Source organism: Beijerinckia sp. 28-YEA-48 (genome assembly GCF_900104955.1).
In the GTDB taxonomy this organism is placed as follows: Bacteria; Pseudomonadota; Alphaproteobacteria; order Rhizobiales; family Beijerinckiaceae; genus Terripilifer.
In genome coordinates, this window is record NZ_FNSI01000001.1 from 3,245,676 (window position 1) to 3,361,018 (window position 115,343).

108 protein-coding genes (2 of these 108 cut by a window edge) are annotated in these 115,343 nt (G+C 61.2%); 42 read left to right on the forward strand and 66 right to left on the reverse strand.

Features of this window, described 5'->3' with window-relative positions:
* Window positions 1-4, forward strand: the end of a protein-coding gene (locus BLW50_RS15410) for a type II secretion system F family protein (protein ID WP_090704126.1). Its footprint begins 974 nt before the window's first position; only the last 4 of its 978 coding nucleotides appear in the window; its start codon lies beyond the left edge, outside the window; it ends in the stop codon at window positions 2-4.
* A gap of 50 nt (window positions 5-54) precedes the next feature.
* On the opposite strand, the gene BLW50_RS15415 is transcribed toward BLW50_RS15410, so the two are convergent.
* Window positions 55-978, reverse strand: a complete 924-nt coding sequence (locus BLW50_RS15415; RefSeq protein WP_244544262.1) for a tetratricopeptide repeat protein — start codon at window positions 976-978, stop codon at window positions 55-57.
* Between the two features lie 109 nt (window positions 979-1,087).
* On the opposite strand from BLW50_RS15415, the gene BLW50_RS15420 reads away from it, so the two are divergent.
* The 3 genes from BLW50_RS15420 (at window position 1,088) to BLW50_RS15430 (ending at window position 3,810) form a co-directional block, all read left to right on the forward strand.
* A complete protein-coding gene (locus tag BLW50_RS15420) occupies window positions 1,088-2,497 on the forward strand; it encodes a leucyl aminopeptidase family protein (protein WP_090704128.1) in 1,410 nt (469 codons plus the stop codon).
* A gap of 75 nt (window positions 2,498-2,572) precedes the next feature.
* Window positions 2,573-2,932, forward strand: coding sequence for a MarR family transcriptional regulator (locus BLW50_RS15425; RefSeq protein ID WP_090704130.1), 360 nt, complete (start codon window positions 2,573-2,575; stop codon window positions 2,930-2,932).
* Entirely contained in the window at window positions 2,929-3,810 is an 882-nt protein-coding gene (locus tag BLW50_RS15430; protein WP_090704132.1) for a C40 family peptidase, read from the forward strand. The genes BLW50_RS15425 and BLW50_RS15430 overlap by 4 nt, the downstream gene beginning before the upstream one ends.
* Window positions 3,811-3,826: 16 nt before the next feature.
* Here BLW50_RS15430 and BLW50_RS15435 read toward each other — a convergent pair whose 3' ends face one another.
* Window positions 3,827-4,663, reverse strand: a complete 837-nt coding sequence (locus BLW50_RS15435; RefSeq protein ID WP_170850173.1) for a purine-nucleoside phosphorylase — start codon at window positions 4,661-4,663, stop codon at window positions 3,827-3,829.
* A gap of 172 nt (window positions 4,664-4,835) precedes the next feature.
* Between BLW50_RS15435 and BLW50_RS15440 the strand changes: the two genes are divergently transcribed.
* Window positions 4,836-5,690: a DUF1194 domain-containing protein gene (locus BLW50_RS15440; protein ID WP_090704136.1), complete on the forward strand. Its 855-nt coding sequence runs from the start codon at window positions 4,836-4,838 to the stop codon at window positions 5,688-5,690.
* Between the two features lie 4 nt (window positions 5,691-5,694).
* On the forward strand, window positions 5,695-7,479 hold the full coding sequence (gene ggt, locus BLW50_RS15445) for a gamma-glutamyltransferase (RefSeq protein WP_090704138.1): 1,785 nt from the start codon (window positions 5,695-5,697) through the stop codon (window positions 7,477-7,479).
* Here ggt and BLW50_RS15450 read toward each other — a convergent pair.
* A complete protein-coding gene (locus BLW50_RS15450) occupies window positions 7,476-8,516 on the reverse strand; it encodes an aldo/keto reductase (RefSeq protein WP_090709185.1) in 1,041 nt (346 codons plus the stop codon). The genes ggt and BLW50_RS15450 overlap by 4 nt on opposite strands.
* Before the next feature lie 285 nt (window positions 8,517-8,801).
* Between BLW50_RS15450 and BLW50_RS15455 the strand changes: the two genes are divergently transcribed.
* The 3 genes from BLW50_RS15455 to BLW50_RS15465 are packed head-to-tail and all read left to right on the forward strand — an operon-like array spanning window position 8,802 to window position 11,619.
* The gene (locus BLW50_RS15455; RefSeq protein WP_090704140.1) at window positions 8,802-9,839 is read left to right on the forward strand and encodes an aromatic ring-hydroxylating dioxygenase subunit alpha; all 1,038 of its coding nucleotides are present in this window, start codon (window positions 8,802-8,804) and stop codon (window positions 9,837-9,839) included.
* Between the two features lies 1 nt (window position 9,840).
* On the forward strand, window positions 9,841-10,404 hold the full coding sequence (locus BLW50_RS15460; protein ID WP_090704142.1) for a MarR family winged helix-turn-helix transcriptional regulator: 564 nt from the start codon (window positions 9,841-9,843) through the stop codon (window positions 10,402-10,404).
* Window positions 10,405-10,446: 42 nt separating this feature from the next.
* Window positions 10,447-11,619, forward strand: a complete 1,173-nt coding sequence (locus BLW50_RS15465) for an ABC transporter substrate-binding protein (RefSeq protein ID WP_090704144.1) — start codon at window positions 10,447-10,449, stop codon at window positions 11,617-11,619.
* A gap of 67 nt (window positions 11,620-11,686) precedes the next feature.
* On the opposite strand, the gene BLW50_RS15470 is transcribed toward BLW50_RS15465, so the two are convergent.
* The 6 genes from BLW50_RS15470 to BLW50_RS15495 all read right to left on the reverse strand — a co-directional run bounded on the left by BLW50_RS15470 (window position 11,687) and on the right by BLW50_RS15495 (window position 19,487).
* Window positions 11,687-12,904 (reverse strand): phosphopentomutase, encoded by a 1,218-nt coding sequence (locus BLW50_RS15470; RefSeq protein ID WP_090709187.1) that lies wholly within the window; start codon window positions 12,902-12,904, stop codon window positions 11,687-11,689.
* A 7-nt stretch (window positions 12,905-12,911) separates the two neighbouring features.
* The gene (locus BLW50_RS15475) at window positions 12,912-14,552 is read right to left on the reverse strand and encodes an ABC transporter ATP-binding protein (protein ID WP_090704147.1); all 1,641 of its coding nucleotides are present in this window, start codon (window positions 14,550-14,552) and stop codon (window positions 12,912-12,914) included.
* 10 nt (window positions 14,553-14,562) lie between these two features.
* Entirely contained in the window at window positions 14,563-15,744 is a 1,182-nt protein-coding gene (locus BLW50_RS15480; protein ID WP_090704149.1) for an ABC transporter permease, read from the reverse strand.
* Window position 15,745: 1 nt separating this feature from the next.
* Window positions 15,746-16,834, reverse strand: coding sequence for a microcin C ABC transporter permease YejB (locus tag BLW50_RS15485; protein WP_090704151.1), 1,089 nt, complete (start codon window positions 16,832-16,834; stop codon window positions 15,746-15,748).
* Window positions 16,835-16,874: 40 nt separating this feature from the next.
* A complete protein-coding gene (locus BLW50_RS15490; RefSeq protein ID WP_090704153.1) occupies window positions 16,875-18,752 on the reverse strand; it encodes an extracellular solute-binding protein in 1,878 nt (625 codons plus the stop codon).
* Between the two features lie 171 nt (window positions 18,753-18,923).
* Window positions 18,924-19,487 (reverse strand): c-type cytochrome, encoded by a 564-nt coding sequence (locus BLW50_RS15495; protein ID WP_090704155.1) that lies wholly within the window; start codon window positions 19,485-19,487, stop codon window positions 18,924-18,926.
* 176 nt (window positions 19,488-19,663) lie between these two features.
* Here BLW50_RS15495 and BLW50_RS15500 point away from each other — a divergent pair, with 176 nt between their 5' ends.
* Complete coding sequence (locus tag BLW50_RS15500; RefSeq protein WP_090704157.1) at window positions 19,664-20,392, forward strand: 3-deoxy-manno-octulosonate cytidylyltransferase; 729 nt, start codon at window positions 19,664-19,666, stop codon at window positions 20,390-20,392.
* A 31-nt stretch (window positions 20,393-20,423) separates the two neighbouring features.
* Here BLW50_RS15500 and BLW50_RS15505 read toward each other — a convergent pair whose 3' ends face one another.
* The 3 genes from BLW50_RS15505 to maiA all read right to left on the reverse strand — a co-directional run bounded on the left by BLW50_RS15505 (window position 20,424) and on the right by maiA (window position 25,520).
* On the reverse strand, window positions 20,424-21,935 hold the full coding sequence (locus BLW50_RS15505; protein WP_244544263.1) for a hypothetical protein: 1,512 nt from the start codon (window positions 21,933-21,935) through the stop codon (window positions 20,424-20,426).
* Window positions 21,936-22,000: 65 nt separating this feature from the next.
* Complete coding sequence (locus BLW50_RS15510) at window positions 22,001-24,256, reverse strand: TonB-dependent receptor (RefSeq protein ID WP_244544264.1); 2,256 nt, start codon at window positions 24,254-24,256, stop codon at window positions 22,001-22,003.
* A gap of 631 nt (window positions 24,257-24,887) precedes the next feature.
* On the reverse strand, window positions 24,888-25,520 hold the full coding sequence (gene maiA, locus BLW50_RS15520) for a maleylacetoacetate isomerase (RefSeq protein ID WP_090704163.1): 633 nt from the start codon (window positions 25,518-25,520) through the stop codon (window positions 24,888-24,890).
* 134 nt (window positions 25,521-25,654) lie between these two features.
* On the opposite strand from maiA, the gene BLW50_RS15525 reads away from it, so the two are divergent.
* A complete protein-coding gene (locus BLW50_RS15525; RefSeq protein ID WP_090704165.1) occupies window positions 25,655-26,215 on the forward strand; it encodes a methylated-DNA--[protein]-cysteine S-methyltransferase in 561 nt (186 codons plus the stop codon).
* Between the two features lie 108 nt (window positions 26,216-26,323).
* On the opposite strand, the gene BLW50_RS31090 is transcribed toward BLW50_RS15525, so the two are convergent.
* From BLW50_RS31090 to BLW50_RS15560, 7 genes are all read right to left on the reverse strand, one after another.
* Window positions 26,324-26,512, reverse strand: a complete 189-nt coding sequence (locus BLW50_RS31090) for a type II toxin-antitoxin system RelE/ParE family toxin (RefSeq protein WP_244544265.1) — start codon at window positions 26,510-26,512, stop codon at window positions 26,324-26,326.
* Window positions 26,505-26,765 (reverse strand): type II toxin-antitoxin system ParD family antitoxin, encoded by a 261-nt coding sequence (locus BLW50_RS15535; RefSeq protein ID WP_090709192.1) that lies wholly within the window; start codon window positions 26,763-26,765, stop codon window positions 26,505-26,507. The genes BLW50_RS31090 and BLW50_RS15535 overlap by 8 nt, the downstream gene beginning before the upstream one ends.
* Before the next feature lie 67 nt (window positions 26,766-26,832).
* Window positions 26,833-27,168 (reverse strand): YnfA family protein, encoded by a 336-nt coding sequence (locus BLW50_RS15540; RefSeq protein ID WP_090704167.1) that lies wholly within the window; start codon window positions 27,166-27,168, stop codon window positions 26,833-26,835.
* A gap of 8 nt (window positions 27,169-27,176) precedes the next feature.
* The gene (locus tag BLW50_RS15545) at window positions 27,177-28,859 is read right to left on the reverse strand and encodes an electron transfer flavoprotein-ubiquinone oxidoreductase (protein ID WP_170850174.1); all 1,683 of its coding nucleotides are present in this window, start codon (window positions 28,857-28,859) and stop codon (window positions 27,177-27,179) included.
* A 236-nt stretch (window positions 28,860-29,095) separates the two neighbouring features.
* Window positions 29,096-31,774 carry a pyruvate, phosphate dikinase gene (ppdK, locus tag BLW50_RS15550; protein ID WP_090704169.1) on the reverse strand — a complete coding sequence of 893 codons (2,679 nt, stop codon included), beginning with the start codon at window positions 31,772-31,774 and terminating at the stop codon, window positions 29,096-29,098.
* 163 nt (window positions 31,775-31,937) lie between these two features.
* Window positions 31,938-32,561: an HdeD family acid-resistance protein gene (locus BLW50_RS15555; RefSeq protein WP_090704171.1), complete on the reverse strand. Its 624-nt coding sequence runs from the start codon at window positions 32,559-32,561 to the stop codon at window positions 31,938-31,940.
* 177 nt (window positions 32,562-32,738) lie between these two features.
* Entirely contained in the window at window positions 32,739-33,659 is a 921-nt protein-coding gene (locus BLW50_RS15560) for a DUF535 family protein (protein WP_170850175.1), read from the reverse strand.
* A gap of 487 nt (window positions 33,660-34,146) precedes the next feature.
* Here BLW50_RS15560 and dxs point away from each other — a divergent pair, with 487 nt between their 5' ends.
* The 5 genes from dxs (at window position 34,147) to BLW50_RS15585 (ending at window position 39,913) form a co-directional block, all read left to right on the forward strand.
* Window positions 34,147-36,069, forward strand: a complete 1,923-nt coding sequence (gene dxs, locus BLW50_RS15565) for a 1-deoxy-D-xylulose-5-phosphate synthase (protein ID WP_090704175.1) — start codon at window positions 34,147-34,149, stop codon at window positions 36,067-36,069.
* Window positions 36,066-37,031, forward strand: a complete 966-nt coding sequence (locus tag BLW50_RS15570) for a DMT family transporter (RefSeq protein ID WP_210186085.1) — start codon at window positions 36,066-36,068, stop codon at window positions 37,029-37,031. Before dxs ends, BLW50_RS15570 begins: the two co-directional genes overlap by 4 nt.
* 65 nt (window positions 37,032-37,096) lie before the next feature.
* Window positions 37,097-38,062, forward strand: coding sequence for a Bug family tripartite tricarboxylate transporter substrate binding protein (locus tag BLW50_RS15575; RefSeq protein ID WP_090704177.1), 966 nt, complete (start codon window positions 37,097-37,099; stop codon window positions 38,060-38,062).
* 2 nt (window positions 38,063-38,064) lie between these two features.
* Window positions 38,065-39,015 (forward strand): amidohydrolase family protein, encoded by a 951-nt coding sequence (locus BLW50_RS15580; protein ID WP_090704180.1) that lies wholly within the window; start codon window positions 38,065-38,067, stop codon window positions 39,013-39,015.
* Between the two features lie 136 nt (window positions 39,016-39,151).
* Window positions 39,152-39,913 carry an SDR family NAD(P)-dependent oxidoreductase gene (locus BLW50_RS15585; RefSeq protein WP_090704181.1) on the forward strand — a complete coding sequence of 254 codons (762 nt, stop codon included), beginning with the start codon at window positions 39,152-39,154 and terminating at the stop codon, window positions 39,911-39,913.
* A gap of 41 nt (window positions 39,914-39,954) precedes the next feature.
* Here the strand turns inward: BLW50_RS15585 and BLW50_RS15590 are convergent, their stop codons facing one another.
* The 3 genes from BLW50_RS15590 to BLW50_RS15600 form a co-directional block, all read right to left on the reverse strand.
* The gene (locus tag BLW50_RS15590; protein ID WP_090704183.1) at window positions 39,955-40,386 is read right to left on the reverse strand and encodes a GNAT family N-acetyltransferase; all 432 of its coding nucleotides are present in this window, start codon (window positions 40,384-40,386) and stop codon (window positions 39,955-39,957) included.
* Between the two features lie 165 nt (window positions 40,387-40,551).
* Window positions 40,552-40,842 (reverse strand): DUF1330 domain-containing protein, encoded by a 291-nt coding sequence (locus BLW50_RS15595; protein WP_090709196.1) that lies wholly within the window; start codon window positions 40,840-40,842, stop codon window positions 40,552-40,554.
* A gap of 197 nt (window positions 40,843-41,039) precedes the next feature.
* Window positions 41,040-41,330, reverse strand: coding sequence for a DUF1330 domain-containing protein (locus BLW50_RS15600; protein ID WP_090704185.1), 291 nt, complete (start codon window positions 41,328-41,330; stop codon window positions 41,040-41,042).
* Between the two features lie 245 nt (window positions 41,331-41,575).
* Between BLW50_RS15600 and BLW50_RS15605 the strand changes: the two genes are divergently transcribed.
* From BLW50_RS15605 to BLW50_RS15625, 5 genes are all read left to right on the forward strand, one after another.
* Window positions 41,576-42,340 carry an ABC transporter ATP-binding protein gene (locus BLW50_RS15605; RefSeq protein ID WP_090704186.1) on the forward strand — a complete coding sequence of 255 codons (765 nt, stop codon included), beginning with the start codon at window positions 41,576-41,578 and terminating at the stop codon, window positions 42,338-42,340.
* Window positions 42,341-42,345: 5 nt separating this feature from the next.
* Complete coding sequence (locus tag BLW50_RS15610) at window positions 42,346-43,080, forward strand: ABC transporter permease subunit (protein ID WP_090704188.1); 735 nt, start codon at window positions 42,346-42,348, stop codon at window positions 43,078-43,080.
* 7 nt (window positions 43,081-43,087) lie between these two features.
* Window positions 43,088-44,950 carry a GldG family protein gene (locus BLW50_RS15615; protein WP_090704190.1) on the forward strand — a complete coding sequence of 621 codons (1,863 nt, stop codon included), beginning with the start codon at window positions 43,088-43,090 and terminating at the stop codon, window positions 44,948-44,950.
* Window positions 44,951-44,960: 10 nt separating this feature from the next.
* Window positions 44,961-46,013: a DUF4340 domain-containing protein gene (locus tag BLW50_RS15620; RefSeq protein ID WP_090704193.1), complete on the forward strand. Its 1,053-nt coding sequence runs from the start codon at window positions 44,961-44,963 to the stop codon at window positions 46,011-46,013.
* 157 nt (window positions 46,014-46,170) lie between these two features.
* A complete protein-coding gene (locus BLW50_RS15625) occupies window positions 46,171-47,235 on the forward strand; it encodes an NAD(P)-dependent oxidoreductase (protein WP_170850176.1) in 1,065 nt (354 codons plus the stop codon).
* 57 nt (window positions 47,236-47,292) lie between these two features.
* On the opposite strand, the gene BLW50_RS15630 is transcribed toward BLW50_RS15625, so the two are convergent.
* Window positions 47,293-48,267, reverse strand: a complete 975-nt coding sequence (locus tag BLW50_RS15630; RefSeq protein ID WP_090704197.1) for a Bug family tripartite tricarboxylate transporter substrate binding protein — start codon at window positions 48,265-48,267, stop codon at window positions 47,293-47,295.
* A gap of 170 nt (window positions 48,268-48,437) precedes the next feature.
* Between BLW50_RS15630 and BLW50_RS15635 the strand changes: the two genes are divergently transcribed.
* The 3 genes from BLW50_RS15635 (at window position 48,438) to BLW50_RS31315 (ending at window position 52,961) form a co-directional block, all read left to right on the forward strand.
* Complete coding sequence (locus BLW50_RS15635) at window positions 48,438-50,069, forward strand: GMC family oxidoreductase (RefSeq protein ID WP_090704200.1); 1,632 nt, start codon at window positions 48,438-48,440, stop codon at window positions 50,067-50,069.
* Between the two features lie 194 nt (window positions 50,070-50,263).
* Window positions 50,264-50,926 (forward strand): SEL1-like repeat protein, encoded by a 663-nt coding sequence (locus tag BLW50_RS31310; RefSeq protein WP_090704202.1) that lies wholly within the window; start codon window positions 50,264-50,266, stop codon window positions 50,924-50,926.
* Between the two features lie 832 nt (window positions 50,927-51,758).
* The gene (locus BLW50_RS31315; protein WP_348272879.1) at window positions 51,759-52,961 is read left to right on the forward strand and encodes an SEL1-like repeat protein; all 1,203 of its coding nucleotides are present in this window, start codon (window positions 51,759-51,761) and stop codon (window positions 52,959-52,961) included.
* Window positions 52,962-52,972: 11 nt separating this feature from the next.
* On the opposite strand, the gene BLW50_RS15650 is transcribed toward BLW50_RS31315, so the two are convergent.
* Window positions 52,973-54,154, reverse strand: a complete 1,182-nt coding sequence (locus BLW50_RS15650) for a PQQ-dependent sugar dehydrogenase (protein WP_170850177.1) — start codon at window positions 54,152-54,154, stop codon at window positions 52,973-52,975.
* A gap of 100 nt (window positions 54,155-54,254) precedes the next feature.
* Entirely contained in the window at window positions 54,255-55,085 is an 831-nt protein-coding gene (locus BLW50_RS15655) for an IclR family transcriptional regulator (RefSeq protein ID WP_244544266.1), read from the reverse strand.
* 163 nt (window positions 55,086-55,248) lie between these two features.
* Here BLW50_RS15655 and BLW50_RS15660 point away from each other — a divergent pair, with 163 nt between their 5' ends.
* From BLW50_RS15660 to BLW50_RS15670, 3 genes are read left to right on the forward strand one after another with little or no spacing between them, the layout of a single operon-like run.
* Window positions 55,249-56,220 (forward strand): Bug family tripartite tricarboxylate transporter substrate binding protein, encoded by a 972-nt coding sequence (locus BLW50_RS15660; protein ID WP_170850178.1) that lies wholly within the window; start codon window positions 55,249-55,251, stop codon window positions 56,218-56,220.
* A 20-nt stretch (window positions 56,221-56,240) separates the two neighbouring features.
* The gene (locus BLW50_RS15665; RefSeq protein ID WP_210186086.1) at window positions 56,241-57,545 is read left to right on the forward strand and encodes an aromatic ring-hydroxylating oxygenase subunit alpha; all 1,305 of its coding nucleotides are present in this window, start codon (window positions 56,241-56,243) and stop codon (window positions 57,543-57,545) included.
* Window positions 57,542-58,021, forward strand: a complete 480-nt coding sequence (locus BLW50_RS15670; protein ID WP_090704209.1) for an aromatic-ring-hydroxylating dioxygenase subunit beta — start codon at window positions 57,542-57,544, stop codon at window positions 58,019-58,021. Before BLW50_RS15665 ends, BLW50_RS15670 begins: the two co-directional genes overlap by 4 nt.
* Here BLW50_RS15670 and BLW50_RS15675 read toward each other — a convergent pair.
* Window positions 58,005-58,781, reverse strand: a complete 777-nt coding sequence (locus tag BLW50_RS15675; protein WP_090704211.1) for a class I SAM-dependent methyltransferase — start codon at window positions 58,779-58,781, stop codon at window positions 58,005-58,007. The two genes, BLW50_RS15670 and BLW50_RS15675, sit on opposite strands and share 17 nt — an antisense overlap.
* A 10-nt stretch (window positions 58,782-58,791) precedes the next feature.
* Window positions 58,792-59,112, reverse strand: coding sequence for a hypothetical protein (locus BLW50_RS15680; protein WP_090704213.1), 321 nt, complete (start codon window positions 59,110-59,112; stop codon window positions 58,792-58,794).
* Between the two features lie 132 nt (window positions 59,113-59,244).
* Here BLW50_RS15680 and BLW50_RS15685 point away from each other — a divergent pair, with 132 nt between their 5' ends.
* Entirely contained in the window at window positions 59,245-60,222 is a 978-nt protein-coding gene (locus BLW50_RS15685) for a Bug family tripartite tricarboxylate transporter substrate binding protein (RefSeq protein ID WP_090704215.1), read from the forward strand.
* A 65-nt stretch (window positions 60,223-60,287) separates the two neighbouring features.
* Here the strand turns inward: BLW50_RS15685 and BLW50_RS15690 are convergent, their stop codons facing one another.
* The 3 genes from BLW50_RS15690 to BLW50_RS15700 form a co-directional block, all read right to left on the reverse strand.
* On the reverse strand, window positions 60,288-62,480 hold the full coding sequence (locus tag BLW50_RS15690; RefSeq protein ID WP_090704217.1) for a xanthine dehydrogenase family protein molybdopterin-binding subunit: 2,193 nt from the start codon (window positions 62,478-62,480) through the stop codon (window positions 60,288-60,290).
* A 3-nt stretch (window positions 62,481-62,483) separates the two neighbouring features.
* Window positions 62,484-62,942, reverse strand: coding sequence for a (2Fe-2S)-binding protein (locus tag BLW50_RS15695; RefSeq protein ID WP_090704219.1), 459 nt, complete (start codon window positions 62,940-62,942; stop codon window positions 62,484-62,486).
* A 274-nt stretch (window positions 62,943-63,216) separates the two neighbouring features.
* The gene (locus BLW50_RS15700) at window positions 63,217-63,651 is read right to left on the reverse strand and encodes a DoxX family protein (RefSeq protein ID WP_090704221.1); all 435 of its coding nucleotides are present in this window, start codon (window positions 63,649-63,651) and stop codon (window positions 63,217-63,219) included.
* Window positions 63,652-63,764: 113 nt separating this feature from the next.
* Here BLW50_RS15700 and BLW50_RS15705 point away from each other — a divergent pair, with 113 nt between their 5' ends.
* Window positions 63,765-64,658 carry a LysR family transcriptional regulator gene (locus tag BLW50_RS15705; RefSeq protein WP_090704224.1) on the forward strand — a complete coding sequence of 298 codons (894 nt, stop codon included), beginning with the start codon at window positions 63,765-63,767 and terminating at the stop codon, window positions 64,656-64,658.
* Between the two features lie 9 nt (window positions 64,659-64,667).
* On the opposite strand, the gene BLW50_RS15710 is transcribed toward BLW50_RS15705, so the two are convergent.
* Together BLW50_RS15710 and BLW50_RS15715 are read right to left on the reverse strand one after the other, a co-directional pair.
* Window positions 64,668-65,834, reverse strand: coding sequence for an LLM class flavin-dependent oxidoreductase (locus BLW50_RS15710; protein ID WP_090709200.1), 1,167 nt, complete (start codon window positions 65,832-65,834; stop codon window positions 64,668-64,670).
* Window positions 65,834-66,613 (reverse strand): alpha/beta fold hydrolase, encoded by a 780-nt coding sequence (locus BLW50_RS15715; RefSeq protein ID WP_090704226.1) that lies wholly within the window; start codon window positions 66,611-66,613, stop codon window positions 65,834-65,836. Before BLW50_RS15715 ends, BLW50_RS15710 begins: the two co-directional genes overlap by 1 nt.
* A gap of 463 nt (window positions 66,614-67,076) precedes the next feature.
* On the opposite strand from BLW50_RS15715, the gene BLW50_RS15725 reads away from it, so the two are divergent.
* On the forward strand, window positions 67,077-67,550 hold the full coding sequence (locus BLW50_RS15725) for a MarR family winged helix-turn-helix transcriptional regulator (RefSeq protein ID WP_139267634.1): 474 nt from the start codon (window positions 67,077-67,079) through the stop codon (window positions 67,548-67,550).
* A 7-nt stretch (window positions 67,551-67,557) separates the two neighbouring features.
* On the opposite strand, the gene BLW50_RS15730 is transcribed toward BLW50_RS15725, so the two are convergent.
* Window positions 67,558-68,535: a Bug family tripartite tricarboxylate transporter substrate binding protein gene (locus BLW50_RS15730; protein WP_090704231.1), complete on the reverse strand. Its 978-nt coding sequence runs from the start codon at window positions 68,533-68,535 to the stop codon at window positions 67,558-67,560.
* Window positions 68,536-68,597: 62 nt separating this feature from the next.
* Window positions 68,598-69,638 (reverse strand): aromatic ring-hydroxylating dioxygenase subunit alpha, encoded by a 1,041-nt coding sequence (locus tag BLW50_RS15735; protein ID WP_170850179.1) that lies wholly within the window; start codon window positions 69,636-69,638, stop codon window positions 68,598-68,600.
* A gap of 411 nt (window positions 69,639-70,049) precedes the next feature.
* Here BLW50_RS15735 and BLW50_RS15740 point away from each other — a divergent pair, with 411 nt between their 5' ends.
* The gene (locus BLW50_RS15740; protein WP_090704235.1) at window positions 70,050-71,090 is read left to right on the forward strand and encodes an ABC transporter substrate-binding protein; all 1,041 of its coding nucleotides are present in this window, start codon (window positions 70,050-70,052) and stop codon (window positions 71,088-71,090) included.
* Here BLW50_RS15740 and BLW50_RS15745 read toward each other — a convergent pair whose 3' ends face one another.
* The 5 genes from BLW50_RS15745 to BLW50_RS15765 are packed head-to-tail and all read right to left on the reverse strand — an operon-like array spanning window position 71,091 to window position 76,426.
* Window positions 71,091-72,374, reverse strand: coding sequence for a multidrug effflux MFS transporter (locus tag BLW50_RS15745; RefSeq protein ID WP_348272880.1), 1,284 nt, complete (start codon window positions 72,372-72,374; stop codon window positions 71,091-71,093).
* A 53-nt stretch (window positions 72,375-72,427) separates the two neighbouring features.
* A complete protein-coding gene (locus BLW50_RS15750; protein WP_090704239.1) occupies window positions 72,428-73,213 on the reverse strand; it encodes a fumarylacetoacetate hydrolase family protein in 786 nt (261 codons plus the stop codon).
* Between the two features lie 31 nt (window positions 73,214-73,244).
* Entirely contained in the window at window positions 73,245-74,228 is a 984-nt protein-coding gene (locus BLW50_RS15755; RefSeq protein ID WP_090704241.1) for a Bug family tripartite tricarboxylate transporter substrate binding protein, read from the reverse strand.
* A complete protein-coding gene (locus tag BLW50_RS15760; protein WP_090704243.1) occupies window positions 74,229-75,212 on the reverse strand; it encodes a Bug family tripartite tricarboxylate transporter substrate binding protein in 984 nt (327 codons plus the stop codon).
* A gap of 11 nt (window positions 75,213-75,223) precedes the next feature.
* A complete protein-coding gene (locus BLW50_RS15765; RefSeq protein ID WP_170850180.1) occupies window positions 75,224-76,426 on the reverse strand; it encodes a cupin domain-containing protein in 1,203 nt (400 codons plus the stop codon).
* A 173-nt stretch (window positions 76,427-76,599) separates the two neighbouring features.
* Here BLW50_RS15765 and BLW50_RS15770 point away from each other — a divergent pair, with 173 nt between their 5' ends.
* From BLW50_RS15770 to BLW50_RS15780, 3 genes are read left to right on the forward strand one after another with little or no spacing between them, the layout of a single operon-like run.
* A complete protein-coding gene (locus BLW50_RS15770) occupies window positions 76,600-77,865 on the forward strand; it encodes an aromatic ring-hydroxylating dioxygenase subunit alpha (protein WP_090704247.1) in 1,266 nt (421 codons plus the stop codon).
* Window positions 77,866-77,880: 15 nt separating this feature from the next.
* A complete protein-coding gene (locus tag BLW50_RS15775) occupies window positions 77,881-78,360 on the forward strand; it encodes an aromatic-ring-hydroxylating dioxygenase subunit beta (protein WP_090704249.1) in 480 nt (159 codons plus the stop codon).
* Window positions 78,357-79,307, forward strand: a complete 951-nt coding sequence (locus BLW50_RS15780; protein ID WP_090704251.1) for a PdxA family dehydrogenase — start codon at window positions 78,357-78,359, stop codon at window positions 79,305-79,307. The genes BLW50_RS15775 and BLW50_RS15780 overlap by 4 nt, the downstream gene beginning before the upstream one ends.
* Window positions 79,308-79,313: 6 nt before the next feature.
* Here the strand turns inward: BLW50_RS15780 and BLW50_RS15785 are convergent, their stop codons facing one another.
* The 13 genes from BLW50_RS15785 to BLW50_RS15845 all read right to left on the reverse strand — a co-directional run bounded on the left by BLW50_RS15785 (window position 79,314) and on the right by BLW50_RS15845 (window position 93,670).
* A complete protein-coding gene (locus tag BLW50_RS15785) occupies window positions 79,314-80,096 on the reverse strand; it encodes an enoyl-CoA hydratase (protein ID WP_090704253.1) in 783 nt (260 codons plus the stop codon).
* A gap of 2 nt (window positions 80,097-80,098) precedes the next feature.
* Window positions 80,099-80,995 (reverse strand): 3-hydroxyisobutyrate dehydrogenase, encoded by an 897-nt coding sequence (gene mmsB / locus BLW50_RS15790; RefSeq protein WP_090704255.1) that lies wholly within the window; start codon window positions 80,993-80,995, stop codon window positions 80,099-80,101.
* Between the two features lie 15 nt (window positions 80,996-81,010).
* Complete coding sequence (locus tag BLW50_RS15795) at window positions 81,011-82,057, reverse strand: enoyl-CoA hydratase/isomerase family protein (protein WP_090704257.1); 1,047 nt, start codon at window positions 82,055-82,057, stop codon at window positions 81,011-81,013.
* Window positions 82,054-83,199 carry an acyl-CoA dehydrogenase family protein gene (locus BLW50_RS15800; RefSeq protein WP_170850407.1) on the reverse strand — a complete coding sequence of 382 codons (1,146 nt, stop codon included), beginning with the start codon at window positions 83,197-83,199 and terminating at the stop codon, window positions 82,054-82,056. The genes BLW50_RS15795 and BLW50_RS15800 overlap by 4 nt, the downstream gene beginning before the upstream one ends.
* A gap of 51 nt (window positions 83,200-83,250) precedes the next feature.
* Window positions 83,251-84,435, reverse strand: coding sequence for a phenylacetate--CoA ligase family protein (locus BLW50_RS15805; protein ID WP_244544268.1), 1,185 nt, complete (start codon window positions 84,433-84,435; stop codon window positions 83,251-83,253).
* Window positions 84,436-84,568: 133 nt separating this feature from the next.
* Window positions 84,569-85,390 carry an ABC transporter ATP-binding protein gene (locus BLW50_RS15810; protein ID WP_090704263.1) on the reverse strand — a complete coding sequence of 274 codons (822 nt, stop codon included), beginning with the start codon at window positions 85,388-85,390 and terminating at the stop codon, window positions 84,569-84,571.
* A 67-nt stretch (window positions 85,391-85,457) separates the two neighbouring features.
* The gene (locus BLW50_RS15815; RefSeq protein ID WP_090704265.1) at window positions 85,458-86,789 is read right to left on the reverse strand and encodes an ABC transporter substrate-binding protein; all 1,332 of its coding nucleotides are present in this window, start codon (window positions 86,787-86,789) and stop codon (window positions 85,458-85,460) included.
* Window positions 86,790-86,829: 40 nt separating this feature from the next.
* Window positions 86,830-87,909 (reverse strand): branched-chain amino acid ABC transporter permease, encoded by a 1,080-nt coding sequence (locus BLW50_RS15820; RefSeq protein WP_090704267.1) that lies wholly within the window; start codon window positions 87,907-87,909, stop codon window positions 86,830-86,832.
* A 9-nt stretch (window positions 87,910-87,918) separates the two neighbouring features.
* Entirely contained in the window at window positions 87,919-88,875 is a 957-nt protein-coding gene (locus BLW50_RS15825; RefSeq protein WP_170850181.1) for a branched-chain amino acid ABC transporter permease, read from the reverse strand.
* Entirely contained in the window at window positions 88,875-89,693 is an 819-nt protein-coding gene (locus tag BLW50_RS15830) for an ABC transporter ATP-binding protein (protein WP_090704269.1), read from the reverse strand. Before BLW50_RS15830 ends, BLW50_RS15825 begins: the two co-directional genes overlap by 1 nt.
* A complete protein-coding gene (locus tag BLW50_RS15835; RefSeq protein WP_090704271.1) occupies window positions 89,690-91,681 on the reverse strand; it encodes an AMP-binding protein in 1,992 nt (663 codons plus the stop codon). The genes BLW50_RS15830 and BLW50_RS15835 overlap by 4 nt, the downstream gene beginning before the upstream one ends.
* 185 nt (window positions 91,682-91,866) lie before the next feature.
* Complete coding sequence (locus BLW50_RS15840) at window positions 91,867-92,820, reverse strand: NAD(P)-dependent oxidoreductase (RefSeq protein WP_090704273.1); 954 nt, start codon at window positions 92,818-92,820, stop codon at window positions 91,867-91,869.
* Between the two features lie 82 nt (window positions 92,821-92,902).
* A complete protein-coding gene (locus BLW50_RS15845) occupies window positions 92,903-93,670 on the reverse strand; it encodes an IclR family transcriptional regulator (RefSeq protein WP_170850182.1) in 768 nt (255 codons plus the stop codon).
* A 198-nt stretch (window positions 93,671-93,868) separates the two neighbouring features.
* On the opposite strand from BLW50_RS15845, the gene BLW50_RS15850 reads away from it, so the two are divergent.
* Both BLW50_RS15850 and BLW50_RS15855 read left to right on the forward strand, forming a co-directional pair.
* A complete protein-coding gene (locus tag BLW50_RS15850) occupies window positions 93,869-94,639 on the forward strand; it encodes an alpha/beta fold hydrolase (RefSeq protein WP_170850183.1) in 771 nt (256 codons plus the stop codon).
* 55 nt (window positions 94,640-94,694) lie between these two features.
* Window positions 94,695-95,969 (forward strand): LLM class flavin-dependent oxidoreductase, encoded by a 1,275-nt coding sequence (locus BLW50_RS15855; protein WP_090704277.1) that lies wholly within the window; start codon window positions 94,695-94,697, stop codon window positions 95,967-95,969.
* A 217-nt stretch (window positions 95,970-96,186) separates the two neighbouring features.
* Here the strand turns inward: BLW50_RS15855 and BLW50_RS15860 are convergent, their stop codons facing one another.
* Complete coding sequence (locus BLW50_RS15860) at window positions 96,187-97,212, reverse strand: amidohydrolase family protein (protein ID WP_090704279.1); 1,026 nt, start codon at window positions 97,210-97,212, stop codon at window positions 96,187-96,189.
* A 338-nt stretch (window positions 97,213-97,550) separates the two neighbouring features.
* Between BLW50_RS15860 and BLW50_RS15865 the strand changes: the two genes are divergently transcribed.
* Window positions 97,551-98,087, forward strand: coding sequence for an SRPBCC family protein (locus tag BLW50_RS15865; protein WP_090704280.1), 537 nt, complete (start codon window positions 97,551-97,553; stop codon window positions 98,085-98,087).
* A 697-nt stretch (window positions 98,088-98,784) separates the two neighbouring features.
* Window positions 98,785-99,204 (forward strand): TadE/TadG family type IV pilus assembly protein, encoded by a 420-nt coding sequence (locus BLW50_RS15875; protein WP_090704284.1) that lies wholly within the window; start codon window positions 98,785-98,787, stop codon window positions 99,202-99,204.
* Window positions 99,205-99,239: 35 nt separating this feature from the next.
* Here the strand turns inward: BLW50_RS15875 and BLW50_RS15880 are convergent, their stop codons facing one another.
* Window positions 99,240-99,953 (reverse strand): GntR family transcriptional regulator, encoded by a 714-nt coding sequence (locus tag BLW50_RS15880; protein ID WP_210186087.1) that lies wholly within the window; start codon window positions 99,951-99,953, stop codon window positions 99,240-99,242.
* A gap of 149 nt (window positions 99,954-100,102) precedes the next feature.
* On the opposite strand from BLW50_RS15880, the gene BLW50_RS15885 reads away from it, so the two are divergent.
* From BLW50_RS15885 to BLW50_RS15895, 3 genes are read left to right on the forward strand one after another with little or no spacing between them, the layout of a single operon-like run.
* Window positions 100,103-100,963, forward strand: coding sequence for a fumarylacetoacetate hydrolase family protein (locus BLW50_RS15885; RefSeq protein WP_090704288.1), 861 nt, complete (start codon window positions 100,103-100,105; stop codon window positions 100,961-100,963).
* Between the two features lie 57 nt (window positions 100,964-101,020).
* On the forward strand, window positions 101,021-101,974 hold the full coding sequence (locus BLW50_RS15890) for a VOC family protein (RefSeq protein ID WP_090704290.1): 954 nt from the start codon (window positions 101,021-101,023) through the stop codon (window positions 101,972-101,974).
* 41 nt (window positions 101,975-102,015) lie between these two features.
* Window positions 102,016-103,017, forward strand: a complete 1,002-nt coding sequence (locus BLW50_RS15895; protein ID WP_170850184.1) for a TRAP transporter substrate-binding protein — start codon at window positions 102,016-102,018, stop codon at window positions 103,015-103,017.
* 56 nt (window positions 103,018-103,073) lie between these two features.
* On the opposite strand, the gene BLW50_RS15900 is transcribed toward BLW50_RS15895, so the two are convergent.
* From BLW50_RS15900 to BLW50_RS15955, 12 genes are all read right to left on the reverse strand, one after another.
* On the reverse strand, window positions 103,074-103,991 hold the full coding sequence (locus BLW50_RS15900) for an alpha/beta fold hydrolase (RefSeq protein WP_090704293.1): 918 nt from the start codon (window positions 103,989-103,991) through the stop codon (window positions 103,074-103,076).
* Window positions 103,992-104,001: 10 nt separating this feature from the next.
* Window positions 104,002-104,910, reverse strand: coding sequence for an alpha/beta fold hydrolase (locus BLW50_RS15905; RefSeq protein ID WP_090704295.1), 909 nt, complete (start codon window positions 104,908-104,910; stop codon window positions 104,002-104,004).
* Window positions 104,911-104,968: 58 nt separating this feature from the next.
* Window positions 104,969-105,799, reverse strand: a complete 831-nt coding sequence (locus BLW50_RS15910; RefSeq protein WP_090704297.1) for an ABC transporter permease — start codon at window positions 105,797-105,799, stop codon at window positions 104,969-104,971.
* Window positions 105,786-106,553, reverse strand: a complete 768-nt coding sequence (locus BLW50_RS15915) for an ABC transporter permease (RefSeq protein WP_170850185.1) — start codon at window positions 106,551-106,553, stop codon at window positions 105,786-105,788. Before BLW50_RS15915 ends, BLW50_RS15910 begins: the two co-directional genes overlap by 14 nt.
* A 97-nt stretch (window positions 106,554-106,650) precedes the next feature.
* Window positions 106,651-107,643 (reverse strand): ABC transporter substrate-binding protein, encoded by a 993-nt coding sequence (locus tag BLW50_RS15920; protein ID WP_170850186.1) that lies wholly within the window; start codon window positions 107,641-107,643, stop codon window positions 106,651-106,653.
* Window positions 107,644-107,669: 26 nt separating this feature from the next.
* Window positions 107,670-108,431: an ABC transporter ATP-binding protein gene (locus BLW50_RS15925; RefSeq protein WP_090704304.1), complete on the reverse strand. Its 762-nt coding sequence runs from the start codon at window positions 108,429-108,431 to the stop codon at window positions 107,670-107,672.
* Window positions 108,432-108,570: 139 nt separating this feature from the next.
* Window positions 108,571-109,419, reverse strand: a complete 849-nt coding sequence (locus BLW50_RS15930; protein ID WP_090704305.1) for a polysaccharide deacetylase family protein — start codon at window positions 109,417-109,419, stop codon at window positions 108,571-108,573.
* Window positions 109,420-109,431: 12 nt separating this feature from the next.
* Complete coding sequence (locus BLW50_RS15935; RefSeq protein WP_090704307.1) at window positions 109,432-109,983, reverse strand: cupin domain-containing protein; 552 nt, start codon at window positions 109,981-109,983, stop codon at window positions 109,432-109,434.
* A gap of 33 nt (window positions 109,984-110,016) precedes the next feature.
* Window positions 110,017-110,871, reverse strand: a complete 855-nt coding sequence (locus tag BLW50_RS15940) for a polysaccharide deacetylase family protein (RefSeq protein ID WP_090704309.1) — start codon at window positions 110,869-110,871, stop codon at window positions 110,017-110,019.
* Window positions 110,872-110,882: 11 nt separating this feature from the next.
* Window positions 110,883-112,349, reverse strand: a complete 1,467-nt coding sequence (locus BLW50_RS15945; protein ID WP_090704311.1) for an amidohydrolase — start codon at window positions 112,347-112,349, stop codon at window positions 110,883-110,885.
* A 125-nt stretch (window positions 112,350-112,474) separates the two neighbouring features.
* On the reverse strand, window positions 112,475-113,587 hold the full coding sequence (locus BLW50_RS15950) for a LysR family transcriptional regulator (protein WP_090704313.1): 1,113 nt from the start codon (window positions 113,585-113,587) through the stop codon (window positions 112,475-112,477).
* Window positions 113,588-113,724: 137 nt separating this feature from the next.
* Window positions 113,725-114,477, reverse strand: a complete 753-nt coding sequence (locus BLW50_RS15955; RefSeq protein ID WP_090704315.1) for an SDR family NAD(P)-dependent oxidoreductase — start codon at window positions 114,475-114,477, stop codon at window positions 113,725-113,727.
* A gap of 169 nt (window positions 114,478-114,646) precedes the next feature.
* On the opposite strand from BLW50_RS15955, the gene BLW50_RS15960 reads away from it, so the two are divergent.
* Window positions 114,647-115,343 carry the 5' portion of an omega-aminotransferase AptA gene (locus BLW50_RS15960; protein WP_090704317.1) on the forward strand. It continues 626 nt past the right edge of the window, so only the first 697 of its 1,323 coding nucleotides appear in the window; the start codon lies at window positions 114,647-114,649; the stop codon falls past the right edge of the window.

Consider the following 115,343-nt stretch of genomic DNA (forward strand, 5'->3'; position numbering starts at 1 on the left):
GTAGGTCCGATCGAGCCGGCGCGAACTCTCCCGCCGGGAATGATCTGAGGACGTTTAACGAGCCGGCAGATCAAGCGCCGAAAGCTTCGGATCCATATTGACCGGTGGCGGCTGGCGATGGCGCGCCGTGGTCTTGGCTTGAGGCTTGGTTTGCGGCTTGCGATCGTAATTCTGGATATCGCGCCAGGTGTTGGACTGGGCGATCATCTGGCGAATCTGCGCGATATTGGTCGCGGCTTCCTGGGGCGGCAGAACCTGACGCTCGATTTCCTCGGCTTCAGTGAACTTGCCTTGCAGGGCCAAAATCAAAGCAAGGTTCTGGCGGACGCGGCTATCGGCGCGCGGATTGCCAGCGGCGCGGCGCAACGTGTCCTCAGCCAGGGGCAGTTGGCGCGTCAATGCGTAGGAAAGACCTAGATTGGACATGACGGATGGTTCGTCAGGCGCGATCTGCAGCGCCGCTTTATAATAGCTCTGGGCATTCTGGTGATCGCCCATTTTGTCGGCTACCGAGCCCTGCGCCGAATAAATCGACCAGTTCGGACGTTCCGGCGTATGAGCCTTTTCGAGCACGCTGGCCGCCTCTTCCAGGCGACCGACATCGGACAGGGATTTGCCATAGGCGCCGAGAATGTCCATGTCGCTGGGTGCCGTGGCCGCTGCCCGTTGCAAGACGGCAGTGGCTTGTTCGTTCTGGCCGGTGGCGCGCAGCGCCCGGGAATAGCGCAGCACGGCCGCCTTGTCGTTGGGTGCGGCGTCGTAGCGACGGCCCAGATCCTCGGTATAGCGGCGCATCGCCGCCGGATCGTTGGGGGCAGCAGGTTCGCTGCGGGTGATCGATCCGGTGACGTCGGAGATTTTCTGACACCCCGCCAGCATCGTCCCGGCAGCCAGCACAGTCGCGATTGTCAGGACATGGGCGCTGGCGGCTTGTTTCAAGGCGCGGATCATGGCCGCGGTCTGGACGGGAACATTCATACCAAACTCATCATCTGGGGTTGCTTCGAGCCGTCAAAGAGGCATCAATAAAGCGTTAACCCTAATGAGGTGTTAACGTCCCAAATCTCTCCGCTACACGGGAATCAGAATGTCCAACCTGTTCGCAGCTCCCTCGAAGAAATCGATTCCCGTCTGGTTCGCGACCACCGAGACATGGAACAGCCTGCAAGGCGACCTGCCGAAGGAGGCCGTCGCCTTCGCCAAGGCCAATGGCTTCACCCCCTCGCCCGGCCGCCATCTGATCTGCCCCAGCCCATCAGGTGCGATTGCCGGCGTGCTGTTCGGTGTCGATGAGTTCGACAAGGCACGCCGCGACGACATGGCCCCCGGCCGGCTGGCGACCTTATTGCCGCCAGGCGACTATCATTTCGCCAATGCCCCGGGATCATCAGCCCAGAGCAGCGAATTGGCCGCCCTGTCCTGGGGGCTTTCGTCCTATCGCTTCGGCCGCTACGGCAAGAACGGCCAGCCCTTCGCGCGACTGGTACCGCCGGCGCGTGTCGATGCCTTGGGCCTCGCCCGCACCGTTGGCGCTATCAACACCGCGCGCGATCTGATCAACACGCCGACCAATGACATGGGACCGAGCGCGCTCGAAGCCGCCGCCCGCCAGATCGCGACGCGCCATAAAGCGAAAGTGCAAGTCATCAAGGGCGATGCCCTGCTGCAAAACAACTTCCCGCTCATTCATGCGGTCGGCCGCGCCTCCGACGATGCGCCGCGCCTCGTCGATATCAGCTGGGGGCCGGTGAAAGCGCCCAAGGTGACGCTCGTCGGCAAAGGCGTCTGTTTCGATACTGGCGGTCTCGACCTCAAGCCATCGAGCGCCATGCTGTTGATGAAGAAGGACATGGCCGGAGCCGCCACGGCGCTGGCGCTGGCCGAAATGATCATGGGCGCCGGGCTTAACGTGCGCCTGCGCGTGCTTTTGCCGATCGTCGAGAACTCCGTGTCCAGCAATGCTTTTCGCCCCGGCGATGTCTACAAGAGCCGCAAGGGGCTGACGGTCGAGATCGGCAATACCGATGCGGAAGGCCGCCTCGTGCTCTGCGATGCTTTGGCGCTCGCCTGCGAAGAGAAGCCGCAACTGCTGTTTGACTTCGCCACCTTGACCGGCGCGGCCCGCGTCGCGCTCGGCCCCGATCTGCCGCCGTTCTACAGCAATGACGACGCACTCGCCGAAGCCATCACGACGACGGCTTTCGCCGAACAGGATCCGGTGTGGCGCCTGCCGCTGTGGGACGCCTATGATTCCATGCTCGACAGCAAGATTGCCTCGCTCAACAATGTGTCGAGCGGCCCTTTCGCCGGTTCCATCACCGCGGCGCTCTATCTGCGCCGCTTCGTCGAAACCGGCGTCTCCTGGGCCCATTTCGACATTTACGGCTGGACGCCCGCCACCAAGCCCGGCCGGCCCGAGGGCGGCGAACCGCAGACGGCGCGCATGCTGTTTACTCTGTTGAATGACCGTTTCGGCGGCAAACCGCGCAAAAGCTAACCGACACATCGCCGCCCTTGACTTGCTCTCGCTCCGGTCGGATATGATCCGGAACCGAAACAATTATTGGCGGCGATGTCATCTGTTCTGAAAGCTTCCCAGTCGTTGCAGCTTCTGCACGATGTTTCACTCGGCTTCGCGCTCGAATGCCGGCCCGAGGGAGCGGCTGATTTCACCTTGCGGCAGTTGACCGTGCTGCTGACCATCTATCTGGAGCCGCCGCCGCATACAGTGCGCGGCCTGGCCGCCAAACTCGATGTCACCAAGCCGGTAATCACCCGCGCCCTCGACAGTCTCGGCAAGATAGGGCTCGTCAGCCGCCGCCGCGATCCCGCCGACCGGCGCAATGTCGTCGTGCAGCGCACGGTGAAAGGGGCACTTTACGTGGAAGCGATCGGCGATCTCGTCATTCGAAAAATGCAGGCTTTGCGATGAGCGACGGATGGGCCTTGCCCGCTGGATTCGACCGACGCACGACGCCGGCGCGCCCTGATCTCACGGCGGATGCCTTGCGTGGACGCGTCAGCAGCGCCCGTTATACCCTGGGACGACACATGCGCGTGGCGGTCGAAGCCCAAGCGCTGCGCGCCAGCCCATCACTCGATGCGGCTTTGGATACGCAGGCGCTGTTTGGCGAAGACGTCACCGTCTTTGATGAGAGCCATGGCTGGGCCTGGGTGCAATTGCAGGCCGACCATTACGTGGGCTATCTGCCCACCGTATCTCTGATAGCGCCTGTCGAGGCGACCCATCGCGTCAGCGCGCCGCGCACGCTGGTCTACCCTTCAGCCGATATCAAGCGCCCCATCGTGATGGCGCTACCGATGCAGGCCCGCCTCGCCGTCACCCGCACAACGGAGAAATTCGTCGAGGTCGCCGGACTTGGCTGCATCTGGCGCGATCATGTCACGCCGCTGGCGGAGACAGAGCAAGACTTCATCGCTGTTGCCCGACGCTTCCTGTTCGCGCCCTATCTGTGGGGCGGCAAGACCAGCAGCGGCATCGATTGCTCAGGCCTTGTTCAGATCGCCCTGCACGCCTGCGGCCTGCCCTGCCCGCGCGACAGCGACATGATTGCTCAGCAAACGGGCACAGCGGTGACCGTGCAGGCAGATGGCGCCGATTGCCAACGCGGTGATCTCGTCTGCTGGAAGGGCCATGTCGGCATCGTTAGCGACGCGGGGGCGCTGCTGCACGCCAACGGTCATCACATGCAGGTGATCGAGGAGCCGCTGGCGGGCGCCGTCACACGCATTCGAAACAGCGGCGGTGGCGAGATCACGGCGGTGAGGCGTCTGGCGCCGCAAGCCTAATCATCGAGCCTGATTATCAAGTTTCCTTGACGCGGTGGAAAGCGCGCCACAGCCGGCGCAGCGAGATCACGCCCTGCTGGCAACCGGCGCGAAAACTCGCATGAGTGGGATTGCCGTTTTGAAAGCCGGCGCTGAAACCAGCGACGGCGCCGAGCGACAGTACGCGCAGGCCGATGCGGCGCGCCACGATCAGCTCGGGAATGAACGAATGCCCGATCACGTCGGCGCCAAGTAAGCGAGCGACACGCGCTTCAGCCGGCGTGGCGAACACCGGCCCGGGCAACCACATCAGCACCGCGTCCTGAAAGGTTACGCCAGCGCCAATCGTGGCACGGCGCAGCCGCCGCTGCATGCGCCCATCATAAGCTTCAGCAAGCGACATATAGCCCCCGGCACTGGCCGCGCCGACCAGCGGGTTGAGGCCGCTGAGATTGATGTGATCAGCGATATTGACCAGATGGCCGGTCAGAAAATCGGCCTTCACCGAAGTGACGCCACAGGCCATGACCAGGTTGGTACAGCCAAGCAAGGTAAGGGTCTCGAACGGGAAAGCCATCGAATTCAGCTCGCCCGTCTCGGCATAAGAGCCATGGCCAGACAAGCAGGCAACGCGCACGCCTTCCAGTGTCCCGAGCGTGAGGCAGCCGTCGTTCGCGGCATCGTCTTTGAGGGCGGGAAAACCGGGGAGATCGCGGAAATGCAGGCTTACGACATCCTGCAGACCCTCAAGCATGCCTTCCATGCCGCGATCGAGCAGCAGCGCCGACGTCAGCGGTTCGTCACCGCCGATTTCCCGAATCCGATCGGCTGCCGCCTCAAGCTTGCCGTCCACTTCCGCCCCCTTTGCGAACATGCGTGAAAGAGATCCGCCCCAAAAGCCCCCTGCTGCCGGCAACATGGCGGGCGATCATCGTCTCGGGCACACGGCCTGAATACCGCGAAATGCCTTAATCGCCAGTTAGGAACGATTGTTGCCTTGCCCCAAGCAGAAGACCTGTCAAACTGCGGAAACTGGAGGCGATCGCATGAACACGCGAGCGAGTCGGGGCCCTGGCCGCCGGATAGCCACCAAACTTTGGGCGCTGGCGCTAGCCGGCGTGACCCTTCTCGGCCTGCCGGCCGCGGCGAAAGACGGCGCCACCGCCGTCGACGTTGAACTCGTCCTCGCTGTCGACGTCTCCTATTCGATGGATCCGGAAGAGCAGCGCATTCAGCGCGACGGCTATGTGCAAGCTTTGACCTCGCAGCCATTTCTCGCCGCACTGAAGTCGGGCACGCATCAGCGTATCGCCGTCATCTATATCCAATGGGCGTCGGCGCTCGATCAGGACGTACTCGTGCCCTGGACGCTGATCGACAGCGCGCAAGCGGCGCAAGCCTTCGCCGAAAAACTGACGGAAGCGCCGTATCGGCGAGCGCAGCGCACCTCCATCTCCGGCGCCATCGATTTCTCGGCGCAGCAATTCGCCAATAACGGATACAACGGCGAGCGGCAGGTCATCGACGTTTCGGGCGACGGCACCAACAACAATGGCCGACCGGTGACGCAGGCCCGCGACGACGCCCTCCAGCAGGGCATCGTCATCAACGGATTGCCGCTGCTGATCCGCCCGTCCAACTATGGCTATTTCAACGATATCGCCAATCTTGACGAATATTATGAGGATTGCGTGATCGGCGGTGCCGGCGCTTTTTTGATTCCGATTAAGGACCGGGCTAATTTCATCGAAGCCACGCGGACCAAATTGATCATGGAAATCGCCTCAATCCTGCCCCAACCGCTGTTCAAGAACAGCGCCATCATTCCGGCGCAGGCGCGCGAACCCCGCGTCAACTGCCTTGTCGGCGAATCCATGTGGCGTAACCGTTGGGGCAATTGAGCATATGATAAGAACGACGGGTTGGGTGTTCGTCGCGGCCCTTCTGGTTGCGACGACGGCGCAAGCCCAGATCAAGACCGCGCAAGTCAAAACGATCGACGCCCGAACACTCGATCAGCGGCCGGCCGACCCCGCCCCCATCATCGCCAATGACGCGCGCATCCTGCCGGCACTTGCCACCCATGGCATGGTTGCCAGCCAGGAGGTGAAAGCCTCGCGCATCGGCGTCGATATTCTGCGGCGCGGTGGCAATGCGGTCGATGCGGCCGTTGCCGTTGGCTTCGCGCTCGCCGTCACCCTGCCGCGCGCCGGCAATCTTGGCGGCGGCGGCTTCATGATGGTGCATCTGGCCAAGCAGAAGAAAACCATCGCCATCGACTATCGCGAGACCGCGCCGGCTGACACAGCCAGCGATGTCTTCCTCGATAAGGAAGGCGAATTCGTGCCGGAGCGCTCGCAGTCCTCGGGCCTCGGCGTCGGCGTGCCCGGCACCGTGGCCGGGCTTGCTTTGGCGCACCGCAAATATGGCTCAGGCAAACTGACCTTGGCGCAACTCATCGCGCCAGCGATCGCGCTGGCCCGTAACGGCTTCATCGTCGAGGACGATCTGGCCGATTCCCTGCCGCAGGCGGCGCGCCGGCTCAACCGCTACGCTTCAAGCCGCGCTATCTTCCTACATCCCAACGGCACACCGCTGGGACGTGGCGACCGGCTGGTGCAGCGCGACCTGGCCCGCACGCTGCAACGCATCGCCCGGCAAGGCGAAGCGGGCTTCTATCAAGGTGAGACGGCCCAGAAGCTCATCGCCAGCATTCGCGAGCGCAACGGCCGCATGACGCTCGACGATCTGAAAACCTACCAAGTCGTCGAGCGCGAGCCGGTGCGCGGCACCTATCGCGGCCACGAAATCGTTTCAATGCCGCCACCCTCTTCAGGCGGCGTGCATCTGATCGAGCTTTTGAACATTCTGGAAGCCTGGCCGATCGGCGACTACGGCCACAATTCGGCGCAGACCGTGCATCTCATGGCCGAGGCCATGAAACATGCCTATGCCGACCGTTCCGAATTCATGGGCGACCCCGATTTCGTCAAGATGCCGGAAAAGGGCCTGCTGTCGAAGGCCTATGCCAAACAAGTGCGCGAGCAGATCTCGCCCGACAAGGCTAAGCCTTCGATCGAGATCAAGCCCGCCAATCCGCAGCCCTATGAAAGCGACCAGACCACCCATTACTCCGTCGTCGATAAGGACGGCAATGCGGTCTCCAACACCTATACGCTCAATTTCTCCTATGGCCTCGGGCTTGTCGCCGACGGCACCGGCGTTCTCCTGAACAACGAACTCGACGATTTCGCCGCCAAGGCTGGCGCGATGAATGCCTATGGCCTGCTCGGCGGCGCTGCCAACGCGCCAGCGCCGCGCAAACGGCCGCTGTCGTCGATGACGCCGACGTTCGTATTCAAGGACGGCGAGCTAGAAATCGTCACCGGCTCGCCGGGCGGATCGCGCATCATCACCATCGTGCTGCAGGTCATCATGAACATCATCGACCACCGCATGAATGCGGCGGAGGCGACCGAGGCAGTGCGCGTCCATCATCAATGGCAGCCCGACGAATTGCGCGTCGAGCGCGGCCTCTCCATCGACACGATCAAACTACTCGAGGCCAAAGGCCATAATGTGCGCATCGGCTCGACGTTTGGCTCGGCCCAGACGATCTACCGGGCCGAGGGCGTGTTGATGGGCACCAGCGACACCCGCCAGCGTGGCGGCGGTGCCGTCGGCTACTAGTCGCGCGTCAGCGGCGGGTTAAGGCGCGCGAAGCCCTCCTGCCGGCGATAGGGAAAATGCGGATAAGGCGCGGTGACGGCGCTCGCCTTATCCAGCCTCTCGATCTGCTCTGCGGTGAGCGCCCAGCCCACCGCGCCGAGATTCTGGCGCAGCTGTTGTTCATTGCGCGCACCGATGATCACCGACGACACGGTGGGACGTTGCAGCAGCCAGTTCAGCGCGATCTGCGGGACCGTCTTTCCGGTTTCGCCGGCGATCGCATCCAAGGCATCGATGACGCCATAAAGATACGCATCGTCGATAGGCGGCCCGAAATCGGCGGTGTCATGCAGGCGGCTGCCTTCCGGCAGTGGTGCGCCACGGCGGATCTTGCCGGTGAGACGGCCCCAGCCGAGCGGGCTCCACACCAAAGCGCCAAGCCCCTGATCGACGCCAAGCGGCATCAGATCCCATTCGTAATCCCGCCCGACGAGCGAATAATAGACTTGATGGGCGACATAACGTGGCCAACCATAGCGCTCGGCAACGGCGAGCGATTTCATCACCTGCCAGCCGGAGAAATTGGAAACGCCGACGTAACGCAGCTTGCCGGCGCATACCAAGCTGTCGAGCGTGGCGAGCACTTCTTCCACCGGCGTTGTGGCATCAAAGGCATGAAGCTGTAGCAGGTCGATGTAATCCGTCCCCAACCGGCGTAGCGCGTCATCGACGGCGCGGATCAGGCGGTATCGCGATGAGCCGGCGTCATTGGCGCCCTCGCCCATCGGCAGGCTGGTCTTGGTCGACAACAGCACGGCGTCGCGGCGCCCCTTGATCGCGGCCCCTAGAATCTCCTCAGATGCGCCGTTGGAATAGACGTCCGCCGTGTCGAAGAGATTGACCCCGGCCTCCAGGCAGATGTCGAGCAGCCGCCGCGCTTCCGCCGCGTCCGTCGTGCCCCAGGCACTGAACAGCGGACCCGTGCCGCCGAACGTGCCAGCCCCGAAACTTAAAACCGGGACTTTCAGGCCCGACCGTCCTAGCGCCCTGTATTCCATGATCGCCTCTCTGACCGTCTCTTGGATCGTCTCTTGGATCGTCTCTCGAAGAACAATGCCGCCCCCACATATGCCCGCGCCTCCTATCGGCCAGAGGGTGGCCGGGAACAGCATTTGTGCCGTGAAATCATAGCTCCGCGCGGCCCAGCCAGCCCAGCGGCGTCGACCGACCGCCGCTCCCCAAAAGCTTGCACTTGACCATTAGTTGCTATGCCAACCTTTTTTCGTTGCTAAGACAACTAATTTGAATTACAAACTCGGACAATCGAGTGAGGGAGAGCGCCGATGTTTCTGCGCAATGTTTGGTACGTCGCCGGGTTCTCGAGCGATTTGCAGCCTGGCCAACATGTCGGCCGGAAATTTCTGAACGAATCCATCGTCCTGTTTCGCGGCGCATCGGGAAAGATCGGCGCGATCGAGGATCGCTGTTGCCATCGCGCCATGCCCTTGAGCGAAGGGCATGTCGACAACGACATCATCCGCTGCTGCTACCATGGCCTCGAATTCGACGCGTCGGGCGCCTGCACCAAAGTTCCCGGCCAGGATCGCGTGCCCTCAGGCGCTGTGGTCCGCTCCTATCCGATTATCGAACGCGATGCGGTGATGTGGATCTGGATGGGCGATGCGGCCAAAGCCGACCCGGCGAAGATTCCCGCGCACCCCTATCACGTCGATCCGAAATGGGGCTGGAAGAGCGCCCATTTCGACGTCAACGGCAATTGGGAGCTGCTCGTCGAAAACCTGATGGATCTGTCGCATCTGGGCTATGTCCATGCGCGGACCATCGGCGGCAATGCCAATATGCATTTCCGCACCAAGACCGAAGCGAAGCGCCACGATAACAAGGTGACGGTAACGCGCCATATGCCAAACTCGGTGGCGCCGCCGACCTATGTCGACGCGGCCGGCTTCAAAGGCCCGATCGATCGTTGGCAGGAAATCGAGTTCGAGCCCATGATCATCCGCATCCACACGGGCGGTTGCGACGCGGGCACGGGCGCTTACGAAGGCAAGCGCGATCACGGTTTCTCGATGATGGGGTTTCACGGCATCACGCCGGAAACGGAAACCACGACCCACTATTTCTGGTCGATCGCGACCAATGTCGGCCTCGACCGTGGCGTTCCCGATGTGGTGTTCGACCAGACGGCCTTCACCTTCAAGGAAGACCAGGTTGTTCTGGAAGCTCAGCAGAAGCGCATCAACGAGACGCCGGACGGCAAGTTCGTCAACATCGCATCCGATGCTGGCAGCAATCTGACCAAGCGCTTCCTCAAATCGCTGCACGAAGAAGAGACTTCAGACCAGGGCGTGGCCGCCTGAGATGGCGAAGGCAGCAACCGCGAAGACCAATAGCAGCGAGCACGCTCAGCTCGGTGATGTCAGCGAAGCGGTTGCCACCGCGCTCGATCTTAACGTCTATGTTCCGCATCACCTGACAGTGATCGCGAACCGTTGGGCGCGCGGCTCGTCGCGTATTTATCTGAAGCGGTTCGGCATCGGCGTGAACGAGTGGCGGATTATTGCCATGATCGCCGTCGAGCCAGGTGTGACTGCGCAGCGGGCCGGTTTTGTCACCTCCGTCGACAAAGGCATCGTCAGCCGCGCGGTCAAGGAAATGGAAGCGCAGGGCCTGGTAACCGCCGACCAGGATCAGGACGACGCCCGCAAAACCTCGCTGACGCTGACCAAGAAAGGCTACGCCTTGCACGACCGGGTGGTTGCTGTCGCGCTGGAACGTCAGAACCGCCTGCTCCATGGCCTTTCCCAAGACGAGATCCTGCAACTCGCGCGTCTTCTTGGGCGCATTCGCGAGAATCTGCCCGCCGTCAACGCGCCCGAACTGGAGCGCGACACGCAGGCCTCCAAGGCAAAGCGGGGCAAATAGTTCCATCGGTTTCGTATCAGTCCATTGTAGAGGAGAGGGTGTATGAGTTCGTATACAAGGCGCGCCGTGGTTGGCGCGACAGCCGGTATTGCACTGTTCAGCTTCGCGCCCGCGCAAGCGCAGGAACCATTCAAGATCGGCGTCATCCTGCCGCTGAGCGGGCCGTTCGCTTCGACCGGCCGCCAGATCGACGCCGCCATCAAGCTCTATGTGGCCCAGAAGGGCAGCACGGTCGCTGGCCGCAAGATCGAAGTGATCCTCAAGGACGACGCCGGCTCGGCCGATGGCGCCAAGCGCATCGCGCAGGAGCTGATCGTCAACGATAAAGTCAGTGCGCTCGTCGGCATGGGCCTCACGCCGATCGCCTTCGCCGTGGCGCCGATCGCCACCAAGGCGCAAGTGCCGCTCGTCGTCATGGCCGCGGCCACGTCGGCGATCATCAAATCCTCCCCGCTGGTGCTGCGCACGAGCTATACGACGCCGCAAGTGACGACCCCGATCGCCGCCTGGGCCGCGAAGGAAGGCGTCAAGAAGCCGATGACCATCGTCAGCGACTATGGTCCTGGTGTCGATGCCGAGAATGCCTTCAAGGCGAGCTTCGAGCAGAGTGGCGGCAAAGTGCTCTCCGCGCTGCGTGTTCCCCTGATGAACCCCGACTTCTCGCCGTTCTTGCAGCGCGTCGCCGACGAGGGCGCCGACGCCGTCTATGCCTTCATGCCGTCAGGCGCTGGCGCTGTGTTCATGAAGCAGTTCAGCGAGCGCGGCCTGGACAAGAAAGGCATCCGCCTGATCGTCGAAGGTGGCGTCACCGACGACGACATCTTGAACCAGATGGGCGATGCGGCGCTCGGCGCGATCAGCGGCTATCACTATTCGGCGGCGCATGATTCACCGGTGAACAAGGCTTACGTCGACGCCTTCAAGAAAGCCAACCCCGGCATGCGGCCGAACTTCATGGCCGTCGGCGGCTGGGACGGCATGGACGTGCTCTATCGCGCGCTCGCCAAGACCGAGGGCAAAGGCACTGGCGCGCAACTGGTGGAAGCCGCCAAGGGCCTGTCGTTTGAGAGCCCGCGCGGACCGATCTCGATCGACCCGCAGACGCGTGAAATCATCCAGAACGTCTATATGCGCAAGGTTGAGCGCCAGGCCGACGGTGAACTCTACAATGTGGAATTCACCACGATCCCGAACGCCAAGGATCCGTCGAACTAAGTCGACCCTCCATATCAGACAATATCTTTTAGGAGGGCCCTTACCAGCCCTCCTTTTTTATTACCGCTTATAACCACGATTTCCCCGTGGCTGTCGGCGGCAAACCAAGATGGCGGGCGACGCTGGCGCCGATGTCGGCGAAGGTTTCGCGACGGCCGAGCGAGACCGGCGCGACATCAGGCCCGAAAGCCAGGATCGGCACATGTTCGCGGGTGTGATCTGTGCCGGGCCAGGTCGGATCATTGCCGTGATCGGCGGTGAGAATGCAGAGATCGCCAGGGCGTAGACGAGCACGCAGCGCGTTTAACCGCCGGTCGAATGCCTCCAGGCCAAGGGCATAACCAGCGACATTGCGACGATGGCCGAAATCCGTATCGAGATCGACATAATTGGCGAAGACCAGGCCGCCCTCCGGCATGCGATCGATCACGGCCAGCGTCGTATCCAGAAGCGCGTTGTCGTCGTCGCCCTTAATGATCTCGCCGCAGTTGCGATGGGCGAAGATATCGCCGATCTTGCCGATCGAAGTGATCGCGCGCCCTGCCTCGCCGGCGCGATCGAGAATATTGCCGAGCGGTGGCGGAATCGAATAATCGCGGCGATGCGGCGTGCGGTGGAAATGTCCCGCTGTGCCAACAAAGGGCCGCGCGATGACGCGGGCAATGTGCAGTGGATTGACCAGTTCGCGCACCAGGGCGCATAGATCATAGAGCCGCTCGCGCCCGAACGCTTCTTCATGCGCGGCGATCTGCAACACGGAATCGACCGAGGTGTAGAGGATCGGCTTGCCGCTGCGCAGATGTTCCTCGCCCAACTCGTCGATGATGGCGATGCCCGACGCGTGGGTATCGCCAAGAATGCCAGGCAGGTGTCCGCGCTTGATAATGTCGGCGACCAGCTCCGGCGGAAAGGCCGGATCGGTGGGCGGAAAATAGCCGAAGGCGAAGGCAGCCGGCGCACCGGCAATTTCCCAATGGCCGGAGGGCGTATCCTTGCCCCTGGAGGTTTCGACGCCATAGCCCCAAGCGCCTCCAGGCTGCGTTGTTGCATTGAGGCCCGGGGGACACTGGCCGGTCGAGGCTTGGGCTATGTGACCCAGGCCCAGAGCGCTCATCACGGGCAGATGCAACTCCCCCTGCCGGATGCCGTCGATATCGCAACGCCCCTGCGCACAAGCCTGCGCGATATGCCCGAGCGTGTCGGCGCCGGCATCGCCAAACGCGGCCGCATCGGCGGCACCGCCGCAGCCAAAGGAATCGAGCACGAGAATGAAAGCACGGGCCATGCGGACCTCAGAGGTGCGTGGCGATTTGCGTGACGGCGCCTGTCGCATGATGGAAAGCAGCGGCAAAGAGCGTGCGCGTATACTCGCTCTGCGGCGCGGAAAAAACATCCGCCGCCGGCCCCTGTTCCACCACCTTGCCATGACGCATGACAATGATGTCGGAGGCGAGCGCCCGCACCACTTTCAGATCGTGGCTGATGAACATATAGGCCAATTTGCGACGGGTCTGCAGTTCGCGCAGCAGCTCGACGATCTGCGCCTGCACCGACATGTCGAGCGCCGAAGTCGGCTCGTCGAGTACGACGAATTGCGGCTCCAGCGCCATGGCCCGGGCGATGGCAACGCGCTGGCGCTGGCCACCGGAGAATTCATGCGGATAGCGGTCCATGGTCGCCGGATCGAGCCCGGTATCGGCCAATGCGCGCGCAACGATGGCGCGCCGCTCGTCGGCCTTCATCTTCGGATGCTGGATGGTCAAGCCTTCAGCGACGATGTCTCCCACCGACATGCGCGGTGACAGCGAGCCATAGGGATCCTGGAACACCACCTGCATGTTTCGCCGCAACGGCCGCATTTCGGCATTGCCGAAGCCATCAATGCGCTGGCCGAGAAAAGCAATCGGCCCTTCGGAGCGGATGAGGCGTAGCAGAGCCAACCCAAGCGTCGTCTTGCCCGAGCCGGATTCGCCGACGACGCCCAGGGTCTGGCCCTCGCGCACTTCCAGCGAAATGCCGTCCACTGCCTTCACATGGCCGATGGTCCGGCGCAGAAAGCCGCGCTTGATCGGGAACCAGACCTTGATGTCATCGCCCTTCAGCACGACGGGCGCGGTGGTCGAGCGCTGCGGCGGCGCGCCCTTCGGCTCGGCGGCGAGCAGCATTTTTGTATAGGCATGTTGCGGCCGCTCGAAGACTTCGGCGACCGAGCCGCTTTCCACCACCTTGCCCTTTTGCATGACGCAGACGTCATCGGCGATACGGCGCACGATGCCCAGATCATGGGTGATGAACAACATCGCCATGCCGTGGCGGCTTTGCAGCTCCTTCAGCAATTTGAGGATCTGCGCCTGCACGGTGACGTCGAGCGCCGTGGTCGGCTCATCGGCGATCAGCAAGGAGGGACGATTGGCCAGCGACATGGCGATCATCACGCGCTGGCGCTGGCCGCCGGAAAGCTGGTGCGGATAGGCGCCCAGGCGCGAAGTCGGCTCGGGAATGCCAACCTCGGTCAGCAGTTCGACGACACGCTTGCGGATCGCGTCCTTGCCGCGCGCCCCGTGCAACTGCAGGATTTCGACGATCTGCGCTTCAATCGTATGCAACGGATTGAGCGAGGTCATCGGCTCCTGAAACACCATGGTGATTTCAGCGCCGCGAATCTTACGTAACTCGTCTTCGGTGGCTTTCAGAAGGTCGTTGCCACGGAAGCGGACTTCGCCGCCCGGGAAGGTCGCCGATGTGGCGCCGAGAAGGCGCACGATCGACATGGCGGTGACCGATTTGCCGGAGCCGGATTCGCCGACGATGGCGAGCGTCTTGCCTTCGTTGAGCGTGAACGACACGCCGTCGACGGCGTGCATGGTCGTGCCGCCCTGATGGAAATCGACGCTGAGGTCGCGGACCTCGAGCAATGGCGCGGAAGCATTCATCGGGCGCGCCTCATGCGAAGGTCTTTCTCGGGTCGAAGGCATCGCGCACCGCTTCGCCGATGAAAATCAACAGGGACAACATCAGCGCGATCACGGCAAAGCCGGTGAGACCGAGCCAGGGCGCCTGCAAATGCGATTTGCCTTGCAGCAGCACTTCGCCGAGCGACGGCGAACCGGGCGGCAGACCAAAGCCGAGGAAGTCGAGCGAGGTCAGCGTGGTGATGGAGGAGTTGAGCACGAAGGGCAGAAAGGTCAGCGTCGCCACCATCGCATTGGGCAGAACGTGGCGATACATGATCTTGAGATTGGAGAGACCCAGCGCGCGCGCCGCATTGACATATTCGAAATTGCGGGCGCGCAGGAATTCCGCCCGCACCACATGAACAAGCGACACCCAGGAGAACAGCAGAAGAATGCCAAGCAGAATGAAGAAGCTCGGCACGATGAAGGACGAGACGATGATCAGCAGATAGAGATGCGGCAGCGAGGACCATACTTCGATGAAGCGCTGGAAGATGAGATCGACCCAGCCGCCGAAATAGCCCTGCACCGCGCCGGCGGCGATGCCGATGACCGAGGACACCAGTGCCAAGGCCAGCCCGAACAGAATCGAAATGCGGAAGCCATAAATCAGGCGCGACAGCACATCGCGGCCCTGATCGTCGGTGCCGAACCAGTTCCATTCGAGATCGCGGCAACCTTTGATGCCGCGCTCGGCACCATTGCGGACCGTGCGGCAATCAGCGTCGCTCAGCAGCCATGTCGGCGCGGCTGGCGCGCCGAGCTTAGCGTCCGGCGTGCCCTGGGGCAGATCGAGGTTGCGCGTGTTGTAGGAGAAACGCACCGGCGGCCAGATCATCCAGCCGTTCTTATTGATTTCGTCGGCGATGACCGGATCGCGATAATCGGTCTGAGCCAGAAAGCCACCGAACTTCTCTTCCGGATAATCGACGAAGACCGGCGTGAGCAGTTCGCCCTTGTAGGACATCAGAATCGGCCGGTCGTTGGCGATGAATTCGGCGAAGAGCGACAGAACGAACAGAACGAGGAAGATCCAGAACGACCAATAGCCGCGGCGATTGGTGCGAAAATTGTCGAGGCGGCGGCGGTTGATCGGCGATAGCGACCAGCGACGCACCGCAACCGTCTCCGTCTGGCGCGGCAGAGTGGCGAGAGTGGAGGCCTCGTTCATCTCAGACCTGCCGCGTTTCAAAATCAATACGCGGATCGATCCACGTATAGATGAGGTCCGACAGCAGGTTCACCACCAGGCCCAGCAGCGAGAAGATGAACAGATTGGCAAAGACCACCGGATAGTCGCGGTTGACGATCGATTCAAAAGACAGGAGCCCAAGACCATCGAGCGTGAAAATATTCTCGATGAGCAGCGAGCCGGCGAAAAAGGCGCTGACGAAGGCGGCGGGGAATCCGGCGATGACGATCAGCATGGCATTGCGGAACACATGGCCGTAAAGCACCTGGGTTTCGCTCAGGCCTTTCATCCGCGCGGTCAGCACATATTGCTTGCGGATTTCGTCGAGGAAGGAATTCTTGGTGAGGAAGGTCGAGGTGGCGAAAGCACCGATGGCCATGGCGGTGACCGGCAGAGCCAGATGCCAGAAATAATCGGCGGCCTTGCCCAGCAGGGAGAGCTGGTCAAAATTTTCCGACGTCAGGCCACGCAACGGAAAGATCTGCCAGAACGAGCCGCCGGCAAACAGCACGACCAGGAGAACGGCGAAGAGGAAGCTCGGGATGGCATAACCGATGATCACCACCGCCGACGTCCAGATGTCGAACGTCGAGCCATCACGCACCGCCTTGCGGATGCCCAGCGGTATCGAGATCGCATAGGAGAGCAACGTCATCCAGATGCCCAGCGACATGGAGACCGGCAGCTTTTCCTTGATCAGCTGCAACACCGGCGTATCGCGGAAGAAGCTCTTGCCGAAATCAAACAGCATGAAGTCCTTCACCATTTTGAAGAAACGTTCATACGCCGGCTTGTCGAAGCCGAATTGACGATTGAGGTCTTCGATCAGCTTGGCGTCGAGTCCCTGCGCGCCGCGATAGCCCGTGTCGGAGCTTTGCATCTGTGACGCCATATCGCCGCCACCGCCACTGAACCGGCCGGTGGCGCCTGAATCGAGCCCCTGCAATTGCGCCATGATGCGCTCGACAGGACCACCTGGCGCGAACTGCACGATGAGGAATGAAATAAGCAGGATGCCGAACAAGGTCGGGATCATCAGAAGAAGGCGGCGCGCGATATAAGCAAGCATGGCGTTCCTTAACCGCTACAGCGTTCGAAGCATCGCGCCATCAACCGGTCACCCCGATCTTCTTCGCCTTTTCCTCGTCCCACCACCACAGGCCCGGCGCGCCGGTGCCATATTTTGGGCTGACTTCCTGTCGGCCGAAGACATCCCAATGGGCGATGAGCGAATTCTCCTTATACCATTGCGGGACCCAGTAACGGCCGGCACGCAACAGCCGGTCGAGGGCGCGGGCAGCGACATTCAGCTCTTCGCGGGAGCTGGCGCGCGCGATGCGATCGACCATGGCGTCGATGGCGGGGCTGGAAATGCCCGCCATATTGCGTGAGCCTGGCGTCTTCGCCGCATTGGAAGAATAGACATTGTACAGGCCGTCGCCCGGCGTGAACGAACCGCCGAGCGCGATGATCATCACGTCGAAATCGAAATCGTCGAGCCGACGCTTGTATTGGGCGGCATCGACCTGTCGAAAGGTGGTCTCGATACCCAGACGACGCAGATTGGCCTGGAACGGTTCGGTATGCGGCTTCAACGCGCCGGAGGAATCGAGGAACTCGAACTCGAGCAGCTCGCCATTGGGCAGCTTCAGGCGGCTGCCATCGCGCGTGCAGCCGGCCGCCATCAACAAATCATTGGCCTTGCGCAGCAGGGCGCGATCGGAACCCGAGCCATCGGACTTCGGCGGCACCCAGGGCTCGCCGAACACTTCGTCGGGCACCGAGCCGCGGAATGGCTCCAGCAGCTTCAGCTCTTCCGGCCCAGGCTTGCCGACGGCCTTCATGTCGGAATTTTCGAAGAAGGACGTCAGCCGCGTATAGGCTTCGTACATGATGGTGCGGTTGGTCCATTCGAAGTCAAAGGCCAGGCCGATGGCTTCGCGGATGCGCGGATCCGAAAATTTCGGGCGGCGTATGTTGAAATACCATCCTTGCGTGCCGACGGGCGCGCCGCTCGGTACTTCGATGCGCTTGATGCGCCCATCCTTCACCGCCGGGAAATCATAGGCCGTCGCCCAATAGCGCGCGGTGAATTCCTCGTTGTAATTGGTCTCGCCGGTCTTGAAGCCTTCAAAACCGATCTGGCGCTCGCGATAATATTCGTAGCGAATGCGGTCGAAGTTATTGGTGCCGATGTTCACCGGCAGGTTGGCGCCCCAATAGTCCTTCACCCGATCGAATTCGATGAAGCGGCCCTGTTCAAAGCGCGCCACCTTGTAGGGGCCGGAGCCAAGCGGCGCTTCCAAGGTCGTGCCCTCAAAGTCGCGGCCTTTCCACCAGGCCTGTGAAAAGATCGGCAGGCCGCCGATGAGCAGATGCAGATCGCGGCTGCGCTGCGGCGTGAATTTCACCACCACCGTGGCATCGTCCTCGGCGCTGGCGCCGCTGAATTCGCGCAGCAGAGTGCGATAGAGCGGATGCCCCTTCTCCTTGAGGATGTTGAAGGAGAAGGCGACATCGTCAGCCGTCAGTCGCGAGCCATCGCTAAAGCGCGCTTCCGGCCGCAACAGGAACTTATAGGTCAGCCTGTCGTCGGCGATGCGCACGCGATGGGCCACGAGGCCATAGAGCGTGCTCGGTTCGTCCGCGGTGCCCGCCATCAACGTGTCGAACGTGCCGTCCATGCCGGCGGCGCCGGCGCCGCGCAGAACGAAAATGTTGAGCGTGTCGAAGGTTTCGAAATTCTGATTGCCGCTGGCGCTGCGGATCTGCAGACGCAGGATGCCGCCTTTGGGCGCTTTCGGATTGACATAGGGATAGTAGGGAAAGTCCGCAGGCAAAGCGAGATCGCCAAAGGCCGACAGGCCGTGGGTCTCGGTCCAGCCATCGGCAGCGAAAGCTGTGCCGCTGGCGCTCGTCCCTGGCACGGCAGCGGCGGCGAGAGAAGCGGCGCCCAATTCGAGTGTTCTACGGCGCGTCAATTTCATGCTGTTTCAACCCTGGTGGGAAACGCGGGGAGAAGCGATGATTCGCGCCGATTATGTCGGTTTTTCGAGTCAGGGCTAGCGTTCTCTCGTCGCGTCAGCGCCCAAGAAACCTGCGCTCAAAGAAAAAGGCCGGCAAACCGCCGGCCTTTCCGATAACGGCTCGAACAGAGCTTACTTGCTGCCCGGCGCCGGCAGTTCAACCGGGCTGTCGGTGAGCGTGTGCAGATAGTCAATGAGGTCGGCGCGCTGCGTGTCGCTCTTCAAGCCGCCGAAGGTCATCTTCGTGCCGTTGGCAAAGCCGCGCGGATTGAAGATGAAATGATTGAGGTCTTCGAAGGACCACTTCCCTTCGGTCTTGGCCTTGTCGAGAATGGCGTTTGAATAGCTAAAGCCTGCCGCGGCGCCCATCGGACGGTGAACAATGCCGTAGAGGCTCGGACCCTGCTTCACCGGGCCGCCCTTCTCGAAAGAGTGGCAAACGCCGCACTGAGCCTTCGCAACCTGCTCACCCTTGACCGGATCGGCCTTGGCCAGAAGATCGGCGATCGCCGGCAACACAGGGGCCGCCGGAGCGCCGCCAGCGGCGGGGGCCGGTTCGTCGGCCGGGAGGTCGTAGCCGGCAACCTTCGGCGCCGGGGCATGATAGAGGGCGCCGGAAACGATGCCCAAACCCATCAGGAACAGCAAAGTGCCGAGGACAGCACCGGCGATCTTGTTGAGCTCGAAGGAATCCATGGGCTGCAGGCTCCGCCAGGGTGCACAATTGAATAGGGTTCCGTTGCCGGAGGTCCGGCACGGTTGCTGCGCTGGATAGCCGCTTTGCCGCCGGTTTGGCAACTCGTATAAGCGCACTTCCTTGCTACTTTTTGCCGCCCAGAAAACAGCTAAGCCCAAGAAAAGCGCAAAGCCTGATGCCCAGCCCCGTCGTTCTTATTCCCGCCCGCATGTCCTCGACCCGCCTGCCCGGCAAGCCTTTGGCCGATATTGGCGGCGTCCCGATGATCGTTCAGGTCTGGCGGCGGGCCATGGAGGCCGACGTTGGGCCGGTTTTGGTGGCCGCGGATGCCCCGGAAATCGTTGCAGCGGTGGAATCAGCGGGCGGACAGGCGGTTTTGACCCGTGCCGACCACCCCTCCGGCTCGGATCGGATTTTCGAGGCGATCAATGCCGGCGATCCCGACGGGCGGCACGATATGATCGTTAATGTCCAGGGCGACCTGCCGACCATCGAGCCGGCGCTGATCCGCGCGGCGCTGGAACCGCTGGCCGATTCGGCCGTGGATATCTCGACCTTGGCAGCGGAAATCCGCCGCGACGAGGAGCGCGCAGACCCCAATGTGGTGAAATTGATTGGTACCGCGATCGGCCCGCGGCGCCAGCGGGCGCTTTATTTCAGCCGCGCCACCGCGCCCTGGGGTGAGGGGCCGCTGTTCCACCACATCGGTCTTTATGCCTATCGCCGGCAGGCGCTGGCCCGTTTTGTCGGCCTGCCGCCCTCGCCGCTGGAGCTGCGAGAGCGGCTGGAGCAATTGCGGGCGCTCGAGGCCGGCATGCGTATCGACGCGATGATCGTCGACACAGTGCCGCTGGGCGTCGACACGCCGCACGATCTGGAGCGCGCGCGGCAGATGCTCGGCTAAATCGACCCGGCGATCAGGGGCAGAACCGCCCCTATTTCGCTGATAAAACTTTGTAGCTGACTATACGTGTGTTCCAGACGCAGGGCCTGGCATCGTCGGCCCACTGTTGGGTCGCCCATAACGTTACCCGGTCCAAGGGATCGAGCGCTGTCAACGTGCCGGCAGAGTTGCCCATTGGCACCATGTTCCTCTGGTTCAAGCAGGTATAGGGCTGCGTTCCCGCAACAACCGTTGTCGGGCCGGAGAAGGTGTTCGCCGGGTCTCCCTGCCGGCGGCTCCAAAGCAACACCGACAGATTTTCGCGTGCACTCGACGATGTACCGACGATGCCTAGATTTCCGGCATCGTCCACGCCAATGGTGCCAAACTCGACGTGATAGTCAGGGTTCGAGATTTTCCCCGTCTGGCTCACCCTGCACGCGGTCGCATTCGTGCAATCGAGCTCCACCCAGATCAATATGTTGTTGGGATCAACGCCCTGTGCTCCGCACGCTTCCAAGCACGGTCCCGTACCGAGAACGCCATACAGATGCGAGCCCCATTGGACGACATTCATCAGGCGGTGGCTTGCCGCGGCGCGCAGTGTGATTTCACTGCCAGCCTGCGGCACGGACATGGTCGGTCCGCAGCAGGGAGAATTGTAGAGCCATTTATTTTCCTTCGAACCGATGTCGGTTTTAATGATCTGCTCGGCTCCGCCCGCATTGTAAGTGCCGGTGACGCCATTCCACGTGAAGCTATTCACGACCCAATCAAACGAGAAATTGGTCGAGCGTTGGCAGGCATATTGAGCCACGCGGTCACAGCTCTTGTTGGCAAAGAATGCCGGCGCGGAAGCGGCCTTTGATGGATTGTGGTCCACCGCAGGAACAATATCCAGCGGCATGCTGTGAACACGATTGATGTTTTTCGGCGCATGGCCTTGCGCGATTGACTTCACCTCTTCTGGGGGAATAGCGAAACAGTCATAGGCCACGCCAGGCACGGTGTTTGGATTGTCGTCGCCGATGTGGCCGCCGCAGATGTAAACGCCATTTTTATCGTAACCCACTTTGACGGCAGGGTTGCGATCAAGGCAGGCGCCGCCCTGCAGGCAGGACAGGTAAGTGCCGCCCCACCCTTCCGTCGCATCCGAACTCGCGCTCACAAGCGTGCAGTCGTTTTTGCAGGTCACGGTGATGATCCACCGCTCAATGAACTCGTTATAGACGATATGCGGTTCGAACTGTTCCCCCTTCCCCTTCGACAGGGTCGGATCAAGCCCAGCACCGCGGATGAGCGCAGACAGCGGCGTGGATTTCAGCAGCTTGCCGGACGTGTCATATACATTGACGTTCTGCCATGTGACCTGCACGACCTGTTTGCCACTGGCGGCAACATCCATCTCCGCACGATCGCAATGGATAGGCGCGTTGTCTGATTTGCACACGTCCAGACCTGGCCCGCGATCGCCATCAAACGAGTGAACGGTCTGCGCACTCAATGCACCGGGCGTAAGCACGGGCAAAGCAATCGATAACGCAAATAGTAACTTCTTTCCCATTCGGGGATTCCACATCATGCGGCTCCGTGAACTAGCCAACCTTAGTTTGTCTTCTGGTCTTGCGATCAGAAGTTGAACGTCGTGGAGACAAGGAATGTGCGGGGCGCGCCAAGATAGAGATATCTGTTCGTCGACGCGCCCTGCCAATAGTTCTTGTTGAACACGTTCTCGACGGACAGGCGCAGCACGGCCGGCTTGTTGTTCCACGGCGTGGTGAATGTGTAGCGCGCCCCCACGTCGAAACGGGTCCAATCCGGTACGAGCAGGGCGTTGGGAGCGTCGGCGTAGAAGTTCCCGGTGTGGATCATGCGTCCTGTCAACGTCAGGCCTGGGAGGAACGACGTGTCCCATTCCGCGCCCAAATTGACTTGTACTTTCGGCACAGAGAATGTTCGCTTGCCGTCGTTGCTGCCCCCTTGGGTCTTCTCTTGCTTAGCATCAAGGAAGGTCGCACCACCGAGCACGCGAATGCTATCGGTTATGGAGCCGAAAGCGTTGAGCTCGATCCCGCGGACGCGGCTTTCGCCGTCCTGTGTCAGGAAATTTGCGCCATCGACCACAGAAAGCGGGCGGTTGATCTCGAAGGCGCTCACCGACGTGATGACCCTTCCCCAGTCCACTTTGATGCCAGCTTCAACCTGCTTGCTGCGATAGGGAGGCAGTACCGCGCCGGCATTGCGATATTGTGTACCGACCACGGAGCCTGGCTCCAGCCCCTGGACATAGTTCGCGTAGAGCGAGACGTTCTGTAGCGGTTTGAGGACCAAGCCGAAGGCGGGGCTCAGAGCGGAATCGTCCACGGCGGCGGTTTGTGAACCTGTCGCGGCGCTGTATGAGTTCGACTTGACATATTGCTTGCGCAAGCCGGCGGTCAGTTGCAGGCGATCGCCTAAGACCGACATGGTGTTGGCGACACCAATGCTGCTCAGAAACTGATCGGAGGTACGCGGAGGCGGCCCCACCCAAATGTTCGGAACGGCTGTCGGCACGGGATTGTAGATGTTCGACCTGAAGGCCACGCCCGTCGTATTTAAAATCCCGACTTCGTTCGAGGACTGCGAGACATTGAAATTGACTTGATGATGAATCGGGCCGGTATCAAACGTCCAGCGAAGCCCCGCCTGGATCGCTTGCCGCTGATGCTCCTGTCTGTTCAGACGCGGGTTGCCATTATAGGCGCCGTTCAGACTGGTGAGATTGACGTCGGAGTAGAGATATTTCGTCGTCCCGTGAACGATGCCGGCTTGCACATAAGCGGTGAGATTGTCGGTGACGTCGAGCTCGCCTTGGAGAAGGCCGAACGCTCCCTGATTGCGCCAGTAGCCCCACGTCGGGTTGAAGTTCTTTCCGGCGCTTGGGGGGGCGGGAACGGCGGTGAGCGTGGGCCCCAAAATCACGAAGCGCTGCATCACGTCGATATCATTATTCTCATAGCCAAAGTCCGCCGACAGACGAACCTTCTGACCACGATAGTCCAAGCCCAGGGTTGCGGAGCCGACCTCTTGCGATTGCTGGGTGATCTCCGTGCCGCCGCCACGATAGGCGCCATTGAAGCGCACGCCGAATTCTTTCTCAGGACCGTAGCGGCGGCCGATGTCGAGATGCGTGCCGAACTGAGACCGCGATGCGTATGTGTTGGTGATCTGCGTCAGCGGCTCATCCGCCGCCCGTTTGGTGACCAAGTTAATACTGCCACCTGGGCCACCGGCCACCGCCATACCATTCATCAACGCGGCGGGACCTCTGAGGACTTCGACCCGCTCAATGCCAATGAGCGACGCGGACGAGAAAGCCGATCCGATCCCGTAGAGCCCATTGACGCCATAGGCCGAGCTAGGAACGTCGAAACCGCGCATGAAGGCAAAGTCGAAACCATAAGCGCGAGGCACATTGGTGCGAATGGAGGAGTCGTTAGCGAAAACGTCCTCGAGTTTGCGCGCTTGCTGGTCTTGAATGACCTTCTGCGTATAGCTCGTCTGGCTGAAGGGCGTGTCCATGACGCTTCGATTGCCCAGCATGCCAAGCTGACCACCCGTCGCGACCTGTCCGCCCGCGTAAGATGGCGACAGCACCATCGTCGAGTTTCGATTGACCACCGCTGTCGCGGGATTGGGTTGCGACGTCTCTCGCGGCGGAATGACGACCGGCCGACGCGCGGCAGTGTTTCTTGGCGTTGTTGCAGAGGTGCGTCCTGAAGCTGCGGGACGAGCGCGGACGCGTTGGCTAGGCTTTTCGACGACGACCGCCGGCAGATGGCTCGCACCCGCGGCCTGCGACGCATCCTGCGCAACAGACTGGCTGGACGCCGACGGCAAAATCAACGCCGCGCTCACGCTGGAATAAAACAAAACTCGGTATCTGGCCCGTACTGTTCCCATAATCTCCATTGCCCCAAAGCCGATGATAGCGGCGCTGGTAGGGGCGACGGATAAACATCGCAAGGCGAATAAAGCACCTCGACAGTCGTATTTCGCTTCGTGATGCAACAACACAACATATTGTATTTATTCTATTTATTTGATTTCCGTAGAGGTACCGTGGATTGATTGCGGGGCTGATGTCGATCTGGAACGGGTTCGGTCTCTGTGCGTGGCGGCCGGCTAGCCAGCGATCGATCCGTTGAGACGAGCGTGTGTGCGATCAGAGCTCATCGGCTCAAACACCGATCAGCGGCGCTTAAGCGACATCGCATTCCATCTGAAAACGAAGGTCATTTGCACGCCATGCGTTACGCAGGCGGCGCTCGTTCTGGCGATGTCGTGAGCATCAAGCCACTTTGAAGGCAGATTCGGGCAAATCGCATTCGATCGAGCGCGATTTGCTTGAGGCGGGCGGCGGAGAAGTAGAAATCGGTTCTCCGCGAGAAAACCCATGCCTCATTTGGAAGTCGATCACATTCATGACTTCGGATCGATTCGATCCGAAGTCATAGTGCTCGCTCGCCCGCGCCAATTATTCCGCGTCGGGCTGCTTTTCCGGCACGGCGGCGGCGAAAGCCGGGTGTTTCAGGCAAGCCGCCTCGGCTTCGAGAATGCGCTTGAAGGCGGAAATGTCGGCGCCGAAGCGGCGCGCATTGACGAGCTGCGGCACCAGGCAGATGTCGGCCATGGTCGGTTGATCGCCAAAGCAGAACGGCCCCTTCTCATTGGCAATCAACGCCTCGCACGCCTTCAGGCCCTCATAGTTCACTTCCTTGGCCCAGCGCGTCACCTCCGCCGGCTCGACGCCGAAAGCGGCGAGCTTGTTGAGCGGCCCAAGGTTCTGCACCGGATGGATGTCGCAGGCGACCGCGTCAGCGAAGGCGCGCACCTTGGCCCGCGCGATCGGATCCTTCGGCAGCAACGGCGACTGCGGCACGGTTTCATCGAGCCATTCCATGATGGCGAGCGACTGGGTCAGCACGGTGCCATCGTCGAGCACGAGCGAGGGCACCAGGCCCTGCGGATTGATCTTGAGATAATCCTCGGCCTTGTGCTCGCCCTTACGCAGGTGGCGGAACGCATGTTCCACCTGAATGCCTTTGAGATTGAGCGCGATACGCACGCGATAAGACGCGCCGCTTCTGAAATAACCGATGAGTTTCATAGAACCTCCCGCAACCGACGGATGTGACATGCCCCGCTCGGGCGGGATTGCGGCGCAAGATACAGCCGAAGGCCAAGAGGTCAATTGCGGTCAGAGCAATTGGAGAACAGGGAGGCGCGCGCTATCATGTCGCCATGTCTCAGAGCGCCGAGAATCAGGGTTTCGCGCAATTCGACACGCCGGTCGGCGTGTGCACGATCGTGTGGACGCCAAACGGCATCGCCGCCTTGCGTTTGCCGGAGGCGAGCGCGGAGGTATCGCGCGCCCATATCGACAAGAGCTTCCCCGGTATCGAGGGAAAAGCACCCTCACCGGAAGCCGCCGCGGCCATCGCCGCCGTGCAGCAGCTGCTGCGCGGCGAGAAGACCGATCTTTCAACGATCCGGCTTGATCTGACAGGCGTGCCGGAACTCAATCGCGCCGTCTATGACATCGCCCGCGCCATCCCGCCGGGCGAAACGCGATCCTATGGCGACATCGCCAAACAGATCGGCAACGATCCGCTGTTGGCGCAGGCCGTCGGCCAGGCGCTTGGACGCAATCCGGTGACGATCATCGTGCCGTGCCATCGCGTGCTGGCGGCCGGCGGTAAGGTTGGCGGCTTCTCCGCCTTCGGCAGCATTCACACCAAGCGCAAGCTGCTGGCGATCGAGAGCGTGTTCAAGAGCGAACCGGATCTGTTCAATCGGCTGTAGTGCGAAGCCTCTAAAGCCAGCTTTCAGGATCACGCATACTGTGCACCATGGCAACCACGAGCACGCCGTCTGGCAGCGGCTCGTAGATGATGATGTAGCGCCCTTCGATCAAAATGCGCGGGTAGCGCTCAATTCAGGACGAGCTGTACCCATCAACGGGTAAGAAGCCGCGACTTCTACTTTGTGCATGATGCGAAAATGAAGAGCGTCGGCCGCACGCGGATTGTCGACGGCAATCGTCGTCCAGATTTCGAAAAGATCGTTTTGCGCGCGCGGCGTGAAACGAATGTCAGGCACGTCGCGTTTTTTTACGCTTGAAGTCTTGTAGTAGACCTTCAGCCGTCACGTCCTGTCCGGCGCCGCTCGCCATGCCCTCGGCATAAGCCTGCCTCAGACGCGCGAGATCAAGCGTGCGCATTTCCTCGCGCTGCTCCCACAGACGCAGTGCCTCGCGGATCACTTCGCTATTGGACGCGTAATCACCGGTCTCAACTGCCTGCTGAATGCGGCTCGCCTGTTGCGGCGAGAGAGAAATGGTCATGGTGCGCATGGTCGATATCCTCGCCCCCACATCCAATATAGAGCGCCCCACAAGAATTAACAAGAATTGTTGGTTTTTAATTGCGAGGGGCAAACAGGATGACGGCCGCGCCGACGAGGCAGATGGCGCCTCCGGTCATGTCCCAGCGATCCGGGCGCTGACCTTCGACAAGCCCTATCCAGGCGATGGATGCCGCAATATAGACGCCGCCGTAAGCCGCGTAGGCGCGGCCGGCCGTATCGCTTTCGATGCGTGTCAGCAGGTAGGCAAAAGTCGCGAGCGCCAGCAACGCCGGCACCAGCCAGAGGATGGAGGCGGCACGGCGCAGCCACATCCAGAAGGCGAAGCAGCCGGCAATCTCGGCCAAAGCCGCCGCCAGATAGATCGCCAGCGAAAAGCCGATTTGCGCCATCGCCGGCGCTACATGTTCGGATAGTTGGGGCCGCCGCCGCCTTCCGGCACGACCCAATTGATGTTCTGCGCCGGATCCTTGATGTCGCAGGTTTTGCAGTGGACGCAGTTCTGCGCATTGATGACGAAGCGCGGATCGGTCTTCTTCACATCGTCCGCATAGAGCACTTCATAGACGCCGGCCGGGCAATAAAGCCGCGCCGGTTCGCCATACTCAGGCAGGTTCTCGCGGATCGGGATCGACGGATCGGCGAGCTTGAGGTGGACCGGCTGGTCCTCCTCGTGATTGGTGCTCGACAGGAAGACCGACGACAATTTGTCGAAGGAAATCTTTCCATCGGGGCGCGGATAAACGATGGGCTTGACCTGCGACAGCGGCTTCAACGTGGCGAAGTCAGGCTTGCCATGTTTCAGCGTGCCCAAGGGCGAGAAGCCAAACAGCTGGTTGATCCACATATCAATGCCGCCAAGGCCGATACCGATCATGGTGCCCAGCTTCGACCACAGCGGCTTGACGTTGCGCACCTTGTAGAGATCGCGGCCAATGTCGGAGGCGCGCCACGCTTCCTCGTAGCCAAGAAGTTCATCGTGGCTGCGGCCGGCTGCCAGCGCCTTCGCCACATGTTCGGCGGCGAGCATGCCGGAGAGAATGGCGTTGTGCGATCCCTTGATGCGCGGCACGTTGACGAAGCCGGCCGCGCAGCCAACGAGCGCACCGCCGGGGAAACACAGTTTCGGCACGCTCTGATAACCGCCCTCGGTGATGGCGCGCGCGCCATAGGCGATGCGCTTGCCGCCCTCGAAGGTCGGCGCGATCATCGGATGGGTCTTGAAGCGCTGGAATTCGTCAAAGGGAGACAGAGTCGGATTCGAATAATTCAAATGCACGACGAAACCGACAGACACCAAACCGTCCTCGAAATGATAGAGGAAGGAGCCACCGCCGGTGTCGTTGCTGAGCGGCCAACCAAAGGAATGCTGCACGAGACCCGGCTGATGTTTCGCCGGATCGATCTGCCATAGCTCCTTCAAGCCGATGCCATATTTCTGCGGCTCACGATCGGCGGAAAGTTCGAAACGCGCGATGGCCTGTTTGCTGAGCGACCCCCGCGCGCCTTCCGCCAACAAAGTATATTTGCCGCGCAATTCCATGCCGCGGGTGAAGCCGTCCTTGTGCTTGCCGTCGCGGGCAACGCCCATGTCACCGGTGGCGATGCCCCGCACGGCGCCGTTGTCGTCATAAAGCAGCTCGGCGGCAGCGAAGCCCGGATAGATTTCGACGCCGAGCGCCTCGGCGTGGGTGGCGAGATAGCGCGTCACATTGGCGAGCGAGCCGACGAAGTTGCCGTGATTGTTCATCAGGCGCGGCATCAGAATGTTCGGCAAGCGCACGCCGCCCGAGGGGCCGAGCAGATAGAAACGATCGGCACTGACCTGGGTGGTCAGCGGCCGCGCTTCGTCCTCGCGCCAGTCGGGCAGCAGCCGGTCGAGGCCGATCGGATCGATCACCGCGCCGGACAGGATATGGGCGCCGACCTCGGAGCCCTTTTCAACCACGACGACACTCGCTTCCGGCGCCACCTGTTTGAGGTGGATGGCCGCGGCCAAACCAGCCGGACCGCCGCCGACCACGACAACGTCGTAATCCATGCCCTCGCGTTCGGGCAGTTCGGCAGTATCGGTGTCAGCCATGGCTTTGTGATCCCGTTATTGTCCCCTGATGGTTCATACATAAACCACCCATTCCATACTAGAAGGATTATCGGTTCGGCGGGCTCAGGCAAAGCCGGGTTTTGGTCCGGCACCGGTCCGATTTTGGACCATCCCAAACGATTTTGCCGCTTTTCGCGATCTCCCCGGAAAACAGTACGGCCCCTCCCCACCGAATCGCGGGAAGAGGCCGGAAGAAGTGGCAGCCCCTGCCCGGCTTACGCCGTGCTGGCGGCGGCCTTGCCGAGCGCCGCCTGTGCCGCCGCGAGGCGGGCGATCGGCACGCGGTACGGCGAGCAGGAGACGTAGTCGAGGCCGACCTTTTCGCAGAACTGGATCGAAGCCGGATCGCCGCCGTGTTCGCCGCAGATGCCGAGCTTGATGCCGGGACGGGTCTTGTTGCCGCGCTCGGCCGCGATCTTCACCAGTTCGCCGACACCTTCCTGATCAAGGGTGACGAACGGATCAGCCGCCAGAATGCCCTTGGTCGTATAGGGACCAAGGAACGAAGCCGCATCGTCGCGCGAAATGCCCAGTGCGGTCTGCGTCAGATCGTTGGTGCCGAAGGAGAAGAATTCGGCGGTCTTGGCGATCTCACCGGCCAGCAAAGCGGCGCGCGGTAGTTCGATCATCGTGCCGACGATATAGGGCACTTTGACACCGGTTTCCTGCTCGACCGCGGCCGCCATCGCGTCGATGCGCGCCTTGGTCAGATCGAGTTCCGCCTTAGTCATCACCAGCGGCACCATGACTTCGGCGATCACCGGCTGGCCTGTCTTCTTGCTGGCTTCGACCGCGCCCTCGAAAATGGCGCGCGCCTGCATTTCAGCGATCTCGGGATAGGCAATGGCGATGCGCACGCCACGGAAGCCGAGCATCGGATTGAACTCATGCAGTTCGGCCGCGCGGCGCTTGAGTTTGTCGGCGCTGGTGTTCATCGCCTTCGCCACTTCGGCGATTTCCTCCTCCGTATGAGGCAGGAATTCGTGCAGCGGCGGATCGAGCAGACGGATCGTCACCGGCAGGCCAGACATGATCTCGAACAGTTCGGCAAAATCCTTGCGCTGCATCGGCAGCAGTTTGGCGAGCGCGGCGCGGCGGCCCTTTTCGTCGTCGGCGAGAATCATCTCGCGCACGGCGATGATGCGGTCGCCTTCAAAGAACATATGTTCGGTACGGCACAGACCAATGCCGTCAGCGCCGAAGTTGCGCGCCACGCGCGCATCAGCCGGCGTTTCGGCATTGGTGCGCACTTTCATGCGCCGCACCTTGTCGGCCCAGCTCATCAAAGTGGCGAATTCGCCGGAGAGCTCCGGCTCCAACATCGGCACCGCGCCATGCAACACCTGGCCGGTCGAGCCATCGATGGTGATGATGTCGCCCTTGCGCAAAGTCTTGCCGGAGGCAACCAACACGCCCTGATTGTAGTCGACACGAACGGAACCGGCGCCAGACACGCAGGGCTTGCCCATGCCGCGCGCCACCACGGCGGCGTGCGACGTCATGCCACCACGGGTGGTGAGAATGCCTTCGGCAGCGTGCATGCCGTGAATATCTTCCGGCGACGTCTCGACGCGCACCAGAATGACTTTGTGGCCAGCCGCTTTCAGGGTTTCGGCCTCATCCGAATTGAAGACGATCTCGCCCGAGGCAGCGCCTGGCGATGCCGGCAAGCCGGTCGCGAGAATATCGCGCTTGGCTTTCGGATCGATGGTCGGATGCAGCAATTGATCGAGCGCCGCCGGCTCGACTTTGCCGACCGCTTCGTTTTGGGTGATCAGACCTTCATTGGCCATTTCGACGGCGATGCGCAAAGCGGCTTTGGCGGTGCGTTTGCCGTTGCGCGTCTGCAGCATCCACAATTTGCCGCGTTCGACGGTGAACTCCATGTCCTGCATGTCGCGATAGTGCTTTTCGAGCAGCTGCGTGACGCGAACGAATGCATTGTAGCACTCCGGCAGCGCCGTCTCCATCGACGGCTTGTCGGAACCGGCGGCCTTGCGTGCCAGCTCGGTGATGTTCTGCGGCGTGCGAATGCCGGCGACCACGTCCTCGCCCTGGGCGTTGATCAGGAACTCGCCATAGAGTTCTCTCTCGCCGGTCGAGGGGTTGCGGGTGAAGGCAACGCCGGTGGCCGACGTATCGCCCATATTGCCGAAGACCATCGCCTGCACGGTGACGGCCGTGCCCCAACTCTCCGGAATCGAATTCAGGCGACGATAGGTGATGGCGCGCTGGTTCATCCATGAGGAGAACACCGCGCCGACCGCGCCCCACAATTGCTCGCGCGGATCCTGCGGGAACGGCTTGCCGCTCTCGCGCGCCACGACTTCCTTGTACTGGCCGACGAGAACACGCCAATCGGCCTCACCAAGATCCGTGTCGAGGGTGAAGCCCTTGCGGTCTTTATACTCGTCGAGCAGGTCCTCGAAATTGTGGTGATCGATATCGAGCACCACGTTCGAATACATCTGGATGAAACGGCGATAGGAATCCCAGGCGAAACGCGTGTCGCCGGCATTCTTGGCGATGGCATCGACGGTGGTGTCGTTGAGGCCGAGATTGAGCACGGTGTCCATCATGCCAGGCATCGAGGCGCGGGCGCCCGAGCGCACCGACACCAGGAGCGGATTGGCATTGTCGCCGAACGCGCGGTCGGCGATCTTGCCGACATGGGCGAGCGCATCCTCGACTGCCTGTTTCAGCTCAGCCGGATAGGTTTTGCCGTTGGCGTAGAACCAAGTGCACAATTCAGTGGTGATGGTGAAACCGGGAGGAACCGGCAGGCCCAGATTGGCCATTTCAGCGAGGTTAGCGCCCTTGCCGCCCAGGAGATTGCGCATCTCGCCGGCGCCTTCAGCCTTGCCGTCACCGAATGTGTAGACCCACTTGCTCATAGATTCTGGCCTCTTAGGAGCTCACCAAGGCCTTTGCCCCCATGCGGCGGCAGGGCCTATGCCGGGCAGATGTTTGACGCAAAGCAGCAAAATGCGCAATCGACCGGATGGCGGGCATCACCGGAATCGTGAATTTTCGTAAAAGGCTAGTAAATTTCGTGGGTTACGATTTATTGGACGAACCGGCCCGACTGAGAGCGCGGCGCAAGGTCACGCCAAAGCCGACCCAGGCCCAACCGCGCATGATCAACTCGACACCCAGCATGACGCCGAGCAGGACCAGATTCTCTCCTGGCCAACGGGTGACGATGAGCACGCCGATCAAAGCGGTGATGGCCGCCGAGAGCGGCATGACGGCGCTGCGGTGGGCGAGCGACAAAGCAAAATCGCAGCGCAGGCGCACGATCCCAGCCGCCAGAATACAAATACCGGCCAATCCCGATAGCCACGCGATCGACAGATAAGGCGCCGCGATAACGAAGATGCCGGCAGCGACATTCAGCGCCGCGGCGCGTGCCCAGGGCGTGGTGCGCGCATCGTCGCCGCGCGCATTATGCCCGATGCCAAGTTCAAATACGCCGCCCACCACCATCAAGAGGCCGACCGGAATGAGAGAAACCACCCGCGACTGGGTGATGATCGCCACCACGGCGACGCCCAACAGGACCAGGATGAAGCCAATGACCGTCAGCGCCCGCGCACGCGGCGCGAGGCGCGCCACTGCGGTTAGGAGATAAGCACGGAAGGCATCGCGCTCCGCAGCATCGGTGGTGGACTTGTCAGTCACCGGCGCGGCTCCGCAATTTTTGCCGCGTATTTCCTGCAGCGTATTTCCTCATGGTCCTCCCGGCCGCCGAAAGCTGCGTATCAGGCCGCAGCGGCGATCACGCTCCCATAGGCGCTGGACGCGATCCTGTCCACGACCGCGCGTCTTTTTATGACCGGAAAATCGGCCGGTTGCGGCTCAGCACAACCCCAGGACGAGGCTCGGTTTGCGATCGCCATTTGCCGCGACGCGATCTGGCGAGAGTTCTGCCGGCAGCCGCTTGTTCTTCAGATGGGCGACAAAATAGTGGCTCGCATCCTGCGTGAGCCGCGCCTTGATCAGATCGCGCCCAGCGGATGTCTCGACGGTCGCGATCTGGGCCGGCATAACAAAACCATAGGGCCCGCCCGGCTCGGCGCCGCGCTCCAGCCAATAGGCATCGTAATCGCTGGTGCGACGCTCGATGACATGCTGGGCATTGTTGATGGCGTGAATGGTTTCAATATCAAAGGCCGTGGCGAGGCTGCGCACCGCCAAAAGCAGCGCATCCTTGGGGCGCAGGCCGTGCAAATCCCTGGTCGCCGCGACGACGGCCCGCTTGCCATCCTTGCTGCCCTGTAAGCCGCCGATCGCGACCATCGGCTTGCCGTCGATTTCGCCCAGAAGCAGCGCGATCTTACCCAGCAGCAGACCGTCGGCCCGCTCCAGCACCAGGCCAAGTTCGCCCTCGCGGGTCATGGCCAGACGCGTGGTGTTGCAAATGTTCAGGCGATAACTCTCGCGTTTGCCCTGCAAGGTCACGATCGTCTGCGGCTGAAAGGAACAGGCGGCCCTGACCAGCCGCTCATCGGCCAGATCGGCCAAGAGCCGATAGTGCGCCAGCATAAGCTTGACCCGATGGCGCGGCGTCAGACCGTTCAGGCCGTAATTGCGCAGGGGCTTGTTGAGCACGCGGGTCGGCGGCAGCGTATCGGCATAACGGTGGAAATAACGGCAGATAAAGGCGCTCCACAGCAAAGCCGAACGGGGGGCCAGGGGGGCGCGAAGCAGCCACATCCGCTCGGCCTTGGTAAATTGACCAGCAAACAGCGCACGGAAATGCGTGGCAATGTCCGCCACGGTCAAACTCAGATTCAACGACTGACTAGACGACACAACGAAGCCCCTCATCCCCGCACCGACAGACCACAGCGCAGCCCGACATCACAATGCCGTGATTGACTGACAACTAACTGACAGATTTGAAGAATTCCTATCTCTATCAAGTTCAGAATTCCTTAACCAAGACCCGGAGACGGGTGCTCCCGCCCAATTCAACCGGCACCCGACGCACCTGTGCGCGGACAATGGCCTGCGTTGCATTACAGGAACCTTACAGAACCGTAATGTTGCTTCAGATTTGGCTCCGCAGCCTGAGGCAGGGCCGGATCGCCAGCAGTTTCGCGACCTTCCTGAGGGGAAGGAGGCCTAAACGGCGCGAAACCGCCATGTCCTTGACATCCCGGCCCTTAGGCAACATGGCGGATGGCGTGGGTTGGCGAACTGGTGTAAGCCGGCGCTAGGCGACACCACCTTGGCCTTATTTGTCGAGATATCCGGGTCCGCAGTGACAAAAACTTCGAAAACGCCGCTTCTCGACCGGGTTCCGACCCCCGACAAGTTGCGGGAACTTTCCCCTGGCGACCTGCCGCAACTGGCGGACGAATTACGCCAGGAGACGATCGACGCGGTTTCCGTGACCGGCGGCCATCTTGGCGCCGGACTGGGCGTTGTTGAGCTGACCGTCGCCCTGCACTATGTCTTCAACACGCCGGCGGACCGGCTGATCTGGGACGTCGGCCATCAGGCCTATCCACACAAGATTCTCACCGGCCGGCGCGACCGGATCCGGACACTGCGCCAGGCTGGCGGCCTGTCGGGCTTCACCCGCCGCGCCGAAAGCCCTTACGACCCCTTCGGCGCCGCCCATTCCTCGACGTCGATTTCGGCGGGCCTTGGCATGGCGGTGGCGCGCGATCTGTCCGAAGGCACCAACAACGTCGTCTGCGTCATCGGCGACGGCGCCCTGTCGGCCGGCATGGTCTACGAGGCGATGAACAACGCCGGCCATCTGCATTCGCGCCTGGTCGTCATTCTCAACGACAACGACATGTCGATCGCGCCGCCGACCGGCGCCATGTCTGCCTATCTGGCGCGTCTGGTCTCAGGCGGCGCCTATCGCAGCATCCGCGAAGCGGCCAAGCAGCTCGCCACGCACCTGCCGAACTTCCTCTACAAAAAGGCCAAGAAGGCGGAAGCCTTCTCGCGCGGCTATTGGATGGGCGGCACGCTGTTCGAGGAACTGGGTTTCTATTATGTCGGCCCGATCGACGGCCATAACCTCGATCATCTGCTGCCCGTGCTGAAGAACGTGCGCGACAATGCGCACGGCCCGGTGCTGGTGCATGTGGTGACGAAAAAGGGCAAGGGCTATCCGCCGGCCGAGGCGTCCGACGACAAATATCATGGCGTCAACACGTTCGACGTCGTCACCGGCGCGCAGGCAAAGCCCAAGGCCAACGCGCCGTCCTATACCAGAGTGTTCGCCGAGAGCCTGATCACCGAGGCCCGGCACGACGACAAGATCGTCGCCATCACCGCCGCCATGCCCTCAGGCACCGGGCTCGACCTGTTCGGCCAGGCTTTCCCGACGCGCACTTTCGATGTCGGCATCGCCGAACAGCATGCGGTGACCTTCGCCGCCGGCCTCGCCACCGAGGGCTACAAACCCTTCTGCGCCATCTATTCCACCTTCCTGCAGCGCGGCTACGACCAGGTCGTGCATGACGTGGCGATCCAGAATCTGCCGGTGCGCTTCGCGCTCGATCGCGCCGGCCTCGTCGGCGCCGACGGCCCCACCCACGCGGGCGCCTTCGATGTCGCCTATCTCACCTGCCTGCCGAACATGGTGGTGATGGCGGCGGCCGATGAAGCCGAGCTGGTGCATATGGTGGCGACCGCCGCCGCACATAATTCCGGACCGATCGCGCTGCGTTATCCGCGCGGCGAAGGCGTCGGCGTCGAACTGCCGGCGCGCGGCGACGTGTTGGAGATCGGCAAGGGCCGCATCTTGCGTCAAGGCACGCAGATCGCCCTGCTGTCGCTGGGCACACGGCTCAAGGAAGCGCTGAAGGCAGCGGAGGACCTGGCCGCCCATGGGCTATCGGCGACCGTTGCCGATGCGCGCTTCGCCAAACCGCTCGACATGGATCTGTTGCGCAAGCTCGCCACTCAGCATGACGTGCTCATCACCATCGAGGAAGGCTCGATCGGCGGTTTCGGTTCGCATGTGCTGCAAGCCCTGAGCGACGACGGCCTGCTCGATAGCGGTCAGCTCAAAGTGCGCGCCATGGTGCTGCCCGACATATATATGGAGCAGGACAAGCCGGAGCGCATGTATGCGCAGGCCGGCCTCGATGCCCAGGCTATCGTCACCAAAGTGCTCGACCTGCTCGGCCGCGCCGATGAAGCACGCGGCATGATTGCATGAAACCGGCGGACGACAAGACAGCGCCTGCGCAGGAGACGTCGCAAGGCTCTTCACAAGCTTCGTCGCAAGCCTCGTCGCATTCCTCGTCACCTGCGATGGCGCTGTGGTTCGCCTCGATGCCGGCGCTGTTCGTCATCTTCTGGTCGACCGGCTTCATCGCCGGCAAGCTCGGCCTCGTCTCGGCCGCGCCTTTCACCATGTTGCTCATCCGCTTCATCATCGTCGTGGTGCTTCTGACGATCGTCGCGCTGGTCATGCGCGCGCCCTGGCCGCGCCGCCAGGATCTGCTGACGATTTCCATCGGCGGGATTTTCGTCCATGCCGGTTATCTTGGCGCGACATTCGCCGCCCTTTCGCTCGGCGTCGAAGCCGGCGTCTCCTCACTGATGGCGGGCCTGCAACCGCTGCTCACCGCCGTGCTCGCGGCTCCCTTTTTGGGCGAGCACACCACGAAGCGGCAATGGGCTGGCCTTTTCATCGGGCTCGCCGGCACGGCGCTCGTGGTGTGGAACAAGCTCGGCCTCGGGCTCGGCACACCGATCGGCATGTTCTTCGCCTTCATGTCGGCGGTGTTCATGACCAGCGGCACGCTGTGGCAGAAGAAGTTCGGCGGCCGGATGGACCTGCGCACCGGATCGGTGGTGCAATTCGTCGCCTCGTCGATCGTCATCCTGCCGCTCGCCGCGATGGAAGATTTCCGCCACACCTGGACGCCGGAGCTGATCATCTCCATGGCCTGGCTGTGCATCGTGCTCTCGGTGGGCACGATCACCCTGCTGTTCATCCTGATCCGGCGTGGTGCGGCAGCGACGGTGGCGAGCCTGTTCTTCCTGGTCCCGCCGACGACGGCGCTGATGGCCTATTTCCTGTTCCACGAGACGCTTGGCCCAATATCTTTCGCCGGCATGGCGCTCGTCGTCGTCGCCGTCGCCATGGTGACGTGGAAGCCGCGCGCCAACTGAGCGCCACTTGACACCCTCTTCCTGCCGGTTCGATAGTTTCGCAAAGGTTGGGAGGACAGAGGAACATGATCATTCGTGCCGCTGCGGTGGCCTGTACTCTGTTCGCGCTCGCAACAACGGCGAGCGCACAGACCTCACCGAAGACCTTGGTCGTCATGTCGCCTTTCAATCCGGGGGCGGCGACCGACATCGCCTATCGCGCCTGGGGCGAAGCCCTGCAAAAGGTCGGTGGGCCGAACATTCTCATCAATCCAAAGCCAGGCGGTCAGGGCCAGATGGCCGCCGCAGCCGCGCAAACGCCGGCTCCCGCTGGCATGATGAACGCGATGATTGCCGATAACGCTGGCTTCACCGTCTACCCGCATCTGTTCAAATCGCTCACCTACAATCCAGAGGCGGACTTCAAGCCGGTGAGCCTGCTCTATCGCTCGCCGCTGTTCCTTGCGGTGCCGGCGCGGACGAAAGAAACGTCGCTCAAGGCGTTCGTGGCGGCGCTGAAGACAAGTGGCGCCCCGGTTCGTTACGGTACGCAAGCGATCGGCGCCAGCGGCCACATTCTTGGCAGCGCTCTGTCGCTCGCCACCGGCATTCCAATGGTCGCCGTACATTACAAGGGCGGTGGCCCCGCCGCGCAGGATCTCGCGGCTGGCGAGATCGACTTCTTCTTCAATAGCTATCCACCCTTTAAAGCGTTTGTGACGCAAAACAGGATTCACATCCTCGCCGTCACCTCCGATGCCCGACAGAAGGACTTTCCCGACATACCGACCGTCGCGGAAAGTGGCTTTCCAATGCTTGCCATGGAAGTGTGGTTCGGTCTCGCTTTGCCCAAGACCGCAAGCGACGCTTATGTCGAAGAGCTTTCCGGCTATTTCGCCAAGGCTTTGGCGCAAACCGACATCACTGAGAAACTTGCAGACTTTGGGCTGATCGCCGCCGTCAATACGCCGGCGCAGTTCCGAACTCTCGTCAAGACGGATTCGGACGCCGCCGCGCAAATCATTCGCGACGCCGGCATCAAGGCGGAATAACCATGGCCGACACGCTCGTCGATGTTCACGCGCATTTCCTCACCGATGGCTATTGTGACGCCCTGCGCAGTGCGGGTTATCATACGGTCGACGGCTTTCCGCTTGCGCCCTGGTCGAGCCATGATGCGCTCGCCTTCATGGACGCCAATGGCGTAGGCCTGCAACTTCTCTCGATTTCCTCCCCGGGAGTGGCGTTCAGTTCGCGCCCGGCGGAGCTGGCGCGCGCGACGAATGTCGAACTGGCGAACCACCGCGACGCACATCCTTCGCGATTTGGCGGCTTCGCCATCACGCCGCTTCCCGACGTCGCCGCCGCGATCGCGGAAGCACGGCACGCGTTCGATACATTGCATCTCGAAGGCTTGACCCTGCAGACCAATTACGACGGCGTCTATCTCGGCGATCCGCGGCTCGATCCGTTCTTTGAAGTCCTAGAAGCCTGCCAGGCCGCGTGCTTCGTGCATCCGATCGCTCCGCCCGGCTTCAACATGAACCGTCTCGGCTTCCCCGGGCCCACGCTGGAATATCCGTTCGATACCATGCGCATGGTTGTGAACATGGTCGCCAACGGCTTCATGCGGAAATTCCCTTCCGTGAAAATCATTGTATCGCATGGTGGTGGCGCGACGCCGTTTCTCGCGGGACGCATGGCACGGCATATCGCGCGCTTCTCGAAACTGACGCCGACAATCACGGACGAAGAGATCTCCGGCGCGTTGCGGTCGCTCTATTACGAGACCGCCTCCTGCGCGGACACAACGACGCTCACCGCCCTCTGCGGTTTCGCGGCGCCCGACCGGATTCTTTTCGGCAGCGACTATCCGTTCATTCCCGAGGGGCCTGCCTCGCGGGCGGCAAAATTCACCACGGCCTTCGCTCCGCTCGATCAGGCGACCGATGCGGCCTGGCGGCGACGCAACGCCACGCGGCTTTTTCCAGCCCTGAACCGTTAAATGGCGCCCCGGAAGCCACAGCCAAACCGCCATCCCTCAATCTAAGGCATACTGATACTCTTGACGCCCCCGCCCCTGCTGGGTTGAATGCGGCCGGAGCCGCCGCCCCTTCGCGCGGCGTGTGAGGAGAGCAGGAATGAATCCCAAAGGTCTGGTTGCCGTCGTCACCGGCGGTGCCTCGGGGCTTGGCGAAGCCACCGCCCGGCGTCTCGCCGCCAACGGCGCCAAGGTGGCGATCGTCGATCGCGATTTGGATCGCGGCAACAAGGTCGCGGGCGAGATCGGCGGCAAGGCATTCCGCGTCGACGTGTCGAGCGCCAGCGAGGCCGAAGCGTTCTTTGCCGCTCTACCGAAGGAACTCGGCGATCCGCGTATCCTCGTCAATTGCGCCGGCATCGCCGTGGCCAAACGCATGGTCGGGCGCGATGGCCCACATCCGCTCGACGAATTCGCCAAGGTGATCGCGGTCAACCTCAACGGCTCCTACAATATGATGCGCTTGGCTGGCGCTGCCATGTGCAAGCTCGAACCGCTCGAGACCAGCGAACGTGGCGTGATGATCTCGACCGCTTCCGTCGCCGCCTACGACGGCCAGATCGGCCAGACCGCTTATGCGGCCTCCAAAGGTGGCATTGTCGCGCTGACCCTGCCGATCGCCCGCGAGATGGCGCAATTCGGCGTGCGCGCGCTGGCCATTGCGCCAGGCCTGTTCCGCACACCGCTGCTGGAACAACTGCCGCAGGAAGCGCAGGATTCGCTGGCCGTCGCCATCCCCTTCCCGCATCGCCTGGGCTGGCCCGACGAATATGCCTCGCTCGCCTTGCAGATGGTGGAAAACCCCTACCTCAACGGCGAAGTGGTGCGCCTCGACGGCTCGCTGCGCATGGCGCCAAGATAACGTGGCGCCAAGATAATCAGTAGCGTCATCTATTTGATTGCTTACTTGATTTCTTGCGTGAAGCGCAGCGCCGTCGCGAACATGCCTTGCCGGTAGTAGAAGCGATGGCCAAGGGAATTCGACATCGGCGTATCGAGCAACAGTTTGCCGCAGCCCTGCCTGCGGCATTCGTCCCGCAAGCGATCCATCAGCTGGGCGCCAAAACCGCTTGAGCGTTCGCGCTCGGCCGTCACGAGATCGTCCACGTACATATGCTTGCCGTGGACGATGTTGTGATTGATCCGGAAACCCGCCAGAGCGCGAATCTCACCGTCATCGAACAACGCCAACAACCGATAGCCGGTGCCTGACAAATCGCGCCAGAGCCGCGCGAACTTTTCGGCGCTCTCAAGCTCCGGCCGCAGCGCATACATGATCGGATAGCAGGCGGCGGCGTCTTCTTCCGTGGTGATTTCGCGAATCTCGATCGACATGGGAGCGTTCCCTTCCCGTACTTTTACAAAGGCAGAACAAACGGGCACGGGCAGCAAACAGTGATTCGTGCCGGTTCTGTACTGTGTTTGGTGCACCAGTCCCATTCTGGACAGCGGCTGGCATCGCAACACGCAAGGGATTGTCAACCATCTGGCACGGTGCTCTCACAGGCCCTCGACGATGCGCAGGTCGCGCACGCAAGCGCCGGCCAGTATTTCGAGAGCCGCCTGATAGGCCCGGCTGTCGTAGGTCGCCTGCGCATCGGCGAGCGAGTTGAATTCGATGATGACGACATTCTGTTTGATACCGGCCTCATAGACCCTGGCGGGCATATTTCCGGCCAGAACGTGGCCGCCCCCCGCCTTGATCACCGGCACCGCGGCGCGGGCATAGGCCGCGACTTTGCCCGGATCGGACACCGAATGATACAGGCTGACCCAGTAAGCCTTAGCCATGTTCATCCCCTGTCGCCGGACCTGCCGATGGGCAAAGCCAGCACGATTATAGCCCTTTGCCGTCTGATGGCATCATCAAACGCTGCAAAGATGCGTCAAAACAGAAAACAGGGAGAAGCCTGTACAAACGAAAAGCGGGGCCGCTGCCAGCCCCGCTTCTCACTTCAACCGAATACTGATCGACCTAAATCGTCGTCTCAGAGGCCTTCGACGATACGCATGTCGCGGATGCAGCCGCCATCGAGCGCCGCGAGCGCCGCTTTATAGGCCGCGCTGTCATGGGTTTTCTCGGCCGCCGCGACGCTGTCGAACTCGATCAGCACCGTGCGCTGCACCAGACCCGCCTCATAAGCCTTGGCGGCCTGGCCACGCGCCAGAAAACGGCCGCCGCCGGCCTCAATCGCCGGCCCCGCCAGCTTGGCATAAGCGGCCATTTTGTCGGTGTCGGTCACAGCATGATAGGCGGCGATCCAATAGGCCTTGGCCATTCTTTTCTCCCAGAGAGTACATTGTCGCAAAAGGCCATCGCCTTTGTCGGCAAAATGACAGGGGGCACGCAGGAGAGCAAGAGCGCGCGCAAAGGCGCGAATAGCAACCAATCCGTAATCCTTTGCCCTTGAATTCCCTCATTCTTGCCGCCATCTTGCCGCGCGGCGGCAGGATGGCTATCCCTGTCTCGCCGTCGGGCGCCGTGCGTCCGATCCAAAACAGGCCAGCCCAAGGGGGAAATCATATGTCGCTCGTCGAGGCCCGCGGTCTCGTGAAACGCTTTGGTTCGTTCACAGCCGTGAACGACGTATCGTTTTCCGTACAGCGCGGCGAAGTCGTCGGTTTTCTCGGCCCCAATGGTGCCGGCAAATCCACCACCATGAAAATCATCGCCGGCTTCCTTGAGCCCAATGCGGGGGAAGCCTTTCTTGATGGCCACAACACCCGCACCGACGCGATGGCGGCACGCAGGATCCTCGGTTATCTGCCGGAAGGCGCCCCCGCCTATCCCGACATGACCGTCGGCGATTTCCTCGAATTCGTCGCCAGCATGCGCGGCCTCGACAAGGCGACGGCGCGCAACCGCCTCGGCTTCCTGGTCGATCGCATCGATCTTGCCGAAGTGTGGAACCGCCGCATCGATGCCTTATCGAAGGGTTTTAAGCGCCGCGTCGGCATCGCCCAGGCGCTGGTGCACGATCCGGCCATTCTCATTCTCGATGAGCCGACCGACGGCCTCGATCCGAACCAGAAACATGAGATGCGCGAGCTGATCCGCGAACTGGCGCCAGAGAAAGCCATCGTCGTTTCGACTCATATTCTGGAAGAGGTCGAGGCGATCTGCACGCGTGCGCTGATCATCGCCAGAGGCAGCATTCTTGCCGACGGCACGCCGGCCGACCTGCTCGCCCGGGCGCCCACGGCCGATCCGAACCGGTCGCAAATGGTCAAGACCACGAAGCTCGAAGACGCGTTCCGCGCCATCACCCTGGAACAGGCCGGAGCCTGACCTTCATGAAAACCATTCTGCTCGTCTTCCGTCGCGAATTCGCCGGCTATTTCGCCACGCCCATCGCGGGCGTCTTTCTGGTCGTCTTTTTGGGCATGGCCACTGGCCTCACCTTCTTTGTCGCCAGCTTCTTTGATCGCGGCCAAGCCGATCTCTCAGCCTTCTTCCTGTGGCATCCCTGGCTTTATCTGATCCTGATGCCGGCGATCGGCATGCGCCTGTGGGCGGAAGAACGCCGGGCCGGCACCATCGAGTTGTTGATGACGCTGCCGGTGCAGCCGTGGCAGATCGTCGTCGGCAAATGGCTCGCCGCCTGGGTCTTCGCGGGCCTCGCGCTGGTGTTGACCATGCCGCTGTGGATCACGGTCAACTATCTCGGCTCGCCCGACAATGGTGTGATCCTCGCCTCCTATATCGGCTCCTGGCTGATGGCCGGCGCCTTCCTCGCCATCTCGGCCGCCGTCTCGGCGCTGACCAAGAACCAGGTCCTGGCCTTTATCGGCGCCGTCGTCGTCGGCTTCCTGTTCGTCATGGCCGGCTTCGATCTGGTGCTCGCCGCCGTCAAGCCATGGGCGCCGCAGGTGATCGTGCAGGCGATCTCGTCCATGTCCTTCATCGGCCATTTCCAGCGCATCACCGATGGCGTTCTGGAAATTCCCGCTCTGATTTTCTTCGTCACTCTCATCGTGTTTGCGCTGTGGCTCAACGTGCGCATCCTCGAAGTCAAGAAAGCCGCGTGAGACAACCATGACCGGCAAAAAATCCTTCGGCACCGGCCGCCTCGTCATCATCGCCGCCATTCTCGGGGCGATCATCTTTGGCTGCGTCAATATCGTTTCGGGCCAGTTGTTCCGCAGCGCCCGCATCGATCTGACCGACCAGCATCTCTTCTCTCTGTCCCAGGGCACACGCACCCTGATCGGCGACCTCAACGAGCCGATCCGCTTCCGCTTCTTCATGTCGTCGGGCCTGACCAAGGAGGCGCCGCAACTCGCCGCCTTCGCCAGCCGCGTGCGCTCCATGCTCGACGCCTATGTGGCCGGCTCGAAGGGCCGCATCGCGCTGGAGACGATCGACGCCAAGCCCTATTCGGAAGATGAAGACCGGGCCGTTGCCTTCGGCATCAGCCCGATCCGTTCTTCCACCGGCGACCGGCTGTTCTTCGGCCTGGCCGCCACCAACTCCACAGACGGCAAATCGGTCATCGCCTCGTTCTCGCCGGAGCGCGAAGCGTTCCTTGAATACGATCTGACGCGCCTCGTTGCCGAACTGGGCAAGCGCGGCAAGCCGGTCGTCGCCCTGTTCGATGGTCTCGGCCTCTCGGCCAATCCGCAGATGGGCCTGCGCGAAGCGCAGGTGCTGACGCAGATGAAGCAGTTCTTCGACGTCAAGCCGGTGGAAGGCGAAGTCGAGGAGTTGCCTGAGAACACCCGCGTCGTGATGGTCGTTCATCCGCAGAACCTGACCGACAAGACGCAGTATACGCTCGACCAATGGGCGATGAATGGCGGCGCCACGCTGATCTTCGTCGATCCCAATGCCGAGAACCAGATCGGCCCGCGCGGCGCACCGCCGCCGGACGCCTCCTCCGACCTGCCGAAACTGTTCAAGGCCTGGGGCGTCGTCTACGACGTCAAGAAAACCGTCGCCGATCCGACCTATGCACTGCAGACCGAGCGCGCTATCGACGGCCGGCCGACCCCCATGTTGAATCTGCCGTGGCTGGCGCTGCGCAATGAGGCCCTGCGCAAGAATGAAGCCATTCTGGCGCAGCTCTCGGCCATCGTGGTGACGAGTGCCGGCGCGTTCGACACCAATAAGGATGGCGTGACGCTGCGGCCGCTGATGACCGCTTCGGCCGAGGGCGGTTTGCTGCCCGTGGCGGAAACGAAGGAGCGCACCGCCGACATGCGCAAGCTCGCGACCCAAATAGAGAGGGGCAAGACACCGCCGGTAATCGCCGGTCGCCTCACCGGAACGCTCGAAAGCGCCTTCCCCGCCAAGCCCGAGGGTTCGACCCGCAAGGAAGAGCATATCGCCAAGGCGACCAAGCCGGCCAATATCATCCTCGTCGGCGACGCCGACATGGTGATGGACCGCAACTGGGTGCAGCGGCGCAATATGCTCGGCACGGAAGTGGCGCAGGCCTTCGCCAACAATGGCGACTTCGTCATCAACGCGATCGAGCAGATGTCGGGTGGCGTGGCGCTGGCGGACCTGCGCGGGCGCGGCGTGTCCTGGCGGCCGTTCGAACGTATCCAGACGATGGAAGCCGAGGCCAACCAGCGCTACAGCGCCAAGGAGCAGCAATTGCAGGCGCGCTTGAAGGAGGCCGAAACCAAGTTGCAGGAACTTGGACGCGGCGGCCAGCAGGGCAATGAAGTGCTGACGCCGCAACAGGTCGAAACGATCGAGAAGTTCAAGACCGAAGTGCTGGCAACGCGCGAGGAGCTGCGCGCGACGCAGTTCGCGCTGCGCAGCGACGTCGATCGCCTCAAGTCGTCCCTGACGGCGCTGAACGTCGCCGGCGTGCCTATCATCGCCGGCCTGATCGCCTTGTTCTTCGCCCTGCGCCGCTCACGGCGCGAGCCCCCGAAACCGTCCGCCTGAGGATGAACAGATGAATATCAAGTCCGTCACTCTTCTCGGCGTGGTCACCGCACTCTGCGTGGTCGGCAGCTGGGCCGCACTGCGCACCGCGCCGCAAGGCATCGCCTCCGACCGGCGCACCGAGCCCGTGTTCCCGCAACTGCTCACCGAGGCCAACAATGTCGCGGCCATCACCATCCGCGACAGCGACAAACCGTTCACCGTCGAACGGCGCGACAATGGCTTCTTCGACAAGGCATCGGGTTATCCGACGAAGCCGGAGGCCTTCCGCGACATCGTCGCCGGCATGATCAGCCTCGCCTATGAGGAAGGCAAAACCGCCGATCCGCAACGCTATGCCGACCTCGGCCTCGCCGATGCCGGCCAGGCGGAAAAATCTGGCCGCCAGGTGACCTTGCTTGACAGCAAAGGTGCGACGCTTGCCGACATCATCATCGGCAATCGTGACATGACCGTGGGTGGCGCGCGTGGTGGCACCTTTGTGCGCTTCCCCAAGGAACCGCAAACCTGGCTGGTGCGCGGCGAAGTGCGCGTGCCTGTCCCCAACACCGCCTGGTTCGAGATCAATCTGATCAATCTCAACAAGGATGCGTTGGCGAAGCTGGAATTGCGCGGCGGTGGCCTCGATGATGTGACCCTGGTGTCCCCGACCAAGGGCGCCGATCTGGCGCTCGCCCCGGCGCCGGTTGGCCGCGACGCCGACAATGGCAAGCTGATGCGCCTTTCCTTCATGGTCGATCCCATCAGCTTCCAGGACGTGCGCAAACCAACGGGCGACGTGAAGCCCGGTGGCCGCACACTCACGGCTTACAGCCACAACGGCTTGAAGCTCACCATGACCAGCGTCGGTGATCTCGCTGACGGTTGGGTGCGTATCGCAGCCGAAGGCACGACGGACGACTCGAAGAAGCAGGCCGAGGACCTGAAACCGAAGCTCGACGGCTTTGAGTTCAAACTGGCGAAGAACGATTCCGACATGCTGGCCTGGGGCATGAAGGACTTCACCCAGGAAGCCAAAGCCGAGCAGAAGCCGCCACAAAACGACGAGCCCAAGCCAAACTGACGGCCTGCTGAAGAGCCCAGAGAACACCAACATGCGAGGCGCGGTTTTCCGCGCCTCTTTTTTCAACCCAGGTCTGCATGTTCAGCGCGGTCTTGACCTGTCTTTGTGCCTCGCCCACAGTCGCGGCCAACAAGAGCAAGATCGAAACGGAGGAAACATGTCCAAGCCGAAAGTCTTCATTCATGCGCCGCGCGAGGAGCCGGAGGATTTTCTCGGTCGTCTCTCCACGGCCGGCTATGACGTCGCGTTCGGCGACAAGGCCTGGCAATTGCCGCGCGGCGACCATGAGCAGGATTTTGTGAACGCGGCGCGCGACGCCGTGGCGCTGATGGGCACATCGATCCGCCACACACCGATTTCGCGGCGTGTCATGGAAGCCTCGCAACGGCTGCGTATCGTCGCCAAATATACGGTGGGTGTCGATGACGTCGATACGGACGCCGCCACCGATCTTGGCATTCTGGTTTGCCATGCGCCGACCGAAGCCAATTGTTTCGGCGTTGCCGAAACGACTGTGATGATGATCCTGGCCAGCCTGAAAAAGGCGATGGAGCGCGATGCAGCCGTGCGTGCCGGCCTTTGGCGCGAGCCGCATCTGGGCACGACCTTTCTCGGCGCGCGTGCCGATGGCTATGCCGGCATCACCATCGGCCTTGTCGGCCTGGGGCGCATCGCGACGCGCGTGGCGCAACTGCTGGCGCCCTGGCGCGTGCGGCTCATCGCCTATGATCCCTATATTCCGCCGGCCGACTTCCTGCTCGCCAATGCCAAAAGCGTCAGCTACGAGACCTTGCTAAAGGAAGCCGACGTCGTCTCCTTCCATGTGGTGCTGACCAAGGAAACCCGCTTCATGCTGCGCGATGAGCAGATTTCGCTGATGAAGCCAAATGCCATCGTGGTCAATACGGCGCGCGGCAAAGTGATCGAGGAAGCCGCCGTCGCCCGTGCCATCGCCGAGGGACGCCTGCAAGGCGCTGCCATCGATGCTTTCGAGGAAGAGCCCCTGCCGAAGGATTCGCCGCTGCGCCAGCTCGGCACCAAAGTGCTGCTCTCGCCGCACGCCGCCTCCTTCAACGACGACGGCGAACTGCGCCCCGGCATGCAATGGGCTTTACGTTCGGTGTTGACGGCCCTTTCCGGCGGAATCCCCGACAATGTCTACAACAAAGAGGTCATTCCGCGCTGGAAGGAACGTTTCGGCGGCGCCAGTGTCACCGGCTGATGCTCAAGAAAAAGGCCCGATGCAAACCGGGCCTTTTGTCTTTCTCTATCCGCACCGTTACTGCGGCTCGATCTTCGCCGCCTTCACGACGACACCCCAGCGGGTCATTTCATCGCGCACGAACTGGGCCATCTCCTTCGGCGTCGAGGTACGCACCTCGATCATCTGTGCCGCCAGTTTGGCGATCACGTCGGGCTCGTTGATCGCAGCCGCCGTCTGCTTGTAGATTTCATCGAGTATAGCCGGCGGCGTGCTGGGCGGTGCGATCAGCGCGTTCCAGGCGCTGGCTTCGACCCCGTCGATGCCAGCTTCCGCGAAGGTCGGCACGTTGGGCAAGAATTTTGAGCGCTTCGGCTCGGTGACGGCGAGGATTTTCATCTTGCCGTCGCTGGCGAGCGGCACGACCGAGACCGCCGGCAAAACCGTCATCTGCACGTCGTTCTGCATCACCGCCTGGGCCGCCTGGGGCGAACCGCCGAACACCACGTGAACGACCTCGGTGCCGCTCTTGGCCGCGATCAGCTCCATCGCCAGATGCGACAGCGAGCCCCGGCCGATCGAAGCATAGTTATATTTACCCGGATTCTTCTTCAGCAGCGCAATCAACTCGCCAACCGTGTTGACGCCAAGTTCGTTGGAAACGGCGAGCACGCTCGGCTGCGAGGTCAGCATGGTGACCGGTGCGATATCCTTGAACGGATCATAGGGCATGGATTTCATCAGCACCGTGTTCATACCCATCGGGCCAAACAGGCTGATGCCTATGGTCATGCCGTCACCTGGCGCCCGGGCCACCACATCGGTGCCGGTATTGCCGCTGGCGCCGGGCCGGTTCTCGATGATGAAGGGTTTGCCCGTGCGCTGCTGCAGCTTTTCGCCGACGATGCGGGCGATAATATCGGGGGAGGCTCCGGCAGCGAAAGGCACGATGAATTTCACCGTGCCGGAGGGCCAGGCTTCCGTCTGAGCCGACAGGCTCGACGGCGCAACAAGCGCCAGCAGAGCGGCGAAGGGTACGGCAATCGATCGCATAAGGTTCCTCTCCCAGCGGTTTCATCACGAGTTTCCTCGCGAGCGTCATCCCCTGCCCTACGCCTACCATAGCCTCCGTCAATGCGCCAAAGGGCGGAGTTCTGGACGCCGCGCGCGGCAGGCGGTAGGGCTTGAGCGGAACAAACAACGAAAATGGATATGGGGTGGAGATGACGACAAACCAGGTCTATGACTACATCATCGTCGGCGCCGGATCGGCCGGCTGCGTGCTGGCCAATCGGCTGTCAGCCGACCCGGCGGTCTCAGTCTTGCTGCTCGAAGCGGGACCAGCCGACCGGCATCCGCTCATCCATATCCCGCTCGGCATGGGCAAAATGCACGAGCATACGATGTTCGACTGGGGCTATCACACCGAGCCCGAACCGCAGCTCAATGGCCGACGCATCGAGGCCATGCGCGGCAAGGTTTTGGGCGGCTCGTCTTCCATCAATGTCATGGCCTATACGCGGGGACATCGCGGCGACTACGACCGCTGGTCGCGCAATGGCGCGAGCGGCTGGTCCTATGCCGAATGCCTGCCCTATTTCAAACGCAGCGAGACCTGGCAGGGCGGCACCAATCCCTGGCGCGGCGGCGACGGCCCGCTCGGTACGGAATATGCGCGCACGCGCGATCCGCTTTTTGAGGCGTGGATCGATGCGGCAAAGCAAAGAGGCCTGCCCTTCACCGAGGATTACAACGGCGCCGAAGGCGAAGGCATCGGCCGTAGCCAATATACCATTCGCAATGGACGACGCTCTTCGACCTCGAACGCCTATCTCAAGCCGGCACGTGGCCGCCGCAATCTGAAGGTCGAAACCCATGCGCTGACGACGCGCATCCTCATGGATGGCACGTGGGCGCGGGGCATCGAATATGTCAACAACGGCATGACCGTGCAGGCGCAAGCTGGCCGCGAGGTCATTCTCAGCGCCGGCACCTTCAACTCGCCCCAGCTCCTGATGCTATCAGGCATCGGGCCGGCCGCGCATCTGGCCACGCTCGGCATCAAGCCGGTGGTCGACCTGCCCGTCGGCCAAAACCTGCAAGACCACCTGGCGGTGATGATCTCATACACCCGGCCGCAAAACCCCTCGCCGTTCCGCGACACCATGCGGTTCGACCGCATCGCCATCGCCATGGTGCAGGCCTATCTCACCGGCACCGGTGCCGGCACCGTGGTGCCGGGTGGCCTGCATGCCTTCTTCAAGACAAGACCCGAGCTTGACGTGCCAGACATCGAATTCATGTTCCGGGGCCTGCCAGGCGATGCCGACATCTGGTTTCCGGGCCTCAAGAAACCTTATCTCGATGGCTATGGCGTCCGTCCCTGCCTGCTGCATCCCGAAAGCCGTGGCGAAGTGACGTTGCGCAGCACCGATCCTGCCGACACTCCCCGCATTTTCTATAATTTCTTCTCGGCGCCGAATGATCTACCACGCCTGCGCAACGGCTTTAAGCTGGCCCGCGAAGTCGCTTCCCAGCAGGCGCTGGAGCCTTACCGTGGCGAAGAGGATTCGCCCGGCCCGAAGGTGCAAAGCGACGACGAGATCGACGCCTTCATCCGGCGCGCGGCGCTCACCGCTCACCACCCCGCCGGCACCTGCAAAATGGGTACGGGCACCGATTGCGTGCTCGACCCGCAGATGCGCGTGCGTGGCATCGAGGGGCTGCGGGTCGTCGATGCCTCCGCCATGCCGGATATGGTCGGCGCGCATATCAATGCCTGCGTCATCATGATGGCCGACAAGGCCTCCGACATGATCAGAGGCGCTGAGCCGCTGCCGCCGTCGAACGCCTGAAGGCCTGCGAACAAGTTGACGGTGTGCGAAATCACACGTCTCATCTGTTAGGCTGGGTCTAGCATCAAGACCCAGCCTAATAACAAGGTGAGACGCTGATGATTTCGCAGCTCGTACCTTTATCTTTGCCGTTTTCCACGTCTTCGTCCCCCTCGCGCCGATTGCTTCGCCCAGACCTTGGGCATCGGCGATATTTGGGTCTGGCCCTCGCGCTCTTCAGCGCCCTCGCGGTGGCGCCCACGTTGGCGCAGACTGAGGATGAAGCCGCGAAAGCGGCTGCCGCCACCGCCTGCGATACCGGCGCGACATCGCCACTCGATCCGCAAGGCAAGGCGCCGCCCAGCTACATTTTCGATATGAACCCAACGTTCAATACGAACGTGACCGGCGATCTGATTGCCGCCTGCCGCACCGCGGCCCTGGCCTTTCCCGACGAGCAACGGTTCGCCATCCAGCTTGCCCGCGCCATGTATCTTGATTTCAAAAACACTGAGACGATCCTTCCGACCGTGCGGCGTTTCGCCGAGAACGGTCATATCGAAGCACAGCATCTGCTCTGGCGGATGAGCAGCGGCAAGATCGATCCGCTGCGCAACCCCACTGAAGCCAACCACATGCTCAATCTTCTGCGCAATGCCGCCGAAGCCGGCCACGCCGAGGCATTGCTCGATATCTACAACCTGCGGCGCGATGGCGGCTTGCTGAAACGCGATGATAGCGAAGCGCTGCGCTGGGCCGACCGCATGGCCAACCTGCCCACCCAAGGCCCTGGCGGCGACTGGGCTCATAAAGCCGAGTTCGAAGCCATGGGCCCGTGGCGCGACGCTGCGCCTCACCTCCCCCGCCACATCGGCTGAAGAGAAAGCCAAGGCTTTTGCCTTTCTGAAAGAACAATATGAAGCCGGCAATCGCCAGGTGTTCCTCCCCTATGTGACGGCGCTGCGTACCGGTACCGGTACGCAGAAACAGCCCGAAGCCGCGCGCGCCCTTTTGGAAAAGGCCGCAAACGATGACGCCTTCGCGCGCCTGCAACTGGCGCGCATGCTGGTGAACGGCGAAGGCGGCCCGCGCGACCTCGCCCGCGGATTGGCTTTGCTCGACGATAAATCGCTGCAGAACATGGCCGATCGCCCGCGCATCATGGCCGATCTGTTTCTCAACAATGAGATCGTCGGGCGCGATCCGCGGCGAGCCATCGCCGCTTTTCAGAGCACACGCCTCGGCATCGACGATTCAATCCGGCTCGCGGGCCTGCTGACCGACTATCAAGCTAAAGTCGACAAGGCGGCTTTGGTGCAAAGGCTTTCGCTTGCCGCCACAGTCGGCGAGCCCGGTGCCGGCATGGCCCTTGCCAAATTGAAACTGTCGCGCAACACAGATTTTCGCGACGAAGCCGGTGCGCGCGACATCCTGGCACTCATGACCCGCGACGGCGATCCGGCGACACAAGTTCTGCTGGCGCGCGCCCATTTCTCCAATCTGGATTCGACAAGCCTCACAGCTCTGGCCCCTGGTCCGCTGCACGAAGCGCAGATCCGCAAGATCATTGCCGATGGTGTTGCTGCCGGACAGGCGGATGCCTTGCTGTTGCAAGGCCAATTGACGCGCAAAGGCGTGCTCTATCCGCAAGATGACGAGGCAGCGACCAGGCTGATCGTCAAAGCCGCCGAACTCGGCAATGTCGAGGCGATGCTGGCGGCGGGACGGGCCTATGCCGATGGCCTCGGCATAGCGAAAAATCCGCGCGAGCGCCTGCGCTTCTGGCGCAAGGCGGCGGAGCAAGGATCGATCGAGGCGAAAGAAAATCTCGCCAGCGCCTTCACCTTCGATTTCGGCGCGCGGCTGATGACGCTCAGCGAAGGCATTTCCTATCCGGTCGCGCTTTATGGCGACGGTGCCGGTCGACGCTATGGCGACCAGAGCAATTTCGGCGGTTTCTCTCTGGCCAACACCCAGATTTCCACGCTGTTCGCCGGCGGGCGTATCACTGATTTTCCCCGCAAGGCCATCGCCGCTGCCGTCATCGACGGTTTGCAAATGGCGCCGGCTGGGACAACCGAAGACAAGCTGGTTGCCCTCAGCAAGGCGATGCCGCAGGACGTGCGCGCCGAGATCGAGAAAGTGCTCAAGGCGGAAGGTAAATTCGCCGGCGAGCCGAACGGTTATTTCGGTCCGGACGCGCGCACCGGTCTGCGTATGCAGATCGAGGCGCGCGGACCCTGGCGGCAAGCTGCGGTTCAGGCTGCGGTGCCGACGGCCAACCCGACAGCGACACAGCCGAATGCCCCACCTCAACCGCAGATTTCGCGCGCCGTCGTCGACAGCGTGCGCGAGAAGGCGCTCCAGCGCTCGCAGACGATCAAGACCGATGCCGACCGGCTCGCGGCGCTGCGCATGTTCAACGCGCTGGCCCGCCTCGGTGATTTGCACGCGCGCTGGCTGATGATGAGCAATTACCATCAATCGAGCCTGGTGCGGCAGGTGGTGTCGCCGGAAGAACTGACGCGCTACAGCCTCGACATCCTGGTGGTGAAGCCGGACGAGGCGCCGAAGGCGAGTTTCGAATTCATCTTCGACCTGACGACCCTCTACAAACAGGATCGCGGCAAGACCTTCGGCCCCGCCTTCCTAGCAGCCGTGCGCGACGATCCCCGCCTTCAGGATCTGTCGATGCTCACGGAAATCAGCAAGCACATGATGTTTGCACCGGGCGCCTGCGATGCGGTTCTGGCGGCAGCGAAGCTGCAAAAGATCGGCGGCCTGGATGGCGAGGGCTGTTCGGAGCCATCGCTCGACGCCATCGTCGCTTACGCTAAAAAAGCTGGCCCCGCCAATGTGGAGAGCAAAGCCCGGGCGCAAGCCGCTATCGATGTCACCAAGCTGGCGCAATAGAGCCGCAAGGCTTATCGCGTCTTGGCTGAACCATCGTAAGAAATGCGATAGATGACACCGTTGAGGTCGTCGGAAACGAGCAGCGCGCCATCCGGCATCGGCAACACGCCGACCAGCCGAGCGAGATGTTCATCACGCTTTTCATCGAGCAGACCGGTCATGAACGGGCGCACGCTGGCCTTGCCCGCGCTATCCAACTGAACGACGGCGAGATCGGAGCCGAATTTGCGTGAGCGGTTCCAAGAGCCGTGACGGGCGATGAAAGCCGCATTCTTGTATTCGGCCGGGAACATCGTGCCCGTGTACCATTTGATGCCGAGGGACGCGGAATGCGGCCCGGTCGTCACCGCCGGCAGGATCACATCGGCGCAAGGATCGGGCTTGCGGAATTGCGGATCGGCAATGCCATTCGCGTGGCAATAGGGAAAGCCGAAGTTAGCGCCTTCCCTGCCGCGCGGCAGGCGATTGAATTCATCTTCCGGAATGTCGTCTCCCATATTGTCGCGGCCGTTGTCGGTGAACCAAAGTTCGCCGGTGACCGGATGCCAATCGAAGCCGACCGAATTGCGAATACCGTGCGCGATAACCTCCATACGACCGCTGTCGAGGTCGTAGCGGCGGATATTTCCATAAACATTCGGGTCGACTTCGCAGACATTGCAGGGTGCACCAACCGCGATATAGAGCTTGCCATCGGGCCCGAACCCCATATAGCGCCAGCCATGATGACGTTCCGAGGGCAGATTAAACTGCTGGGAGATATCCACCCGCTGCGCGCCATCGAGCCGCGCCTCGATATCGTCGAAGCGATAAACGCGGTTGATCGCGGCAACGTAGAGCGCTCCGTCTTTCATGGCGAGCCCGTTGGGGCTGGTGAGAGCTTGCGCAATGGTGCGCACTCGTCGCACGCCATTCTCAGAAGTGATCGCATAAACGCGACCAGCACCGGTGGTGCCGACAAAGACCGTGCCTTTGGGGCCGAGCAGCAACGTGCGGGCGCCCGACAGACCCGCCTGCCAGACCTCGACCTTGAACCCTGGCGGCAGCTTGAAACGATCGATCGGCGGCTTCGCTTGCGCCCACGCTCCATCGCTGTGCCACGCGGTCACGAAAAGCGCCATCATGGCGCATATGGCGAAGACGAGCCTTCGCGACGGATGCCGACCGACGGCAGCGCGTTTTTCAGGGAACATGACGAGGCCTCGATCGTTGCATCGCGACGATCTTAACGCCCCAAGGCAACGCGACAATCACGCCACTGATCAAATTTACGATAGGGAATCTACAAGAGGTTCAGGCGAAACGATCAGGGGATTTGCCCCGTTGTTTTGGCTCGGCCGCGCGACGCCCCCCTTGCAGATCTTCAAAATGCCCCAGGGAACCGGACAATTCCCGGGCGCTTTCAATCACCGCGCGTATGGCTTGTTTTTCCCACGCTTGATCCAGGCGCGCGGAGGGACCGAACACGCCGATCGAGCCGATGACACAATGGTTGTGATCGAAATAAGGCGCCGCAATCGCGATGGCGCCGGCGAAAACCTCGCCACGACTGATCGCATAGCCTTGCGCGCGAATGAGATCGAGGCTCGATGACACGGTCTTACGTGCGCCAGTCTTCGGCACTCCTTTCAGGGCCTCCTCGACAGCATCCGGCTTCATGAACGCCATAATGGCCTTGCCGCTGGCGCCACTTGAAATCGGTTGCGACTCCCCCATGCCCCAGGAAATTCTGAGAATGTGTGGCGCGGCCATTTCAAGCACGCACAGACGCTGATCGCCGCGCAACATGAACAAGGCCGCGGTCTCATTCGTCTTGGCACGTAGATCCTCAACGATTGATCGACCTATGACGATCGGGTCGATCCCGGCCGTCCAATTGTGAGCCAACCGTCCAACACCATAGTCGAGCGAGAAACGCTGCGGCTCGCCGAATGCGCGGATCATGCCTTTTTGCGCGAGCGTATGCAGCAATCGATACAGCGTCGGCCGGCTGAGCGGCACCCGCTGCTGAATTTCAAGCACGCTCATCGCGGCTTTTTCCGGCGTGAAACATTGCAGAATTTCGATGGCGCGATCGACGGCGCGCACGCCTTGCATATTTCCATCGCCTGCATCACGCGCCACGCGCCCCTCCATCTGTCTTCTCACCGATCAAAATCATCCTATGTCCGTAGTACGGACATGTCGACCGAAATTTGACGGACTAACGCCGGCTCGCTAGCTTAGAATGGATATTATGTCCATGTGATGGACATAACTCGACGACAAGACGAAACGGGAGGGGATGATGTTGATCGACCGACGCAAGGCTCTCGCCGCTCTAACCTGTACGGCGGCCGCCGCGATTTCCTATCCGGCACTGTCGCAAGACAGCCGCGAAATTTACAATTTCGTCAGCGCCTTTCCGCCCGGCAGCGGTGCGGACGTACTGGTGCGCTTCTGGTCGCAAAAGCTCATGCCGATCGTTCCGGGGCCGATCGTGGTGGTCAATAAGCCCGGCGCCATGGGCTTTCTCGCCGCCGAATATACGGCGCGCTCCAAGCCCGACGGCCACACCATCTTCGTGCACGCCGGCACCAGCATCGCCGGCAATATGCACGTGTTCAAAAACCCGCCCTTTGATGTCACCAAGGACCTCAAGGTCGCGGCCACGCTCAGCCGCCATTCCTACATCCTCGTCGTCGGCAAGAGCGCGCCTTATAAAAATCTACAGGACCTGACGACGGTCGTGCGCCCCAAGGGCGATAAAGCGACCTATGGCACGTCCAACACGTCCTCTTTCCTGATCGGCGAACTCTACAAGCAGAAGGCCGATCTCAAGGTCGTCAATGTCAATTATCGAACCTCCGCCGATTTGATCAACGACCTCAATAGCGGCGCGCTCGACTTCGCCATCGTCGATTCCATCGCTGCCCTCGGTGTCGCCCGGCAGGGCAACTGGCGACTGCTCGCCATAGGCTCAGGCACCCGCATGGCCTCGACACCCGATCTACCGACCTTTGCGGAGAGCGGATATCCTGGCATCGACATCGTCTCCTGGTGGGGAGCCCTGGTGCCCACCAGCACGCCGCAGCCGATCGTCGACACAATGAGGGGCTGGTTCAACACGGCGGTACAATCGCCCGATACGGCTGAATTCCTCAAGGCAACGGGCAATGATGTCTATTCCGCTTCGCCACAGGAGGCGGCTGGCCTCCTCGCCGCCACAGCCAATCAGTGGAAGGACTTTGTCGAAATTGCCAAAATCGAAAAGATCTAAAGCGGCGAGCGGACGCGATAATGGAAGACAACAAAGGCGAGGCCATGCGTAACAGCGCCCACTGGGTTCTTGAAGATCGCGACACCGATCAGTTCCTTATCAACCGTCAGGTGTTCGTGTCCGAAGAGATCCTGCAGAAGGAATGGGAGGTCATCTTCCGCACCTGCTGGATCTACATCGGCCATGCCGCGGAAATCCGAAACCCTGGCGACTTCCGTACGCGTAAAGTGGCGGGCCGGCCGATGATCTTTTGCCGCGACAAGGAGGGCGCGGTGCGCGCCATGCTCAATGTCTGCCCGCATCGCGGCGCATTGGTCTGTCGCGAGCGGGAGGGCAATGCGCGCGGCTTCTTCTGCATGTATCACGGCTGGACTTTCCAGACCGACGGCAGCCTGCGCTCAGGCCCGGGCCTTGATGCCTACGGGCCGAAGTTCGACAAAGGAGCGCATGGCCTGACGCAGGCGCCCCGGCTTGAGCAGTATCGCGACTTCTACTTCATCAATCTCGATCCGAACGCGATCCCGCTCACCGACTATCTTGCCGACGCCAAGGACTATATCGATCTCGTCGTCGACCAATCACCAAGCGGCCAGATGGAGATCGTCACGGGCACGCAGGAATATGACATCAAGGCGAATTGGAAGCTTCTGGTCGAGAATTCGGTCGATGATTATCACATCATCACCACCCACTCGACCTGGATCAATTACATGAGCAATTCCGGCGTCGACATGCGCCGACCGAAAGGCTCTCTCTTGCCATCGCTGGGCGCCGGCAAGAACCTCGGCAATGGCCATCTGACGACGGACAATCCCAATTATCGCGGCCGGCCAGTGGCGCGCTGGATTTCCGTCTATGGCGAGGACGCCAAGGAAGACATCGCTAACATCCGCGCCGAACTGGTGACGCGCCTCGGCGAGGAGCGGGCGGCGCGCGTCGCCGATACCAATCGCAATCTGGTGATCTTCCCCAATCTCGTCATCAATGACGGTTCATCAGTGACGGTCCGCAATTTCACGCCGGTTTCGCCGGGGCAAATGAAAGTGACCTCCTGGGCGCTGGGACCGGTGGAGGAAACGCAGGCGCAGCGCGCCCGCCGCCTGCACGCCTTTCTCACCTTCTACGGCCCCGGCGGTTTCGCCACGCCCGACGACGTGGCGGCGCTGGAGGCAGCCCAAGAAGGCTACTCGGCCTGGCGCGAAGCGCCATGGAACGATCTGTCGCGCGGCATGTACAAAAGCGAGGACGATCAGCTTGACACGGATGAAGGCCATATCCGCACGTTCTGGCGGCGCTGGAAGGAACTGATGGAGGCGTCGGTATGATTGCGTTGCGCACCGAGGTCGAGGACTTCCTGTTTCGTGAGGCGGATCTGCTCGACCGCTGGCAGCTCGACGACTGGCTGAAGCTCTTGACCGACGATGCCGCCTATTTCGTGCCCCCCAACGATAAGCCGGATGGCGATCACAACACCACTTTGTTCATTGTCGCCGATGATGCCGTGCGGCTGCGCGAACGCATCATCCGCTTGAAGGACCCAAGCTGCCATTCGGAATGGCCGCCATCACGCACGCGGCGGATCATCGGCAATGTGAAAGCCCAGGAGGAGAATGGCGAGATCCAGGTGCGGGCCAATTTCATTCTCAACCGGCACCGGCGCGGCGGCGACATCCGCACCTTCAGCGGCGAATATCGCTATCGGCTGCGGCGCGAAAATGGAGCCCTCAAGATCGCCGAGCGGCGCGTCGTTCTCGATGCCGAGGAACTCGGCCATATGGGCTCGGTCAGCTTCCTGCTGTAACGGGAAAAACCGGCGCAGCCTCGCCCAAGCCCTGGCGTTTGGCGGAGACGAGCAGGAACATCGGCCGGTCGAGCTCTTCCTGTAAGTCCGGCTGCGCCTCGATCTGCTCAGCCGTCGGCGCGAATTCCTCGACGCGCGCGATGGAAAAGCCAGCGCCGATCAGAAGATTGAGCGTCGTGGCGACAGTGCGATGATATTTCAATACGCCTTTGGCGAGCCAATCGGTGGTGCGCGGTCCTTCCACGGAATAACGATCGAGCGGCCAGATGCGCCGCCCCTCGGCATCTTTCGCCCAGCCTTGCCTGGTTGGCGCCATGAAGATCGGATGTTCAGTCGAAAAGACGAAACGACCGCCGGGAACAAGCGCCTGGTGCACGGTGGCGAACAGACGCCTTGCATCTTCCAGATAGTGCAGAGCCAGAGACGAATAGGCGAGATCGAAGGCTTCGGACGGCAAAGCGAGCTGTTCGAGATCGGCACGCTCGTAGACAATGGCGGCGCCGCTAGACATTTCCCGCGCCCGCGCCAACATTTTCTCCGACAGATCGAGACCCAGCACATGTGCCGCACCTTGCGCTTGCGCCCAGCGGCAGAACCAGCCGTAGCCGCAGCCGAGATCGACGATGCGCAGACCTTTCACCGGCGGCAGCATGGCGCGCAAGATCGGCCATTCAGGCGCAGCTTCGAGGCCGCCTGTCGAACGGGCAAGATGGCTATAGCCTTCAAAGAAGTCCGATTGATCGTAGATGTTCTGCACCATGTTCGTGCCGTTATGGTTTCCCAGTCTCAGGTTTGTCATCGGGCATGATCCGATCGCTGCCCGTCGAGGAGATTTCCGATTGCGGGATGTCGGTGGTGCGCCGGTCGTCACCGGGCAATTTACAATCGCCGGCGATCGGACAGGCCTGAGGTAAAGGCTGCGGCGTCTGCGCCTCGATCAGCGGCAGAGAATTCGAACTCAGATATCCATATTGCCAATAGGTCACCGCCACCACGCCGAGGCCGATGGCGACCGCAACCGGCACCCGCAGCCAGAGCGAGGCCAGGAAATGTCCTGTCGGATCGGGCTTTGGATCAGGAGCCTGAGTCATCACGATACCTATTGCTCTGCACACTGTTGGTATCGACCGACCGCCGCAGCATGTCAAAAGTCGAATTTCGCATGTATCGGCACGCATTCTATGCTCTCCTTGGGCGCTCAAAGAGCGTGGGGAGGACGTTCCATGATTCAAGGTGTGCAAAAACTTGTTTGGGCCGGGCTAGCCATCGGCCTCGCCGCGGTTCCAACGGCCCACGCCCAATCCTGGCCAAGTCATCAGATCACCTTCATCGTCCCCTTCGCGCCCGGCGGCGGCACCGATGCTTTCGCCCGGCCCCTCGCCGCTCAGCTCGACGCACAGTTGGGACAACGGGTGATTATCGAGAACCGCGCCGGTGCCGGCGGCACTGTCGGCGCCTCGGCAGCAGCGAAAGCCTCGCCTGACGGCTATACGTTTTTTATCGGCGCCGCCCATCACGCCATCGCCCCAGCGCTGTATCCAAAGCTCGACTACGACATCGAGAAAGACCTGATCCCTGTCGGCCTGGTCTCGCAACCGCCGCAGGTGGTGGTCGTCAATCCGGGCCGGGTTTCCGCCAAGACCTTGCAGGAACTCATCGACTATGCCCGCACCAATCCCGACAAGATGAACTATGCCTCGGCCGGTGGCGGCACGACCCATCATCTCGCCGGCGAATTGTTCAAGGCCTTGACCAAGACGCGCATCACCCATGTGCCCTATCGCGGCGCGGGGCCCGCCATGCAGGATCTCGTCGCTGGCCATATCGAACTGGAGTTCGACGGGCTCGGCTCATCGGCCCCGCATATCGCCTCCGGCGCTTTGCGCGCCCTGGCGGTTGCCTCCGCGCAGCGCTCGCCAGCATTCCCTGATGTGCCGACGGCGGCCGAAGCGGGCGTGCCCGGCTATGAGGTCTCGACCTGGTACGGCATGTTCGCACCCAAGGGCACGCCGCCCGATGTCCTCATCCATATGACGAAGGAACTACGCACGGCCTTCGGCAATCCCATGATCAAGGATGCCTGGGCCCGCAACGGCTCCGACATCCCCAATCTTTATGGCGCCGACTTCGGCACTTTCGTCAGCTCCGAAGTCAAACGCTGGGGCAAAGTGGTGCAGGACGCCGGCATCAAACTCGACTGAAGCCTCCACGACTTGCTGAAAACCGGCGGCCTTGCAGCCGCCGGCTTTGTTTTGTCTTGGTATCGCTATGCCAAACCAGCCTTGACGCGATCGGGCGTGAACGGCGCATGGCGCAGCCGCTTGCCGGTGAGCGTGAAGATGGCGTTGGAGATCGCCGGGATAGTGCCGGAGATCGACAATTCGCCCACCGGCAGCGGAATGTCGCCGCTGCGGATGATCTCCACCTGCATCTGCGGCACATCGGACATGCGGATCAATTCGTAGTCGTGGAAGTTTTGCTGCTCCACGGCGCCATCCTTGATCGTGACGCGCTCCTTCAGCGCGCTGCCCAGTGCATAGAGCAACGAGCCCTCGATTTGCGCCACCACATTCAGCGGCTGCACCGGCAAGCCGACATCGACGGCACACCACAGCTGATGCACCTTCACGATGCCTGACTTGGCATCGACGGAGACTTCCGCCACGGTGCCGGCCACCGAAAAGCCGATCGGCGGCAGACCCAGTTTGGCGAAAGCGATGCCGAGCGCGCGGCCCTCGCGCTTGCGTTTCCAATCGGCCATTTCAGCGACGCGCTCGATGACCTTTTTGGCGCGCGGATCTTTCAACACCGCCAGGCGATATTCAACCGGATCCTTGCCCGCGCTTTGGGCCAGTTCGTCGATCACGGCTTCGATGGCGAAGTTGTTGTGCCCCGAGCCGATGCCGCGCCAGGCGGCAGTGCGGATGCCGCGCTCCTCATAGATATGCTCGGCGGTCATCGCCGGAATATCATAATGCGGCATTTCCGAACCGGCCATGACGATATGATCAACGCCCTTCTGCGCCTCCATACGCGCTGGGCCGTAGAGATAAGGCACCACCGTGTCGGCGGCGATGCGATGACGCCAGCCGGTGATTTTGCCTGTCGCATCGAGCGCCACCTCGATCTTCTGCGCCGTCATCGGGCGCAGACGACCGGAGGCAACATCATCCTCACGGCTCAACAGCATTTTCACTGGCTTGCCGACGGCTTTCGATAGCAATACGGCATCGACCGCATATTCGACGAAGGCACGGCGACCGAACCCACCGCCCATGGTCATCAGGTGGAATTTTACTTTGTCCGGCGTGACGCCAGCGGCCTTCGCCGCGTCGTCGCGTGCTCGTGTCGGCCATTGCGTGCCGCACCAGACCTCAACACCATCGGCGGTGACGGAAGCCGTGCTCGTGTGCGGCTCCATCTGCGCGTGATAGACATAGTCGGTCATATATTCGCTGGAATGGACCTTCGCAGCACTGGCGAAAGCCGCATTGGCGTCCCCCACCGAACGGCCAATCACCCCTTGCGTCTTGGCATCGCGCACATGCTCCAGACCCGCCTGCATGGCCGCGGCGGAATCGGTCTTCGATCCCGGCGCGTCGCGCCATTGCGCCTTCAGCTTGTTGCGGGCGGCAAACACCGCCTCCACCGTCGAGCCGATGATGCCGACACCATGGTCAAGCGAGATGGCATCGACAATGCCTGGCACCGCTTTCAACTCGTCCCGGTTGAACGACGTCGGGCCGGAACCGCGCACGGGGGCACGCGCAATCGTGCCATAGAGCAGACCGGGCACGCGCACGTCGATGGCATAGGCCATACGGCCGGTCGACTTCGCTTCCACATCGCGGCGCGGCACATCCTTGCCGATGAGGCGGAAATTGGCGACGGGTTTGAGCTGCTCCGGCTTGATCTCGGGCAGCTTTTCCGGCGGCTTGGCGCTGGCAGCAATCTCGCCATAGGAGAGTTTGCGCCCGCTCGCCGCATGGACGACCGTGCTGGGCTCGGTGGTCAACTCGCTCGCCGGCACATTGAGGCGTGCCGCCGCCGCATCGATCAACACCTGGCGCGCCTGCGCGCCAGCCGTGCGCGCCGCCATCCAATAGCCGCGCAAAGTGGTGCTGCCGACGACCATCTGCGTGCGCAGGATCGGGTGATTGTAAACCTCCGCCACTGGCGCGGTTTCGATCACCACTTTCGACCAATCAGCATCCAACTCCTCGGCAAAGATCAGTGGCAGCGCGGTGCTGACGCCCTGGCCCATTTCAATCGCCGGCGAAACAATGGTGACCGTGCCGTCGGCCGCGATGCGGACGAACGCATTGAGCGTGGTGGGGCCGGTCTGAGCGGTCGCCTGCTGGGGCGCGAGGTTGAAGGCAAAGCCGAAGGACAGGCCGGCGGCGCCAGCGAGAACACCACGGCGAGAGACGTTGAGATTGCCATTTAATTTGTCGTGCATGGCTCAGCCCTCCCGCGAAGCGCGTTCGACGGCGCTGATGATGCGCGAATAGGTGCCGCAGCGACAGAGATTGCCGTCCATATGTTCGACGATCTGTTGACGCGTCGGCTTTGGCGTTTTGGCGAGCAAGGCGGCCGCCTGCATGATCTGTCCCGACTGACAGTAGCCACATTGCGGCGTCTGTTCAGCGATCCACGCCTTCTGCATGGCATGCAAGCCGTTGGCCGAAAGACCTTCGATGGTCGTCACCTTCTTGCCTGTGAGTTGCGACACCTGCGTCTGGCACGAGCGCACGGCCTCGCCATCGACATGCACCGTGCAGGCCCCGCAAAGCCCGGCGCCGCAGCCGAATTTCGTCCCCGTCAGTCCGATATGTTCGCGCACGACCCACAACAGGGGCGTGTCGGGCTGCGCGTCGACTTTCGTCGATTGTCCATTGATGGATAGGTCGTAAGTTGCCATCGAGTCCCCCTCCGAGAATGGCTCATCTTTCATTAGAACTATTCCCGATAACACCAACCAAGCGGATTGTGCAGTGGGATGATTACGGACCTTCGATCTCCCATCACCTGAATGCGCGATGCAAAAAATTGCGGCCGCCCTTGAGGACGACCGCAACTTCATTTCTTGTATCGATCAAGCGGCAACCGAAACGGACAGCGCATTCCAACGTTGCAGCGCTGTGCCCTCGCACCAAGAACTGCCTAGTCCGTTGAGACTCCTGAGAGGCCGAACGTTAGGCGATGCGTGCCTTGGGCGCGGCGGTGAGGCTAGGGATGCGCAGCGCATAAGCGCCATTGCCAAGCAGCGCCTGTACGCCGAGCAGAACGGTCCACAGAACCGGGAATTCCCAGCCGCCACCGTTGTTGGAGAACACCCAGCCATTGGACACATGCACCAGGGTGGCGCCAATCATCAGCGGCACCAGCGCCAGCGCGATCCAGCGCGTGAAGACGCCGCTGATCAGCAACAGGCCGCCGCCAAGCTCGCCGAGAATCGTCAGATAAGCGAAAGCAGCCGGATAGCCGAGGCTCTGGAAAAAGCCGACGGTGCCCGGAATAGTGAAGACGAAGACCTTCATCAGGCCATGGGCGAGAAACAGGACGCCAAGGCTGACGCGCAAGACGAAAGCACCGAGTTCGGCGGATTGGTTGTTTTGAGCGGTGTTCATGATCGAAATCCCCTGAGCAGCCCGAAAAGGGCAGCCGTTGAGGGCAAAGTAATTAATCTCCTTTCTGGGATAAATTAGCTTCCACCTGAAATATTGTTTGATAATCTCGAACAATGGATTATCTCACCAGCCTCAGATGTTTCGTCGCTGTCGCTGAAAGCGGTAGTTTTACAACAGCTTCCGAACAGCTTGCGATGTCCCGCGCCATGGCCAGCAAGCATGTCATGGACCTCGAAGCCCATCTCGGTCTACGCCTGCTCAACCGCACCACTCGGTCTGTCAGCCTGACCGACGCGGGCGGTTCTTATTTCGAGCGTGGCAAGGACATTCTGGCGGCGCTCGAAGAAGCCGAGCGCGAAGTGACGAGCCAGGCGGCGGAGCCGGTTGGGCGGCTGCGCATCTCGGCGCCCCTCTCCTTCGGCATCACCCATGTTTCGCCTTTGGTTGCGGCCTTCGCCAAGGCCAATCCGCGCATCGCCATCGATCTCACCCTCAACGATCGTTTCGTCGATCTGGTGGACGAAGGCTTCGATGTCGCCATCCGTATCGGCCGGCTGACCGACAGTTCAATGATCGCGAGGCGGCTGGCCGTCACGCGCAGCATGATCTGTGCCTCGCCTGATTATCTGGCGCGGCGTGGGCGACCGCTCGTGCCGGCGGATCTGCTAGACCATGAGTGCCTGCACTATGCTTATGCTTCGGGCGGAAATGTCTGGAGTTTCCAGGGGCCGCAGGGCGAGGAAACGCGGCGCGTGCCCGGGCGCATCGCCTGCAACAATGGTGACGCACTGGGCCGCTTAGCGGCAGCGGGCGCAGGCATCGCCATCGGCCCCGATTTCATCATGGCGCCGTTGGTGGCCTCCGGCGCCGTCGAGGAAATCCTGCACGACTACGCCCAGTCTGAACTCGGCATTTATATCGTGCATCCGAGCCAGCGGCACATGCCGCTGAAGCTGCGCGCCTTCATCGATTTCATGGTCGCGAACATGAAGCTCGCGACCATGTAACGATATGGCTTACTTCGCCGTGGCCAAGGCCGGCTGCGCCTTGCGGATCGGCTCCATGACCTCATTGGCGTAGATCGTCATGTTCTTGACGGCCAGGTCATGGGGAAGCGTCGCGAACTGCAGCATGGTCAGCAGCTTGCCGAACCCGATCTCCTTCTGGAAATGCAGGATCTTGTCGCGCACGGTGGCGGCGCTGCCGCACAGGAACATGCCGCTTTCCATTACCGCCTCAAGCGATTTATTGCCGCTTTGCATCTGCGCCTTGGCGCGCATCACGCCCTGCATGGATTGCAGCGAGAGATAGCCCGGCGGCAGCAGCATTTCCGGCGGCATACGCAGGAATTTTTGATAGAAAGCCTCCGCGTGCGGACGCGCTTCACGCATGGCGATCTCGTCGGTTTCCGCGACATAGCAAGGCACGGACCAGCCAAGGTGATCGGAGGTTGCCTGCCAACCCTGGCGCTCGGCCGAGTCGCGATATTGCTGCATATATTTGGCCAGCGCCGTGACGGGCGAGAAGGTCTGCAGATAAGTATAACGCCGACTCGGATGCGCCGCCCATTCGATCGTCTCAGTCGAGCCCTGCGAGGGAATCCAGACCGGCGGATGCGGCGTCTGATAAGGCCGCGGCCACAGGTTCACATAGTTGAAGTTGTAGTGCTTGCCCTCGAAAGCGAACGGGCCGGTCTTGGTCCAGGCCTGGATGATCAGATCGTGGGCTTCGTGGAAGCGCTCGTGCGACAAGGCCGGATTGACGTTCCAGGAAAAATATTCCGCGCCGATGCCCCGCACGAAGCCGGCGATGAAGCGGCCACCGGTGATGTTGTCGATGATCGAAAACTCTTCGGCGATCGTCACCGGATTGTTGACCAGCGGCAGAGCGCGGCCAAGCAGCGCGATCTTCACGTTCTTGGTGCGCCGCGCCAGCGCGCCGGCGAGAACGCCCGGCTGCGGCATCAGACCATAGGCATTGGAATGATGCTCGTTGACGCAGATGCCGTCGAAGCCGAGCGGCTCGGCCATTTCGAGTTCGTCAAGATAGCGGTTGTAAAGCAGATGGCCCTTGCGCGGATCGTAATAGCTGTTGGGCAAGGTCACCCAAGCCGACTGGTATTTGTCCGAGGCCGACAGATCGAGATCGGCATAAGGCATCAGATGAAAGAGAAAGAACTGCATCATGCCTCTCCTGCGAACTGGCGGATAGCGGCGACAAACTCTGGTGATTTTTCCGAATGCGGCAGATGTCCGCAGTCGTCGAAAATCTGCACCTTCGCGCCCTTGATGGCGTCACGGAAGCGCTCGGCATAGGCGACGGGCAGCAACGCATCCTGCCGGCCCCACAGCACCAGGGTGGGCAGATCGAGCCGGTGAATCCATTTCTCAAGATCGGGATTATAGAGGCGCGGGTTCCAGGCGAGCCGCGCCGTGGTGACGCGATTGCGCACAGCGATGTCGCTCTCCTCAGGGCTGAGCGGCGCGGCGAGAATACGCTCGGCAAGGCTTTGGTCGTGGAACAGATTGCGGGTGAGATCGTCCTGCGACCACAAGAACAGATCGGCCGGCGGCACGCCCTTGACGCGCAGGCCGGCTGAGGCGACGAGCACGAGCTTGCGCAACCGGCTCTGGTCGCGCACGGCGATCTCCGAAGCGATCCAGCCGCCCATCGAGGTGCCGACGAGGGTGACGTCGGTCAGATCGAGCTGTTTCATGAAGCTCAGATAGAAATTGGCCAAGTCGCCGACATTGTCGAGCCAATCGGGCATGTCGGAACGACCGTAGCCAGGATGTTCGGGAACGATCACCTCGAAGGACTTTGCCAGCTCGGCCATGAACGGCGCCCAGCGGCTGGCGCCATTGGCGCCATGCAGAAACAGCAGCGGCGCGCCGGAGCCAGCCCGCATGACGCTGGTCTTGCAGCCCTCCACGGTCTCGAAATAGGTCTTCGGTTCACTCATCAACTCTTCTCCCTAATTCTACCGAAGGACTTGCGCCGCTCGCGGCGTGAAAGCGCCACTCATGGAATGACGCCTCAGCGGCCCTGCCTTCGTTTTGATTCCTGAGAGTTCTCTGCGCGAAGAATGATGCGGCCTCATCGCAACCGCCGATCGATCTTCTTGGTTCCCCTCAGAGCTTCCCATTTTCAAAGCCGGTACCGAACCTGCTTAAGAAACCTGCTGCTCAAAAAGGAGCCACTTGCACGAAATCTCTCCCAACCATAACCTTTCAGAATATCGCATTTTTATTTCCATCTGGAAAAAGGAAGTCAAGCTCAATTGCTCGATATCCTGGTAGATTCGCGAACAGCACGAGAATTGATCGGCCATTTCGTTTCCGTATGGAATCATTTTATCGCCCACTTTGAGCCCACTCATTCCACACAGCGTAGGCATCAGCCCCACGATTGAAGAGGACCGCAAGTTGACCGCCAAGAAGCAAGAGCTGCCTACCGATTTTGATGTCCGGCAATATGTGCCCTATCTGATCAACCGTGCCACGAACGGGTTGATGGACCGGTTCACGGACGGGCTTAAGCCACACAACCTGTCGCTTGGAATGTGGCGCATTCTCGCCTTGCTTTACGGGCAGTCGCCTCTGCGGTTCAGCGCTCTTGTCACGCTCAGTTCAATGGAACCGTCATCGGCATCTCGATTCATCAATGAACTCCTTAAACGCGGCTTTATCGTGAAAAAGAAATCCAAAACCGATGCGCGCGGTGTGGTTCTTTCAATTACACGAACCGGCCAACAGATAGTGCGATCGCTTTTGCCACGCGTCGCGGTGATGGAGCAGGATACCCTCGCGGGTTTCTCGGAGGACGAAGTCTACCTGGCACGGCGGCTACTACAGCGCATTTGCGACAACATCGCGCCGTTGGTCGAGTATCCGGAGTAAACGGCGTTTACATGATCTCTATGTTGGCCAGCTTCACATATTCGCCCCATGCTTGAATATCCTTCACCAACAGCTCATGGGCGGACGCATGATTGCCAGGAAAAGGATCGCAACCGATATCCGCGACAAATTTCGCATGCTCCTGGCTCGACACCGCGTCATTGAATGCCGCCTCTAGTTTGCTTTTGATGTCAGCTGGCGTGCCTTTTGGCACAGCAACCGACCACCAAGCGATCAGATCGGAATTCGCGATGCCAGCTTGCGCCGCGCTCGGTATATTCGGCAGAGCTTGAAACGGATCTTTTGCCGATGTCGCCAAGGCCCTGACTCTCCCACTTTTGAGATGAGCCAAGATCGTCACTGGGTCGAGATGGGTGAAACCGATATTGCCGGCCCATAGATCGTTGAGCATGCCCAACGGGTCTTTGTATTTGACCTCGACAGTCTTCAATCCCGCCGCCGCTTTATATAACTCGCTTGCCACCAAGCCTGTGTTTGCCGCCGATCCATAAGATCCTTTGTCGCCCTGCTCTCTCAAATGCGCGGTCAAATCCGCGACCGACTTGAACGGACTGTCTCCCGCGACAATCAACACGAAAGGCAACTTCATCAGTGTGGTGATCTGATCCAGGTCATTGACGGGATCGAACGGCAGCTTCCGGAACAATGCCGCCGCTGCCGCGAGTTGCGATGATGCGGCCATGATACCGATCGTATAGCCGTCCGGCTTGGCTCGCGCGACGGCTTCGGTCGCGATATTGCCAAACGCACCTGGTCGGTTCTCCACGATGATCGTCTTGCCAATCCGCTCCTGAAGCAGTTTGGCATAGAACCTGACGATGACATCCGCTCCGTTCCCCGGCGGAAACGGACAGATGCTGCGGATCTCCCGCGTCGGCCAGGCGGCTTGTGAATTCGCTGAAGAAGATGCGACACCAATAGCCGCAGCGGCGCCACCCGCGACGAACTGTCTGCGAGAAATCATAGGCTTCCTCCCTTTATTATTTCAACGACCCGGTCTACGCCTCATCGCTCTTTTGTGTGCGCCTACTCCGCTGCCGCTCTTCGTCCGGCTTCCTCTTCATCCAGAAGCCGCTTCAAAACGCGCCGCGCTTGCTGCGCCCCGCGATCGAAGGGCAAATTAACGAGAGTGGCCCGGGCAGGGTCGATATCGATCAGCTTTTGTTGCTTCTCGATAATGACCTTATCTTCCGTGAAAGCTTGCACAATCATGGTCTCGTAGAGAGAATCCACTTTCGGATCGTCAGTCTTCCAGGACCTGGCCGTAGACCAAAAGTAATGCGCAACGTTCTCGCTCTCGGGGGTAAAGCCGTTGAGAACAATATGAACGGGATCTCCGACCGGCATGTCTGAGCCAGCTTCACGCGCCCCAAGGATGACGCGAAGATATGCAGGCGGCAGCCATTCGAATAACTGCCAACGATCGACGCGGCCGTTAAGATTACGCGCGGCGCGATAGATATTGGCCGTGTTGATATTGAACATCAGCCGTTGCGCGAAGACACGATCGCCCTCGACCTTCACCTCCAAGGGAGTCTCGGCGACGTCGCCGCTGGCGAGCGTTGTTTTATGAACATAGTCGACATGAGTGAGGTCGAGGATGTTGTCGACCATCAACTGGTAATTCCCTTCTATCCTGAGATAGCCGGGAACACCCTTCCATCCTTCACGCTTATTCTCGGAAAAATCCGGAATGATCGTCTCATCAGCTTCTCGTTCACCGAGCCAGGCCCATATGAACCCATGCCGCTCGACGGTAGGATAGCTTTCGGCCGCGAAATTTTTCGGAATGGGTAAGTTACCGGGAATATGGGTGCATCTGCCCCGGCGATCGAAGCGGATGCCGTGATAGCCGCACTGCACGTCGTTGCCGGCAACCTCACCGGCAGACAAGGGCGCGAACCGGTGCGGGCAGCGATCGTCGAGCATGCCGACCTGTCCATCCTCACCCCGAAAGATGACAACAGGCTTATCGCAGACTTTCCGGGCCAGCGGCTTGCCGTCTGAAAGCTCGAAGTCATGAGCGACGATGTACCAGTGGTTTCTCAGATAATAGCTTCTGGCCACGAATGTCCTCCCATTGGCAGGGGACGTGCTTATCAAGAAGCGACGCCCTCGCTGGCAGCACAGACTGCCGAGCTTTCTTCTTGCTGAATAGTCTTTCCATTTGGAATCAAAAAGTCAATCTAAGATTCCATTTTCTCCAATTTTAGTCCATTAACTCGAAATCATGGCGCATATTTAATTTCTAAATGGAAACAAATGCCCTCGGTAGAAACACGGCACGCAAGCCGGGTTCACGTACTATTTCGGCGTGAAGAGCCTCAAAAAGGATGGCCCCGTATCGGCTTGCCGGGATCGGAAGCGATGTCCGGTCTCTTGTTTGCCGCACATTTTTCTTGTGCGAACTGGCATCCCCTTCAGCCAAAAATGCTCTAAGCTCCCGCGCAACGGACAAAACTATTGGGGAGGGACATCATGGCGTGGACACGCACGGCCGGCTGCTTCGTGGCTGGCATTTTTACACTTCTGGCAGCACAGACGGCCCTGGCGCAGAACAAGGTCAATATCGGTTATACACGGCTCGCCACCGACATCGGCCTCTACGTTGCCGACAAGCGCGGCTATTTCAAAGCCGAGGGGATCGACGTCAATTTCGTGTTGTTTGATTCCGCCGCGCGCATGATTGCACCTGCCGCGACCGGCGATCTCGATGTGGTGGCCGGCGCGACCTCGGCCGGCTTCTACAATGCGGTGGCCCGCGGCATTGATTTGCGCGTCGTCGCCGACAAGGTCTCAACCCCACCCGGCCGCACCAGCCAGACCCTGGTGGTGCGCAAGGCCCTGGTCGATTCCGGACGCTTCAAGACCCTGGCCGATATCAAGGGCCTCAAGGTCGCCAATACGGCGCCGGGCACCGCGTCGATGGCCTCGCTCTACAAAATGATCGAGCGCGCGGGGCTGAAAATCAACGACGTCGAACTCGTCAGCCTGGCTTTCCCGCAACAGGTGCTGGCGCTTTCCAGCGGCGCGATCGACCTCGCCCTGCCGGCCGAGCCGATGACGACCGAAGCGGTGAGCAAGGGCTATGGCATCAAGGTGATCACCGACGACGAAGCCTATCCCTATCACCAGATCGCCGTGCTGTTTTACAGCGGCAAATTCGCCAAGGAACGGCCCGAGGTGGCGCGCAAATTCCTCAAAGCGTTCCTGCGCGGCGTGCGCGACCACAACGACGGGCTGGACGAGCGCGGCAATTTCAAGGGGCCAAAGGGCGAGGCGATCATCGCCATTCTCAACGAATATACGACGATCAAAGACCCCGCCTTTTACCGCTCGTTCCCGCTCGCCTTCTGCAACCCCGATGGCACGATCCGCCTCGACAGCCTGAAGAACGATTTCGAGATCTATAAGAATGCCGGGCTGCTCGAAGGCACGGTCGACCCGCTGAAGCCGGTCGATACATCCTTCCTCGACGCGGTCCTCAAGGAGCTTGGCCCCTATAAGAAGACCGATTGATCACGTCTGCGTATGGGCGAACCAAAAGGACAGTTGCGCCAACAATCCGGCCGCCAGCAGAACGATCCCAACTGCAAGCGCCGGATTGCCGCCGACACCGCCTAACGCGGCGCACACCGCGCCAATGCTCATCTGTACGAAGCCGTAGAGCCCTGAGGCCGAGCCTGCAATGGACGGATTGATACCGAGCGCCGCCGATAAAGCCATCGGCGACGCGATCCCTGTCCCATAACTCAGCAGCAGCATCGGCAGCACTGTCGATAGAACGCCAAGCGAGCCGGCCACCGCGAAAGCCAGGAAGATAAACGCGCTGACACAACTCAGGAGATTGCCGATCACCATGAGACGGCCGGAGGACACGCGTCCGATCAGGCGGCTCACGGTCAGACTGCCGAACCAGGCACCAACAATATTGATGGCCAGATAGATACCAACCTCATGCGCGGGCCGGTGGATCTGATCGATGAAGATAAAGGGCGCCGCACCGATAAAGGCGTAGATAGGCGTCGTCGCGCAGCCACCGCCGATCGTATAACCGAGGAAACCTCGCGACTTCAGAAGCTGCCGGTAGCTGCGCAAAACCGTCCGCACATCCTGCCCCTGGTTGCCCTTGGTTTCAGGCAGCAGACGCCAAATCAAAACGAGATTGACCAGGCCCAGGACGCACAAGGCGGCGAAGATCGACCGCCATCCTGTCACCGCGGCGAGAAAGGAGCCCACGAGCGGCGAAAGCCCTGGCCCTGCCATGACCATCAGGTTCATCAACGACAGCCGCCGCGCGGCGTCATTGCCGGACACGCTGTCGCGGACGATGGCCCGACCAAGAACGAGACCCGAGCATCCACCCAACGCCTGGAAGAAGCGCGTGACGATCAACGCCTGCACCGAAGGCGTGAGCATGGCCACCAGGCTCGCGACGAGATAGATGACCATGCCGACGGCCAGGACCGGCCGACGCCCGAAACGATCCGAGATCGGCCCATAGGTGAGCTGCCCGATCGCGAGGCCAACGATATAGGCGCTCAGGGTGAGTTGCATGGCGCTGGCACTGGCGCCGAGGTCTTGAGCGGCAAGCGGCAAAGCGGGCACGAAAATGTGCATCGCCAGGGTTCCGCTCAGGGTAATCACCGCCAGCAGCCACAGGGGCGCGTGCGCCGGAGGCGGCGGCGCTTGCGCTGCGGGCTTGCGATCGGCGGAAACAGGCGTCATACGCTGCGCTCTTTGTCGTTCAGCTGAACCAGCAGATCGCAGATCAGCTCCTGTACGCCTTTCGCCGCTCCGAATTCGGCTGGCACCAAGTCAACCAGCCATACCGCAATCAGAGGACCATCAATAGGTCAGCGAGTTTCGGCGACAAACGGATTGACGAGACGGCCGATGCCGGTGATTTCGATATCCACAACGTCGCCAGCCTTGAGATTGGGCGAGGTGCCGTCGGTACCCATCCAGATCATGTCGCCAGGATAGAGCGTGATATAGCGCGTGATGGTGCTGATATAGCGGGCGACGCCAAACAGCATGGCGTTGGTGCGAAAGCGCGTCGTCTCCGCGCCATTGACCTTGACGATGGTTTCCAGGCCATCGAGATCGACGTCGGTCTCGATCCACGGGCCCATCGGCTTCCACGTGTCGGGGCCTTTGGCGCGCCACAGCGTGCGGTCTGACTTCTGCCAGCTGCGCTCGCTCACGTCATTGCCGATCGTATAGCCCAGCACGCAGGACAGCGCGTCTGCTTCCGACAGATGTTTGGCCTTCTTGCCGATGACGACGACCAGCTCACCTTCATATTGCACGGCGTCGGTCGCATCATGGGGGATGATCACGGCCTCGCCATGGGCGATCAGGCCATTGTTGGTTCTCTGGCCAACATCGGGCTGGGTCGGCAAGCTCGGAGACTGGCCGGTGCGGGCCGCCACCTTCTGAATGTGCTCGGTGTAGTTGAAGCCGACGGCATAGAACGTCGGCGGGATGACCGGCACTTCGATTTTCACGGCGGCAAGATCGTGCCGGCGCGACGTGCGCGCGTGGTCGCCGAAAGGCGTCCCGTCGACCTCGACGATCCGATCGCCTTCGAGAATTCCATAGAATACATTGCCGTCTCGCGACGCTCTGATCCAACGCACATCGGCCTCCTTTATTGTTCCAATTGGCCGATCACGGATCAGCTCGCGCGCCGGAAGCGCGGACGACGTCGGCCCATTTCGCCACTTCGGCGGCAACGAATGCCGGCATGGCGGCGGGCGGGCGCCAATGGGTGAGGACCGCGTTTCGCTTAAAGGTCTCCTGCACCGATGGCGCCGACAGCGCCTTCTCGATGCTCGCCGCCAGCAGCGCGATCCGATCGGGCGGCGTGCGCGCCGGTGCGAAATAGGCGAACCAGGCATCGGCATCCACATCCGCCACACCGGCTTCCGCCAGCGTCGGAATGTTTGGCAGTTGCGGCATGCGCGCAGACGAGGCAATGGCGATGGCCCGCACAAGGCCGCCTTCGACCTGGCCAAGAATATTGGCAACCGCGACAAAGCCGAAATCGACGATACCGCTGACCAGATCTTGCACCAGCGGCGCGCCACCGCGATAGGGCACATGCACCGCCTTGGTGCCCGTCTTCAGCTTGAACAGTTCGGCGGCGAGATGCGACGACGAGCCGTTGCCGGTGGAGCCGTAATTCAATTTACCGGGCTCGGCGCGCAGCAGATCGACCAGCTGCTGCGCCGTCTGGACCTTCAGCTCGCGCCTGACCACAAGGGCGTGAGGCGCGGTGCAGATGCCGCAGATCGGCGCGAAGCTCTCTATGGTCTTGTAGGCCAGATTGGGAATCAGCGCGTCATTGGTGCCATGGGTCTGCTGAGTACCGAGGACGATGCGATAGCCATCGGGCTCAGCCTGGGCCACGGCCAGCGCGCCGATAGCGCCCCCGCCGCCGCCACGGTTCTCGACGATGATCGACTGCCCCAGGGATTGCGTCATCTGCTCGCCAAGGGCACGGGCGGCGAGATCGACCGAACCGCCCGCCGGATAGGGCACGACCACCGTAACCTGTCGATCGGGAAATCGCGCCTGCGCCATCGCGGGTGCGAAAGCCGCCGCAGACGTACCGGCCAGAAAGCCCCGCCGGCTGATGGAAAATACCGTCACTCAATCCCCCAGTTTGACACCGGCCTGTTTGATCACCCCGGCCCAGAGCTTTTCCTCGCTGGCGATGAAGGCCGCCGCCTCCTGCGGCGTATTGCCGATAGGCTGCGCCGCCTGGTCGAGGAACTTCTTGGTGACGTCCGGCGAGCGGATGACTGCTACCGCATCTTTGTTGATCTTGTCGATGATCGCATCGGGCGTGCCCGGCGGAGCCACCAAGGCAAACCAGGCGATGGCCGAAAAGCCTTTCAGGCCGGATTCCGACACCGTCGGCACATCCGGCAGGTCGGGCGAGCGCTCGAGCGAGCAGACGCCGATGATCTTCAGCATGCCGCCGCGATGCTGCGGCAGCGATTGCGAAATATTGTCGAAAAAGACGTCGACATGGCCGGCGACGAGATCGTTCAACGCCGGGGCGGTGCCGCGATAGGGCACGTGGTTGAACTTGACGCCGGCCATGCTCTCAAACAGCGCCGCAGTCAGATGCGACGTGCTGCCATTGCCCTGATTGGCGCAATTGATCTTGCCTGGATTGGCCTTCGCCTTGGCGATCAGTTCGGCGATGGTCGAGACGCCAAGCTTGTTGCTGACATCGACCACATTGGTGGCCGAGCCGATGATCGTGATCGGTTTGAACTTGGTCGCATCATAGGCGAGCTTGGGATAGAGATTTTGATTGATGGCGATCGGCGGCGGCGGTGCGGCGAGCAAGGTATAACCATCAGGCGCGGCGAAGGCCACGGCCTCGGCGCCGACATTGCCAGCCGCCCCAGTGCGGTTCTCGATGACGACCGGTTGTTTCCAGACCTGGGTAAGTACGTCGGCGATCAAGCGTGGCAGCGCATCGGCCGTGCCGCCGGCGGGAAACGGCACGATGATGCGCACGCTCTGGGTCGGCCAATTAGCGGCGCTTTGTGCCAGAGCCTTTGGCGCCAGCGCGGCGGCGCCCGAAGCCAGTAAGGCCGAATTAAAGCGACGACGATCCATGATTTCCTCCCTCAAGCGACGATCTGTATCGTCTCGTTCTTCTCATTTTTGCCCTGGGCGCGATATTGGCCGATCTTCTGGATCAGTGGTGCGTCTGACATGGAGTAGAGCACCGCATCCTGGGTCCCTGTGTTGACATGACGCCGCCAGAGGAAGTTCGGCACGACGAAAATGTCGTTCTCTTCCCAATCATAGGTGGTACCAGCAATTTCCGTCTGCCCACGCCCCTGCATCACCACATAGGCCGTGCTCGCCGTTTCGCGCTTGAAGCGCGTTTCCTCGCCGGCACGCAGTAATTGCGCGCCATAGCCGACCGTTGGAAACAGCGAAGCGCCATTCACCGGGTTGACGATGTCGAGGAGGATCCCCTCGAACGGATCGCCCGCTTCGCCGCGCAGCGCCGAGAGCGCCGCGACGATATCCTTGCCGCGATAGTGAATATGCGGGCTGGTGTCATGGCCAATGCCACGCGCGGCGGTGGCGAAACGCGGCACCAATCCGCCCTGGCCATAGAGCCGCTGCGAATAACTTGGCGGCAGGCTTTGCTTTTGCACCCGCGCATTGGCCGGTGCATCCGGCATATCCTCATCGAGCCAGATGAGATCGAGAAATTCAAGCACCGGCCAATCGAGCGTGTCGATCCAGGTGACAGGCTCATTGGAATCATTGCCGTGATCGTGCCAGGTGCCGTTGGGCGTGAGGATGATGTCGCCGCGCTCGGCCGCGCAACGCTCGCCCTCCACCGTCGTATAGCCGCCCTTGCGCGACAGAATGGTGCGGCTGGCATTGGGCGAATGCATGTGGGCCGGGGCCAGATCGCCGGAATTGTAGATGGAGACGGCGCAACGCAAGGTGGCCGTCACCTGCAAGCGGCCCGCGAGGCCCGGATTGGTCAAGAGGAACTGTTGCCGATCGGCGAATTCGATTGGCGAGATATTGGCGTTGCGCGCCACATCGGCGATGCGATCGAGGTAAGGCGAAATCTCGCGCCACTTCCACAGATGCGGCAGCGCCTTCATCTGCGCGGCGGCGACACGTCCTTGCGCCAGTTTGCCGGCGGGAACGAGGCCGGTTTCCTTGAACCACGGCCGTTGCGCCGGTGCATTGGCCTGGGTGCGCAACCAGATGTTGAGTTTGCCCGCCTCCGCATTGAGCGCCTCCATGGCGGCACGCGCATCGGTGGGCACACCGCGCGGTGGCTGTGGTTGGGTCATGGACGCATCCTCCCATTTGTATCCAGTCTTCAGCAGGCCGGTTCGCAGCAGACTTGAAGTCAGGGTTTCGGCCTTGTCAACACAGTTGCCTGGTGACCGTCCCAACATTGACTTGACCGGAGGGCTGGCGCTTATATGCGGCTGCGTGGAGAAGCCCATCGCAAGGAAAAACAATGAGCCAACAGGCCGAAATTGAACGCTCCGTGGAGGGAATGCCCAACTGGTCCGGAGACGGTTTTACCCGTGTCCCCTATTGGGTGTTCCAGCGCGACGATGTCTATGCGCGCGAACAGGAAGCGATCTTCCAAGGACCGGTCTGGCACTATCTCTGCCTTGAAGCAGACATTGCCGAGGGCGGCGATTTCTTCACCACCTTCGTTGGCGATGCGCCGGTTGTCGTGACGCGCGATGGCGAAGGCGCCATCCATGCGTTCGAAAATCGCTGCGCCCATCGCGGCGCACTGATCTGCCTCGACGCCAAGGGCAAGGGCAAACGGGACTTCGCCTGCGTCTACCACGCCTGGACCTATGACCTCACCGGCAAGCTCACCGGCGTCGCCTTTCAGAAGGGCGTGAAGGGTAAGGGCGGCATGCCGCCTGACTTCAAGATTTCAGAACATGGGCCGCGCCGCCTGACGGTGACGACGCTGCACGGGCTCGTCTTTGGATCGTTCAGCGCCGATGCGCCGGATTTCAAAAGCTGGCTCGGACCGGAGATCGAGCCGAAGATTGGCCGCGTGCTGGCCGGCCGCAAGCCGGTGGTTCTTGGACGCTACACCCAGGTGCTGCCCAACAATTGGAAGCTCTATATCGAGAACGTCAAGGATTCCTACCACGCTAGTATCCTGCATCTGTTCTTCACGACGTTCGAACTGAACCGCCTGTCGCAGAAAGGCGCCATCGTCGTCGATGAGACCGGCGGCCATCACATCAGCTATTCGGCCGTTGACCGGAAGGCGAACACGGCGGGCGGCGAATATGCGCAGCAAAAGATCCGCTCCGACAGCCAGTACAAGCTCGCCGATCCCTCTTTGCTGCAAGGATTCAACGAACTCGGCGACGACGTCACTCTACAAATCCTCTCGGTGTTCCCAACCTTCGTGCTGCAACAGATTCAGAATTGCATCGCCATCCGGCAGGTGGTGCCCCGCGGGCCTGATCGCACCGACTTGCATTGGACCCTGCTCGGCTTCGAGACCGACACGCCGGAACAGCGATTGACGCGCCTGAAACAGGCCAATCTCGTCGGGCCTGCCGGCTTCATCTCGATGGAAGACGGCTGCGTCGGCGGCTTCGTGCAACGCGGTGTCCGAGCGGCGCCGAACGAACAGGCGATCCTACAGATGGGCGGTTCAACGGTTGAAAGCAGCGAGAGCCGTGTCACAGAAGCCTCGATCCGTGGCTTCTGGAAGGCGTGGCGCGCCCATACCGGCATCTGAGATTCACAGGCAGTCATGTCCAGTATCAACAATGATATTTTCTTCGCCATCGCGCGGGTTCAATCGGACTATGCGCGTTGTATCGACGACGACAGGCTTGAGGAATGGCCCGCCTTCTTCGAGAAGGATTGTCTCTATCGCATCACATCGGCCGCGAGCCATCGCGACGGCTATGAAGCCTCGGTCGTCTTCGCCAATTCGCGCGACATGCTGATCGACCGGATCACCGCCCTGCGCGAAGCCAATATTTACGAACGGCAGTCCTACCGCCATCTCCTCGGCATGCCCTCCATTCTCGGGGCTGAATTGCAGGGCGTGCGCACGGAAACATCGTTCATGGTGGCGCGCATCATGCAGGACGGGACGACAGACCTTTACGCCACGGGCCGCTATCTCGATGTCTGGAGCACCGGCGGTGAAGCGCCGAAACTGGTCGAGCGCGTCGTCGTCTGCGACAGCTCGCGCTTCGACACCTTGCTGGCGATCCCGCTGTGAGCGGCGCCGCGCTCCCCATCGCCGTAACGCTCGGCGATCCCAACGGCATCGGCCCGGAGATTGCCGTCAAGGCCGCCATTCATTCCATAGAAACGGGTGGAATACCGCTCATCTTGGTCGGCGATCGTTATGTCGTGGAGCATTACGTTCGACTTGTCGCTCCGGCGCAATCAATTGTTGATGCCCTATCAGTGCTTGATGTCGATGCCCTGCCGCATCGGCATTTCGCGCCCGGCCGCGTCGATCCCGAGGCTGGACGCGCCACCGTCGCTTATCTACGCGCCGCCATGGATGCGGTCGGCGCCGGGCGCGCACGCGGCATTATCGGCTGTCCGCACAATGAGACCGCCATCAATGCCGCTGGCATTGCCTTCTCTGGCTATCCCGGCCTGATCGCCGAATTATCCGATCTGCCAGAAGACCAAGTGTTCCTGATGCTGATCGGTGGTGGCCTACGCATCGTCCATGCCACCTTGCACGAGCAGCTGTCGAAATCCCTGGCCCGGCTCACGCCCGAACTGGTTGAAGCCGCCGCGACCACCGCTGATGCCGCGCTGCGCCATCTCGGTATCGCCAAGCCGCGCATCGGCGTTTTCGGTATCAATCCCCACGCCGGCGAGGACGGGCTATTTGGCGACGACGACGAACGGATCACCAAGCCTGCCGTCGCAAAACTGCTGGCGGCTGGCATTCAAGTCGAAGGCCCTGTCGGCGCCGATCTGATGCTCGGCCGCAAGGACATCGACTGTTTCGTCGCCATGTATCACGACCAGGGCCACGTGCCGGTGAAGCTGCTGGCCGGGCGCCACGCCTCGGCCCTGTCGATCGGTGGCAAGGCGCTTTTCTCCAGCACCGGCCATGGCAGCGCCTTCGACATTGCCGGCAAAGGCATTGCCGATCCCGAAGGCGTGCTGCGTGCGATCGATTTGATCAGTGGTGTCGCCTGACGCTGCTCAAGCGTTCTTGAAGTTGGGCTTCCGCTTCTCGACGAAGGCCGTCATGCCCTCCTTCTGATCGGCCAGAGAGAAGGTTGCGTGGAAAGTGCGCTTTTCGAAGCGCAATCCATCCGACAGAGACATGTCCTGCGCGACGTTGACGCATTCCTTGACCATCATCGCCACCGGCATGGACATGGAGGCGATGGTCTGCGCCGTGGCGATGGCGTCATCGAGCAATTTGTCGGCCGGGACAACGCGGGCGACGAGACCGGCGCGCTCCGCTTCGGCCGCATCCATCATGCGGCCGGTGAGGCACATTTCCATCGCCTTGGCCTTGCCGACGGCGCGGGTGAAACGTTGCGTCCCCCCCATGCCGGGGATGACACCGAGCTTGATCTCCGGCTGGCCGAATTTCGCCGTGTCGGCAGCGAGAATGAAATCGCACATCATCGCCAGCTCACAGCCGCCGCCGAGCGCGAAGCCGGCAACAGCGGCGATGACAGGCTTGCGCGCCCGCACCAGAATGTCCCAAGGACCGAATTTGTCGGTCTTGAACATATCCATGAAGCCGAGCACCTGCATTTCCTTGATGTCGGCGCCGGCGGCGAAAGCCTTGGCCGATCCGGTGATGACCATGGCGCCGATGCTGTCGTCGACCTCGAAGGAGGCGACCGCATCGGTGACGTCGAGCATGATCTGCCGGTTCAGGGCATTCAGCGCATCAGGCCGGTTGAGCGTGATGAGGCCGACGCGCTCGCGGCGCTCGACGAGAATGGTTTCATAGGTCTTGGTCGACATGGCTAGTCTCCGGAACGGGCGCGAATGGCGTTAATGATGGCCGAGAAATCCTCGCCGGCGTGACCGGCGGCGTTGAACGTGTCGTAAATGTCCTTGGCGTGGGCGCCAAGCGCGCAATCAGCATGGGCGGCGCGCGCCGCCTCCATGGCGAGCGACAGATCCTTGAGCATCAGTTCGGCGGCGAAGCCCGGCTTATAGCCGTTGTTGGCCGGGCTCGTCGGCACCGGCCCCGGCACCGGGCAATAGTTGTTCATCGACCAGCACTGGCCGGATGCGGTCGAGACCACATCGAACAAGGCCTGATGCGACAGGCCGAGCTTTTCGGCCAGAACGAAGGCCTCGCCGACGGCGATCATCGAAATGCCGAGCACCATATTGTTGCAGATTTTCGCTGCCTGGCCGGCGCCATCGCCGCCGCAGTGAACGATCTTCTTACCCATATGGGCGAGCACGGGCTCGCCGGCGGCAAAGGCCTTATCCGATCCACCGACCATGAAGGTCAGTGTGCCGGCCGTCGCCCCGCCGACGCCGCCCGACACCGGCGCATCGAGCGACAGCATGCCGGCCTTCTGCGCGATCGCATGCGCGGCGCGCGAGCTGGTGACGTCGATGGTCGAGCAATCGACAAAAAGGGTGCCGCTCTTGGCCTTCGCCAGCGGTCCCTGCGGATCATTGTAGACAGACAGCACATGCTTGCCCGCCGGCAGCATGGTGATGATCACATCGGCGCCAGCGGCCAAGTCGCCGGCACTTTTGACAATGCGGCCGCCGGCGGTCGCGCCAGCTTTCTGCGCGGTCTCCGAAAGATCAAAGGCCGCCATCGTATGGCCTGCCTTGACCAGATTGGCGAGCATGGGCGCGCCCATGTTGCCCAAACCAATGAAACCGATCGTCGCCATCCGACCCTCCGGATCTTATGAATTGAAAACCATGTCACCCGCCACGGGCGGGGCGAAGAAAGCGGCGACGTCAGCGGCGCTCACGCCCGCCAGCGTATCGGGCTGCCAACTGGGCTTCTGATCTTTATCGACAACCACAGCGCGAATGCCCTCGATCATATCATGACGGCGGATGCAGGCGGTGGCGATGCGATATTCCATGCGCAGGCTTGCCTTGAGATCGTTGGCGGCCCGCGCTTCGCGCAAAGCGCGCAGGGTCACTTTCAGCGAAGTGGGCGAATGGCGACGCATGCGGTTCGCAGCTTCCGCTAAGAAGTCATTGCCGGCACCATCAAGCGCCACAAGAATCTCTTCAATCGTCTTCTTCGAGAAGCCGGCATCGATAGCCGCACGATGCGTCGCCAACGCACTCACCGGCGGCTCGGTCGCAACCGAACGGATGGCCGCCTCGACCTCTGCCGCATTTTTCACCTGCGCCAAGGCTTCGATCAACCCGGGCAGCGCAGCGCTGGGGCAATAATAATCGGCCATGCCGCAGACGAGCGCGTCGGCGCCCGACATCGGAATGGCAGTGAGCCCGGCCCAGGTGCCGAGTTCGCCAGGCGCGCGGGCGAGCAGATAGGAGCCCCCCACATCAGGCGAAAAGCCAATCGCCACTTCCGGCATCGCCAGGCGCGTGCGGTCGGTGACGATGCGATGGGAACCGTGGGCGGAAATGCCGACGCCGCCACCCATGACGATGCCGTCCATCAACGCGATATAGGGCTTCGGAAAAGCGCTGATGGCCGCGTTGACGATATATTCCTCGCGCCAGAAATCATCGGCGATATAGCGGCCAGCCCGCGCCTCGTCATAGATGAGGCGGATATCGCCGCCAGCGCACAGGCCACGCTCGCCCGCACCATCGACCAGCACAGCGACAACAGCCGGATCATTCCGCCACGTTTCAAGTGCATCACCCATGACGCGGACCATGTCGCGGCTAAGTGCATTCAGCGCCTTGGGCCGGTTGAGTGTCAGGCGACCAATATTCCCCTGCCGCGCCACCACAATATCGTTCATTGGCCCCGCCCGAGGAGCGCGCGCGATACGATCAGCCGCATGATTTCGTTCGTTCCTTCGAGAATTTGATGGACGCGCAGATCTCGCACGATTTTCTCGATGCCGTAATCGGCCAGATAGCCATAGCCGCCATGCAATTGCAGCGCATCATTGGCGACGTTGAATCCGGTATCGGTGGCGAACTTCTTGGCGCTGGCGCAAAGCCTGGTCGCCTGCGGATCGCCCGCATCCAAGGCCGCAGCGGCACGCCACAACAGGGTGCGGGCCGCTTCCAGATCGATCTCCATATCGGCGAGGCGGAACTGCAGCGCTTGGAATTCCTCCAGGCGCTTGCCGAAAGCCTGGCGTTCCTTGACATAGGCGCAGGCTTTATCGAGCGCGCCCTGCCCGCCGCCAATGGAACAGGCGCCAATATTGAGGCGGCCACCGTCAAGGCCACCCATGGCGATACGGAAGCCCATGCCCTCCTGCCCCAACAATTGCGACGACGGCACCCTGACGTCTTCAAGGATCACCTGACGGGTCGGCTGCGTGTGCCAGCCCATTTTCCTTTCGTTGGCGCCAAACGACAGGCCCTTGGCGCCTTTCTCGACGATGAAACAGGAGATGCCGTTCGGCCCGGCGCCGCCGGTGCGCGCCATCACCAGATAGAGATCCGTCGCGCCGGCGCCGGAGATGAATTGCTTGACGCCGTTGAGAACGAAATCACCGCCGTCCTTGCGGGCGCTGGTGCGCAACGCCGCCGCGTCCGAACCGCAGGACGGCTCCGTCAGGCAATAGCTCGACAGCATCCTGGCATCGAGCAACGGCGGTAGCCATTGTTGCCGCTGGGCCTCATCGCCGAAGCGGTCGACCATGCCGGCGACCATATTATGGATCGACAGATAGGCGGCCGTGGACGGGCAGCCTCTCGCCAGGGCTTCAAAGATCAATGCCGCGTCGAGCCGCGACAGGCCGCTACCGCCATGATCGGCGCGAACATAAATCGAAGCCATGCCGAGGCCAGCGGCCGCGCGGAAGACTTCGACGGGGAAATGCTTCTCTTCGTCCCAGCGTAGGGCATGGGGCGCGATTTCATCCCGCGCAAAAGCCAGCGCCATATCGCGGATCGCGGTTTGCTGTTCGTCGAGCGCGAATTGCACTGTCGGCCCCTCGCCTGCATGCGGCTTGTCATCCATGCGATGCCTTTTCGATCAGGGCGCCGGCCGCTCGTCGGCGATGACCTTTCCGTCGTTCGGCAATTGGCCGCGTTTCACCAGTTTGACCGTGCCGCGCAGCTTTGTCACTTCCGCCAAAGCGGAAACGATCCCTTCCGCCGCGTCGTCGCTATCAGTCTCGGCGTGCAACTGCATGGTATCCTGCTCGTTGCTGCGCTGGACCACCAGGCGCAGACGGCCGAGCTGGGGAAAGCGACGGCCGATTTCAGCGATCTGCGAGGGATGCACGAACATGCCCTTGATCTTGGTCGTCTGATCGGCGCGGCCGAGCCAGCCACGGATGCGCATGTTGGTGCGCCCGCAAGGCGACTTGCCAGACAGAAACGCGGACAGATCGCCGGTGGCAAAGCGCAACAGCGGATAATCCCGGCAAAGGCGTGTCACCACCACTTCGCCGACTTCGCCTTCCGCGACCGGCTCACCCGTGCCGGGCTTGACGATTTCGACGATGATCCCTTCGTTGACCATCATTCCTTCGATGATGCGGCCCTTGCCGGCGCTGGTTTCGAAGGCGACGATACCGAGATCCGCGGTGGCATAGCATTGGCGCACATTGATGCCGCGCTTGACCAGCTCTTCGCGCAAGGAGGGCGGCAGCGCCGCGCCTGAGACGAGGCCGCGCTGAACCGACGACATGTCGCGCTTCATCTCGGTGCCCTTGTCGAGCAGGATTTTCAAATAGTCCGGCGTGCCGCAATAGGCACGTGGCCGATAATGCGCGACAGCGGCCACCACCATTTCCGTATTGCTGGGCCCGGCCGGAATGACCGCGCAGCCGAGCGCCCGCGCGGCGCTCTCCATCATGTGACCGCCGGGGGTGAGATGATAGGAGAAGCAGTTGAGGACGATGTCGCCCTTCTTGACGCCGGCGGCAAAAAGCGCCCGCGCGCCGCCCCACCAATCCTTGCCAGTGCCCTGGGGCTCGAAGATCGGCCCGGGCGATACGAAAAGCCGTTCGAAACCCGCCGCCTTCGTCACCGACAGACCACCGAACGGCGGATCGTCCCCCTGCAATTCAATGAGGCTCGACTTGCGCAGCACCGGAATGGCGGCGAGGTCATCTCGGGTCTTGATCTTTTCGAGCGTGACGCCCTTGAGCTGCGCCCGCAGGCCAGACGCGCTGGTCCGCGCATGGGTCATGACAGCGCGGAAATCACGCATCAACGCCCTCTCGCGCACTTCAGGTGCCCGTACTTCAAATCGATCGAAATTCATAATCCCAACCCGTCAACTCAAAACGTGAGCCATTAAGACGAAAGTAAATGGAGGTGCAAGTCTTCCACCGCATGCTGTATCATGCAAGCCAGCGTTTACGGCGTTTGTAATGCTTGACGTCTCGGAAACTCTTGCGCCCGGCGCCGGAGATTCCGAGATAGAATTCCTTGACATCTTCATTGTCACGCAGATGTTGCGCATCGCCGTCAAGAACAACGCGGCCATTTTCAAGAATATAGCCCCAGCTGGCATAGCGTAGTGCGATACTGGTGTTCTGTTCCGCCAGAAGAAACGAGACGCCTTCCTTGGAATTGAGACTTTTTACAATTTCAAAGATCTCCTCGACGATCTGCGGCGCCAGGCCCATGGACGGCTCATCAAGCAGGATCATCTTCGGTCGCGACATCATCGCGCGGCCGATGGCGCACATCTGCTGTTCACCGCCCGACGTATAGCCAGCCATGGAGGTGCGGCGCTGCCGGAGACGCGGAAAATATTCGTAAATTGCTTCAAGATCGCGGGCGATCGCCGCGCGGCCGTCACGGCGGGTGAAAGCGCCGGTAAGCAGATTTTCCTCAATAGTGAGATGGCCAAAGCAATGCCGCCCTTCCATCACCTGGATGCAGCCGCGCCGCACCAGTTCGCTGGCCGACAGGCGATCGACCCGCGCACCGTCGAACTCTATTGACCCTTTTGTGACTTCGCCGCGTTCGGCGCGCAGCAGATTGGAGATGGCCTTGAGCGTCGTCGTCTTGCCGGCGCCATTGGCGCCCAGCAGCGCGACGATGCCACCGCGCGGCACGACCAAAGAGACCCCTTTCAGCACGAGAATGACGTGGTCGTAGATGACCTCGATATTGTTCACCGCCAGAACGGCATCCGTTTGGGTCTCGTCTGTCACGGGCTTACCCCTCCGCGAAAATACGAAGACCCTCCCGGCCTAAGCCGGGAGGGCGTGGAAACTCCCGTCAGCTCGGGCTGTCGCAAGTCTCCGCCCGCTTCGGCCAACCTGTATTGCTCGAGGCATATTCTTTCGCGGCGCTTTCGATCAGCGGGCGCACTTTATCCTTGATCGGTGATATCCAGTCCGACGCCTTCACATATTTTGCGCCATCCCATTCTGCCACAAAGGCCTTGTTATGGCCGTTGTGATCGGCGCAGGTGACGCGTACAGGCGCGGCAAAGCCCTCCATGCCAAGCTCTTTCAGGCGAGCCTCGGTGATGTTGAGGCTTTCCAGGCCGCGGCGCACATCGGTGCCATCCACCACTTTCTTGCCCGTAATTTGCTGAGCAGTGCGGATCGCTTCGGCTATGAGCACGGAGTTATAGACACCACGATTGTAAAGAGCCTCACCGATACGATTGCGGTTCTCCACCTTCGACAGCTTTTTGTCGAAGACATGTTTGATGATGTCCTGCATGATCGGATAGTCGATGCCGGTCTGATTGAAGCTCAGGGCCTTATAACCCTTGGCTTCGGCGCCGCCGCCACGGGCATCGTCGTCACCACCGGCCCACCACACGCCGACCATCTTGCCGACGGGATAGTTGTTGCGGATTGCCTCCTTCACCGTCGTCGGGTTCATGGCGCCGAAGCCCTGATTGTAGATGAAATCAGGCCGGTCGCGGCGGATCGCCAACCAGGTGCCGCTTTGATTCTGCATGTCGGCGGCGGCAATGGGATAGAGCTTCAGTTCGAAGCCATATTCCTTGGCGAGGTTTTCGAGCAGCGGGATCGGTTCCTTGCCAAAGGGCGCGTCGAGGTGAATGAGGCCGAGCTTCTTGCCCTTCAGCTTGTCGAAGCCGCCCAATTGCTGCGCCATATAGGTCACCATGACCGAGGCGCCATCCCAATAGGTGGCGGGCGGATTGAAGATCCACGGAAAGACCGACCCGTCAGCGGAAGCAGACAGACCATAGGCCATGGACAGCATGGGGATCTTGTCGACCGAGGCGCGCGGGATGAGCTGCAGGGTGATGCCCGTCGAATACGGGTTCGTCATCACCGGCTTCTTGTCCTTCACCGCCTCGTAGCATTCGACACCTTTTTTGGTGTCGTAGCCGGTTTCACATTCCTCGATGAGAATTTTGACGCCACCAATGCCGCCGTCGCGCTGGTTCAACATCTCCAGATAATCGCGCATGCCGTCGGCAATGGGAGTGCCGGACCCGGCGAAGGGACCGGTGCGATAGGTGAACAGCGGCACATAGACCGAGTCCTGCGCGGATGCCCGTTCATATGCGGGCACCCCCATCAGGACACCGCCCACGAGACCCAATGCCAATGCTGATTTCTTCATTGCATTCCCTCCTCGCTACAACCCTTGCGTCGACCAGCCGTCAATACGGGAACGGCCAGACGCGCAGCTTCTGCTTCCCGATCTGCCAGAGCCGCGCCAGCCCGTGCGGCTCAACGATCAGGAAGAAAAGGATCAAGACACCCAGAATGATATAATTGAAATGCTCGGCGATCGGCCCACTCAGCGCGATGCCCATGGCCGGCAGGCCGAATTTGAGCGCCGTCGGCAAAATCGAGATGAAGGCCGCGCCGAAGTAAGAGCCGATGATACTGCCGAGGCCACCAATGATGACCATGAACAAGATAATGAAGCTTTGATTGATGTTGAAGGCGTCGTTGGCTTCGCCACCGCCGTACCACAGGAACATCATGCAGGCGCCGGCGACACCGCAATAGAAGGACGAGACGGCAAAGGACAGAAGCTTCGCCGGCAACAGGCGGATGCCCATCAGCTCGGCGGCGATGTCCATATCGCGCACCGCCATCCAACTGCGGCCGATCCGACCGTGAACCAGATTGGAGGCGATCCAGGTGAGCAAGACGACAATGGACAACAGCACCAGATAGCGCGTCACCGGCAGCGCATTGGCGCCTGTCACCGGCAGCCCGGCGAGGAGACGCTGCGGCACCTCAATGGCGCCCGAGGCATTGTAATTATAGAGCCAGGGAATGCGCACGAAGCTCCATTGCAGGAAGAATTGCGCGGCCAATGTCGCGACCGTCAGATAGAAGCCTTTGATGCGCAGCGACGGCAGGCCGAAGACGACGCCGATGGCAGCCGCAAAGAAGCCAGAGGCCAGAATCCAGATGACAATGTTCACCCCCGGAAAGATCGTCGTCAGCTTGTAGCAGGCATAGGCGCCCACCCCCATGAAAGCGCCGGAGCCGAGCGAGATGAGGCCGGTATAGCCAGTGAGAATATTGAGCCCGATGGCGGCCAGCGCGAACACCAGGAACGGGATCATCACCGTCTGAATGAGGAAATTGCTGCCGAAGACGGGAATGGCGACAAAAGCCACGGCCAGGATAACGGCAAGACCGATCCGATCCTGCAGGATCGGAAAGATCGCCATATCGGCGGCATAGCTCTTCTTGAATTGCCCCGCCTCGCGATAGAACATGCGTTCACCTCAAATCCGTTCGATAATGCGCTCGCCAAACAGGCCCTGCGGCCGAAACATGAGAAAGGCCAGCGCAATGCAGTAGGCGAGCCAACTTTCCGTGGCGCCGCCGACCAAGGGCCCCCAATAAAATTCGCCGATCTTTTCGCCGATCCCAATGATGAGGCCGCCGACAATGGCGCCGGGGATCGATGTGAAGCCGCCGAGGATCAGCACCGGCAGGGCCTTCAGCGCGACGACCTGCAAGGCAAAGGAGACGTCGGAGCGCGCGCCCCACATAATGCCGGTGATCAATGCCACCACGCCGGCGATGAACCAGACGATGACCCAGATCTGATTCAGGGAAATGCCGACGGACAAAGCCGCCTTATGGCTATCGGCCACAGCGCGCAGCGCCCGACCGATGCGGGTATATTGAAAGAAGAGCGACAGAAAGGCGATCATGGCGATGGCGATGATCGCAGCCGCGATGTCGATCTTCTGCAAGGTGACGACACCGCCGAGAATGTTCAGATCGATCGCGCCTTTCGGCAGATAGAGCTGTTCGGCGATCATGATTTTGGGATTGCCGCCAAAAATCGCTTCGCCCAGGCCGATCAGCAGATAGGTCAGGCCGAAGGTCGCCATGAAAAGGATGATATCGGGCTGGTTGACCAGCGGCCGTAACACGGCGCGCTCGATCGCAACCGCAAGCACAAACATGACGCCGATGGTGATCGCCAGCGCCAGGAAGGCAGGCACGCCCTTCTCATGCAGCCCGACCAAGGTCAGCGCCGCGAAGACGACCATGATGCCTTGGGCGAAATTGAAAACACCCGATGCCTTGAAGATAAGAACGAAGCCGAGGGCGATCAGCGCATAGAGAATGCCGCCGACAAACCCTTCCCACAGCGTCTGGACGAGCAGATCGGGCGCACTGCCCATCTGCACGAAGGGATCGACAAAGATGCTGTAGAGAATATCCATCAGTGCGACACGCCCAGATAAGCATCGATCACCCGCTGGTCCGCCTTGACTTCATCCGGCGAACCGTCGGCGATCTTGTGGCCATATTCGAGAACGACGACGCGATCAGAAATGTCCATGACGACGCCCATGTCATGTTCGATCAGGGCGATGGTCATGCCGAAATGGCGATTCACGTCCAAAATGAAGCGGCACATATCCTCCTTCTCTTCCAGATTCATGCCGGCCATGGGTTCGTCGAGCAGCAGCAGATCGGGCTGCATGGCGAGCGCGCGGCCGAGTTCGACCCGTTTCTGCAAGCCGTAGGGCAGACGGCCCACCGGCGTTTTGCGGATATGTTCGATCTCGAGAAAGTCGATGATCTCCTCGCAATATTTGCGGTGCTCGATCTCTTCGCTCAAGGCCGGCCCGTGGCGGAACAGGTGCCAGAAGAAGCTGCGCTGCATTTTCAAAGTGCGGCCGGTCAGAATATTGTCGAGCGTCGTCATGCCTTTGAACAGCGCGACGTTCTGGAATGTCCGGGCAATGCCCTGCCGGGCGGCATCATAGGGGCGCATGCGCTGGCGCGTCTTGCCCTTGAAGGTAATGCGCCCCGCCTGGGGGTGATAGAAACCGTTGATGCAATTGAGCATCGAGGTCTTGCCGGCGCCATTGGGGCCGATGATGGCGCGAATTTCGCCCTTGCTGATATCGAAGGAGACATCGCTGAGCGCGCGCACCCCGCCAAACGACAGTGTTATATTCTCGATGGTCAGCAATTTCTCCGGCGTCGTCGTGGGCGCGATGACCGATTGAAGCTGCTCCATCGTCTCGTTCATGCGGCCCGTCGCTTCGCTGGAGGCGACGCCGGCACGATGGCGGCATCACGAATGGCGACGCGCGCCGAGATCGTGCCCTTGCGTCCATCCTCAAAGGTGACTTCGGTGGAAATATCGGCTTCCTCCGATCCGTCGTAGAGGGCCTTGATCAGGGGCGCGTAGCGCTCGGCGATGAAGCTGCGACGCACCTTCTGTGTCCGCGTCAGCTCGCCATCGTCGGCATCAAGCTCCTTATGCAGAATGAGGAAGCGGCGGATTTGCGCGCCTGCCATGATCGGCTCTTTCGCCAGGGCTTCGTTCACGCTGGCGACATGGCCGGCGATCATATCCGAGACCTGTTTGTGGCCAGCCAGTTCCTGGTAGGAACCGTAGGAAATGTTATTGCGCTCAGCCCAATTGCCGACGGCCGTCAGATCGATGTTGAGCATAACGGTGGCGAAGTCGCAGCCATGGCCGAAGGCGACGGCCTCCTTGATATTGGGAAAGAACTTGAGCTTGTTCTCGATATATTTCGGCGCGAACAGCGAGCCATCGACCAGCTTGCCGACATCGGCGGCGCGATCGATGATGCGCAGATGGCCGTCGGGATCGAAAATGCCGGCGTCGCCCGTTTTGACATAGCCGTCTTCCGTCATGGTTTCGGCGGTCTTGGCAGCCTCTTTGTAATAAGCGACGAACATGCCCGGCGAGCGGAACTGCACTTCGCCCGTGTCAGCAATGCGAATGGCGACATTGGGCGCCGGCGGGCCAACACTGTCGGCGCGAATGTCGCCATCCTTCTGGCAGGTGACGTAAAGGAAAGCTTCCGTCTGGCCATAGAGCTGCTTCAAATTGAGGCCAAGCGAGCGATAGAAGGAAAACAGATCGGAGCCGATGGCCTCACCCGCCGTATAGGCGACGCGAATGCGCGAGAAGCCGAGCACGTTCTTCAGCGGTCCGTAGATCAGCACTTCGCCGAGCCCATAATGCAGGCGCGCCAGGAGCGGAACCTTTTCGCCGTTGAGAATCTTCTCGCCCCAACGACGCGCTACACCAATGAAATGATGGAAGAGCCCGCGCTTGAGGCTGCCCGCATCCTCCATGCGGATCATCACCCTGGTGAGCAGGGATTCGAACACGCGCGGCGGCGCGAAATAGAAGGTCGGCCCAATCTCGCGGGAATCCTGCTGCGCCGTCTCGGCGTTTTCTGGACAGGCCATGCAGAAGCCGGAGACAAAGGACTGCGCATAATTGAGATAGTGATCGCCAACCCAGGCCAGCGGCAGATAGGCCAGGGTTTCGTCGCGATCGGTCAAATGATCGAAGGTGGCCGTGTCCGTGGCCGCGGCGATCGATCCCATGCCGCTCAGCATCACGCCTTTGGAGCGGCCGGTGGTACCCGACGTATAGAGCATGATCGAAATATCGGCGCCGGAGGTCTTGTCGATCTCGTCCTCGATCGCGGCACGGATCGTCGCATCGCGATCGAAATCCGTCTGCGCCTTTTCCAGCAGCGCGCTCAGCGCATGCAGCCGCGTATGATCGTAGTCACGCAGGCCGCGATCCTCGTCATAGACGATGTGGCGCAGCTGCGGCAGATGCTGGCTCTGCTCGATCAGCTTATCGACCTGCTCCTGGTCCTGTACGACGGCGGCGACGATATCGGCATTGTCGAGCACATGGGCGAGTTCGCTCGCCACCGCATCGGCATAAACCGGCACGGGAACGGCGCCAAGCGCCTGCGCCGCGCAGATTGCCCAATAGAGACGGGGACGGTTGGCTCCGACGATGGCGACCTTGTCACCACGATTGACGCCAAGCCCCTTCAATCCATGGGCCAGCAGCAGCACATTGTCGTAGACGGCGGCCCAGTCCCAGGTCTGCCAGATGCCACGATCCTTGAGACGCATGGCCGGCCGCGTGCCGCGCACCCGTGCATTGCGGCGCAGGAGTTTTGGAAATGTATCAGCCTCAGGTGCGGATCGCGCACCGGCGGTCGACGCGGTCACTCTGTCCCCTCCACGAGCAAACCTGGCGTGTCGCGACTATACACGATCCGCGCTCTTCGGGCTGCTTTAGTTCACCCCAAAGAAAACGCCCGGTGCACCCTCCTGCACCGGGCGTTGGGGCGAATTAACGCCTCGAAACGCGCAACAAGCCAGTTGTCTAAAAGTCGTAGACCGCCGGCGCTTTGCTAGTCGAACGGATAGGTGCCTGGCTCCCAGATCCGGGCATCCTCAAGCCCCCTGATGCCGGAGCGCAGCATGGCTTCCCAGGAATCGCGGGTGGTGGCGCCGATATGCGGGGAGGCGAAGAAATTCGGCACGTCGAGCAAGGGGTTGCCATTGGCCGGTTCGATGGCGAAGACGTCGAAAGCGGCGCCGGAAATCTGGCCGTTTTCCAATCGCTCCTTCAAAGCCACCTCATCGACCATGCCGCCGCGTGCACAGTTGATGAGCACGGCGCCCTTCTTCATCTTGTCGAGGACCGCAGCCGAATACATGCCGATGGTCTGGGCGTTGCGCGACAGATGGATCGTCACCACGTCGGAGCGCGCCCAGAGTTCCTCGGCGCTGACGTTCTCGACATTCCACTCCTTGCAGAAATCGGAGATATCGACGCGATCGGAGGCGAGAATTTTGACGCCATAGGGCTGCAGCAGTTTCACCACTTCCTTGCCGATATGGCCGCAACCATGCACGCCGACGGTGTGGCCGCGCAGATCGGCACCAAAGCCGATCGGCCCCTTCCAGTCGCCCTTGCGCAGGATCGACGAGAAGTAATGCACGCGCCGCAGCGTCATCACCATATAGCTGACGGCGAGTTCAGAAACGGAGATGCGGTTGATGCCGGCAGCCCACCACATTCTCTTGCCGTATTTCTTCAAGATCACCGGATCGATATGATCGGCGCCAGCCGACATCAGCGAGATCACTTTCAGCTCCGGCAGAGCGGCGCAGACCTTATCGGTGAAGCGATCGAGGCCGATGATTGCCGCGTCATAGCCTTGCAGATATTCGATCAGGCCGTTCTCGTTGAGCGGTTTGCGATCGGAACGGAATTTCACGCCGGGGTATTTCTGTTTCATCTCTTCAACGAGATGCGGATAGAAATCAAAATAGGGCGTGGTCACTGCAACGCGGGTCATCAGGCGAAACCTCTCGATTTTCTTGAAAGCGCACCGTATCAGCCTGCCTGTCGGGTGCAACGGGAACAGGTCGGGAATAGGTTTAGCTTGCCGTGATAGCAACACGAATGTTCTGCGCCGCAGCACGAAGATGGGCCGAGATCTGCGGCAAAGTGCGCTCCAGCCGATCGGTGGGCCCGGGAATGCCAAGGGCAAGAGGACGATGGCCGGGCGGCGTGTCGATCAGGATCGAGGCCATGGCACCGTCCCAATGGGCGGTGGGCGCCAACAGGTCGCGGGCCCGCGAGAGCGTCACCTCGAGATTGCGATGGCTCTCAAGTCGCTGCAGAAAAACCTCGACCGGAAAAAGCGCCCGATCGAGCGCGCCGGCGGCCATCGTCTGCTCATAGATATTCATCGCCTCGGCGAGCGGGCGCAGGCTGAGATACTGCCAGCCCATGCCCGTCTGGATCAGCACGCGGCGTGTTCCCAGCGGGATGGAGAACTGTACGCCCTCGCTGGCGCCGCGCAGCGAGCGAACATATTCCAGATGAATGCCGACCGGCGTTCCCAGCACCACACCTTCATGCGATTGCGCCCACAACTGCTGTATCGCTTCGGCAACCACGCCCTCCTCGAAATCGTCATAGGAGATCCAGTTGACCAGGCGCGGCAGCCGGGCCGTGGGCATATAGGCGCGCGACTTCGTATCGAAGGACAGGTAGCCCTGCTGGGTCATCGTCTTGAGCAGAGCCGCGGCGCTGGAGACCGGATGGCCGAGCCCCGCCGCCACATCTTTCAGCCGCATGGGCGCGCGCACGCGGGCGAACAGCTCGACCACGGCAAACGCGCGCGACGCGGACTTGACCATGCGCTCTCCCACGCTCTTCCTCCCGTTCCAGCAAATTACACATATGTGTAAATCGAATCCAGGCGGCAGATTTCGATTGGAAACGGCCGCGGCCACGTCAATCCTTGCGCCCATAGACGCCGGTTTGCCCTCAAGCGCCCGGTGACGCCTTCGATCCGAGGGGAGGATCCAAGGCTGAAGAACAAGGGGAGGATAGGCTTGCAACGCTCCGTCATCACGCTCGGAACTGTCGAGGTCGAGATTCACGAGGAGGGCTCCGGCAAGCCAATCTTGTTCCTGCACGGGGCAAGCGGCTTCAATCCGGGCGAGCCGCATGTGCCGCTGATCGCCGGGAGCCGGCGCCTGCTCTGCCCGTCCCATCCCGGCTTTGGCCGCTCGGCCCTGCCCGACTGGATCGACAATGTCGACGACGTCGCCCACCTCTATCTCGATCTGATGGATCGCCTCGGCTTCGCCACCGTCGACATCATCGGCTGTTCGATGGGGGGCTGGATCGCCGCCGAAATGCTGACCAAGGCGCCGGAGCGGTTCGGCAAGGCCGTGCTCGTCGGTCCCGTCGGCATCAAGATCGGGCCAGAGGACAAACTCGACATTCCCGACATCTATGTGATGCCGCCGACCGACCTGCCAAAGCTGATCTATCACGATCCGTCGAAATTCCCGTTCGATCCGACCAAGCTCTCCGACGAAGAACTGACGATCATCGTGCGCAACAAGGAAAGCACGGCGCTCTATGTCTGGGAGCCCTATATGCACAATCCCAAGCTGCCGCACCGGCTTTATCGCGTTGCCTGCCCGACGTTGTTCGTCCGCGGCAGCAGCGACGGCCTGGTCAGCGCCGATTACGTGCAGGGCTATGCCAAGCTCATCAAGGGCTCGAAAATCGTCACCCTCCCGGATGCCGGGCATGTGCCGCATGTCGAACAACCGGCGGCTTTCGCCAAGACCGTTCTCGAATTCCTGTCCTGACAGTCTGCCTGGCGTCGCAGACGCCTAGGCGCCAACGATCTCGGGGAGCCCACCCATGCAAGCCTGGCATTTCACCGAAACCGCCTATCCCTATCTGCCGCCAGCCGACAGCTATCCGTCGATCCGCGTCACTTTGCCGAACAAGCATTACGATCCGGAAAAAGGCGCAGCACTCTACGATCGCTATATCAAGGAATGGCTGATCGCCGAGGAGGAAGGTCTGAACATCATGCTCAACGAGCATCATCAGACCGCCACCTGCGTCGATCCGGCAGCGCCCCTGATGCTGGCAGCACTCGCGCGACTGACGTCCAAAGCCCGCATGCTGATCCTCGGCAATCCGGCAGCGAACCGGCGCCAACCGGTGCGCATCGCCGAGGAAATGGCGATGATCGATGTTCTCTCGAAGGGCCGGCTGGAGGCCGGCTTCGTGCGCGGCGTGCCCTATGAAATCTCGCCCGCCAACAGCAATCCGGTGCGCATGAACGAGCGCTTCTGGGAAGCGATCAATCTGGTCGTCAAGGCCTGGACCAGCCATGACGGGCCGGTGAGTCATGAAGGCCGGTTCTTCCATCATCGCAACATCAACATCTGGCCGCGCGTCTATCAGACGCCGCATCCGCCGCTCTGGGTCAGTACGACGAGCGCTGGCGGCGCCCGCCAGGTCGGCGAGAAGGGCTATGTGCAGGCGACCTTCCTCACGGGCTTTGCCGAAACCCGCAAGATCTATGAAGCCTATCGCGCTGGCTGGCGCGCGGCCGGACGCGGCCAAGACGTGCCGATCGATCGGCTGGCCTATTGCGCCATCGTCTATGTCGGCGACACCGAAGAGGAAGCCTATCGCGGCGCTGAAAAGCTGCTCTGGTATGTCACCGCCAACAAGGTCGCGCCGCAGTTCGTCAATCCGCCGGGCTATGTGCCGGTGGCGGCCAATGTCGCGATGCTACGCGGCGCGACGCATCCGTTGAGCGAATTCGCCAAGGGCGCCAGCGTCGAGGCGGCGATCAAGGCCGGCTTCCTGATGGCTGGCACGCCGGAGCAGGTCTATCAACAGATCAAGCGCCACTATCAATATGTCGGTGGCTACGGCCATCTGCTCATCATGGGCCAGGCCGGTTTCCTCGAACACGACGACACGGTGGCGGGCATCCGCAACTTCGCCCGCGAGGTCTATCCGCGCCTGCAGGCGGAATTTCCGGATACGACGATCTCCGGCCAGTTCGGCGACGTGCCGCCCGAACCGCCGAAGGATTTTCTGATCGAGCGGCCGGCTAACGCGCCTGCGCCAGTGACCATGGACGCGCGGCCAGTGACACCGCTCGGCGCCTAACAAAAAGCCGCGCCAGTTTTGATGGCGCGGCCCAGTTTAAAATTTCCATAGAGGCGGAAGGACGCGCGCATCCCGTCGTTGCGAGCGAAGCGAAGCAATCCAGGAGTCGAGGTGTAAAATCAGAGACGTTAATATGCCTGCGCCATAGGCATATCTCAATAATCTGCCACACGCCCCTGGATTGCTTTGTCGCTACGCTCCGCGCAATGACGGTTGCCTACTCGGCAGCAGCCAGCTTATCGGCCACCACCGGATCCTTGAGGCCGAGGATGCGGCGGGCATTGTCGTAGAACAGTTTCTGCTTGTCTTCTGCCGACAGGTTCAGCTCTTCCAGCAGCGACAGGCAGGTGGCCGGATCCCAGCAGGGATAGTCCGTGCCATACATAACATTGTCGATGCCGTAATATTCGATCGCGAATTTCATGCCCGCCGAATGGGGCGACACCGTATCGGTGTACATGCGGTGCAGATATTCGCTCGTCGGCCGCGGCAGCTTGGCCGCCTTGGTGTTCTTGTCCATGCGGCCCGATTGATACGGCAGCGCGCCGCCAGTGTGCGACATCACCACTTTGAGGCCGGGATGGCGTTCCATCAGGCCCGACAGAACGAGCCGTGACGCCGCCACGCTGACCTCGATCACCCGACCAAGGCTGAGATGCAGCGCGCCATTATAACCGTCGAGCATATCGGCGAAGATGGCGTCGGTCGGATGCAGGAACATCGGCAGGCCGAGTTCGGCGACGCGGGCATAGAACGGCTCCAGCCGCTCGGCATCGATGCGCGCATCACTGCCGATGCTGCCGGGCATGTTGACGCCCATCAAGCCGAGCTTGCCAACCGCATGTTCCAACACGTCGAGCGCGATCTTGGTATCGACCAGCGGAATGGCGGCACTGGCCCAGACACGGCCCGGATAGCGGCGCTGCGCACCGGCCATTTCCTCGTTCCAATGCATGGCGATATCCCGGCCTTCCTCGGCCGGAAGCTGGGAGAAGAACACCGACATCGGGCCAATGGAGCAGACCACGTCGACCTGGTGGCCGAGCCCGTCCATATGGGCGAGCTGTTCGTCGAGGTCATGCCACTCTTTCCAGCTCGGCAACGGATGCGCCTCGTCGGCGTGCCGCCGAACCGTATAGCCACCGCGTTCATTGACATGGGCGGAGGGAAAGCCCGTGCGTTTGCACAATTTTTCGAAGACGGATCGCGGCCACCAATGAAAATGGGAATCGATGATGTGCATGATGTGATCCTGATGTTTCCGTCCGCAAAACGGCCCCTGTCTCCGGGTGCCTTCGACTCCATTTAACGCCAAACCAAGGCGCTCGTCCACGCGTTCAGACGCTCGGACCAGCGTGATCTTGGCATTTTAGCACAACGTTACGGCGGGAAACGAGGGAAAGGTCGAAAACACACCACCGCCCTTTGCCCAGCAAGCTTGCCTTCGCGGCGATCGAATATGGTAAGGCTTGACCTGAGCGGGCGAGAAGTTGCCCTAAGCTATAGTGTGGCCAGCGCGGAAGAAGCCCACGTGATACCGTCCCACCGGGACTGCCTTCACCGATCCTGCCGAACCAAGAGATGACCATGAGCCTTTCATCCATCATCATTCTCATCCTGGTGGTGCTCGTCGCCATCCTGGCTTACGCCTGGACACGGCCTGACACATTCACCGTGCAGCGCTCGTTGACCATCGCCGCTCCGCCGGACAGACTGTTTCCCCTGATCAACGATTTCAACAACTGGCCAGCGTGGTCACCGTATGAACACCGCGATCCGAACATGAGCCGGACGATCGGCGGCGCGCCCAATGGCCGAGGCGCTACTTATGCCTGGGAGGGCAATAAGAATGTTGGGAAGGGCCGCATGGAGATTCTCGAATCTCATCCGCCGTCGATGGTTACGATCAAGCTAGATTTCGAACGACCCTTCGAAGCGCACAACATGGCCGAGTTCACGTTACGACCGGTTGCTGGCGGCACCAATGTGATTTGGGCCATGCATGGCACGTCCCCTTTCATCACCAAGCTGATCGGCATCTTCATCAGTATGGACAAGATGATCGGCAATGATTTCGAGACCGGCCTAGCTAAGCTCAAGGGCGCGGTCGAAAGCTAGAAGCGCATTTCAATCGAAACACAGGTTTGCCTGCGATCTCCGTGTCCACGCGTCTCTGTTGTGCTTGTTGAATCCATCAACTGCCAAACACTGCCGTCGGCATTATCAATTTTCGGCATCAGGCACCGCACAAGAAGATCATAGCTTATCGTATACGTCTTTATGCTACCCCGCGAGCAGCTTTACCTCATGTAAACCCACAATTATACATATTGACCTGTATACATAGTGACCTGTCGGAATGGGAAGCCAGGAGGCTTTCATGAGGCGGTTGGCGGCGCATGCTCCACCTTCGACCGGGATCAACGCAGTTATCGACTGTGACTCCTGCGGTTGGAAAAATCTGCTTCCAGCCGACCCGAGCCATATGATCATCATGGGCAGACCGTGGCGCATTAAATTGATGTGCAGCCACTGTGGCGTCACCCATAGCTATGCGCTGGATAGAATTGCGCTGCCTTGCGCAAGCCAGCCCCACGTCAAAGCCAAGGCCATCTGAGCGCCACTTCCGATTCCAGCGCTGTGTCACTGCCGGCTTCTCTTGGTTGACGCGTATTAACCTTTTTGCGCGAGTCCACCAAAGTCACACTTAACTGAGCCACTTGTCTCCTGCATTCGATTAGCGGGTTGTTATCTATGTTCGTGCTGTAGTTGGGATACTGTTGGGTCCATAGGTGTTCCATCCGCAGGGGTCATCATGGCTAAGAACATCTGGTCGAATAATTCAGGAGCAACCGCGGTCGAGTTCGCCGTCGTGGCGCCGATTTTCATGATGCTTCTCCTTGGCATCGTCTGCCTTGGTTATATTTTCGGCGTTCATCACGAATTGCGGGAGATCGCCTCCGAAGCAGCCCGCGCCTCGGTTGCCGGCATTTCCAATGCCGAGCGCCAATCACTGGCTTCAAGCTATGTGACGAAGGCGATGCCGAGTTATGCGCTGTTGAGCTCGCAACGCATGACCATGACCACCCAGGTCCGGCTGGCGCCGGCGCCTTCGTTCCATGTCGTCGTCAACTACGATCTGAGTGGCACTTTTCCGTATCAACTCGGCGCCTTTTTCCCGATGCCGTCACCGCTCATCCAAAAGCGCGCGGTCGTTGGGCTCGGCGGCTACTGACAGCGGGTAGAGATACCTGCAATCCCACCGCCCATTCAGCCAGCCAAAGGCAGCTTGGCGGCTGGGCCGGTGCTTTCGCCTTCAACCAGCGCACGCACCCGGCTGGCAGTGGCATCGAGATGAGCCGTCAGCAATGCGACGGCGGTATCTTCGGCGCGGGCAAGCGTTGCCTCCATGAGGGCGCGGTGTTCGGCCGGCAAATCGCGCTCTTGCTGCGGAGCGAGAACCGATAGGCGGCGATAGCGCTCAGTCTGGTCGAACAGGAAATCACGCAAGCGCATCCGCCACGGGCTTTCGCAGGCGGCAATCAACGCGGCGTGGAACTCCTTATGCGCGACAGCCCACTCCTCGTTGACACGTTCAAGATCGCCCGCCTCGCGCTCAGGCGTGCGCGACAACCGGTGATGGGCGGCGACAACCTGGGTTTCCCACTCGACACCGCCGGCGCGAATGGCACGCCGCAGGCACGCCGTTTCCAGTTCGATGCGGGTGCTGGTGAGATCGAGCAGATCGGATTCGGAAACGCCAGCGACCCGGAAACCGCGATTGGTCTCCGCCGTGACCAGACCTTCCGAGGTGAGCCGCGATAGGGCTTCGCGCACCGCGCCTAGGCTGACGCCGAGCTGGGCCGACAGCGCGGCAATGTTGAGCTTTTCATTCGGACGCAGGCGGCAAGCCAGGAGTTCGCCACGCAAAGTGGCATAGGCCGCGTTGGTCAGATTGGGTTCGTTTCCCGTCGGTCCCCGCAAACATCTCTCCTGGGCAATGGCTCGTTCGTAACCGAACTCCCGTGGAAAACAAAATAGACGTTATAATGGATAATATATTATTTTTGACAAGCCGTCTTTCCCGTGGGACATAGCGTTTCACTCGCGGACAAAAAAGAAAGGGAGAGCCCATGCGTTTCACGGTCTATCAGGACGGCACGAGCGAAGGACTGGCGACGGCACGGGCTGACGGCAGCTGGGTCGGACGCAAGGCGAGCGATCCCCATTATCCTGGCCATCTGGACGACCTGGTCACCAAGGGACCCACGGCTCTGCGCGCCGCCCACGAAAGCCTGCTCGGTGGCACGGCGGTGGACCTGACCAAGGTGACGATCAAACCGCCGTTGCGGCGGCCGGGCAAGATCATCTGCGTCGGCCTGAACTATGCGGACCACTCGGCCGAGAGCGGTTTCAAACAGCCGGATTATCCGACGCTCTTCTCCCGTTTCGCCTCCGGCTTCATCGGCCAGAACGAAGCCATGGTGCGCCCGAAGCAGTCGACGCAGCTCGATTACGAGGGCGAGCTTGTCGCCGTCATCGGCAAAGGCGGGCGCCATATCAGCAAAGCCGCCGCGCTCGACCATGTCATCGGCTATTCGATCTTCAACGACGGCTCGATCCGCGATTTCCAGATGAAGACGCCGCAATGGACCGTCGGCAAGAACTTCGACGGCACCGGCGCGTTCGGCCCCTGGTTCGTCACCGCCGATGAACTGCCGCCCGGATGCAAAGGTTTGAAGCTTCAAACGCGCCTCAACCGCACCGTGGTACAGAGTGCCATGATCGACGAAATGGTGTTTGATGTCGCGACTTTGATTGCAACGATCAGCGAAGCGATGACACTGGAGTCCGGCGACATCATCGTCACCGGCACACCATCGGGCGTCGGCATGGCGCGCAAGCCGCCGCTGTATATGAAGGCTGGCGATGTTGTCGAAATCGAAATCGACAAGATCGGCATTCTCAGCAACCCCGTGGTCGACGAGGTCTGACCGATATAAATCAGCGCCATAAGCGCGCAACGAACAAGCGAATGAGGAGGACGTGAAATGACCGCCAACCATGGTTTCATCCAGCCGTCGCGCCGCCCAGGGGAACTCGGCATTCATTCGCTCGATCGTAGCCACATGGTCGTGCCCGATCTGAAGACCGCACAAGCTTTTTACGACAGCTTCGGGCTCGACGTGCGCGAAGAAGGCAATGGCCTCGGCCTCTACACCCACGGCTCACCGCATAAATGGGTGAGCATTGGCGAAGGACCGCGCAAGAAATTCGGCTATTTCTCCTTCGGCCTCTATGAGGAGGATTTCGCGCCCTTCGCCAAGCGGTTGCAGGATCTGGGCATCACCCGGATCGATCCGCCGAAGGACTTGGAGTCGAACGGTATCTGGTTCCACGATCCCGACGGCAATCTGCTCGAAGCAAAGATCGCCGAAAAATCATCGCCGAGCGCCAAATCGGAATTCTCCGCGGTTTCGGTTCCCGGCGGCGTCCGTGGCGCGCCCTATCGCCGCGATGCCGGCCGTGTCCATCCGCGCCGGCTATCGCACACCCTGCTGTTCACGACTGATGTCTCGCGCGCGATCGATTTCTACACCCGGGTGATGGGCCTGCGGCTTTCCGATCGCTCCGGAGAAGGCATCGCCTTCATGCATGGCATCCATGGCAGCGATCATCATCTCGTCGCCTTCGCCAAGTCGAACGCACCTGGCCATCACCACTATAGCTGGGATGTCGGCTCGGTCATGGACGTCGGCCTGGGCGCCATGCTGATGCTGGAGAAGGGTTACGATCGCGGCTGGGGCCTCGGCCGCCATGTCCTCGGCTCGAACTATTTCCATTATGTGCGCGACCCATGGGGCAGCTACAGCGAATACTCGGCCGACATCGACTACGTGCCTGTCGATCATGATTGGCAGGCCGGCGACCATCCGCCGGAAGATTCGCTTTATGTCTGGGGGCCAAACCTGCCCGAGGATTTCATCCACAATTACGAGGCCTGATCTAGGCCACACAAGAGGGAACTATGCTTGAGGGGGGAACTATGAGGAAACTGCTGACGGGACTGCTCGGCGGCCTTGCTGCCTGCTTTATGGCGCAGACGGTGAATGCCCAGCAATTCACGATGAAACTGTCGTCGCCGACGATCAACGACGTCACCCATGAGTGGATGAAGGCCTTCAAGGCGGGCGTCGAGGAACGTTCCAAGGGCAAGATCAAAGTCGAAATCTATCCGGCCAACCAACTCGGCCAGATCCCGGCGACCGTCGAAGGCGTCGCCATGGGCACGATCGAGATGACCTTCCCGGCCATCGGTTTCTATATCGGCCTCGAGCCACGGTTCCAGACGCTGGATGCCAACGGCCTGTTCGACAGCACCGAACATGGCCAGAAGGTTCTAGCCGATCCCGAGATTCGCAAAAGGCTCGCGACCTTCGGTGAGGCCCAGGGCGTGGAGCCGCTGGTGACCTTTCTCAGCGGCGAAGTCGTACTTGCAACCCATAAGCCGATCAGAACGGTGGACGACTTCAAAGGGCTGAAGCTGCGCACGACAGGCGGTTCGCCCATGTACAACGAGCCATTCCTGAAGCTCGGCGCTTCGCCGCTCTCCTTGCCGCTCGGCGAAGTTCTGCCCAATCTACAGAACAAGGCGATCGATGGCGCCATGGCCAATATGGCGGTCATTTCGGCCTTCAAATATTTCGACATCACGAAAAATGCCACTTACCTGCCAGGCTCATTCACGATGGTTTCCGGCCTCACCAATCGACGGTTCTTGAAATCTCTCGGGCCTGAGTTGGAAGCGATCGTGCGTGACGAAGCGCAAAAACACGAAACGCTGTTCAGCAGCATGGCGCCGAAGTTCAAAGCCGATCTCGAAGGCGCTTGGAAAAAAGGTGGCGGCGAATTGATTACCTTCTCGCCGGAAGAGACAAAGCGCTATCTTGAGCAGGTGACTGCCGTCGTCCCGAAGATCGTCGGCGCCTCGCCGCAGACCAAGGAAGACTATGAAGCCTTTCTTGCCGCGGCCAAGAAATATCGCTGAACGCTAAAATACATCACTGAAACGAAAACGCCGCGGTTTGCACCGCGGCGTTTTCTTTAGGCAGCGTTCCTTGCTGCGCTCCAAGCCGCGCTCATCGCATCGACACCATCGTGGAAGGACGCCGTGATCTCGGCGAACTCCCGCGGCTGTTCGCGAAAGGCAAAACTGCCGGCGCGATTGAGGATATGGAAATAGGTGGCGTACTGCTTCTCGGCGAGAATCTTGAACAGCATATTGCCGCCGTCGCGCGTCGCCAGCGGATCATTGTTGCTCCAGACCAGCTGGGTCGGAACAGCAATGCCCTTCTCGCGCAGGATGGCCCACATTTTCCCCTTCATTGCCGGAATACCGAAATTGCGGTTGCGGACGGCTTCATCCTGCATGGCGGCGACAGCCGCGCGGTGCGGCGTTCCTGCGGCGGCCGCAACGCAAGCGTCGAGCAGCGTGTCATCGATATGGGCATGGGAATAGGACAGGCGATCGAAGGCCCAGGCCTGCGATCCCCGCGTCCAGAGCGGAGCGGGTGCAGCCTGGAGGACAATGTCATCAAGCCCGTCACCCATGGGCGGCGCCGCAGCGCTCGCCACGATGGAGAGCGAAGCGATCTTCAGCGGCGCTAACGCGGCGAGCCATAGCCCGACCAAGCCACCGATATCATGGCCGACGACATGAACCTTTTCGAACGCCAGCGCGGCCAGCACATCGGCAAGATGTCCGCGCAAACCATCGATCGTCAGCAAGTTGGGAGAACCAAGATCGCTGCCGCCGGCACCGGGAAGATCGAGCGCCACGACCGGCCGGCCTGCGGCCAGATGAGGCATCACGCTGGCCCACATATGACTGCCATAGGCAATCGGCGATTGGCCGGCGCGGCCGCCGTGAACCAGCAGAACCGGCGTGGCGCCTGCGGGGCCAGCCTGCAGCATGGAAACCTTGCCGCCGGCGATGGTGATCGAATGAGTTGTCGGGTTCATCGGGGCTGCCTCAGGCGCTGGCGTTGCGGACAAAATGGGCGAGCAGAGCGTTGAAGCGCTCCGGTTGCTCCCGATAGGAAAAATGCCCGGCGTGGTTGAAGAGGCTGAACGACGTGCGCCGATTGTGCGCGGCGATCATGTCGAACACATCGAAGCCGCCCTCGACCTGAACCGTCGGATCGTTCTGCCCCCAGATGACCTGGGTGGGTCGCTGCAAGCGGCCCTCGCGCAGCCAATTAAGCGTTTCGCGCTTCTGCTTCGCCAGTTCCGGAATGAAGTAGCGGGCCCCCGCCCCTTCATCGACCATCTTCTGCACGCTCACCTTGTATTTCGGCTGCTCGAACACATCCATCACCGCGTCGATCCAATCGTCGGTGACCTTCTTGGGATCGTAGGAATAGCCTTCGTAGATCCAGCGCGCGCTCTCACGACTGTAGGGCGGAAATGGCGCATTCGACAGGATGACTTCATTCGGGCTGACGCGCGGGCTCAACGTACCGCTGCTGACGATCGTCACCGAGCGGACGAGATGGGGATATTCAAGCGCGATGCGCGTGACGCCGAAGCCGCCACGGGAGTGGCCGACGAGATGGACGGGCGGCAGTTTCAGGGCTTCGATGAAAGCCGCCGCGTGACGGACGACGGCAGCCATCGTGTAATCTTCGTTGCGGACCGGGTTGTCGGTAAAGCCTTGGCCGATCTTGTCGAAGGCAATGACCTTGAAAGCATCGGAAAGCGGCAGGAAGTTGGTGCTCCACACCGGCGCGCTCGAAGCCGACTCCGACGAGCCGAAATTGCCGCCATACATGAAGACGATCGGCTCGCCGCTCCCAGCTTCATAATAGCGGGTCTTCAGGCCCTGCACGTCGATGTGCTTTGGCGACGGCATTTGCTTGCCGGCGACCGGCGAAAAGTTCATTGGGGACACGGCATTTTCCTCGCTTCGCTTTTCTGGTGCGCCCAGCGGCAAGCGGGCCTCAGCCCCGCCCCACCGTCGGCGTCACCAGTAATTCCGGGCTTTGATGCCCTTTCTTGGAACGGCTGCCCGCTTCGGTTTTGGGCTGGAACAATTGCGTCAGCGGCCGCAGGACCAGGGCATCACCAATGGAAACGAAGAAGACGATGGCCAGGCAAATCGCGATGATGCTGTCGACGCTGCCGAAATCACGCGCCCACTGCATCATATAGCCAAGGCCAGAACGGCCGCCGAAGAGCTCGGCGATGAGGCTGATCTTCCAGCACACGCCATAAGAGATACGGGCGCCCGAGATGATGAAGGGGGCGAGCAGCGGCAGTTCGATCCGCCAGAAGATCGACCAAGGACGGCGGCCGAAGCTGCGCCCCATTTCGATTTCTTCGCGACCAATCTCCTTGCCGCCCTCGGTCACATTGACCAGGCAGAACGGGAAGATGATCAAGGTCTGCACAATCAGGATCGCCGTGCCGGTGAGGCCGAACCAAACGGTGCCAAGAATGGCCCAGACGATGGCTGGGAAGGAGGTGAAGAAGGGCACCAGCACATCGTCGACGATGCCGCCGAGCCAGGGGAAATAGCGCGGCAGAATGCCCAGCGCGCTGCCCAGAACCGTCGAGAGGACAACCGCCAGCAGAACGCGGATCCCGGTCGCTGCCGCATGGCCCCAGAATTCCGCATCGGTGCTCAGCCGCACGAGCTCCCAGAAGACCTGGATCGGATTTGGAAACACATTTGGCGGGAACTGCGCCGACGACAGCCACCAAAGCGCAATGGCGACCACCACGAAAGACTCGGCGACGAGACGCTGCCCGATCTTGTTAGGAGAGCTCATAGCGTCTCCTCAAACGTTTCTGGATCGCGGCGAAGACGATGCGGTCGGTCAGATAGACGACGAGGAGGATCAGAGCCGCCACGGCGAAAACCATATCCGTCCAATACCTCTGGCGCGCCAGATTGATGAGCATGCCGAGCCCCGACGAGCCGCAGAGAAGTTCCGCCGTCAACACCACCTGCCAGCCAATGCCGAAACAAAGGCGGATGGTGGCGAAGAGATAGGGAAACATCATCGGCAGGATGATCCAGATAATCTGACCCCGGGCGCCGCGACCGAAGCTGCGCCCCATTTCGACCACTTCGCGATCGAGTTCGCGCAGGCCCGTGCCAGCATTGATGATGGCGAAGGGCAGAAGCACGATCGTCGTCGCGAAGATCACCGAGCTTTCGTTGACGCCGAACCAGATCATGGCCAGGAAGGCCCAACCGATGCTGGAGAAAGAATTCAGGAACGGCGTCAGACGTCCGTAGATCGCCAGATCGAGAATGTCGAAATAATAGCCGAGCAACGCGATGGTGACGCCCAGAACAAAGGCCAGGACAACCGAGACCGTCACATGGATCAGCGACGAGATCGCATAGGCCAGGTTCTTGGGATCGGTCCAAAGTTCAACGAACCGATCCCAAACACGGGCCGGGCTTGGGATCAGCACCGGCGGCATATGTGCTGAATACCACTGCCAGGCGATAAACAGCAGCAGGACGAAGGCCAGCGTGATCCAGCGCCGCGACGTCAGGAACGCAGGCGGCACTCTTCGCTCAGGTGGTAACGGTGGACTCGATATCGACATCAAACGGCTGTTCGTCTCTGATTTCTGGATTTATCGGCCGAAGCTGGAAGCGCTCCGGCTATTGCGTAATCGCCTTCGACCAGATCAATTCGTCGGGGCTATCCGGGACCTTCTTCAGCATTCCCATCTTGGCGCCCGATTGCCAGGCCTTCATCATGACCTGTTTGTCGGTCGGGCCCAGTGCCAGCGGCATCTGCGCATAGGTCAGGAACCAGGTTTGCAGATCATCCTTGGAGATCTTGTACTTGGGGGCGACGGCGGCGAAGACTTCGTCGGGATTTTTCAGCACATAGGCAGCCGAGGCTTTCAGAAGGTTGCCGGCCGCCACATAGGCATCGGCCCGCTTGTTCATGTCGTTCTCATAGCCGAAGAGAAAAAGCGACGGCATCGGTCCGCCGTACATTTTCTCCAGTTCTTTCGAACCCTGCAGGAGGGATCGATACTTGCCGTCCTTCGTTGCCGTATAGGCCGGCACATTGCTGAACGACACCGCATCGACACGGCCCGCCTGAAGCGCCGCCTCGAACTGCGCCTGCGGCATCTCCACCCAGCGGAAATCACCGCCGACGAGATCGGCGTTCATGCCAAACCGTTCGCTGATCACCCAGCGTACGGAGACGACGTTCTGTGCTTCGCCAGACACGACGGCGATGGTTTTCCCTTTAAGATCCTGCATGGTCTTGAAAGGCGAATTCGGCATCACCCAGACATCGGCGCTATGCCCCTCCGGATGATAGCGCAGCAAGGTGCTGAGAACCTTGATCGGCAGGCCGCTCTCGCGCATCTGCGGCAGGGAGAGAACACCATTGGGCAGCAGGTTGAACTGCTGGGTCATCGCCGCCTGCATCAAGGCGGGGATCGACGAGACCCGTTCCACTTTGATCGTAACGTTCGGATCGCTGACCTTGCCGTTCTCGATGGCCCAGACCACCGCGTCATAGCCCGGATCGGGCAATGAGCCATAGGTGATAGTCTCGGCCGCCAGGGCGGACTGCACCCCAAACATGAGGGCCAAGCCGGCCGCCGCGTTTCTTATGATCGAAGTGTTCATCGCAAAGCCCTTCCTATCGTGATTTTTCATTCTTCGATTTGGCCCGGAACACCGAGCAATTGGGTGAGGCGTGAGCGCGCCGCATTCATCTCCGCTCCGTTGAGATCACGCGGACGCGGTGCCGACAGCGTCATCGTCTCCAGAACGCGCGTCGGCTTGACCGAGAGCACGACGATCCGGTCGGCCAGTTCGAGGGCTTCGTCGACTTCATGGGTGACGAAGACAATGGTCTTGCCGGTCTTCTTCCAGATTTCGATGATTTCGCTGCGCATGCGTCGGCGCGTCGTCACATCGAGCGCCGAAAATGGTTCGTCCATCAGCACGATGCGGGGATCGACGGCCAGCGCACGGGCGATCGAGACACGCTGGCGTTCGCCGCCTGACATCATCGCCGGATATTTGTGGGTGTCACGACCGAGACCGACAAGATCGAGCAAGGCACGCGCCTTGCCGCGCATCTCGTCCATGCCGCGCTCGCGACCGAAGCGCAATTGCTGGCCCAGGATCACATTGGCTTCCGCATCGCGCCAGGGCAGAAGCCGGGGCGATTGGAACACATAGGCAATTTCCTGCCAGGCTTGTGCCGCTGGCGTGCCCGCCACCATCACGCTGCCGGTATCGACACCTAGGAGATCGCCGATCACCCGCAACAGGGTCGATTTTCCGCAGCCGCTCGGCCCAACAATGCAGAGGAATTCGCCATCGTTCACCGAGAATGACAGCTGGTCGTAGATCACCTCCTTCTGGAAGGCGATGCTGACACGATCGAGCTCAATGATTCCCGTCATCGTTCCTCTCAAACCTGCTTGTTCTTGCCATGGTTGCAGTCCCGACTAACGCGATCTTCGTCAAGTCGACCATGGGGTGTTGGCGGCAACAACAGAAAAGAAGTCGGCACCACCTCAACCTGACGTTAAAGCCGCCTGCCTATTTTTCGCGCTGCAATGCCCATTCGGCGATATCGCGGCTGCGAGCATAATAGACATCGTCGTGCTGGCGAACGTAATCCAGGCAACGGCGAATGGTGTTCGACATGGTGGGCCGCCCGGCCATATGGCTGTGCAGGGTGATGCTCAACCATTTCGGCGCGCCCTCCACACCCTCCCGATAGAGCTGGTCGAAGGTTTCCTTGAAATTCTCGAGGAATACCGAGGTGGGATTGCTCGGGAAAATCCACGCAGCGATATCGTTGGTGAAGAGATTGGTGCGCGGCAAGGTGACGAACGGCCCCGATTTAGTGCGCTGCACGAAAGGCAGATCGTCGCTGGCATCATCGCCGACCCAGATATAGCCCTGCTCGGCCAGGAGTTCGTTGGTGACATCCGATCCACTGGAACCGGGGCTGGTCCAGCCGACCGGCCGAATGCCGCCAGTGGTCTCCGTCAGAATGGCCGTACAACGAGCGATCTCCGCTCGCTCCTGCTCCGGCGTCGCATCCTTGGCATAGACGTCGTTGGCCCAACCGTGCCCCAAAACCTCGTGACCCTCCTGAGCGAAGGTTTTGATGATATCGGGATGGCGCTCGGCCGCCAGACCATTGGCTGAGATCGCCGACTTGAGGCCGAACTCATCGAGAATATTCATGAGGCGCCAGATGCCGGCCTTCCAGCCGTAATCGCCATAGGACAGCGAGAAACGATCCAACTGGCCGCGACTGGCGACGAAATTGACCTGGCTCTGCTTTTCGAACGCCTCGAAGGGCACACCGATCGAGAAGGCGATCTTCTCCTTGCCCGGCCAGCTCCATTCGCGCGGAAATTTGGGACGTTTCGACATAAGGGCTCCTAACTAAAACGTCGGTGGCGTGCAGGCGCTGATCACCTCGCACGGCTCAGAACCGACGCAACGGAAACGGTGCGGCCGCCGGCTCTCGAAGGAATAGGCATCGCCGGGGCCGAGAACACAGCGTTCGCCATCGACGGTGACTTCCAGCTGGCCGCGAATAACGACGCCGCCCTCCTCGCCATCATGTTGCAGCGGGACGCTCCCCGTGTCGGCGCCCGGCTGATAGGTCTCTTTCAAGATTTGCAGCATGTTGCCGTTCGAATAGGAGCCGACCTGACGATAGGAAATATCCTCCTTGCCGATTTCGAGCAGCTCTTCCGCACGATAGAAGGCTTGATGTTCGTCGGCGGGCGCCGTCACCGAGAAGAATTCGGCCAGTCCCATGGGAATGCCGTCAAGAACCCGCTTCAGTGCACCGACTGATGGATTGACCTGATTGGATTCGATCAATGAAATGGTCGAACTCGTCACGCCAGCCCGCTTCGCCAACAGACGCTGCGACATTTTCTTCTGGGTGCGCACGAAGCGAAGGCGATCGCCGACGTCAACACTCATCGTTCCACTCCCAAGGCTCCAATCCCAAGATCATCAGCGCGGATTTTCCTGTTTGATCGCCCATTCGGCGATATCGCGTTTGCGAGCGAACCAGACGTCCTCGTGCTGCTTGGCATAGGCGATGCATTTGCGAATGGTTGGGATCAGGGTCGGACGGCCTGCCATATGGGCGTGCAGCACGATTTCGATCCACTTTGGATGACCGCGCTGGCCCTCCGCATAGAGTTCGTCGAACGTGTCCTTGAACTGTTCCCAAATCACCGAGGGCGGGTTCTTGCCAGCGATCCAGATGCTAAGGTCATTGGTCGGCGTGTTGACGCGCGGCAGCAGCACCATGGGTCCGCTGGCCGTCGTCTTCACATAGGGCAGATCGTCGTCGGCCTCATCGCCGTTCCACAAATAACCCTCCGCGGCGAGGAAGCTGAGCGTATTGCTCGACCCGGCACTGCCCGGGCTGGTCCAGCCGACAGGGCGCACGCCAGCCGCATCGGTGATCGCTTTCGTCACGCGACGGATCTCGGCGCGTTCCTGTTCGGGATCGCTATCGTCGGTGAGCATGTCGTTTTCCCAGCCATGGCCAACAGGCTCGTGGCCGGCGGCGGCGACAGCGCGAATCTGATCGGGATAGAGCTCCGCGGCCTTGCCATTGATCGACATGCTGCCTTTGATGCCGGTCTCATCGAGCAGATCGAGAATGCGATAGATGCCGGACTGGGCCCCATAACGGGCATAGGATAGCGAGAAGTGATCGACCTGCCCTGGCTTGCCCTCTTGCGTATATTGGCTTTTGAACCGGAAGGCCTCGAGCGCGAGATTGACGCTCATGGCGATCTTCTCCTGGTTCGGCCATTGCCACTTCCGGGGATAACGCATGGGCTTGGACGACATCGACGTTCCTTTCAAACTGACGCGGCGAAGACAGGTTCTTGACCCACGTAATGGGCTTCCATCTCCGGCCGGAATTTCTCCATCAGGGCGCGGTTGAGATCGGCCGGCGCATGCTGTCCCGCTGGCAGCAGCGGCGTGTAGACCGTGTCACCGATCTCGGCGGCGAAGCTGCGTTTCGTCTGGGTGACGAGATCCTTGTCCTGCAGATAGTCGATCACCGCGCCGGACAATGCCTTGGCGCCAACCAAGCCGCCCTTGTGCGCGATGGAGGTGGCGAGCGCCGCGCCAGCGCTCCAGTGATGGAACGGCAGATGCGGCACATTGCCGGGAAACCAGATGCGCCCCATCGGCACTTTCCAAGAGACGTCACCGCAATCATTGGACGCCGCGATCTGGACCGCAGGCCCCGTCAGCGGCGTCACCGCCGGCCGCAAGCCAATCTCGGCGACCTTCGCCTGGCGTTGCAGCTTGCGGGCAAAATCATGTTCCGTCTCGCTCCAAGATGGCATGCCGACGGCTTCGACATTGCGCTGGATGACTTCGGCGATGGTCTGATTGAGGCGCACCGGCCAGACGGCGGCTCTGACGTCGACGCTCAGTTCGCAATCGGCCATCAACGCCGCGCCTTGAGCGATCTTCTGCGCTCGCTCAAACAGAAGCCTTGCGCCTTCGGCCGTCGGATCGCGGAAATACCACCAGCAGGCCGCGAGCGCGGGAATGACATTGGGCTGTTCGCCGCCCTTGGTGATGACGCGATGCATCGTCATCGTCGGCTTCATATGTTCGCGATATTGCGCTAGGCCGACATCCATCAGCACGACTGCATCAAGAGCGTCGCGGCCTTTCCACGGCGAGACGGCGGCATGGGCGGATTCGCCGCGAAAGGTAAAATCAGCCGATATGGCGGCGCTCTGCATCATGCCGTAGTCGGTGCCGAACTCATCGAGAATGTGATCGTGGAAGGCCAGATCGACATCGTCGAAGAAGCCGTCGCGCACAAAATAGGGCCGGCTTAGCAACTGCTCCTCGGCCGAGGCGCCGAAGATTTTGAGCGTGCCCGGTAAGCCAAACTTTTCCATGGCGTAGCGGATCGCCAGCGCCGACGTAATCATCACGGCGGCGTTGGTATTGTGCCCCTCGCAATGCCCCGGCGCACCGGCGACGATCTCAGCCCGCTCGGTGACGCCAGACTTCTGGCTGTTCGACGGATTGGCGTCATATTCCGTGTGAATGGCGATGACCGGTTCACCCGCCCCATAGGTGGCGAGGAAAGAGGTGGCGAAACCTGAGAGGCCGCGCTGCACCTGAAAGCCATGCCGCTCCAGCAGCGATGTCATCAATCCGGCTGTGCGGGTTTCCTGCACGCCGAGCTCACCGAAGTAGAAGATGGAATCGTTCAGCGTGATGAAAGCGCGTTCATTGCGGCCAATGAAATCAAGCGCAAATTCTTTCGCCGATCCGGATGTCGAAACAGGCACCGCACCGTCCTCTTGAACCGTTTGATCGGTTCAATCACGGCGCCTCCAGCGCAACAATGGAAAAGAAGTTTTGAGCGGCCTAACCAAATGTCATGCAAGAACACGCGGGGCTTCACCCCACGTTTTCAAGCGGTTTCGCCGACCACGGCCTTGCGTTGACGGCTGCGACGCGCGGTCGCCGGTTTGGCAAGCCCTTGCTGGCGCACGCCCTGCACCGCCTCGAAACGCCAGGCCTCACCGCGCAATGGCTTCAGCAGGCCTTCCTCTTCCTCAAGCCGCTGCAATTCATCCGCCTTGAGGATATCCAGGGCCATATCGCGGAAGCGACGCGCCGCCGGTGGCATGGCCGTTTTGGCACGCCACATCAGACAAACGGAGTCCGGTGCGCCGATCGGCGGCGTGTTCAAAACCCGGGCGATGCCGCGTATTTCGAGCTGTGCCGCAACGCCTTCCGGCAGGATCGTCAAAAAATCGCCTGACTGGAACAGGCTCATGGTGAGCAGCAGACATTGCGTCTCGACCAGATTGGTCGGAAACGGCAGCTGGTGGCGCGACAGTTCGGCCGCCAGATGTTCGCGGCCATAGCGGCCGACGAAACCCTCAGGAATGAGAACCCAGGCCTGTTTCGCCATCTCGGCCCAAGACGGTTTGCGCTCGTTGGCCAGAGGATGGTTGGGGCTGGCGACGATCAGCATGCGATCGCTCAGAACCTGATGTGCTTCGAAGCCCGAACCCGCAGCCGTCGCGTCGAAACGCCCGTAGAGCAAGGAGATCGTGCCTTTCGACAACCGATCCAGCAAGCTCTCAAGATCGGTATCGACCAATTGCACGGTGACATTCGGATGCGCTTTCTTGAACGCAGCGGTGACCTGCGACAGAAACGGCTGGCCCGAAATGGTGCGCGTGCCGATGGTCAGCACGCCCCCCATGCCGGATTTCATCAACGCGAATTCCTCGCTGAGGCATTCGAGCTCGGCAACGATGCGGCGGGCCGATTGCAGCACGCACTGGCCAACCTCGGTCACCTCGAGGCGGTGTCCGTGCCATTCGAACAAAGGCGTGCCAATGCCTTTCTCGATTTCGCTGCGGGTTTTGGAAACCGCGGCCTGGCTGATGCACAGGCGGTCGGCGGTGCGGGTGATGCTGCGCTCTTCGTCGAGCACCAGGATCAGCCGCAAATGACGCAGGCTGACGCGCTGACGCAAGAACTTCATCGCCATCGGCGGGACTTCGGCCATCTTGGGGCACCTTATTATGACGGGCGAAACGTTAACTCGTTGTGGGCTCCAGTCCAGCCCGATTTTACTTTTGGTAGTGCCCCGATTTAATGCATCTGCCTGTAAAGCAGCCAAGGTGCAGCTTACGGATCATAAATTCAACGACCGCCATCGACCGAAATGATCTGGCCGGTCACCCAGGAGGCGTGATCGGAAGCCAGAAACAGCGTCATGCTGGCGATATCGTCTGGATGGCCGATACGACGCATCGACGTGTTCTCCACATGGGCCTTCTGCGCCTCGGGGCTGTAGCGCTCCCAATCAGCCTTGGTGAAGGCATTGGAGAGGACGAAGCCTGGCGCGACACTGTTGACCGTGATGCCGAAGGGGCCGAGCTCCATGGCCATCTGCCGGGTGAGGCCGACAACCGCATGTTTGGCGGCGGTATAGGGATGCAGCTTGGTGCGCGAAGCGGCGATGCCCGCGCCCGAACTCATGTTGACGATGCGGCCATACCCTGCCCGCTTCATGCCAGGAACCACGGCACGGCTGACGCCGAAGGCGATGCGCGGGTTGCGCGCCATCACCGTGTCCCATTCACTATCGGTAACCTCGTCGATCGGCCGCGGCACCGCATGGGCAAAGCCGCCGGCATTGTTGACCAGGATATCGATGGCACGGCCCGTCTCCCGTTCGATCTCGGCGATCCAGGCGCGCAGCGCCTTATCGTCGGTCAGATCAACGGTCCGTACATGAGCGCCCTTTTCGGCAAGGGTTTCGAGACCGTCAGAATTGATATCGCAGCAATAGAGATTGGCGCCGCTTTCGATGAACCGTTCGGAAATGCAGCGCCCGAGCCCGTCGCGCGCGCCCGTCACAACGACCGTCTTGTTATCGAACCGGATCTCCATTCGAACTCCCTTAAGCCACGTCGCGCAGTTGGCGCCTATGCGTCTCACTATGCACGGCCGGTCGTCAAAGTGGCTTGAAATTTGGTCGCGAGGGCCGCAACCAAAGATCAAATCACTTTTCCGCTCATCTCCGGCATAACGTCCGCGGCACATATGACGGAGGCCGTAGATGAGAGTGATGCCGAATGATCTTGACGCTTACTGGATGCCGTTCACGGCAAACCGCCAGTTCAAGCAGGCGCCACGCATGCTCGTCTCCGCCAAGGGCATGTACTACCGCTCGGACGACGACCGGCAGATTCTCGACGGCACATCAGGATTGTGGTGCGTCAACGCCGGCCACGGCCGGCCTGAAATCGCCGAGGCGGTGAAGGAACAGTTGTCGCAACTCGACTATGCCCCCTCTTTCCAGATGGGCCATCCCATCGCTTTTGAAGCGGCGTCTAAACTGCGCCAGATTCTGCCCGAGGGCCTCAACCATGTCTTCTTCGCCAACTCCGGTTCCGAGGCCGTCGATAGCGCGTTGAAGATTGCGCTGGCCTATCATCAGCTGCGGGGCGAAGGGCGACGCACCCGCCTCATTGGCCGCGAGCGCGGCTATCATGGCGTCGGCTTCGGCGGCATTTCGGTGGGTGGACTGGCTGGCAACCGCCGGCAATTCGCCTTGTTGCCCAATGTCGACCACCTGCCCCACACCCATAATCTGGAGAAGAACGCCTTCAGCCGTGGTCTGCCGGAATGGGGCGCGCATCTGGCTGATGAGCTTGAACGGCTGATCGCGCTGCATGACGCCTCCACCATCGCCGCCGTCATCGTCGAGCCGATGGCAGGATCGGCCGGCGTGTTGATGCCGCCGAAAGGCTATC

Coding starts and splice junctions, on each gene's coding strand:
- BLW50_RS15905 (WP_090704295.1), bottom strand. CDS start 104,910: ATGAACTTTTCGCCGGTCGCCGGCAAGCAAATGCCGTCGCCAAAGCAC.
- BLW50_RS15470 (WP_090709187.1), bottom strand. CDS start 12,904: ATGGCCCGTGCTTTCATTCTCGTGCTCGATTCCTTTGGCTGCGGCGGT.
- BLW50_RS15625 (WP_170850176.1), top strand. CDS start 46,171: ATGTCCAAGCCGAAAGTCTTCATTCATGCGCCGCGCGAGGAGCCGGAG.
- BLW50_RS15680 (WP_090704213.1), bottom strand. CDS start 59,112: ATGACTCAGGCTCCTGATCCAAAGCCCGATCCGACAGGACATTTCCTG.
- BLW50_RS15660 (WP_170850178.1), top strand. CDS start 55,249: ATGTTGATCGACCGACGCAAGGCTCTCGCCGCTCTAACCTGTACGGCG.
- BLW50_RS15685 (WP_090704215.1), top strand. CDS start 59,245: ATGATTCAAGGTGTGCAAAAACTTGTTTGGGCCGGGCTAGCCATCGGC.
- BLW50_RS15465 (WP_090704144.1), top strand. CDS start 10,447: ATGAGTTCGTATACAAGGCGCGCCGTGGTTGGCGCGACAGCCGGTATT.
- BLW50_RS15545 (WP_170850174.1), bottom strand. CDS start 28,859: ATGGCTGACACCGATACTGCCGAACTGCCCGAACGCGAGGGCATGGAT.
- BLW50_RS15675 (WP_090704211.1), bottom strand. CDS start 58,781: ATGGTGCAGAACATCTACGATCAATCGGACTTCTTTGAAGGCTATAGC.
- BLW50_RS15955 (WP_090704315.1), bottom strand. CDS start 114,477: ATGGAGATCCGGTTCGATAACAAGACGGTCGTTGTGACGGGCGCGCGC.
- BLW50_RS15595 (WP_090709196.1), bottom strand. CDS start 40,842: ATGGCTAAGGCTTACTGGGTCAGCCTGTATCATTCGGTGTCCGATCCG.
- BLW50_RS15500 (WP_090704157.1), top strand. CDS start 19,664: ATGCCCAGCCCCGTCGTTCTTATTCCCGCCCGCATGTCCTCGACCCGC.
- BLW50_RS15715 (WP_090704226.1), bottom strand. CDS start 66,613: ATGAGTGAACCGAAGACCTATTTCGAGACCGTGGAGGGCTGCAAGACC.
- BLW50_RS15605 (WP_090704186.1), top strand. CDS start 41,576: ATGTCGCTCGTCGAGGCCCGCGGTCTCGTGAAACGCTTTGGTTCGTTC.
- BLW50_RS15775 (WP_090704249.1), top strand. CDS start 77,881: ATGTCCAGTATCAACAATGATATTTTCTTCGCCATCGCGCGGGTTCAA.
- BLW50_RS15730 (WP_090704231.1), bottom strand. CDS start 68,535: ATGATTTCTCGCAGACAGTTCGTCGCGGGTGGCGCCGCTGCGGCTATT.
- BLW50_RS15875 (WP_090704284.1), top strand. CDS start 98,785: ATGGCTAAGAACATCTGGTCGAATAATTCAGGAGCAACCGCGGTCGAG.
- BLW50_RS15600 (WP_090704185.1), bottom strand. CDS start 41,330: ATGGCCAAGGCCTATTGGATCGCCGCCTATCATGCTGTGACCGACACC.
- BLW50_RS15505 (WP_244544263.1), bottom strand. CDS start 21,935: ATGGGAAAGAAGTTACTATTTGCGTTATCGATTGCTTTGCCCGTGCTT.
- BLW50_RS15420 (WP_090704128.1), top strand. CDS start 1,088: ATGTCCAACCTGTTCGCAGCTCCCTCGAAGAAATCGATTCCCGTCTGG.
- BLW50_RS15540 (WP_090704167.1), bottom strand. CDS start 27,168: ATGGCGCAAATCGGCTTTTCGCTGGCGATCTATCTGGCGGCGGCTTTG.
- BLW50_RS15650 (WP_170850177.1), bottom strand. CDS start 54,154: ATGTTCCCTGAAAAACGCGCTGCCGTCGGTCGGCATCCGTCGCGAAGG.
- BLW50_RS15705 (WP_090704224.1), top strand. CDS start 63,765: ATGGATTATCTCACCAGCCTCAGATGTTTCGTCGCTGTCGCTGAAAGC.
- BLW50_RS15760 (WP_090704243.1), bottom strand. CDS start 75,212: ATGGATCGTCGTCGCTTTAATTCGGCCTTACTGGCTTCGGGCGCCGCC.
- BLW50_RS15480 (WP_090704149.1), bottom strand. CDS start 15,744: ATGAACGAGGCCTCCACTCTCGCCACTCTGCCGCGCCAGACGGAGACG.
- BLW50_RS15440 (WP_090704136.1), top strand. CDS start 4,836: ATGAACACGCGAGCGAGTCGGGGCCCTGGCCGCCGGATAGCCACCAAA.
- BLW50_RS15840 (WP_090704273.1), bottom strand. CDS start 92,820: ATGACCCGCGTTGCAGTGACCACGCCCTATTTTGATTTCTATCCGCAT.
- BLW50_RS15620 (WP_090704193.1), top strand. CDS start 44,961: ATGAATATCAAGTCCGTCACTCTTCTCGGCGTGGTCACCGCACTCTGC.
- BLW50_RS15415 (WP_244544262.1), bottom strand. CDS start 978: ATGAATGTTCCCGTCCAGACCGCGGCCATGATCCGCGCCTTGAAACAA.
- BLW50_RS15830 (WP_090704269.1), bottom strand. CDS start 89,693: ATGAACGAGACGATGGAGCAGCTTCAATCGGTCATCGCGCCCACGACG.
- BLW50_RS15475 (WP_090704147.1), bottom strand. CDS start 14,552: ATGAATGCTTCCGCGCCATTGCTCGAGGTCCGCGACCTCAGCGTCGAT.
- BLW50_RS15950 (WP_090704313.1), bottom strand. CDS start 113,587: ATGGCCGAAGTCCCGCCGATGGCGATGAAGTTCTTGCGTCAGCGCGTC.
- BLW50_RS15865 (WP_090704280.1), top strand. CDS start 97,551: ATGACCATGAGCCTTTCATCCATCATCATTCTCATCCTGGTGGTGCTC.
- BLW50_RS15910 (WP_090704297.1), bottom strand. CDS start 105,799: ATGAGCTCTCCTAACAAGATCGGGCAGCGTCTCGTCGCCGAGTCTTTC.
- BLW50_RS15630 (WP_090704197.1), bottom strand. CDS start 48,267: ATGCGATCGATTGCCGTACCCTTCGCCGCTCTGCTGGCGCTTGTTGCG.
- BLW50_RS15885 (WP_090704288.1), top strand. CDS start 100,103: ATGCGTTTCACGGTCTATCAGGACGGCACGAGCGAAGGACTGGCGACG.
- BLW50_RS15425 (WP_090704130.1), top strand. CDS start 2,573: ATGTCATCTGTTCTGAAAGCTTCCCAGTCGTTGCAGCTTCTGCACGAT.
- BLW50_RS15670 (WP_090704209.1), top strand. CDS start 57,542: ATGATTGCGTTGCGCACCGAGGTCGAGGACTTCCTGTTTCGTGAGGCG.
- BLW50_RS15710 (WP_090709200.1), bottom strand. CDS start 65,834: ATGCAGTTCTTTCTCTTTCATCTGATGCCTTATGCCGATCTCGATCTG.
- BLW50_RS15665 (WP_210186086.1), top strand. CDS start 56,241: ATGGAAGACAACAAAGGCGAGGCCATGCGTAACAGCGCCCACTGGGTT.
- BLW50_RS15575 (WP_090704177.1), top strand. CDS start 37,097: ATGATCATTCGTGCCGCTGCGGTGGCCTGTACTCTGTTCGCGCTCGCA.
- BLW50_RS15770 (WP_090704247.1), top strand. CDS start 76,600: ATGAGCCAACAGGCCGAAATTGAACGCTCCGTGGAGGGAATGCCCAAC.
- BLW50_RS15890 (WP_090704290.1), top strand. CDS start 101,021: ATGACCGCCAACCATGGTTTCATCCAGCCGTCGCGCCGCCCAGGGGAA.
- ppdK (WP_090704169.1), bottom strand. CDS start 31,774: ATGAGCAAGTGGGTCTACACATTCGGTGACGGCAAGGCTGAAGGCGCC.
- BLW50_RS15585 (WP_090704181.1), top strand. CDS start 39,152: ATGAATCCCAAAGGTCTGGTTGCCGTCGTCACCGGCGGTGCCTCGGGG.
- maiA (WP_090704163.1), bottom strand. CDS start 25,520: ATGAAACTCATCGGTTATTTCAGAAGCGGCGCGTCTTATCGCGTGCGT.
- BLW50_RS31315 (WP_348272879.1), top strand. CDS start 51,759: ATGCTGGCGGCGGGACGGGCCTATGCCGATGGCCTCGGCATAGCGAAA.
- BLW50_RS15535 (WP_090709192.1), bottom strand. CDS start 26,765: ATGCGCACCATGACCATTTCTCTCTCGCCGCAACAGGCGAGCCGCATT.
- BLW50_RS15490 (WP_090704153.1), bottom strand. CDS start 18,752: ATGAAATTGACGCGCCGTAGAACACTCGAATTGGGCGCCGCTTCTCTC.
- BLW50_RS15485 (WP_090704151.1), bottom strand. CDS start 16,834: ATGCTTGCTTATATCGCGCGCCGCCTTCTTCTGATGATCCCGACCTTG.
- BLW50_RS15455 (WP_090704140.1), top strand. CDS start 8,802: ATGTTTCTGCGCAATGTTTGGTACGTCGCCGGGTTCTCGAGCGATTTG.
- mmsB (WP_090704255.1), bottom strand. CDS start 80,995: ATGGCGACGATCGGTTTCATTGGTTTGGGCAACATGGGCGCGCCCATG.
- BLW50_RS15450 (WP_090709185.1), bottom strand. CDS start 8,516: ATGGAATACAGGGCGCTAGGACGGTCGGGCCTGAAAGTCCCGGTTTTA.
- BLW50_RS15930 (WP_090704305.1), bottom strand. CDS start 109,419: ATGTCGAAACGTCCCAAATTTCCGCGCGAATGGAGCTGGCCGGGCAAG.
- BLW50_RS15615 (WP_090704190.1), top strand. CDS start 43,088: ATGACCGGCAAAAAATCCTTCGGCACCGGCCGCCTCGTCATCATCGCC.
- BLW50_RS15825 (WP_170850181.1), bottom strand. CDS start 88,875: ATGGATATTCTCTACAGCATCTTTGTCGATCCCTTCGTGCAGATGGGC.
- BLW50_RS15935 (WP_090704307.1), bottom strand. CDS start 109,983: ATGAGTGTTGACGTCGGCGATCGCCTTCGCTTCGTGCGCACCCAGAAG.
- BLW50_RS15580 (WP_090704180.1), top strand. CDS start 38,065: ATGGCCGACACGCTCGTCGATGTTCACGCGCATTTCCTCACCGATGGC.
- BLW50_RS15570 (WP_210186085.1), top strand. CDS start 36,066: ATGAAACCGGCGGACGACAAGACAGCGCCTGCGCAGGAGACGTCGCAA.
- BLW50_RS15820 (WP_090704267.1), bottom strand. CDS start 87,909: ATGTTCTATCGCGAGGCGGGGCAATTCAAGAAGAGCTATGCCGCCGAT.
- BLW50_RS15460 (WP_090704142.1), top strand. CDS start 9,841: ATGGCGAAGGCAGCAACCGCGAAGACCAATAGCAGCGAGCACGCTCAG.
- BLW50_RS15805 (WP_244544268.1), bottom strand. CDS start 84,435: ATGCGTGATTTCCGCGCTGTCATGACCCATGCGCGGACCAGCGCGTCT.
- BLW50_RS15435 (WP_170850173.1), bottom strand. CDS start 4,663: ATGTTCGCAAAGGGGGCGGAAGTGGACGGCAAGCTTGAGGCGGCAGCC.
- BLW50_RS15845 (WP_170850182.1), bottom strand. CDS start 93,670: ATGGTCAAGTCCGCGTCGCGCGCGTTTGCCGTGGTCGAGCTGTTCGCC.
- BLW50_RS15900 (WP_090704293.1), bottom strand. CDS start 103,991: ATGAACCCGACAACTCATTCGATCACCATCGCCGGCGGCAAGGTTTCC.
- ggt (WP_090704138.1), top strand. CDS start 5,695: ATGATAAGAACGACGGGTTGGGTGTTCGTCGCGGCCCTTCTGGTTGCG.
- BLW50_RS15765 (WP_170850180.1), bottom strand. CDS start 76,426: ATGACCCAACCACAGCCACCGCGCGGTGTGCCCACCGATGCGCGTGCC.
- BLW50_RS15815 (WP_090704265.1), bottom strand. CDS start 86,789: ATGAAGAAATCAGCATTGGCATTGGGTCTCGTGGGCGGTGTCCTGATG.
- BLW50_RS15430 (WP_090704132.1), top strand. CDS start 2,929: ATGAGCGACGGATGGGCCTTGCCCGCTGGATTCGACCGACGCACGACG.
- BLW50_RS15895 (WP_170850184.1), top strand. CDS start 102,016: ATGAGGAAACTGCTGACGGGACTGCTCGGCGGCCTTGCTGCCTGCTTT.
- BLW50_RS15925 (WP_090704304.1), bottom strand. CDS start 108,431: ATGACGGGAATCATTGAGCTCGATCGTGTCAGCATCGCCTTCCAGAAG.
- BLW50_RS15920 (WP_170850186.1), bottom strand. CDS start 107,643: ATGAACACTTCGATCATAAGAAACGCGGCGGCCGGCTTGGCCCTCATG.
- BLW50_RS15940 (WP_090704309.1), bottom strand. CDS start 110,871: ATGTCGTCCAAGCCCATGCGTTATCCCCGGAAGTGGCAATGGCCGAAC.
- BLW50_RS15855 (WP_090704277.1), top strand. CDS start 94,695: ATGCAAGCCTGGCATTTCACCGAAACCGCCTATCCCTATCTGCCGCCA.
- BLW50_RS15795 (WP_090704257.1), bottom strand. CDS start 82,057: ATGAACGATATTGTGGTGGCGCGGCAGGGGAATATTGGTCGCCTGACA.
- BLW50_RS15525 (WP_090704165.1), top strand. CDS start 25,655: ATGTCTCAGAGCGCCGAGAATCAGGGTTTCGCGCAATTCGACACGCCG.
- BLW50_RS15700 (WP_090704221.1), bottom strand. CDS start 63,651: ATGAACACCGCTCAAAACAACCAATCCGCCGAACTCGGTGCTTTCGTC.
- BLW50_RS15690 (WP_090704217.1), bottom strand. CDS start 62,480: ATGCACGACAAATTAAATGGCAATCTCAACGTCTCTCGCCGTGGTGTT.
- BLW50_RS15695 (WP_090704219.1), bottom strand. CDS start 62,942: ATGGCAACTTACGACCTATCCATCAATGGACAATCGACGAAAGTCGAC.
- BLW50_RS15590 (WP_090704183.1), bottom strand. CDS start 40,386: ATGTCGATCGAGATTCGCGAAATCACCACGGAAGAAGACGCCGCCGCC.
- BLW50_RS15860 (WP_090704279.1), bottom strand. CDS start 97,212: ATGCACATCATCGATTCCCATTTTCATTGGTGGCCGCGATCCGTCTTC.
- BLW50_RS15740 (WP_090704235.1), top strand. CDS start 70,050: ATGGCGTGGACACGCACGGCCGGCTGCTTCGTGGCTGGCATTTTTACA.
- BLW50_RS15495 (WP_090704155.1), bottom strand. CDS start 19,487: ATGGATTCCTTCGAGCTCAACAAGATCGCCGGTGCTGTCCTCGGCACT.
- BLW50_RS15785 (WP_090704253.1), bottom strand. CDS start 80,096: ATGTCGACCAAGACCTATGAAACCATTCTCGTCGAGCGCCGCGAGCGC.
- BLW50_RS15635 (WP_090704200.1), top strand. CDS start 48,438: ATGACGACAAACCAGGTCTATGACTACATCATCGTCGGCGCCGGATCG.
- BLW50_RS15610 (WP_090704188.1), top strand. CDS start 42,346: ATGAAAACCATTCTGCTCGTCTTCCGTCGCGAATTCGCCGGCTATTTC.